General features: G+C 62.3%; 100 protein-coding genes (2 of these 100 running past the window's edge). 46 read left to right on the top strand and 54 right to left on the bottom strand.

The window, feature by feature from the left end; all coding sequences use genetic code 11:
- The 4 genes from PPGU16_RS31250 to PPGU16_RS31235 form a co-directional block, all read right to left on the bottom strand.
- A protein-coding gene (locus PPGU16_RS31250) for an ATP-dependent Clp protease ATP-binding subunit (RefSeq protein ID WP_180726591.1) crosses the window boundary here: on the bottom strand, nt 1-2264 show its 5' portion. It extends 616 nt beyond the left edge of the window; 2264 of the gene's 2880 nt are visible here — the first part of the coding sequence; it begins with the start codon at nt 2262-2264; its stop codon lies off the left edge, out of view.
- A gap of 99 nt (nt 2265-2363) precedes the next feature.
- Nucleotides 2364-2891: a general stress protein gene (locus tag PPGU16_RS31245; protein ID WP_180726590.1), complete on the bottom strand. Its 528-nt coding sequence runs from the start codon at nt 2889-2891 to the stop codon at nt 2364-2366.
- Between the two features lie 135 nt (nt 2892-3026).
- The gene (locus tag PPGU16_RS31240; RefSeq protein ID WP_180726589.1) at nt 3027-3476 is read right to left on the bottom strand and encodes a hypothetical protein; all 450 of its coding nucleotides are present in this window, start codon (nt 3474-3476) and stop codon (nt 3027-3029) included.
- Nucleotides 3477-3834: 358 nt separating this feature from the next.
- Nucleotides 3835-4725: an alpha/beta fold hydrolase gene (locus PPGU16_RS31235; RefSeq protein ID WP_180726588.1), complete on the bottom strand. Its 891-nt coding sequence runs from the start codon at nt 4723-4725 to the stop codon at nt 3835-3837.
- A 376-nt stretch (nt 4726-5101) separates the two neighbouring features.
- Here PPGU16_RS31235 and PPGU16_RS31230 point away from each other — a divergent pair, with 376 nt between their 5' ends.
- Nucleotides 5102-5401: a hypothetical protein gene (locus PPGU16_RS31230; RefSeq protein ID WP_180726587.1), complete on the top strand. Its 300-nt coding sequence runs from the start codon at nt 5102-5104 to the stop codon at nt 5399-5401.
- Between the two features lie 289 nt (nt 5402-5690).
- Here PPGU16_RS31230 and PPGU16_RS31225 read toward each other — a convergent pair whose 3' ends face one another.
- The 3 genes from PPGU16_RS31225 to PPGU16_RS31215 all read right to left on the bottom strand — a co-directional run bounded on the left by PPGU16_RS31225 (nt 5691) and on the right by PPGU16_RS31215 (nt 9077).
- Entirely contained in the window at nt 5691-7901 is a 2211-nt protein-coding gene (locus PPGU16_RS31225; protein WP_180726586.1) for a PAS domain-containing sensor histidine kinase, read from the bottom strand.
- The gene (locus PPGU16_RS31220; protein ID WP_180726585.1) at nt 7898-8308 is read right to left on the bottom strand and encodes a response regulator transcription factor; all 411 of its coding nucleotides are present in this window, start codon (nt 8306-8308) and stop codon (nt 7898-7900) included. Before PPGU16_RS31220 ends, PPGU16_RS31225 begins: the two co-directional genes overlap by 4 nt.
- Nucleotides 8309-8573: 265 nt before the next feature.
- Nucleotides 8574-9077 (bottom strand): DUF1993 domain-containing protein, encoded by a 504-nt coding sequence (locus tag PPGU16_RS31215; protein ID WP_180726584.1) that lies wholly within the window; start codon nt 9075-9077, stop codon nt 8574-8576.
- Nucleotides 9078-9243: 166 nt separating this feature from the next.
- On the opposite strand from PPGU16_RS31215, the gene PPGU16_RS31210 reads away from it, so the two are divergent.
- On the top strand, nt 9244-10140 hold the full coding sequence (locus tag PPGU16_RS31210; protein WP_253074473.1) for a LysR family transcriptional regulator: 897 nt from the start codon (nt 9244-9246) through the stop codon (nt 10138-10140).
- A gap of 23 nt (nt 10141-10163) precedes the next feature.
- On the opposite strand, the gene PPGU16_RS31205 is transcribed toward PPGU16_RS31210, so the two are convergent.
- Nucleotides 10164-10682: a winged helix-turn-helix transcriptional regulator gene (locus PPGU16_RS31205; protein WP_180726582.1), complete on the bottom strand. Its 519-nt coding sequence runs from the start codon at nt 10680-10682 to the stop codon at nt 10164-10166.
- Between the two features lie 275 nt (nt 10683-10957).
- Here PPGU16_RS31205 and PPGU16_RS31200 point away from each other — a divergent pair, with 275 nt between their 5' ends.
- From PPGU16_RS31200 to PPGU16_RS31170, 7 genes are all read left to right on the top strand, one after another.
- Nucleotides 10958-12208, top strand: coding sequence for an efflux RND transporter periplasmic adaptor subunit (locus tag PPGU16_RS31200; protein ID WP_180726581.1), 1251 nt, complete (start codon nt 10958-10960; stop codon nt 12206-12208).
- On the top strand, nt 12205-15393 hold the full coding sequence (locus PPGU16_RS31195) for an efflux RND transporter permease subunit (protein ID WP_180726580.1): 3189 nt from the start codon (nt 12205-12207) through the stop codon (nt 15391-15393). Before PPGU16_RS31200 ends, PPGU16_RS31195 begins: the two co-directional genes overlap by 4 nt.
- On the top strand, nt 15390-16868 hold the full coding sequence (locus PPGU16_RS31190) for an efflux transporter outer membrane subunit (protein ID WP_180726579.1): 1479 nt from the start codon (nt 15390-15392) through the stop codon (nt 16866-16868). Before PPGU16_RS31195 ends, PPGU16_RS31190 begins: the two co-directional genes overlap by 4 nt.
- Before the next feature lie 126 nt (nt 16869-16994).
- On the top strand, nt 16995-18170 hold the full coding sequence (locus PPGU16_RS31185; protein ID WP_180726578.1) for an MFS transporter: 1176 nt from the start codon (nt 16995-16997) through the stop codon (nt 18168-18170).
- Between the two features lie 28 nt (nt 18171-18198).
- Nucleotides 18199-18996: an isocitrate lyase/PEP mutase family protein gene (locus PPGU16_RS31180; RefSeq protein WP_180726577.1), complete on the top strand. Its 798-nt coding sequence runs from the start codon at nt 18199-18201 to the stop codon at nt 18994-18996.
- Between the two features lie 24 nt (nt 18997-19020).
- Entirely contained in the window at nt 19021-19761 is a 741-nt protein-coding gene (locus tag PPGU16_RS31175; protein ID WP_180727121.1) for an SDR family oxidoreductase, read from the top strand.
- Between the two features lie 211 nt (nt 19762-19972).
- The gene (locus PPGU16_RS31170; RefSeq protein ID WP_180726576.1) at nt 19973-20968 is read left to right on the top strand and encodes an aldo/keto reductase; all 996 of its coding nucleotides are present in this window, start codon (nt 19973-19975) and stop codon (nt 20966-20968) included.
- A 48-nt stretch (nt 20969-21016) separates the two neighbouring features.
- On the opposite strand, the gene PPGU16_RS31165 is transcribed toward PPGU16_RS31170, so the two are convergent.
- On the bottom strand, nt 21017-21427 hold the full coding sequence (locus PPGU16_RS31165; RefSeq protein WP_180726575.1) for a VOC family protein: 411 nt from the start codon (nt 21425-21427) through the stop codon (nt 21017-21019).
- On the bottom strand, nt 21424-21963 hold the full coding sequence (locus PPGU16_RS31160) for a helix-turn-helix domain-containing protein (RefSeq protein ID WP_180726574.1): 540 nt from the start codon (nt 21961-21963) through the stop codon (nt 21424-21426). The genes PPGU16_RS31165 and PPGU16_RS31160 overlap by 4 nt, the downstream gene beginning before the upstream one ends.
- A gap of 174 nt (nt 21964-22137) precedes the next feature.
- Between PPGU16_RS31160 and PPGU16_RS31155 the strand changes: the two genes are divergently transcribed.
- Nucleotides 22138-22989: a hypothetical protein gene (locus PPGU16_RS31155; RefSeq protein ID WP_180726573.1), complete on the top strand. Its 852-nt coding sequence runs from the start codon at nt 22138-22140 to the stop codon at nt 22987-22989.
- A 30-nt stretch (nt 22990-23019) separates the two neighbouring features.
- On the opposite strand, the gene PPGU16_RS31150 is transcribed toward PPGU16_RS31155, so the two are convergent.
- Nucleotides 23020-23877 (bottom strand): LysR substrate-binding domain-containing protein, encoded by an 858-nt coding sequence (locus tag PPGU16_RS31150; protein WP_180726572.1) that lies wholly within the window; start codon nt 23875-23877, stop codon nt 23020-23022.
- A gap of 104 nt (nt 23878-23981) precedes the next feature.
- Between PPGU16_RS31150 and PPGU16_RS31145 the strand changes: the two genes are divergently transcribed.
- A complete protein-coding gene (locus PPGU16_RS31145) occupies nt 23982-25283 on the top strand; it encodes an aspartate aminotransferase family protein (protein WP_180726571.1) in 1302 nt (433 codons plus the stop codon).
- Nucleotides 25284-25307: 24 nt separating this feature from the next.
- Here PPGU16_RS31145 and PPGU16_RS31140 read toward each other — a convergent pair whose 3' ends face one another.
- The 4 genes from PPGU16_RS31140 to PPGU16_RS31125 form a co-directional block, all read right to left on the bottom strand.
- A complete protein-coding gene (locus PPGU16_RS31140) occupies nt 25308-26924 on the bottom strand; it encodes a methyl-accepting chemotaxis protein (RefSeq protein ID WP_180726570.1) in 1617 nt (538 codons plus the stop codon).
- A gap of 23 nt (nt 26925-26947) precedes the next feature.
- Nucleotides 26948-28297, bottom strand: coding sequence for an MFS transporter (locus tag PPGU16_RS31135; protein WP_180726569.1), 1350 nt, complete (start codon nt 28295-28297; stop codon nt 26948-26950).
- Between the two features lie 137 nt (nt 28298-28434).
- Nucleotides 28435-29817, bottom strand: a complete 1383-nt coding sequence (locus PPGU16_RS31130; protein WP_180726568.1) for an MFS transporter — start codon at nt 29815-29817, stop codon at nt 28435-28437.
- Nucleotides 29818-30056: 239 nt separating this feature from the next.
- On the bottom strand, nt 30057-31148 hold the full coding sequence (locus tag PPGU16_RS31125) for a porin (protein WP_180726567.1): 1092 nt from the start codon (nt 31146-31148) through the stop codon (nt 30057-30059).
- Between the two features lie 310 nt (nt 31149-31458).
- On the opposite strand from PPGU16_RS31125, the gene PPGU16_RS31120 reads away from it, so the two are divergent.
- From PPGU16_RS31120 to PPGU16_RS31065, 12 genes are all read left to right on the top strand, one after another.
- Nucleotides 31459-32037 (top strand): UbiX family flavin prenyltransferase, encoded by a 579-nt coding sequence (locus tag PPGU16_RS31120; RefSeq protein ID WP_007740728.1) that lies wholly within the window; start codon nt 31459-31461, stop codon nt 32035-32037.
- 226 nt (nt 32038-32263) lie between these two features.
- The gene (locus PPGU16_RS31115) at nt 32264-33451 is read left to right on the top strand and encodes an FAD-dependent monooxygenase (protein ID WP_180726566.1); all 1188 of its coding nucleotides are present in this window, start codon (nt 32264-32266) and stop codon (nt 33449-33451) included.
- Nucleotides 33452-33497: 46 nt separating this feature from the next.
- Nucleotides 33498-34034, top strand: a complete 537-nt coding sequence (locus tag PPGU16_RS31110) for a VOC family protein (RefSeq protein ID WP_079491296.1) — start codon at nt 33498-33500, stop codon at nt 34032-34034.
- On the top strand, nt 34031-35371 hold the full coding sequence (gene fahA / locus PPGU16_RS31105; protein ID WP_180726565.1) for a fumarylacetoacetase: 1341 nt from the start codon (nt 34031-34033) through the stop codon (nt 35369-35371). The genes PPGU16_RS31110 and fahA overlap by 4 nt, the downstream gene beginning before the upstream one ends.
- 3 nt (nt 35372-35374) lie before the next feature.
- On the top strand, nt 35375-36148 hold the full coding sequence (locus PPGU16_RS31100) for an alpha/beta fold hydrolase (RefSeq protein ID WP_180726564.1): 774 nt from the start codon (nt 35375-35377) through the stop codon (nt 36146-36148).
- A 97-nt stretch (nt 36149-36245) separates the two neighbouring features.
- A complete protein-coding gene (locus PPGU16_RS31095) occupies nt 36246-37049 on the top strand; it encodes an FAD binding domain-containing protein (RefSeq protein WP_180726563.1) in 804 nt (267 codons plus the stop codon).
- A 27-nt stretch (nt 37050-37076) separates the two neighbouring features.
- Nucleotides 37077-37538, top strand: a complete 462-nt coding sequence (locus PPGU16_RS31090; protein WP_180726562.1) for an SRPBCC family protein — start codon at nt 37077-37079, stop codon at nt 37536-37538.
- 33 nt (nt 37539-37571) lie between these two features.
- Complete coding sequence (locus PPGU16_RS31085) at nt 37572-38081, top strand: (2Fe-2S)-binding protein (protein ID WP_180726561.1); 510 nt, start codon at nt 37572-37574, stop codon at nt 38079-38081.
- Nucleotides 38078-40429 (top strand): xanthine dehydrogenase family protein molybdopterin-binding subunit, encoded by a 2352-nt coding sequence (locus PPGU16_RS31080; RefSeq protein WP_180726560.1) that lies wholly within the window; start codon nt 38078-38080, stop codon nt 40427-40429. The genes PPGU16_RS31085 and PPGU16_RS31080 overlap by 4 nt, the downstream gene beginning before the upstream one ends.
- Nucleotides 40419-41144, top strand: coding sequence for an enoyl-CoA hydratase/isomerase family protein (locus PPGU16_RS31075; protein ID WP_180726559.1), 726 nt, complete (start codon nt 40419-40421; stop codon nt 41142-41144). The genes PPGU16_RS31080 and PPGU16_RS31075 overlap by 11 nt, the downstream gene beginning before the upstream one ends.
- Before the next feature lie 41 nt (nt 41145-41185).
- On the top strand, nt 41186-42751 hold the full coding sequence (locus PPGU16_RS31070; RefSeq protein ID WP_180726558.1) for a UbiD family decarboxylase: 1566 nt from the start codon (nt 41186-41188) through the stop codon (nt 42749-42751).
- A 183-nt stretch (nt 42752-42934) separates the two neighbouring features.
- Complete coding sequence (locus tag PPGU16_RS31065) at nt 42935-43867, top strand: LysR family transcriptional regulator (RefSeq protein ID WP_180726557.1); 933 nt, start codon at nt 42935-42937, stop codon at nt 43865-43867.
- A gap of 18 nt (nt 43868-43885) precedes the next feature.
- On the opposite strand, the gene PPGU16_RS31060 is transcribed toward PPGU16_RS31065, so the two are convergent.
- On the bottom strand, nt 43886-44917 hold the full coding sequence (locus PPGU16_RS31060; RefSeq protein ID WP_180726556.1) for an XdhC family protein: 1032 nt from the start codon (nt 44915-44917) through the stop codon (nt 43886-43888).
- A 78-nt stretch (nt 44918-44995) separates the two neighbouring features.
- A complete protein-coding gene (gene gcvA, locus PPGU16_RS31055; protein ID WP_180726555.1) occupies nt 44996-45904 on the bottom strand; it encodes a transcriptional regulator GcvA in 909 nt (302 codons plus the stop codon).
- Nucleotides 45905-46050: 146 nt separating this feature from the next.
- Here gcvA and PPGU16_RS43125 point away from each other — a divergent pair, with 146 nt between their 5' ends.
- Nucleotides 46051-46179 carry a hypothetical protein gene (locus PPGU16_RS43125; protein ID WP_274599998.1) on the top strand — a complete coding sequence of 43 codons (129 nt, stop codon included), beginning with the start codon at nt 46051-46053 and terminating at the stop codon, nt 46177-46179.
- A 183-nt stretch (nt 46180-46362) separates the two neighbouring features.
- Nucleotides 46363-47283, top strand: a complete 921-nt coding sequence (locus PPGU16_RS31050; protein WP_180726554.1) for an AEC family transporter — start codon at nt 46363-46365, stop codon at nt 47281-47283.
- A gap of 8 nt (nt 47284-47291) precedes the next feature.
- Here PPGU16_RS31050 and PPGU16_RS31045 read toward each other — a convergent pair whose 3' ends face one another.
- Nucleotides 47292-47924, bottom strand: a complete 633-nt coding sequence (locus PPGU16_RS31045) for a DsbA family protein (RefSeq protein WP_180726553.1) — start codon at nt 47922-47924, stop codon at nt 47292-47294.
- Between the two features lie 158 nt (nt 47925-48082).
- Nucleotides 48083-48814 (bottom strand): FadR/GntR family transcriptional regulator, encoded by a 732-nt coding sequence (locus PPGU16_RS31040; RefSeq protein ID WP_180726552.1) that lies wholly within the window; start codon nt 48812-48814, stop codon nt 48083-48085.
- A gap of 255 nt (nt 48815-49069) precedes the next feature.
- Here PPGU16_RS31040 and PPGU16_RS31035 point away from each other — a divergent pair, with 255 nt between their 5' ends.
- Both PPGU16_RS31035 and PPGU16_RS31030 read left to right on the top strand, forming a co-directional pair.
- Nucleotides 49070-50176, top strand: a complete 1107-nt coding sequence (locus PPGU16_RS31035) for a mandelate racemase/muconate lactonizing enzyme family protein (protein ID WP_180726551.1) — start codon at nt 49070-49072, stop codon at nt 50174-50176.
- A 45-nt stretch (nt 50177-50221) separates the two neighbouring features.
- Nucleotides 50222-51163 (top strand): AEC family transporter, encoded by a 942-nt coding sequence (locus PPGU16_RS31030; protein WP_180726550.1) that lies wholly within the window; start codon nt 50222-50224, stop codon nt 51161-51163.
- Nucleotides 51164-51192: 29 nt separating this feature from the next.
- Here PPGU16_RS31030 and PPGU16_RS31025 read toward each other — a convergent pair whose 3' ends face one another.
- The 7 genes from PPGU16_RS31025 to PPGU16_RS30995 all read right to left on the bottom strand — a co-directional run bounded on the left by PPGU16_RS31025 (nt 51193) and on the right by PPGU16_RS30995 (nt 62837).
- Nucleotides 51193-51714: a GlcG/HbpS family heme-binding protein gene (locus tag PPGU16_RS31025; protein WP_180726549.1), complete on the bottom strand. Its 522-nt coding sequence runs from the start codon at nt 51712-51714 to the stop codon at nt 51193-51195.
- A 416-nt stretch (nt 51715-52130) separates the two neighbouring features.
- Nucleotides 52131-52805 carry a response regulator transcription factor gene (locus tag PPGU16_RS31020; RefSeq protein ID WP_180726548.1) on the bottom strand — a complete coding sequence of 225 codons (675 nt, stop codon included), beginning with the start codon at nt 52803-52805 and terminating at the stop codon, nt 52131-52133.
- A gap of 241 nt (nt 52806-53046) precedes the next feature.
- Entirely contained in the window at nt 53047-54000 is a 954-nt protein-coding gene (locus tag PPGU16_RS31015; protein ID WP_180726547.1) for an alpha/beta fold hydrolase, read from the bottom strand.
- A gap of 51 nt (nt 54001-54051) precedes the next feature.
- Entirely contained in the window at nt 54052-54930 is an 879-nt protein-coding gene (locus PPGU16_RS31010) for a LysR substrate-binding domain-containing protein (protein WP_180726546.1), read from the bottom strand.
- A 195-nt stretch (nt 54931-55125) separates the two neighbouring features.
- Complete coding sequence (locus PPGU16_RS31005) at nt 55126-61080, bottom strand: trifunctional serine/threonine-protein kinase/ATP-binding protein/sensor histidine kinase (RefSeq protein ID WP_180726545.1); 5955 nt, start codon at nt 61078-61080, stop codon at nt 55126-55128.
- Nucleotides 61081-61236: 156 nt separating this feature from the next.
- Entirely contained in the window at nt 61237-62076 is an 840-nt protein-coding gene (locus PPGU16_RS31000) for an enoyl-CoA hydratase/isomerase family protein (RefSeq protein ID WP_180726544.1), read from the bottom strand.
- A 71-nt stretch (nt 62077-62147) separates the two neighbouring features.
- Complete coding sequence (locus PPGU16_RS30995; RefSeq protein WP_180726543.1) at nt 62148-62837, bottom strand: type 1 glutamine amidotransferase domain-containing protein; 690 nt, start codon at nt 62835-62837, stop codon at nt 62148-62150.
- Between the two features lie 296 nt (nt 62838-63133).
- Here PPGU16_RS30995 and PPGU16_RS30990 point away from each other — a divergent pair, with 296 nt between their 5' ends.
- Entirely contained in the window at nt 63134-63469 is a 336-nt protein-coding gene (locus tag PPGU16_RS30990; RefSeq protein WP_180726542.1) for a winged helix-turn-helix domain-containing protein, read from the top strand.
- 113 nt (nt 63470-63582) lie between these two features.
- Here the strand turns inward: PPGU16_RS30990 and PPGU16_RS30985 are convergent, their stop codons facing one another.
- Nucleotides 63583-64560 carry an SDR family NAD(P)-dependent oxidoreductase gene (locus PPGU16_RS30985; RefSeq protein ID WP_180726541.1) on the bottom strand — a complete coding sequence of 326 codons (978 nt, stop codon included), beginning with the start codon at nt 64558-64560 and terminating at the stop codon, nt 63583-63585.
- Nucleotides 64561-64692: 132 nt separating this feature from the next.
- Here PPGU16_RS30985 and PPGU16_RS30980 point away from each other — a divergent pair, with 132 nt between their 5' ends.
- From PPGU16_RS30980 to PPGU16_RS30965, 4 genes are all read left to right on the top strand, one after another.
- Nucleotides 64693-65271 carry a TetR/AcrR family transcriptional regulator gene (locus tag PPGU16_RS30980; RefSeq protein WP_180726540.1) on the top strand — a complete coding sequence of 193 codons (579 nt, stop codon included), beginning with the start codon at nt 64693-64695 and terminating at the stop codon, nt 65269-65271.
- A 126-nt stretch (nt 65272-65397) separates the two neighbouring features.
- Nucleotides 65398-66132 carry a GNAT family N-acetyltransferase gene (locus tag PPGU16_RS30975; RefSeq protein ID WP_180726539.1) on the top strand — a complete coding sequence of 245 codons (735 nt, stop codon included), beginning with the start codon at nt 65398-65400 and terminating at the stop codon, nt 66130-66132.
- A 163-nt stretch (nt 66133-66295) separates the two neighbouring features.
- Nucleotides 66296-67864 carry a methyl-accepting chemotaxis protein gene (locus tag PPGU16_RS30970; RefSeq protein WP_180726538.1) on the top strand — a complete coding sequence of 523 codons (1569 nt, stop codon included), beginning with the start codon at nt 66296-66298 and terminating at the stop codon, nt 67862-67864.
- 416 nt (nt 67865-68280) lie between these two features.
- Complete coding sequence (locus tag PPGU16_RS30965; protein WP_180726537.1) at nt 68281-69675, top strand: TIGR00366 family protein; 1395 nt, start codon at nt 68281-68283, stop codon at nt 69673-69675.
- Nucleotides 69676-69817: 142 nt separating this feature from the next.
- Here PPGU16_RS30965 and PPGU16_RS30960 read toward each other — a convergent pair whose 3' ends face one another.
- Nucleotides 69818-70993 carry a GGDEF domain-containing protein gene (locus PPGU16_RS30960; RefSeq protein ID WP_180726536.1) on the bottom strand — a complete coding sequence of 392 codons (1176 nt, stop codon included), beginning with the start codon at nt 70991-70993 and terminating at the stop codon, nt 69818-69820.
- 163 nt (nt 70994-71156) lie between these two features.
- Here PPGU16_RS30960 and PPGU16_RS30955 point away from each other — a divergent pair, with 163 nt between their 5' ends.
- The 3 genes from PPGU16_RS30955 to PPGU16_RS30945 all read left to right on the top strand — a co-directional run bounded on the left by PPGU16_RS30955 (nt 71157) and on the right by PPGU16_RS30945 (nt 75552).
- The gene (locus PPGU16_RS30955) at nt 71157-73838 is read left to right on the top strand and encodes a ligase-associated DNA damage response DEXH box helicase (RefSeq protein ID WP_180726535.1); all 2682 of its coding nucleotides are present in this window, start codon (nt 71157-71159) and stop codon (nt 73836-73838) included.
- Nucleotides 73835-74503 (top strand): ligase-associated DNA damage response endonuclease PdeM, encoded by a 669-nt coding sequence (pdeM, locus tag PPGU16_RS30950; protein WP_180726534.1) that lies wholly within the window; start codon nt 73835-73837, stop codon nt 74501-74503. The genes PPGU16_RS30955 and pdeM overlap by 4 nt, the downstream gene beginning before the upstream one ends.
- Before the next feature lie 137 nt (nt 74504-74640).
- Complete coding sequence (locus PPGU16_RS30945) at nt 74641-75552, top strand: hypothetical protein (protein ID WP_180726533.1); 912 nt, start codon at nt 74641-74643, stop codon at nt 75550-75552.
- 12 nt (nt 75553-75564) lie between these two features.
- On the opposite strand, the gene PPGU16_RS30940 is transcribed toward PPGU16_RS30945, so the two are convergent.
- From PPGU16_RS30940 to PPGU16_RS30925, 4 genes are all read right to left on the bottom strand, one after another.
- Nucleotides 75565-77187 (bottom strand): AAA family ATPase, encoded by a 1623-nt coding sequence (locus tag PPGU16_RS30940; protein WP_180726532.1) that lies wholly within the window; start codon nt 77185-77187, stop codon nt 75565-75567.
- A gap of 53 nt (nt 77188-77240) precedes the next feature.
- On the bottom strand, nt 77241-77918 hold the full coding sequence (locus PPGU16_RS30935; protein WP_180726531.1) for an alpha/beta hydrolase: 678 nt from the start codon (nt 77916-77918) through the stop codon (nt 77241-77243).
- A gap of 212 nt (nt 77919-78130) precedes the next feature.
- On the bottom strand, nt 78131-78286 hold the full coding sequence (locus PPGU16_RS30930; RefSeq protein WP_180725244.1) for a hypothetical protein: 156 nt from the start codon (nt 78284-78286) through the stop codon (nt 78131-78133).
- 20 nt (nt 78287-78306) lie between these two features.
- Complete coding sequence (locus PPGU16_RS30925; protein WP_180726530.1) at nt 78307-78600, bottom strand: hypothetical protein; 294 nt, start codon at nt 78598-78600, stop codon at nt 78307-78309.
- Between the two features lie 849 nt (nt 78601-79449).
- On the opposite strand from PPGU16_RS30925, the gene PPGU16_RS30920 reads away from it, so the two are divergent.
- From PPGU16_RS30920 to PPGU16_RS30890, 7 genes are all read left to right on the top strand, one after another.
- On the top strand, nt 79450-79809 hold the full coding sequence (locus tag PPGU16_RS30920; protein ID WP_180726529.1) for a DUF2946 domain-containing protein: 360 nt from the start codon (nt 79450-79452) through the stop codon (nt 79807-79809).
- A gap of 703 nt (nt 79810-80512) precedes the next feature.
- A complete protein-coding gene (locus PPGU16_RS30915; RefSeq protein ID WP_180726528.1) occupies nt 80513-80761 on the top strand; it encodes an energy transducer TonB in 249 nt (82 codons plus the stop codon).
- 13 nt (nt 80762-80774) lie between these two features.
- Nucleotides 80775-81497, top strand: a complete 723-nt coding sequence (locus PPGU16_RS30910) for a MotA/TolQ/ExbB proton channel family protein (protein WP_180726527.1) — start codon at nt 80775-80777, stop codon at nt 81495-81497.
- A gap of 5 nt (nt 81498-81502) precedes the next feature.
- Entirely contained in the window at nt 81503-81922 is a 420-nt protein-coding gene (locus PPGU16_RS30905) for an ExbD/TolR family protein (RefSeq protein ID WP_180726526.1), read from the top strand.
- A 24-nt stretch (nt 81923-81946) separates the two neighbouring features.
- Complete coding sequence (locus PPGU16_RS30900; protein ID WP_180726525.1) at nt 81947-82324, top strand: DUF2946 domain-containing protein; 378 nt, start codon at nt 81947-81949, stop codon at nt 82322-82324.
- 54 nt (nt 82325-82378) lie between these two features.
- Nucleotides 82379-82930 carry a YcnI family protein gene (locus tag PPGU16_RS30895; protein ID WP_180726524.1) on the top strand — a complete coding sequence of 184 codons (552 nt, stop codon included), beginning with the start codon at nt 82379-82381 and terminating at the stop codon, nt 82928-82930.
- Between the two features lie 46 nt (nt 82931-82976).
- Nucleotides 82977-85085 (top strand): TonB-dependent receptor family protein, encoded by a 2109-nt coding sequence (locus PPGU16_RS30890; RefSeq protein WP_243460737.1) that lies wholly within the window; start codon nt 82977-82979, stop codon nt 85083-85085.
- 154 nt (nt 85086-85239) lie between these two features.
- On the opposite strand, the gene PPGU16_RS30885 is transcribed toward PPGU16_RS30890, so the two are convergent.
- The 8 genes from PPGU16_RS30885 to PPGU16_RS30850 form a co-directional block, all read right to left on the bottom strand.
- On the bottom strand, nt 85240-85485 hold the full coding sequence (locus PPGU16_RS30885; RefSeq protein ID WP_180726523.1) for a hypothetical protein: 246 nt from the start codon (nt 85483-85485) through the stop codon (nt 85240-85242).
- 148 nt (nt 85486-85633) lie between these two features.
- Nucleotides 85634-86854, bottom strand: coding sequence for a DUF5666 domain-containing protein (locus PPGU16_RS30880; RefSeq protein WP_180726522.1), 1221 nt, complete (start codon nt 86852-86854; stop codon nt 85634-85636).
- Nucleotides 86855-86972: 118 nt separating this feature from the next.
- The gene (locus tag PPGU16_RS30875) at nt 86973-87923 is read right to left on the bottom strand and encodes an SCO family protein (protein WP_180726521.1); all 951 of its coding nucleotides are present in this window, start codon (nt 87921-87923) and stop codon (nt 86973-86975) included.
- Between the two features lie 13 nt (nt 87924-87936).
- Complete coding sequence (locus tag PPGU16_RS30870) at nt 87937-88422, bottom strand: hypothetical protein (RefSeq protein ID WP_180726520.1); 486 nt, start codon at nt 88420-88422, stop codon at nt 87937-87939.
- A 71-nt stretch (nt 88423-88493) separates the two neighbouring features.
- Nucleotides 88494-90692 carry a multicopper oxidase domain-containing protein gene (locus PPGU16_RS30865; RefSeq protein WP_180726519.1) on the bottom strand — a complete coding sequence of 733 codons (2199 nt, stop codon included), beginning with the start codon at nt 90690-90692 and terminating at the stop codon, nt 88494-88496.
- Nucleotides 90693-90745: 53 nt separating this feature from the next.
- On the bottom strand, nt 90746-93109 hold the full coding sequence (locus PPGU16_RS30860) for a PKD domain-containing protein (protein ID WP_180726518.1): 2364 nt from the start codon (nt 93107-93109) through the stop codon (nt 90746-90748).
- Between the two features lie 118 nt (nt 93110-93227).
- Nucleotides 93228-95195 carry a cytochrome-c peroxidase gene (locus PPGU16_RS30855; RefSeq protein ID WP_180726517.1) on the bottom strand — a complete coding sequence of 656 codons (1968 nt, stop codon included), beginning with the start codon at nt 95193-95195 and terminating at the stop codon, nt 93228-93230.
- A gap of 221 nt (nt 95196-95416) precedes the next feature.
- Nucleotides 95417-97939, bottom strand: coding sequence for a PKD domain-containing protein (locus PPGU16_RS30850; protein ID WP_180726516.1), 2523 nt, complete (start codon nt 97937-97939; stop codon nt 95417-95419).
- An 869-nt stretch (nt 97940-98808) separates the two neighbouring features.
- Here PPGU16_RS30850 and PPGU16_RS30845 point away from each other — a divergent pair.
- Nucleotides 98809-99441, top strand: coding sequence for a lytic transglycosylase domain-containing protein (locus PPGU16_RS30845; protein ID WP_180726515.1), 633 nt, complete (start codon nt 98809-98811; stop codon nt 99439-99441).
- Between the two features lie 8 nt (nt 99442-99449).
- On the top strand, nt 99450-99878 hold the full coding sequence (gene gspG / locus PPGU16_RS30840; protein WP_180726514.1) for a type II secretion system major pseudopilin GspG: 429 nt from the start codon (nt 99450-99452) through the stop codon (nt 99876-99878).
- A gap of 13 nt (nt 99879-99891) precedes the next feature.
- Here gspG and PPGU16_RS30835 read toward each other — a convergent pair whose 3' ends face one another.
- From PPGU16_RS30835 to PPGU16_RS30775, 14 genes are all read right to left on the bottom strand, one after another.
- Complete coding sequence (locus PPGU16_RS30835) at nt 99892-100437, bottom strand: type II secretion system protein (protein WP_180726513.1); 546 nt, start codon at nt 100435-100437, stop codon at nt 99892-99894.
- A 7-nt stretch (nt 100438-100444) separates the two neighbouring features.
- Nucleotides 100445-100849, bottom strand: a complete 405-nt coding sequence (locus tag PPGU16_RS30830) for a type II secretion system protein (RefSeq protein ID WP_224027479.1) — start codon at nt 100847-100849, stop codon at nt 100445-100447.
- A 5-nt stretch (nt 100850-100854) separates the two neighbouring features.
- Nucleotides 100855-101295 carry a type II secretion system protein gene (locus PPGU16_RS30825; RefSeq protein WP_180727119.1) on the bottom strand — a complete coding sequence of 147 codons (441 nt, stop codon included), beginning with the start codon at nt 101293-101295 and terminating at the stop codon, nt 100855-100857.
- 180 nt (nt 101296-101475) lie between these two features.
- Nucleotides 101476-103632, bottom strand: coding sequence for a secretin GspD/PilQ domain-containing protein (locus PPGU16_RS30820; protein ID WP_434064456.1), 2157 nt, complete (start codon nt 103630-103632; stop codon nt 101476-101478).
- Nucleotides 103520-104200 carry a hypothetical protein gene (locus PPGU16_RS42785; protein ID WP_243460736.1) on the bottom strand — a complete coding sequence of 227 codons (681 nt, stop codon included), beginning with the start codon at nt 104198-104200 and terminating at the stop codon, nt 103520-103522. The genes PPGU16_RS30820 and PPGU16_RS42785 overlap by 113 nt, the downstream gene beginning before the upstream one ends.
- Before the next feature lie 26 nt (nt 104201-104226).
- Nucleotides 104227-104844, bottom strand: a complete 618-nt coding sequence (locus PPGU16_RS30815) for a hypothetical protein (RefSeq protein ID WP_180726510.1) — start codon at nt 104842-104844, stop codon at nt 104227-104229.
- Nucleotides 104841-105386, bottom strand: coding sequence for a PilN domain-containing protein (locus tag PPGU16_RS30810; RefSeq protein WP_180726509.1), 546 nt, complete (start codon nt 105384-105386; stop codon nt 104841-104843). The genes PPGU16_RS30815 and PPGU16_RS30810 overlap by 4 nt, the downstream gene beginning before the upstream one ends.
- On the bottom strand, nt 105383-106252 hold the full coding sequence (locus tag PPGU16_RS30805) for a hypothetical protein (RefSeq protein ID WP_180726508.1): 870 nt from the start codon (nt 106250-106252) through the stop codon (nt 105383-105385). Before PPGU16_RS30805 ends, PPGU16_RS30810 begins: the two co-directional genes overlap by 4 nt.
- Nucleotides 106245-107933, bottom strand: coding sequence for a GspE/PulE family protein (locus PPGU16_RS30800; RefSeq protein ID WP_180726507.1), 1689 nt, complete (start codon nt 107931-107933; stop codon nt 106245-106247). Before PPGU16_RS30800 ends, PPGU16_RS30805 begins: the two co-directional genes overlap by 8 nt.
- Nucleotides 107930-109132 (bottom strand): type II secretion system F family protein, encoded by a 1203-nt coding sequence (locus PPGU16_RS30795; RefSeq protein ID WP_180726506.1) that lies wholly within the window; start codon nt 109130-109132, stop codon nt 107930-107932. Before PPGU16_RS30795 ends, PPGU16_RS30800 begins: the two co-directional genes overlap by 4 nt.
- Nucleotides 109122-109454 (bottom strand): helix-turn-helix domain-containing protein, encoded by a 333-nt coding sequence (locus PPGU16_RS30790; protein WP_238266750.1) that lies wholly within the window; start codon nt 109452-109454, stop codon nt 109122-109124. The genes PPGU16_RS30795 and PPGU16_RS30790 overlap by 11 nt, the downstream gene beginning before the upstream one ends.
- Nucleotides 109455-110998: 1544 nt before the next feature.
- Nucleotides 110999-111661 carry an SGNH/GDSL hydrolase family protein gene (locus tag PPGU16_RS30785; protein WP_180726505.1) on the bottom strand — a complete coding sequence of 221 codons (663 nt, stop codon included), beginning with the start codon at nt 111659-111661 and terminating at the stop codon, nt 110999-111001.
- Between the two features lie 222 nt (nt 111662-111883).
- A complete protein-coding gene (locus PPGU16_RS30780; protein WP_180726504.1) occupies nt 111884-112600 on the bottom strand; it encodes a pirin family protein in 717 nt (238 codons plus the stop codon).
- Between the two features lie 72 nt (nt 112601-112672).
- Complete coding sequence (locus tag PPGU16_RS30775; protein ID WP_180726503.1) at nt 112673-113437, bottom strand: SDR family NAD(P)-dependent oxidoreductase; 765 nt, start codon at nt 113435-113437, stop codon at nt 112673-112675.
- 143 nt (nt 113438-113580) lie between these two features.
- Between PPGU16_RS30775 and PPGU16_RS30770 the strand changes: the two genes are divergently transcribed.
- Together PPGU16_RS30770 and PPGU16_RS30765 are read left to right on the top strand one after the other, a co-directional pair.
- A complete protein-coding gene (locus PPGU16_RS30770) occupies nt 113581-114498 on the top strand; it encodes a LysR family transcriptional regulator (protein ID WP_180726502.1) in 918 nt (305 codons plus the stop codon).
- A gap of 202 nt (nt 114499-114700) precedes the next feature.
- Nucleotides 114701-114821: the 5' portion of a hypothetical protein gene (locus tag PPGU16_RS30765; RefSeq protein ID WP_180726501.1), read on the top strand. Its footprint extends 41 nt past the window's final position; only the first 121 of its 162 coding nucleotides appear in the window; its start codon is at nt 114701-114703; its stop codon lies beyond the right edge, outside the window.

The raw sequence follows: 114821 nt of genomic DNA, 5'->3' as shown, positions 1-114821 counted from the left end.
TTGGCGCCGTCCATGATCACGTCGCTCGCCAGATTGCTCGTCGCGATGATGAGCGTGTTCGTGAAATCGACCACGCGCCCCTTGCCGTCCGTCAGACGTCCATCGTCGAAGACCTGCAGCAGCACGTTGTAGACGTCGGCATGCGCCTTCTCGATCTCGTCGAGCAGGATCACGCAGTAAGGCCGCCGCCGCACACGCTCGGTCAGCTGGCCGCCTTCCTCATAACCGACGTAACCGGGCGGCGCACCGATCAGCCGAGCGACGGCGTGACGCTCCATGTACTCGCTCATGTCGATGCGGACGATCGCGTCCTCGTCGCCGAACAGTACTTCGGCGAGCGCCTTGGCAAGCTCCGTCTTGCCGACGCCCGTCGGTCCGAGGAACAGCAGGTTCGCGATCGGCCGGTTGCCCTGTTGCAGACCGGCGCGCGCGAGTCTCACGGCGTCGCTGACGGCGCGGATCGCCTCTTCCTGGCCGATCACGCGTTCGTGCAGCCGCTCTTCCATTTTGAGCAGCTTCGACTTTTCTTCCTCCGTCAGCTCGGTGACGGGCACGCCCGTGAGCTTCGAGATGATCTCGGCCACATGTTCGACCGTGACTTCGGCCGTGCTCGAACCGAGCTTGCGCTTCCATGCTTCCGTCGCTTTCGCAAGCTCAGCCTCCTGCTCGCTGGCTTTCGCTTCGAGTTCCTTCGCGCGGTCGAACTGCTTGCGCGACGTCGCGTAACTCTGCTCACGCTTGAGTTGCTCGATCTCCGCTTCGCGCTCGTGAATGTCCGTTGGCCGCGACGTGGTCGAAAGTCGCACGCGCGCTGCCGCCTGGTCGATCAGATCGATCGCCTTGTCGGGCAGAAAACGGCCACTGATGTAACGGTCCGACAGCTCGGCCGCCGCGACGAACGCCTGATCCTGGATCGTCACCTTGTGGTGCGCTTCGAGACGGTCGCGCAGGCCGCGCAGAATATTGACGGTCTGGTCGACAGTCGGCTCGGGCACCAGCACAGGCTGGAAACGCCGTTCGAGCGCCGCGTCCTTCTCGATGTACTTCTGGTATTCGGCCAGCGTCGTTGCGCCGATCAGGTTCAGCTCGCCCCGCGCCATCGCGGGCTTGAACGTGTTCGCGATGTCGAGACCGCCTTCGTTTCCGCCTTGTCCGGCACCGACGATGGTATGCACCTCGTCGATGAAAATCAGCAGCTCGTCGCGGTTCGCGACGATCTCGCCCATGATCTGTTTGACGCGCTCTTCGAATTCGCCGCGATACTTCGAGCCCGCGACGAGCGAGTTGACGTTGAGCTCGATAAGACGCTTGTCGCGCAGCTCTTCAGGCACGTCGCCATGAACGATGCGCTGCGCGAGCCCTTCGAGAATCGCGGTCTTGCCGACTCCCGGCTCGCCGATCAGCACCGGGTTGTTCTTCTTTCGACGGGCAAGCACCTCGATTGTCGTTTCAATTTCTTTCGACCGGCCGATCACGGGATCGAGCTTGCCTTCGCGCGCGAGCTTCGTCAGATCACGGCCATGCTCGTCGAGCTTCGGCGTCGACGACGCCGTCTCGACACGGCCCTCTTCCGCGCCCTTGCCGACGAGCCTCACCGCCTGCTGACGCAACGCCTGCGGCGTCAGGCCATACTTCGCGAGCAGCGTGCCCGCGAAACTTTCCGGTACTTCGGCGAGGCCGAGCAGAATGTGCTCGGGGCCGACATAGCTGTGACCCAGTTCGCGCGAGATGATGAACGCCCAATCCAGCGCGCTCTTCACACGCGGCGATACGCCGAGTTGCGCGCCGTCGGCCGAGTCGGTGTTTTCACTGCGGGGCGCATGCTCGTCGATGTAGGCGCGCAGTTCATCCGTCGAAATCTTGAAGCGCTTGAGCAACGCCGCGACGACGTCGCTGTCGGGCAATTCGTACAGCAGGTGTTCCGTATCGACTTCGCGGCTGCCGAATTGCACGGCACGCTCAGCCGAGCGCTGCAGAATCTCTTTCGCCTGATCGCTGAAGCGCGCGTCGATGCCGGGGCCTTCCTGCTGCGCAGGCGCGACCATGCGGTCACTGGGGGCCTGTTCGCGCCCGCCGAAGCCTGAAGGCTCGTCGAACATCCCGCCGAACAGCGATTCGAGCGGCGAAACGTAACGCTGATGACGAGTCAACTGGTTGTAGTGGTAATCGCACACGTCGAGATCGCGACGCTTGCCGTCCTGCGCAATCGTGACGCGTACGGATGCGGGGCGCACCCCGCAAATGTCACACATATTCCGGGCCATTTTTGATGAATCTCTCTGGTTGGGTATCGGCGGCGCACGCTCGCGTTTCGTTCAAAAGCGACAACGCGTGCGCGTGGTGAAGCGGATCAATCGCGCGGCTTACGCCTGTGCTTGCGCCGGCGCGGGGGATTGCTGCCTCGTCTCGTCGAGAATGGTTTTGGCGCGCTCGATGTCTTCTTCGGTGCCGTGCGCGATCAGCACGAACCCATCGGCCTTGACCACCGTTTCGTATTTGACGACGTCGTTCTTCGGCACGCCGATGTGCGCGAGCGCCGCGCCGAGCACCGTCACGCCGCCGCCGATCACCGCGCCTTCCACGGCCGACACCAGGGCCGCGACGAACGGGCCCGCCAGCGCGACGAGCCCGACGCCGGGCACGAGGAACAACGCGGGACCGGCCAGCAGGCCCCAGATGCCGCCCCAGAGCGCGCCTGTCGCGCCCCATGTCCTGATCCTGTCGCCAGCTGTATAGAAGCCGACCGCGTGTTCCTCGGAGTGGTAACCCTTGCCCACGATAGACAGCTTCGTCATATCGAAGCCGTGTTCCGCGAGCGCCTTGACGGCGGCGTCCGCTTCCGCATGGTGGGTGAAGACAGCCAGCACTGTGTTTTCAGTTTCCTGTGTCATGCTTGAGCCTCATTTGGCAATGAAGAGACCGAGGACATCGCGCGAACTAATCGGCGACATCCTCTATCAACAGTGTCTCTGCAATGGCTCAAAGGCTCTTTCCGATACGCACTATGCCGGGCTCATCTTGAGTGGCTACCGCATTTGCCAACGGCAAGCGTCGACATCAGGGGCGGCGTGATCTTCGGCACAGTGGAACGAGATCGCGACAGCCACCGTGGTCTTGATCACGACTTCCACGATGGACAGATAGAAAAAAGTGCGCGACAGCACGTACAGATCAGGCAGCGTGAAGCCGATCATGACGATGCTGACCACGCAGCAGAACGCGCAGGCTGCGAGCGCAACGAACGAGCCGCACAGCGCGGCCACCTCGATGCCTGCGACGATCAGCTTCGTGAGGATAATGATCGCAATGTGAACCTTGCCCACCGGGTAGAGCAGATCCCAAGGCGTTTCGACAAGCGACCACGACAGCATCGCAGCAACGGACATCCTGCACGCGATGCCGGGAGTGGAACGTGAAGGTTGCGCCATGTCGTCGCGTTCAAGATCCGCGAGCAAGGCGTATTGTTCAGCGCGCATGGCGATCTCCTTCCAGACACAGCGAGCGAATCGACCTCACTGAGTATCCACGGATGGCAACGCGTGCACGCTCGCGTTCTCCACGGAGATTTCCGATATGAACGGCGTTGTATGCCTCAGATGAACACGCTGATCGCGAGCGCGGCGATACACAACGTGGTGAGCCGAACATGCAGGCCGGCCGTACCGCGCACGCGACGCGTGTACCAGCTGCACATTACGCTCTCAAAGAAATGCCTCAGGCGTACCTGCTCGACGACAAGTCAGATGCGATTGATGACTGTGGGCCGGAAGATTCTTGCGCACGCATCCTCCAGGGCCCACGGCTCAAACCGTCTTTTTTTGATGGCTATCTGGTTTAGCGCGAAGCGACACGCCTTGCGAGGAAATCCCGTATCAATGGAATCATCTCGTCGGCCTTGTCCTCCAGTGCGAAATGGCCCGTATCAATCAAATGAAGTTCGACGTCCGGAAGGTCGCGCTTATAGGGATGCGCGCCATCTTCCGGAAAAATGAAATCATTCTTGCCCCACACGATCAGCATCGGAGGTCGATGCTCCCTGAAATAGGCCTGAACGGTCGGGTAGAGAGGCAAATTGGTTCGATAGTCGAAAAGCAGGTCCAACTGGACATCGTTGTTTCCCGGACGATCTAGCAACGCCTGGTCGTGGATCCAGTTGTCCGGTGCCACGCGCGTGCGGTCGCTCACCCCATCGGTGTACTGGAAGATAGTCGTATCGAGCGTCAGTAGCTTCTGCAAGGCCTGCCGGCTCGCGTCGGATTCATCCTTCCAGTATTGTTTGATTGGGTCCCAGAATTCTTTGAGTCCTTCATCATAGGCATTGCCATTCTGCACAATAAAGCCCGTGACGCGCTCCGGGTGCTTTAGCGCGATGCGCCATCCAACGGGTGCGCCATAGTCCATGACATACATCGCGTATGTTTTGGCACCCAGATGCTCAAGAAGACCATCCACCAACGATGCAATCCGGTCGAACGTGTAAGGAAAATCGGCGTGAGACGGCATATCGCTCTGACCATACCCAGGATAGTCCGGCGCGATGACGCGATACCTGTCCGCAAGTGCGGGGATCAGATTCCTGAACATGTGTGAGGAAGTTGGAAAACCGTGCAACAACACGATGGTGTCGCCATCGGCCGGCCCAGCTTCACGATAGAAAAGTTTGATTCCCTCGATTACAGCAGTTCGGTGATGTGTGACGGAAATACCAGCCGCAGGGTTAGTCATTCGAACTCTCCTTTAGGGATGCCTTCCTTAAAGACATGCGGCCCTGGTCAGCTGCGGTTCGCGGCTGAAGCTCGAAAAAAGAGTCTGAATGTCCGGGCCACGGTGAGCTTGCCTTGCCCGAAGATGTTACCCAGTCGAGCGCTCTCTGGATTTCTGTATCGCACGGTTTTGTCCTTATTTCTCCAGAAAGGCGGCCCAGATTTGCGGATTCCACAACAAGTCATTTCGGTTTGTGGATTACTCACGAATCCGGCAAGTCAGCCTTCCCGCCAGAAGCCTTATTCTCTTCCGCGTCGCCGCATAGACTGGTTTCGACGTTGACGCACATCCGTTCAACGAACTTTCGATCCCTGAACTGTTTCTGGAGGTACCCGCCATGAAAACCAAACTTGTCGCCGCCGCCCTTCTCGCCGCTACCGCTTTCGTATCGGCTCCCGTCTTCGCAAGCGGCTACGGTCCGGCTCCTTACTACAACCCGATTGCCGGCGCGCCTGCTTCGGAACGCGGCCCGTCTGCCACGACGGCTCAAGGCGGCGATACCGGCGCAACGTCGTATGGCGGTGTTGTTTCGGGCACGTCGCAAAGCGGCTCGGGTGGCCTGCTCCACAAGCACAACACGGGCGCTAATTCGTGTGTCGGCCCCGTCAGCTACTGCAACACCTACTTCGGCAGCTGATCGTTCATGCGCGGTCTCGCACTGGACATGAATTTGGCTTTGCACCAGCGGCCCGCTTCTCGTTGAAGCTGCCGCTGTTCTGTATCCTCTCTCTTCTCTTCGCGATTGCAGTGATCAACGCTGACTGACATGTTCAGCGATCGCAGGTCCCCTTCCCATCGTTCCTCTTGCATTGAGACGCCGCGTATCGCGATGCCACGCGAAGGATCCCGTAGCCGCCGATAACCTAACCTGGCGTTTCTGCCATCCGCGGTTTTGCCTATACGCATTCCGGCGCGCACACGAACCTTCAGCTTTCGACCTTCGCAGGTTCGTCCAGCGGCAGGATGAATTGCATCGTCGTGCCTGCCCCTTCCTGCGATTCGGCCCAGATGCGTCCGCCGTGCGCTTCGACGATCGAGCGGCAGATCGACAGCCCGATCCCCATGCCTTCCTTCCTCGTCGTGAAGAACGGGCTGAACAGACGGTGGCTGTTTTCTTCGCTGATGCCCGAACCGGTGTCTTCGACGCTCAGTTGCGCATGCCCGTCATCGACCTTGTGCGTGACGATCTTCAGCCGGCGCACGCGGTCGTTCACCGCCGACATCGCTTGCACCGCGTTCATCATCAGATTGATGACGACCTGCTGGATCTGCACGCGGTCGACGGAAACGCGCAGAACATGTTGCAGATCGCCTGTCTCGACTTCGATTGCGTGCGCTTCGAGTTCACGCCGCAGCAGTTCGATCGCCTCTCGCGCAAGTGCATTCAGATCGAGCGGCATGGGACTCGGATCGCGTTTCTGCGCCATCGCGCGTATCTGCCGGATGATATCGGTGGCGCGCTTCGCGTCGCGCGTCATGTGGCCGATCGACAGCCCGACCTCGTCGAGATCGGGGCGCGGCCGGTTGAGCCAGCGCGCCGCCGCGTCGCCCGCCGTCACGATCGCCGCGAGCGGTTGCGTGACCTCGTGCGCAATCGACGCCGCCATCTCGCCCAGCATCGTCACGCGCGTGACATGCGCGAGTTCGGCTGTGGAGCGATCAAGCGCTTCCTGCGCGGTCACGCGATCCGTCACGTCCATCAATGCGCCGACATACTCGACCTTTCCGGAAACGGGCGCCGACAGATGCGCGACGTAATGGACATGCTTGACCGAGCCATCCGTCAGCAGCAGCCGGAACTCACTGTCGATATGCGACTCGCCCCGCAACGCCCGCTCATGTGCGCGCTTCACGATGTCGATATCGTCGGGATGCGTGCGCGCCGCGATCAGCTCGACGCTGGGCGTCACGTGACGCGGCACATCGAAGATGCGATACGTCTCGTCCGACCACCCCATGTCGCACTCTGGCACGCGCGTGGCGATGCTGCCCGTGCGGCTCAGGCGCTGCGCGTCCGACAGGAACGCCTCGCTGCGTTCGAGCGCCTGCTGCGTCTGCTTGTGCTCTTCGATATCGGTATTGACGCCGTACCAGCGCACGATGTCCCCATTCGCGTCGCGCAACGGCTCCGCGCCAACGTGCATCCAGCGATACACGCCGTCCTTGCGTCTGATGCGCGCGGTGGTTTCGAGCGCGCTGCCCGTGGCGACGGCTTCACGCCACGCGGCCTGCATTGCGGGAAGGTCGTCGGGATGCACGATCGACTGCCAGATATCGCGGACGTCGTCGGCAAGCTCCACACCGTACTCGTTCCAGCGACGGTTCATGTAATCGGGGCAGCCGTCGCGCGACGAACTCCAGACCATGCCGGGTATGGCGTCGATCGTCGCGCGCAGTTCGTCCTGCTGGCGCTGCAGTTCTTCTTCCATCCGTTTGCGCGCCGTAATGTCGTTGCTGGTGGCGAGGATCGCGAGCGGCTTGCCTCGGTCGTCGCGCCACAGCGTACAGCGGCTGGAGATGAAGACCGTCTCGCCGTCCTTGCGCATGCGCTGCAGTTCGCCGTGCCAGCCGCCATGAAGCAGGGTCTCGCTGCGAATCTCGTCGATGGGCATCGTCGACGCCCGCGTTTGCGTCAGCTCGTGCAGCGGCTGGCCCATCGCCTCTTGCGCGGTCCAGCCGTACAGCCGCTCCGCGCCCTGGTTCCAGAACGTGACGCGGTCGTCGATGTCGTAGACGATGATCGCGTCATGCGTGAGGTCGAGCATTTCGAGTTGCTTGCGCAGCGTGTCGTTGCTCGCCTGGTTTCGCAGCGCCAGTATCGAGGTGGTCGCGATAGCGAGCAGACTCACCACGCAGCGGGCCACCGAGCCATCCGAATAGTGCCCGTCATGGGACAACATGAATCCCAGCAGTGTCAACGCAACGCAACCCCACGCGACGTTGGCCGTCGTCACGCGCGAGCCCGCCGATGCGACCAGCAACACCACGGTCGCGTACAGCACGGCGACGGCGATATCGATCATCGTGAACGCGTCGATGACGAACACGGCCAGTGCGATCGCAGCGGCCGCCGGATAGAGCGCGCGCGTGCCCTTGACGCGGCCTACGGACAAGATTGGCAAGGCATCGAAAATCATCGCGCTCCCGCCGGCGGTTGCGCGGCAGAAGCGCGGGAGGTGTGCGTTCGCACCGATTCGAGGCAGCGTGTCACGTCCGTCACGTCAACGGGCTTGCTGAGCATGCAGACGGCGCCCGCGTCGAAAGCCTGCCTGCGGGTTTTGTCGGTCGCGAAGGCGGAGATGAAAATGATCGGCGTCGCCACGCCGCGCCCGACGAGTTGCCGGTACATGTCGATGCCGGAAATGCCCGGCATCCGCACGTCCGAAATGATGCAGGTCTCGTCGCCGAGGTTGCCGGACGTCATGAACTGCTCTGCCGACGCATAGAGCCGGGCCTTCCAGCCAAGCGACCGCACGAGGCTGGATGTCGCGACGCGCACGGACTCGTCGTCGTCGATGATGGAGACAATCGGGTTATTGCACACGCCACGGGCCCTTCAACAAGGAAGCGCCGCGCGCTCGATGGACCGTCAACCGTCGATGGCCTGCGGCGCGCGACTCGATAGATCGTCGCTGTCGTGATCGACAGCCTGCATGCAGACGATTATCGGAGTCGAGGGGCGCGTGGACTCGCTGTTCCACCCGGTCTTTACATATTCGCACGGCAGGCAAGGCGCTACCGTGCGGCGGGGCCGTGCAGGTTTCAGTGCCTCGACTCGCATGTCAGCAACGACCTGGGCTGCCTGCCGATCAGGCATCGAACGCATTGACCGGGCCGATGAAGTCCTGCTTCCCGACGTCGACGCCATTCGTGCGCAAAATTGCGTAAGCCATGGCGACATGGAAGTAGACATTCGGAATCACGATCTGCAGCAGATAGTTTTCGGCAGTCAGCTTACCCGGCACCCACGATACTTTTACGATCTGACTGGCTGCGTCGGCGTACTGGTCCACCGTCACGCTTTCGGCGAAATCAATCGTCTTGCGGATGCGCGCACGCGCTTCATCGAACGTTCGTTCATTGTCTTCATGCCGCGGTGGCTGCTGCCCTGAAAGAAAGGCCGCGCCACCCTTCAAATAGTCGCAAGCGCTTTGTATCTGATAGAGCAAGCCGCCCATGTCGGGAGCGAGGCGAGTCGACAACAGAACGGCAACATCGAACTTCTTCGCGTTCGCGAAGCGCTCCGCCTTGTCGAGATACGTCTCCATGGTTTTTACTGCTTGCACGCATTGCGCGATAGCCTGTGCATACATCGGACTCTCCAGTCATGTGTTTTCTTGAAGTCACGTTCCGACACGACACCGCGAAGGCGCGGGCCGGCAAAAACTTTCATCCGGCTTTCGGGTGGCAACATCCCCTACAATACTGCGACCTAATCCCACGTGAGCGAACGCGTTGGACCGACTGGAAGCCATGGAAATGTTGCTGACCGCCGTGGACAGGGGAAGCCTGTCGGCGGCAGCGCGCGAGCTCAAGATCCCTGTCAGCACACTCACCCGTAAGGTCGCCGATCTCGAGGAGATGCTAGGAACACGGTTGCTGATACGAACGACGCGAAAGCTGACATTGACCGACACGGGCATGTCATACGTCGCGGCGGCCCGGCGCATTCTCGACCTCGTGCGGGAACAGGAGCGCGAGGCCACGGGCGAGTTCGCGACAGCGAAAGGTGAACTGGTCGTGACCGCGCCCGTGCAACTGGGCCGTCTGCATGTTTTGCCCGTCATCAATCAGTTCCTGGCGCAGTATCCGGACATCACCGTTCGCCTGCTTCTCTCCGATCGAAACATCGACCTCATCGATTCGCACGCCGATCTCGCGTTGCGGATCGGAGAACTCGCGGATAGCAGCATGATCGCCACGCGCATCGGCTCATTGCGGCCGATCGTCTGCGCGAGTCCCGCCTTCCTTGCCAACCATACGCCGCCGCGCGAACCCGACGATCTCGTGAAGTATTCGTGCGTCGTCTTCAACAGCCCGTACCTGTCGCCCTGGCGCTTCCGCCTTCCCACGACGAGCAAGATCTATGTACTCGGCGTGAAACCGCGGCTCGAGGTCACGACACCCGACGCCGCAGTCAGCGCCGCCGTGGACAACGCAGGCATCACCTATGTATTCGAGCACGATGCCGACGAAGCGATCCGCAACGGGCAGCTCGAGATTCTCCTGCCCCAGTTTGAGATCGAGCCCGTACCCGTGCATCTGGTTCATGTGTCCAGAAATCTCATGCCCATCAAACTGCGGCAGTTCATCGACTTTGCGGCGCCCAAACTCAGGCAATCGATGTCCAGATTCGGCAAGCAGAAGCGACACTAGCGCTGTTTCGCTGCCTTCGACACTCAAGACTCTTCGCTCTGGTCACCGAGTACCCGGTCATTCCGGTTCTCGATGACATCCCGCGTCGCCTTCGTTGCGCCCGGACCGGCAGCAAAACGAACGTCCCGATACGTCAGCGCTTGCCCGTTCGTTGCGCGCACCTCCACGACTTCCACGGGATTCCCGCTCGCATGGTCCACCAGGGCGATCGGCGGCTTCCCATTTGGCCTTAGCCACTTGTCGCCCCATTGCATCAGCGCGACCAGCACCGGATACAAGTCCGCTCCCTTCGAGGTCAAGCGGTAACCGAACGTGTTTGCACGCTCTGCGATCGGGAAGCGTTCGAGTATCTCCAGCTCGATCAGACGTTCCAGCCGTGCCGTGAGGACATTGCGGGCGATGCCGAGCCCGCTCTGAAATTCGTCGAAGCGCCGGCTGCCTTGCGTGCACTCGCGAACGATCAGTAGCGTCCACCACTCGCCTACCTCATCGAGGGCGCGAGCGATCGAGCAGTCCATTCCATCAAAGCGTTTTCTATACATGATGGAACGTATCGTAGCCCAGGTTTCGTCACGCAACTTAACCAGATTGCGGGGAACAGCTTCCCGGTTTCGGCCAGTAGTGTGACGCAACGGTGTTGCCTATAGTTGCGTCACGAAACTTAGCCGGCAATCGTTCACGAGGAAGTCTCCCACGATCACGGCCTGGTTCTGGACTAACCGGCTTTCTTCATACGAGAAAGCAAAGATTGATCATCTAACGGGCGAGCTGGACATGACTCTCTGTCGTACAGCCTGTCAACATACTTAGGAATGCCATGAATAACCGTATTGATCAGGCCGAGGTGGGCGTCGCGACTCCAGCCAACCCGGCGACGTCCGGCTCCGTTCGATGGGTCGGTAAAGGTGTTGCAGCCGCTGTGATCGTCGCCGTGGCGGCGACGGCGGCTCACATGCACTGGTCGAGTGCATCGCCCGTGGTCGCACCGCCGCCTCCGTCGGTTGCCATCAGCGCGCCATTGCAGCGCGATATTGAAGGCCGGCTCGGGTTCCTCGGCCAGTTCTCTGCCGTGAACCGTGTCGAATTGCGCGCTCAGGTCGGGGGCACGCTCACGCAGATCAATTTCAAGGACGGCGACATCGTGCACAAAGGCGACGTGCTCTTCGAGATCGACCCGGAACCGTATCAGATCAAGTTGAGCCAGGCGACGGCGGGACTCGAATCCGCCAATGCCCGGCTGGCGCTCGCCACGCGAGAGCTTGCCCGCGCGCAGGAACTGCAGCGTTCGGAAGCGGGAACGGTCGAGAACGTCGACCAGAAGGTCGCGGAACAACGCGCCGCGCAAGCGGCCGTCGACAACGCCAATGCGTTGGTTCGCGATGCCAGGTTCGACCTGGATCGCTGCAAGATCACGGCACCGTTCACCGGCCGCATCGGTACGCACCTCGTCTCGACGGGCAATCTGGTATCCGGCAGCCGCGCCGGCAGTGGGCCCACGACGCTGCTTGCGACGATCGTTTCGCTGGACCCGATCTATCTGGATTTCGACATCAGCGAAAACGACTATGCCGCTTTCCAGCACTCGCGTGAAAACCGCAAAGGACCGTTGGCAGACGCAGTGAATATTTCGCCGACGGGCGACAGTGGATATGCACGCACAGGCACGCTCAACTTTATCGACAACACGCTCGACCGTTCGAGCGGAACCATCCATGCACGCGCAACCATTCCCAATAGCGACCTGTCGTTGACGCCCGGTGGCTTCGCGCGCCTGCGGCTGGCCACGACTGCACCGCAACCGGCCTTGCTCGTCCCCGATGCCGCCGTTCTCCAGGATCAAACCGACCACATGGTGTACGTCGTGGGAGACGACAACGTGGCCACGCCCAGAAAGGTCGAGGTTGGAGATCTTCGCGGCGGCCTGCGCGTCATCCGATCCGGACTCGCCCCGACCGACCGCATCGTGATCGACGGTATTCCGGCCGTGCGTCCTGGCTCGAAGATTTCTCCACACACCGGAACGATCCAGTTCTCGGCAGAGCACGGCGACGAAGGAGCGAAATCATGAAACTGACTCACTTCTTTATCGAGCACCCGCGCTTTGCCGCGGTGCTCAACATATTCGCTGTGCTCATCGGCCTGGCAACCATGATGAAGCTGCCGGTGGCCCAGTATCCGAACATCGTTCCCACGACCATTCAGATCACGACCTCGTATCCGGGTGCGTCGGCGGATACGATTGCACGTACGGTTGCAACGCCGCTCGAGCAGTCCGTCAATGGCGTCGAGAACATGGATTACATCTCGAGCCAATCGACCAGCAATGGTCAGTTGACGATCACCGTGATCTTCAAGGTCGGCACGGACCCGAACACGGCGCTTCTGCTGACGCGCAGCCGTGTGGAGGACACGCTGTCGCGTCTGCCCGCAGAAGTGCAATTGCAGGGCGTGCAGGTGAAAAAGACCATCCAGGCGCTGCTGCTCGGCGTTCATGTCTATTCGCCCGATGGTTCCCGTAGTCCCGAATACCTGTCGAACTACATGCTCAAGGTTCGCGATCAGATCGCGCGTTTGCCGGGCGTGTCGGACTTTCAGCTGTTCGGCGAGCGACAGTACGCGATGCGAATCTGGGTCGATCCGGACAAGGCTGCGTCGTACAACATCAGCGCCAGCGAAATACTGGCCGCGCTTCGTGCGCAAAACGCTGCTGTGTCGGCAGGTGTGCTCAATCAGCCGCCTGTGTCGAACAATGGGACGGGTGCCTACCAGATCAATATCGACGCGCTGGGCCGCCTCACCACGCCCGAACAGTTTGGCGACGTCGTGGTCAAGTCCGATACGCAGGGCCGTGTGACACGCATTCGCGATATCGGCCGGGTCGAGCTTGGTTCGGTGGACTACGGCTCCAAGGCTTATGCCGACCGCTTCGCGGCGACGCCGTGGTTCGTGATTGCCACGCCCGATGCGAACGTGGTGCAGGTCGAGCATGACGTCTGGGCCAAAATGGCCGAACTGAAGAAGAGCTTCCCGCCCGGCGTCGACTACATCAAGATCTACGACCCGACTACCTTCGTTTCCCAGTCGATCGAGGAAGTCGCGAAAACGATCGGCATCGCCATTCTGCTGGTGGTCGGTGTCGTGTATCTGTTCCTGCAGAACTGGCGTGCCACGATCATCCCGGTTGTCGCGATTCCGGTGTCGCTGATCGGCACGTTCACCGTCCTTTCGCTGTTCGGCGCATCGATCAATAACCTGTCGTTGTTTGGACTGGTTCTGGCCGTCGGGATTGTCGTGGACGATGCAATCGTGGTTGTCGAGAACGTCGAACGGAACATGGCGCTCGGCATGTCGCCGAAAGAAGCCGCGCATCGAACGATGAACGAAGTTTCGACGGCCATTATTGCCATCGCGCTCACGTTGTGTGCGGTGTTCGGACCCACTGCGTTGATGTCCGGCATCTCGGGGCTGTTCTTCAAGCAGTTCGCGATCACGATCGCCGCGTCCACCGTCATCTCATGCTTCGTTTCGCTGACGCTGAGCCCGGCTCTGTGCGCGGTGCTGCTCAAGCCGCACGAAATGGAGAAGTCTCACGGCGGAACGACCGCGCTGGGCCGCGTCCATCATGCGATTTTCGGCCGGTTCAACGCATCGTTCGAATGGCTGTCGTCCCGCTACGGAAAGATGACGGGCCGCGCCGTTCGCGCGACGACCGTCATGCTGATCGTCTACGCCGGTCTGATTGGCGCGACTGCCTTGCAGATGTCGAGAATGCCCACCGGCTTTATTCCGGATCAGGACATCGGCTATCAGGCTGTGATCGCGTTCCTTCCTCCGGGGTCGAGCCTCGAACGCACCGACAAGGTGATCCGCGAGATCAACGACATCGTGCTCGATACGCCCGGACTCAAAGGCGTGACTCATACGTCGCCTGTGTCGGGCCTCGACGTGACGACGGGCACGATTGCGCCGAACGTGGGAACGCTGTTCTACGGGCTGCCTTCGCTGTATGGCAAGCATGTGCCCGGCGTCAATGCGGCGTCGATGCTGGTCGAACTCCGCAAGCGGGTCGCGGGTGTCAAGGACGCGGTGGTGGTCGTGATCAATCCGCCGCCCGTGCAAGGGCTGGGCGCAGCGGGTGGCTTCAAGCTGATGCTGGAAGACCGCGGCGGACTCGGGCCACAGGCCCTCGCCGACGCGGCGCGTGCACTCGTCGCTGCAGCGAACAAGGACAAGGTGTTCGGCGGAGTCTTCACGCTTTACAACGCGGGCGCGCCTTCTGTCTATGCGGACATCGACCGCCTCAAGGCAGAAAAGATTGGTCTCACGCCAGCGGATGTGTTTTCCACGATGGACCTCTACCTTGGCTCGCAATACGTGAATGACTTCAACTTCATGGGCCGTACCTATCAGGTGCGGGTTCAGGGCGATGAAGCATTCCGGCGGACACCGGAAGACATCGGACGGCTCAAGGTGCGCAACTCGACGGGTGACATGGTGCCGATCAGCAGTGTGGCGACCTTCAGAAACATGACGCAGCCGTATCGCGTGCCGCGCTACAACATGTATCCCGCAGCGGAAATCATGGGTGCAGCGGGCCCTGGATACTCGTCCGGCGATGCCATTCAACACATGGAACAGCTCGCGGCGCAGGTTCTTCCGAACGGCATCACCTACGAATGGACCGATCTCGCTCATCAGCAGAAAGAGCAGACCATGTCTCCGCTCGTGATCTTCGCCGCTTCGGCACTGTTCGTGTTCCTCGTGCTCGCTGCGCAGTATGAAAGCTGGAAGACGCCTCTCGCGATCGTGCTGATCGTGCCGATGTGTCTGCTCGCAGCGGCGATCGGTCTGAACATGCGAGGCATGCCGATCGACATTCTTGCGCAGATTGGCTTCGTGGTGCTCGTTGGACTGGCCGCCAAGAACGCGATCCTCATCGTCGAGTTCGCCAGACAGCGTCAGGAGGAAGACGGCGTCAATGCGGAGGACGCTGCAACCCATGCGGCACACGTGCGGTTGCGGCCCATCCTGATGACGTCATTCGCCTTCATCGCGGGTGTGGCGCCCCTCGCCATCGCCAGCGGCGCCGGCTCGGAAATGCGGCAATCACTCGGCACGACGGTGTTCTTCGGCATGCTCGGCGTGACGCTGTTCGGGCTCGCATTCACCCCGGCGTTTTACGCCTTCGTTCGCAAGCTTGGCGTCAAAGGCGCGCTTGCCGTGCGGCAACTCGGTAGTGGAGACGTGAAATGAACGGCTTCGTATTCAGAACTTCGAAAGCGATCGCAGGTAGTCTGATCGTCAGCGCCTTGCTTGCGGCCTGCGCCGTCGGGCCGGACTATGTTGCGCCCGATACGCAGATGGCGCCGTTTCACAACGCGAAGGTCGTCGCGGACCGTCAAACGACGCTGCCGGCCCCGAGTCTCGATAGCTGGTGGACGGGATTCAACGACCCCGAACTGGTCAAGGTGGTGCAACGTGCGCTCGATCAGAACCTGAGTCTCCAGGCTGCGATTGCGCGGGTCGCCCAGTCGCGCGCAGCGGCTCAGGCGGCTGGCGCCCGCCTGCTTCCGACGGTCGATGCCAATGCGTCGTACACGGCAGTACACCAGAGCACGCAGAGTCCGCTTGGCACGATTGCGAGCGCGTTTCCCAACTACAGCCGCGACCAGAAGGAATATGTCGCCGGTGCGACGGCAAGCTGGGAAATCGATCTGGCCGGCGGTCTGCGGCGTGCACACGCGGCCGCCACCGATGAAGAGCAGGCCGCCGAAGCCGCTCAACTCGGCACGCGCGTGACGGTTGCTGCCGACGCCGCCGACGCCTATCTGCAAATCAGAGGGCTGCAGGCGCAGCTGGCCGTCACGCAGGACCAGGTGGATACCGATGCGCGTTTGCTGGAACTCGTGAAAGCGCGCAAGCAGGCTGGTGCATCCGACGAACGCGAAGTGGCGCAGGCTGAAGCCTTGCTGCGTCAGGCACGCGCCACCGTTCCGAGCTTGCGCGTCTCGCTCGAAGCGCAACTGAACCGGCTCGATGTGCTGATGGGCGCACAGCCGGGGACCTATGCGGCAGAACTCGGCACGAATGCGGGCGTCATTCCGGACGTGCCTGCCATCGGCAGCGCGGACCAGCCCGTCGACGTCTTGCGGCGCCGTCCTGACATCATTGCTGCCGAACGCCACCTGGCGGCGTCCAACGAAGCGATCGGCGTGGCACTTGCCGACTACTACCCGAAGATTTCGCTCGCTGGCGCATTGGGATTCGACAGCATCTCAGCCAGCCACTTCCTGAGCGCGAAGTCGTTCCAGCCAATCGGGACAGGTGCGCTGCAATGGCGTCTGTTCGATTTCGGCAAGGTAGACGCCGAGGTCAAAAGTGCGCGCGGATCGTATGCAGAGGCGTTGGCGCAGTATCGGGAGGCTGCCCTCAAAGCGACCGAAGACGTCGAAGACGCATTGATGACGCTCTCGCAAACGGAGATTCGTGCGCAGGAAATCCAACAGGAAGTCGCCGCATTGACGAAGGCGCGCGACCTTTCAGAGAAAGCGTATCGCGCGGGGTCGATCACGCTCACGGATGTGCTCGACGCCGACCGGCAACTTCTCGCGTCACGCGACGATCTCGATGCAACGAAGGCCGACGCTGCCCGCGCCGCAGTGAGAACGTTCCGCTCGCTGGGCGGCGGTTGGGACGCTCCGCATCAGCAGGTCGCCCGGACGAACTGACTCGGAAGCACGACTTAACCGGTTTATGGGGAACAGCTTCCTGCTTTCGGCCCGTAGTGCGATGCAGTCGGCTTCCCTATAGTTTCGTCACGAGACTTAATTCGCAATCTTTCTGGAGAAGCCGACATGGATCGCCGCCTTCTAACACTCTCACTCGGTATGTTCGCGCTGGGCACCGACAGCTTCGTCTTCGCTGGCATCCTGCCCGAAATCGCGCATTCGTTTGGCGTCAGCATCGGCGCTGCGGGCCAGCTGATCAGCGTCTACGCGCTGAGCTATGCCCTGCTCGGTCCGACCATCGCCGCGCTTGCTGCGAACGTTCCACGCAAGCGTCTGCTGCTCAGCGGCATCGGATTGTTCGTCATCGCCAATCTCGGCACCATCGTGGCGCCGAATCTCGGCATCGCATTGGCCACGCGCGCTTTCGCAGGCCTTGGCGCAGCGATGTTCTCGCCGACTGCCAGCGGAACGGGCGCGTCACTGGTGCCGCCCGAGCGTCGCGGGTACGCGTTGTCCATCATCGTGGCGGGACTGACCACCGCTACCGCGCTGGGCTCGCCCATCGGTGCCGTGATCGGCGGGCTCGCAAGCTGGCACTGGACGATGGTGCTCGTTGCCGCACTCGGTGCAGCCGCGTTTGCCGGTATCCTGGCGTTCCTGCCTGACGTGCCGTTGCCGCCCGCCATCTCGCTGCGCGAACGCCTGTCTCCGCTGACGGATTCGCGTGTCGGACTCACGCTCACGACGACTGTGCTTGCACAGATCGGCACCTTCATCATCTTCAGCTACTTCTCCGTTGTGTTCGATCGTGCGGTCGGCCACAGCGCCCTGGTGCTGGGTGGATTGCTTGTCCTCTGGGGACTCGCCGGAACGTTCTCCAACCTGCTGACAGGACGGATCCTCGACAGGATCGGTTCGCACAAAGTCGTGCTGATCAAACTCTCCATCGTTGCAATCGTCATCCTCACGATGCCGATCACGGGCGCCCATCTTTGGAGTGCAGCGATCGCGGTGACGATATGGGGCGCTTGTGCATGGGGTGTGCTGGTGCCGCAACAGTTCCGTCTCGCAAGCCTGAATCCGCCGATGACGGCCGTGCTGGTCGGTCTCAACACTTCAGCGACGTACGTGGGTGTTTCCATTGCGGGGGCGCTCGGTGCTGCTGTGATCCCGGTCATCGGCAGCCATAACCTCGGCTACCTCTCCAGCATTCCCGTGGTCATCGCGATCCTTGTCTCAGCGCTCGCGACGCGCCGCATCGCATCGTTTGCAAAAACAGCAAAAAGCGCCGTAGCAGCTTGAGTTTCCATTTCCATTCGAGGAAAAAGCAATGTCTAACGTCAATACATTTCGTCAGTTGCACGACAACTCGGTCCCGCTCCGCTTGCCGAACGCGTGGGATGCCGGAAGTGCACGTCTCATTGAATCGCTGGGTGCACCCGCCATCGCCACGACAAGCGCGGGCTTTGCCTGGGCATTGGGGTATCCGGACGGCCGCGTACTGCCTTTCGATGAGGTCGTTGGTTCTGTTCGGCGTATCGTCCGCGTGCTGAATGTGCCTTTGTCGGTGGATATCGAGAACGGCTATTCCGACAACCCAAAGACCGTTGCGGACCATGTCATGCAACTGGTGGATCTCGGCATCGCCGGCATCAATATCGAGGATGGCTCAGACCCGGCTTCGCTTCTCGCCTTGAAGATCGAGGCGATCAAGCATGCGCTGGTGAAGTCGGGTTCGGATCTTTTCGTCAACGCACGCTCCGACGTCTTTCTTGCAGGCCTCGCTGAAAAGTCGAAGCAGCCGCAAGAGTCGATTGCTCGCGGCAATCTGTATGCATCAGCCGGTGCGGACGGGCTTTTCCTTCCGGCTCTCGCGCAGTCATCCGATATCGAAACGATTGTCGGTGCGACGCGACTGCCGCTCAACGTCATGGCCGTACCAGGGCTCGCCGACGCTGCGACTCTCGGAAAGCTGGGCGTGCGGCGCCTAAGTGCGGGTAGCGGTATCTCGCAAGTCGTGCTCGGCAAGGCGAAGGCTCTCGCACAAGATTTTCTGAAGGATGGTCGTTCTGAAGCACTCGATAACGATCCCTTGCCGTATTCCGAGATTCAAAACCTTTTCGTATGACTGACGCAACACACACTGGAGTTTCTGATGGAACTTAAAGGCAAACGCGCTCTGGTCACCGGGGCAAGTCGAGGTATCGGGGCTGCAATCGCGAAGGCTTTAGCAGCAGCCGGCGCAGATGTAGCGATCACATATGAAAAGTCCGCGGATCAGGCCGCCAGCGTTGTGAAAGCAATCGAAGCGGAAGGCCGGCGCAGTATCGCAATCCAGGCGGATAGCGCACATGCATCGGCCATTCAGGCGTCCGTAGAGAAAACCGTCGAAGCATTGGGCGGACTCGATATCCTCGTGAACAACGCCGGCATTCTCCGGATGGGCGATGTCAAGGATATTTCCATCGAAGACATCGACGCGACGCTTAACGTCAATGTGCGTGCACCGATCCTGGCCGCAAAAGCCGCCATCCCTCACCTGAAGAAGGGAGGGCGAATCATTTCGATCGGTAGTTACTTTGCGGACCGCGTCCCGGCTTCGATGCTCGGCATCTATGCCGGCTCCAAGTCCGCTCTCGTTGCGTTCACCCAGGGCCTCGCGAGAGAACTCGGCCCACAAGGCATTACGGCAAATGTCGTTCAACCTGGCTCCATCGACACCGATATGAACCCGGTCGAAGGTCCGTTCGCGCCGACGCTGAAATCGCTGACGGCCACAGGCGACTACGGTAAGGGCGAAGACATCGCGCAAGCAGTGGTCTTCCTCGCGAGCGCCAACGCCAGTTACGTCACCGGCACCACGCTCACCGTCGACGGCGGCGCCAACGCTTGAGGGTCGACACGCGTGACTGCCGAAGACGGACGCGTGTCGTTCCAGCACGTGCGAGCTATCGGTGGGTCACGGGTTGACGCCTTGACTTACCGTCCGGTTTCTCGTTCAGATGTTTCGCCTCACATGACTTCAACTAGCCCTCGATGCGTGTTGGAAGCAGACTTTCGGTCAATTGCGACATAATCGAATGCCGAACCGAACGGAGGATGAGATGAACTATGTGAAGCTGGGCCGCACCGGACTCGATATCTCCCCGCTCTGCCTGGGCTGCATGACGTATGGCGTGCCCGAGCGCGGCCCACACCCGTGGACGCTGAACGAGGACGCAAGCCGCCCGCTGATCCGCCGGGCGCTGGAAGCCGGCATCAATTTCTTCGACACCGCGAACACGTATTCGGACGGCACGTCGGAAGAAATTGTTGGCCGCGCGTTGAAGGAATTCGCGCGACGCGACGAAATCGTGCTTGCGACAAAAGTATTCTTTCCGATGGGCAATCGCGCCGACGCGAAGAAGCCGAATGGATCGGGTCTGTCGCGCAAGGCGATTTTCCAGTCGATCGACGCGAGCCTGTCGCGTCTTGGCACCGACTACGTCGACCTGTACCAGATCCACCGCTGGGACTACACAACGCCCATCGAGGAAACGCTGGAGGCACTGCACGACGTCGTGAAGGCGGGCAAGGCGCGTTATATCGGCGCGTCGTCGATGTTCGCATGGCAGTTCGCGAAAGCCTTGCACGTCGCAGAGCGAAACGGCTGGACGCGTTTCGTGACGATGCAGAATCACCTGAATTTGCTGTATCGCGAGGAAGAGCGCGAGATGCTGCCGCTGTGCGCGGACGAAGGCATCGGCGTGATTCCGTGGAGCCCGCTCGCGCGCGGCCGTCTGACGCGCGACTGGGACGAGACCACCGAACGCCAGCAAACCGATTCATACGGCAACAGCCTGTACGACAAGACGGCGGATGCCGATCGTCGCGTGGTCGAAGCCGTCGCGGCGATCGCGCAGGCGCGCGGCATTCCGCGTGCGCAGGTCGCGTTGGCGTGGGTGATCGGCAAGGCGGGCGTGAGCGCGCCGATTATCGGCGCGTCGAAGCCGCAGCATCTCGACGATGCGATTGCGGCGCTCGATGTGAAGCTCACCGCGGATGAAGTGGCGTCGCTCGAAGCGCCATACGTGCCGCACGACGTGGTGGGCTTTCAGTAAGCGCCGTCCCGCTCGCGGAACGGCGGCGGCGCGGCGCGCCGGGTCTCGCTAGTCCGCGGCGGCCTGAATCATTTTCCAGCCATTGCCGGCGGGGTCGCGGAAACCCGCGTCGACGCTGCCGAAGCGTTCCACCGGCTCCTGGATGAACTCGACGCCCCGCGCTTTCAGTTGCGCATAGCTCGCGCGGCAGTCCGCCACCGAAAGCACGAGGGGCGGCATGGCGCCCTTTGCGACCATGGCGCGCAAGGTTTGAGCGGTGGCCTCGTCATGCACGGGCGGCCCGGGCGTGAACAGGCCGAGTTGAAACGATGGCTGTTCCGGATGCTGGACTGTAAGCCAGCGATAAGCGCCGTTGCGCACGTCCGTGTGGACGCGAAAGCCAAGCTTGTCGACATAGAACGCGAGCGCTTCGTCCTGATTGTCCACGTACAGCCCCACCACGTTGATTCCCTGGTTCATCGCGACATCTCCTCGGTTGGTTGCCGAAATGTACCTTTGGCCTTGCGTCGACGCTTCTCCAAAACTGCTGTCGTGAGGTCCGGCCGCTGTGCGGCCTTCAGAATGCACGCGGGCACACGGGCGAGCTGAGACCCGTTGGCGCGCGCCTCGACGCGCATCGCGCTGGGGCTTCGGCCCGTCACGTCGCGAAACGTGCGGCCGAACGTGCCGAGACTCTCCCAGCCGGTGGCGAAGGCGATTTCCGTGATGGTGAGTTCGGTGTCGCGAAGCAGCGTCGTGGCCTGCTCGATGCGCCGCGTCAGCAGGTATCGGTGCGGCGGCACGCCGAAGGCGCGCTTGAAGCAGCGCGCGAAATGAGCCGTGGACACACCGCTGATTCCAGCGAGGCGCTCGACAGGCCAGGCCTCGTGCGAGGCTGCGTCCATATGGTCTTTCGCGCGTAGCAGGCGGCGCAGCAGAGCCGGGTCCTGCAATGGGTCATCGACCGGTTCGGCCGGCGAGTGCGCGTCGAGGTCGAGGTCGGGGCTAGCAGGCATGGGTTCGGACCGGGGAACGAGAGGCTAGTGTAGGCCGAACGCCCGTACCAGCAAAGTAGCGGCTGCTTCGTGAAATGCAGCCGAGGTTCGCATCGACGCGCCCGCCATTGCTTCGAATCGAAGACCATCCATTCAAGGCAGCACGTCGCTGTTACTTTGGAAGGAGAGGTCGATATGCTCAAGAGTCGCATCACAGAAACGGGACAGCAGACGACGCTCCCCACCACGCCGACCGGCACGAAAGACGACAAGGCGACTCGCGACAATCAGACCCGACGATCCGCTCCACCGTCGCAATTCAATCCGTTGCTCGCACGAAGAGGCAGCACCAGTTCGATCTCGTCCGAAGGCTCATCGTCGAGCGACGCCGAGACATCAGGCGACGAATCGGATGCCGGCAGCATGCATTCCTTTCGCCGCACGAGCTTCTCGTCATCGGATTCGCGCGCAAGCTCGCCGAGGAACCGGTATTTCGATAGCCAGACGTCGTTGAGCGAACTCGTCAGCGACGAATTCGACGACAGGCATCTCGCCACGAGCGACGAAGATGCGAAGTCGAAAGCGAAGCAGCGGCTCACCGACCACCCCCATTTGACGAATAGCACCGTGGTCGTGCTTTCCGGCGAAGACAAAAACACACTGCGCGACGAGTTGAAGTTTCGAAACGAAACCGGGCACTTCAATATGTCGCCGTCAGGCAAGATCGAAGGCGTGGATCATCGGCTCGTCGCCACCGATCACAATCCGCCCAGCAAGCCGGGCAAGCCGGCCACCGGGCCCGTCGAGAACCACACGTTTCGAACCAATCATCCTTATCGCTTTTACAACATGAAGAAAGGCGATAGTGAGCCAGTCGAAGACAGCGGTCATCTGCTCTACAACGTGGCCGAAAACGGGCATACGCGTATCGCTTCGCATCTGACGGGTATCGATCCCGTCAATCTCGATGAGGACGGAAAGGCCACGCGAAAGCCCGGTTACGAGCAGTACTCGACCGAGCTCCGCCGCATGGCCGACGAAACGTAGGCGCGCAGTTGAAAGACCGCGCGCCACCCATCACAGCATGGGCAGCATCACCCTGATGTGCTCCGCAAACGCCGCCGTCAACAGCGACGGACGCGCCCTCGCGAACTTCAGCGAAACACCGATAGCGGGCAACGCCGGCAGCCCGGCATCCGCATTGAGCAAGCTCAGATCCGCGGGCACCGCCGTCTGCGTCATGACGGCGAATGCCTGCCCCGAGCGAACCAGCGCCGTGAGACCCGCAAGACTGCTGCTCGCATACGCGATGCGATAAGCCCTGCCCGCGCGTTGCAGCGCTTCGCGGGCCGCGATGTGATCGAGCGTGTCCGGGTCGGAGAGCGCCAGCGGCAACGGATCGAAATCCGCCGAATCCAGCCCCGGATAGCCGATCCATACGAGTTGCTCGCGTCGAATGAAGTCGTCGTGCGCGCCGCCTTCGGGCAATGAAATCATCGCGAGGTCCACCTCGCGCTTTTCCAGCCGTTCCAGCAGCCGTGGCGTAGGCCCGCACACGACTTCGACCAGCGCATGCGGATGCTGGCTGGAAAACTGCCGCAACAACGGCGGCAGAAACACGGCGGCATAATCGTCCGGACAGCCGAAGCGGATCGTTCCCGACAGCCCTTTGCCGGAGAGATCGGCCATCGCTTCATCGTGCAACCGCAAGATGCGTTGCGCGTGAATCAGCAGACGCTCCCCGGGATTGGTCAGCACCACGCCGCGGCCGGTGCGCTGAAAGAGCGGCTGATCGACGATTTCTTCGAGCCGCTTCATCTGCTGGCTCAACGCCGACTGCGTCCGGCCGACGCGGCTGGCCGCGCGGCTGAGCGCCCGCACCTCGGCGATCACGGCAAACGAGCGCAGCAGATCGATCTCAAGAGAAAGACTCAAGGTATTAGATCCTCTTCTATCTCACATTAGAACTATTCGATTCTATAAAACCAGAGAGCCGCCTAGACTGCAAGCTATTCCCACCATCGGCGAGGAGAAGCACGGTGTCCAACAACAACGACGCAACCTTCTGGCACAACGCCAGACAGCACCTGATCCGCTACGGCGGCACGTTCGAGCCGATGATCATCGAACGCGCGCAGGGCAGTTTCGTCTACGACGCGGACGGCCGCGCGATCCTCGATTTCACGTCGGGACAGATGAGCGCGGTGTTGGGGCATAGCCACCCCGAGATCGTGTCGGTGATCAGCGAGTACGCCGGCAAGCTCGACCACCTGTTCAGCGGCATGCTCTCGCGCCCGGTCGTCGATCTGGCGACCCGGCTCGCCGACATCACGCCCGATGGGCTCGACCGCGCGCTGTTGCTCAGCACGGGCGCGGAATCGAACGAAGCGGCCATTCGCATGGCGAAGCTGGTCACCGGCAAGTACGAAATTGTCGGCTTTGCGCAGTCCTGGCACGGCATGACGGGCGCCGCCGCGTCCGCCACCTATAGCGCGGGCCGCAAGGGCGTCGGTCCCGCTGCCGTGGGCTCGTTCGCGATCCCCGCGCCGTTTCTGTACCGGCCGCGCTTCGAGCGCGACGGCCATTACGATTACCTCGCCGAACTCGACTATGCGTTCGATCTGATCGATCGTCAGTCGAGCGGCAATCTCGCGGCCTTTATCGCCGAGCCGATCCTCAGTTCGGGCGGCATCATCGAATTACCCGAAGGCTACATGGCGGCACTCAAGCGCAAATGCGAAGAGCGCGGCATGCTGCTGATTCTCGACGAAGCGCAAACGGGCGTCGGCCGCACGGGCACGATGTTCGCCTGCCAGCGCGACGGCGTCACGCCCGACATCCTCACGCTGTCGAAGACGCTCGGCGCCGGGTTGCCGCTCGCGGCCATCGTGACGTCCGCGCAAATCGAAGAGCGCGCGCACGAACTCGGCTACCTGTTCTACACCACGCACGTCTCCGATCCGCTGCCTGCCGCAGTCGGTTTGCGGGTGCTCGACGTGGTTCAGCGTGAAGGACTGGTCGCGCGGGCCAATGTCATGGGCGAGCGGCTCAAACACGGGCTGCTCGATCTGATGGAGCGCTTCGAATGCATCGGCGACGTGCGCGGGCGCGGCTTGCTGCTGGGCATGGAGATCGTCAAGGACCGCCGCACGAAAGAACCCGCCGATGGACTCGGCGCGAAGATCACGCGCGAGTGCATGAATCTCGGGCTCAGCATGAACATCGTGCAGCTGCCCGGCATGGGCGGCGTGTTCCGGATCGCGCCGCCGTTGACGGTGGCCGAGGAAGAGATCGATCTGGGACTCGAGTTGCTGGGGGAAGCGATCCGGCGCTCGATGTAATTCGTCGCGCGCGGTTCACGCGCGTCACGCCACGCCGCCCACCCGGAACACCGCGACCTGCCGCGTCAGGTCGCGTGACTGCTCGTCGAGCAGTTGAGCGGCTGCGCTGGCCTGTTCGACGAGCGCCGCGTTCTGCTGCGTGATCGCGCCCATCATGCCGAGCGCCGCATCCACCTGCTCGATCCCGGTGCGTTGTTCTTCGGCGTCGGCGGCGATGCCGCTCATCATTTCCCTGAAACGACCGGCTGCATCGAGCACGGCCCGGATCGACTGTTCGGCATCGGCGACGAGCGTCGAGCCGTCCGCCGCCGCGCCCACGGAATCCGCCACCAGCACGCCGATTTCCCTCGCAGCCGTCGACGCATGCTGCGCAAGCGAACGCACTTCGGACGCGACGACGGCAAAGCCCCGTCCGTGCACGCCCGCTCGCGCCGCTTCCACTGCGGCATTCAACGCGAGGATGTTGGTCTGAAACGCAATGCCCTCGATGATCCCCGTGATATCCGCGATCTTGCGTGAACTCGCCTGGATGCGCGCCATCGTGCTGCTCACCTGATCGACGGCGACATTGCCTTCGTTTGCCGCACTCGCCACTTCGTCGGCGATCGCGTAGGCGTCGTGCGCGCGCGCCGCGTTCTGCCGCACGGTGTCGGTCAGTCCGCTCATGCTTGCCGCCGTCTGTTCGAGCGAGGCGGCCTGCTCTTCCGTACGCGACGACAGATCGAGCGTGCCTGCCGCGATTTCGCCGACCGCCGTGCCAATCGATTCGCAGCTATCGCGCACGGCCGTCACGGTGTGCGATAACCGGACCTGCATCTGCCGCAGACCGTCGAGCAACTGTCCCATTTCATCGGCGCGATGACGTGGAATCGCGCGGCTGAGATCGCCTGCGGCGATCGCGTCGAAGTGCGTCAGCGCGTCGCCGAGCGGCGCCATGATCGCGCGGCGCAGCGAGCGCCAGCTGAACGCCGCCGCCGCGACGCCGAACACGATCATCGCCGACGACACCACGACGAACAGCCTGAAATAGCGCTCCGCGTCGTCGTAGCTGCGCTTCGCGTTCGCATAGAGTGCACGCTTGAGCACGTCGTTGGCGGCGCTCATGTCGTTGAACAGCCCGCTCAGCTGCAACGTGCCGATGCGCTCGGCGCTCGCGCGGTCGCCCGCTTTCAGCGCATCGAGAAATGCACCCATCGCACGGCGCAGCGCGTCGCGGCGCTGGCCGGCTGCGTCGATCAACGCAGCCTCACCCGCTTCGTGCACGCCCGCGACGAAGCTGCGCCACTCCTCGTCCGACTGCACGAAGAAGCCGTCGGCATGACGAATCTGTTCCGCGGCACGCGCGGCATCCGCCTGAGCCATCGCGCCGCCGAGCACGAGCCGCGTGCGCGCGATCAGCAATTCGGCGTTGCCGATATGCATGGCCGCTGTCAGCTTGTTCTCGTAGGTATCGCGATTGGCGCGGTTCGCGCGCCACGCGCCCGTCAACCCGAGCACGCCGATGGCCGTCATCAGCAAGGCCAGCAGCGCCATCGTCAACACGATGCGCTGCTGCAGCGACACCGTCTTGCGCCGTGCCTCAGGTGCTGCGGCAAAAGAGGACGTGAGCGCGGCGGGATCGGCGGTGAGAGTGGAAAGCATCGTATGAACCCTTGACTGAGCGATCACGCGATCGACTGGCTTGCGGCGCGTCGCCGGTTCCAACCCAGCCACACCGACAGCAACGCGATGAACACGAAAACTCCCGACACGTTCAGGAACAACTGTGCAACGGGCAAATGCATCGCCAGCAGCACGCCGCCGAGCACCGAACCGACGACCGACCCGAGCTTGCCGACACCGATAGCGGACCCCACGCCCGCTGAGCGCAGCGTCGTCGGATAGAGCATGCCCGCCACGGCATAGAGCGCGAACTGACAGCCGATCACGCACACGCCGCTCATGAACGACGCGCCATACAGCCAGAGTGCGGGCATCGGCATGCCGAGCGAGATGCACACGGGAAGCCCCAGCATCGCCAGCAACAGGATCACCGCGACCCCGTAGCGGTCCACGCAGCGACTCAACGCGAGCGCGCCGACCGTGCCGCCCACCGGGAACATCATCGCGGCCTTTGCTGCCTGGCCCGCTGGCAGTGCGCTCATGCTGAAGAGAATCGGCAGCCAGTTCTGCAGAAAATGCAGCGCGAGCGAGTTCAGCACGAACAGCACCCACAGCAGCGGCGTCACACGGGCGAGGCCGTTGCTGAACAAAGCAAGCGGCGTCGCGCGCACACGCTTTTCATCGTCGACGACGTAGCGCACGTCCGCGCCGCCTTGTTCGATACGCGGGTCGAGCCGGCCCACGATGCGCGCAATGTGCCGCACCGCGCGGCCATTGAGTATCAGAAAGCGAACCGATTCCGGCAACAGCCAGACCGACGCGACGGCGACCACCACGGCCGCCACGCCGCCGACTTCGAACAGCACGGGCCAGCCGTAACGCGGCAGCAGCCACGATGCGATTGCGCCGCCGCCACCCGCGCCGATCGAAAAGCCCGAGAACATCAGCGTGATCCACGTCGCGCGGCGGGCCTTCGGCGCGTATTCGGACACGAGCGCAACCGTATTCGGCACAACGCCGCCCATGCCGATGCCCGCGAAGAATCGAAGCACGGTCAACTGATCCAGCGACGTCGCGTCACTGCATGCATACGTCAGGATGCCGAACCACAGCGAGCCGTAAATGATCGTGAGCCGCCGTCCGATGCGATCGCCGATAAAGCCGAGCAGCAACGAACCGACGAGCACGCCGAACAGGCCGACACCGAACACATGGCCGAAACCCGCGGCATCCACGTGCCACGCGCGAATCAAGGTCGGCGCCGCATACGCTGCGGCGACCTGATCGTAGCCGTCGATCAGTACGATCAGAAAACACCACGCGATCAGGCACAACGAGAAGCCGCGCAGCTTTTGCCGTTCGATGAGCGCGGTCACGTCGATGGTGCGAGTGGTCTGCGAGACGGTATTCATCGCTGTTTTATCCAGGAAGATCGCATCGGGCCGGGAAGACGAGCTGGGACGGCCGGACGCCGGCTCGCTGAAGCGAGCCCGACATCAGGCATCGACAAGCTTGAAAAGACGAGCGTGTTGCCAGCCGCGCGCGGCGATCAGGAATCGCCCAACGCGGAGCGCATCTTGATGGCGGTGTTGTCCTTGCTGTGCTCATCGCCGAATCGCGCCCTGTAGAGCACGGCCAGCACCGTCGAAAAGACGGTCGCGACGAGAAACAGGCCGGATGCTGCGTAAAACATCTGCGCGAACGGCAGATGCATCGACAGCAGAATGCCGCCGATCACAGGCCCGGACACGGAGCCGATCTTGCCGACCGAGATCGCGCTGCCCACGCCCGCCGAGCGGAACGACGTCGGATAGATCATGCCCGCGACCGCGTACAGCCCGTACTGCGCGCCGACTACGCAGAAGCCCGTCGCGAACACCGCGAACATCAGCCACGCTTCGGACATGCCGTGCCCCAGCAACGCAACGACGGGACAGCCGATCGCCGGCAGCGAGATGATGGCCAGCACACCATGACGATCGACGAAGCGGCACAGGATCAGCCCGCCGAGCACGCCACCCACCGAGAACATCGTCGTGATGAGGCCCGCGCTTTGCGGATTGATGCCAACGCCTTCCATCAGGATCGGCAACCAGTTCTGCAGGAAATACAGCGCCATCGAATTGACGATGAAGACGATCCACAACAGCGGCGTGATGGCGCGCAGGCCGTCGGAGAAGATCAGCTTGAGCACGAAGCGCTTTTTCTCCTGCACTTCGCCGGGCACGAATTGCGCGTCCGCAGGTAGTGCAATGTCGGGACGCAGACGCGCGACCAGCTTGCGCACCGTTTCGATGCTGCGCTCTCGCACGACCAGCAGCTTTGCCGATTCCGGCAACATGACGATCAGCAGCAGCGCCACCGCGAGCGAGCCGACGCCGCCCACGACGAACATCACGGGCCAGCCGTAGCGATGAATCAACGCCGACGAAACCAGACCGCCCGAACCCGCGCCGATCGAGAAACCGGAGAACATCAGCGTGACCCACGTCGCACGCAAACGCTTGGGCGCATATTCGGCCACCAGCGCAACCGAATTGGGCACCACGCCGCCCATGCCCAGCCCCGCGATGAAGCGCAGCAGCATCAGTTCCGGCAACGACGTCGCCCACACGGACACCAGCGTCAGCAGCCCGAAGAACAGACTGCCCGACACGATGGCCCGCTTGCGGCCGAAGCGGTCGCCGAAATAGCCGAAGATGAACGATCCGATCAGCGTGCCGAACAGCCCCGCGCCGAAGACAGGACCGAAACCGCCGCGCGCGACGTGCCACTCCTTGATGATCGCGGGCGCCGCGAACGACACGGCCGTCTGGTCGTAGCCGTCCATCAGCATGATCAGGAAACACCAGAACAGCAGGCCAACGGCGAAACGTCCTGTTTTTTGCTCTTCGATGAGAGTCGATATGTTGAATGTGCGGTCTGCTTGCATGTGCGTTCCAATGTGCCTGATCGGCCGGCAACGCGTTTGCTGTGCGCCGCCGCCCCGTGCTGCGTTCCTTTGGCGCCGCCGCCGGGAGCCTCAATATACGGCCCGCCGGCAAGCGACAGAATCAAAAAATCTCGATGATCAGATCGAAAAAAGTGAAGAAAGCCCTACCCCGTTGCCCTTCCCGCTCCTTCACCCGCTACACCGACGTCCTCACGCCATATCGCCTCCCGCCGCACGCATCAGAACATGTGATTGATACCGATGCGTCCAACCGTCTGCGCGCTCGAACTCGACGGCTGGTAGCCGAACTGCTCGGCCTTGGCGCCCGTACCCGACGCGCGCTGCAAGCCGACGCCCCCGTAAATCTGCGTGCTCTTCGACAGGTAATGGGTCAGAAACAGGTTGTACTGGTTGTACGTCAGCCCTTCGAACATCGAACGGTTGTACGAGATGCCCAGCACGTAGAAGCGCTTGCCGCCGCTCAGATCGATGTTCACGCCGACCTGGTAGTTGCGCTCGGTCACCGAGCCCTGCGGATCTTCGAGCTTCACGTCGGTAAACGTGGCGTGCGGGATGAAATCGCCGACCGAAACCGAGCCGCCGACGGCAATCGTACTGTACCGTTCCGCGTTGAAAAGCACGCCCTGCTTCAGCGTCTGACCGAGCACCGACGTCACGCCGAACGTGCCGAACAGGTCCGCGGTACGGTTGTGCGACATCGAATACGCCGCGCCCAGTTTCACGATGCCATTCTGGTAGCGCGCGCCGATGCTGTACTGGCGACCGTCGCTGAAGTTGGTCTGATTGCCGAAGCTGTTCATCACGCCGGCCTGAAAGCCGTAGAAATCGATCGTCTCGTACTTCACCGAGTTGTCGAGCGCGCGGGTGTTCGCGAGTCCGTCCAGATTGCCGACCGTATAGAACGACGAGATGCCCGGCACCGAGTTGTTCAGTCCGCCGACATATTCGTATACGTAGTCGGGAATGTGGCCGAGGCTCAGCGAGCCGAACCGGTCGTTCGAAATGCCCACGTACGCATCGCGATTGAAGAAGCTCGTCGGATTGATCTGCGCGCCCGTGTTGGTCAGGAAGCCCGATTCGAGCCGTGCGAACACCGTGTTGCCGCCGCCGATATCCTCCTTGATCAAAAAGCCGAAGCGGTCCGGCGTGCGCTTGCCCGCCGATTCCTGATACAGATGCGCGCCGCGCGAGTTCGAAACGAAATCGACGCCGACGTCGATGCTCCCGTACAGCGTCACCGATGACTGCGCGAACGCGGGGCAACTCAGCGCGACCGCACAGCCGCCTAACAGCAGACTCGTCGTTTTCAACCAGTGTCTCCAATGTCTTTATTGTCGCCAGCCGGCTGCGTGCCGGCTGATCCCCATCTGGCGAGTGCGGTGAATCCGTACCCGGATGCCCGTGGTCTGCCATATGTTGCCGAGAGTGTATCCAACGTATTTACGGCTTTGAATCGCGAATTATTTATCAACCAATCGAACAAAACGAACAAAGCTTTTAATGGATCGGTAAAAACACCAGGAGCAGGGATTAAATCGCCCTTTACGCTTCTTTTAGCAGAAACCCGGTGCTAACATCCGCCGCGTCACGCGAACCAGAATTGGCATTCGGGAGAGTCTTATGGATATGAGAGGCATGCCGCCCCGGCGCATGGTGGTCGGCATCAGCGGCGCGTCGGGCGTTATTTACGGTGTACGGCTGCTGCAACTGCTGCGCAAGCTCGACATCGAAACGCACCTCGTGATGAGCCGCTCCGCGCAGGTCACGCTCGCGCACGAGTCGGACTACAACGTCGCCGACATCCGCGCGATGGCGAGCGTCTGCCATTCGAACACCGATATCGGCGCGTCCATTTCGAGCGGCTCGTTCCCCGTGATGGGCATGATCGTCGCGCCCTGTTCCATCAAGACCTTGTCGGAGATCGCCACGGGCATGACGGCGGGCCTGCTGTCGCGGGCCGCCGACGTCGCGCTGAAGGAGCGCCGCAGGCTCGTGCTGATGGTGCGCGAAACGCCGCTGCACCTGGGCCACCTGCGCAGCATGACGGCCGTCACGGAAGCGGGCGCGATCGTCTATCCGCCCGTGCCCGCCTTCTACGCGAACCCGGAATCGCTGACCGACATGGTCGACCACACGCTCGGCCGCGTGCTCGATCTGTTCGGACTGGACACCGCGACGGTGCAACGCTGGGGCATGTGAACGCGCAACGATCCGCTTTCTTCCGCCGATAAAGGGTTTATCCCAGGCATCTGCGAATTATCAAATTTCATTGATGATCCATTCGGATTAATTTGCTTCTTTCGCGCGATTCGCTGATTTAAAGTGATTTCCGATTTCACCGGGTTAGTCACTCACAAATATTATCGATTGATTGATAAGCAACGTCGATAAAACGCGCCCATTACGAAAGAGGTCGAATCGTCGAATGAAGATAGTTATTGCAGGCGCCGGTATCGGCGGATTGACGGCTGCGGCCGCGCTATTGAAAAAAGGTTTCGATGTCACGGTGTTCGAACAGGCGCAGGCGCTCAAGGAAATCGGCGCGGGCGTGCAGCTGAGTCCGAATGCGACGCGCGTGCTGTTCCGGCTGGGCGTCGGGGATGCGCTCGAAGGTCTGGCATGCGAACCGCTCGGCAAGCGCGTGCGGCTCTGGAACACGGGCCAGACCTGGCGCCTCTTCGATCTCGGCGCGGAATCCCGCGAGACCTACGGCTTCCCCTATTTCACGCTGCATCGCGCCGACCTGCATGAAAAACTCGCCGACGTCGTGCGCGCGCTCAAGCCCGACGCGATCCGGCTCAATCACAAGGTGGAAAGCTTCTCGCAGCAGAACGGCAAGGTCGTCGTGCAGGCAGTCAGCGGCGAAACCTGCGAAGGCGATCTGCTGATCGGCGCGGATGGTGTGCACTCGCGCGTGCGCCGCGCGCTGTTCGGTCCCGACGAGCCGGTCTTTTCCGGCGTGATGGCGTGGCGCGGCGTGATCGACGCGTCGAAGCTTCCCGAACATTTGCGCGAGTCGTACGGCGCGAACTGGGTCGGCCCGGGCGCGCACGTGATCCACTATCCGCTGCGCGGCAGCACGCTGATCAACTTTGTCGGCGCTATCGAAAAATCCGGCTGGCAGGTCGAATCGTGGTCCGAGCGCGGCACGCTCGAAGAATGTCTCGCCGATTTCGACGGCTGGCACGAAGACGTGCGCACGCTGATCTCGGCCATCGACATTCCGTACAAGTGGGCGCTGATGGTGCGCGAGCCGATGGCGCGCTGGAGCCACGGCCACGCCACGCTGCTCGGCGATGCCTGTCATCCCACTCTGCCGTTTCTCGCACAGGGCGCGGGCATGGCGATCGAAGACGGCTATCTGCTCGCGCGCTGCCTCGAACGTTACGCCGACGATATCCCCCTCGCGCTGCAACGCTACGAAGCCCTGCGGCTCGACCGCACGGCGCGCGTGGTGCGCGGCTCCGCAGCGAATGCGACGCGCTTTCACAATCCGCAGCTCGCGCATGCGGAAGGCGCAGCCGCTTATGTGGATCGCGAATGGAGCGAAGAGCGCGTGAAAGAGCGCTACAACTGGCTGTTCGAATACGACGTCGACAGCGTCGAAGTCTGATACGGCACCACGACAGCCTGTACGAACCGCATTACAAGGAGACACCGTGTCCAACTCCAGCCCGGCGCCCGTGCTCGGCCTGCATCATTTTGCGTGGCGCTGCCGCGACGCCGAAGAAACGCGCCATTTCTACGAAGACATTCTCGGCCTGCAGCTCGTCCATGTGATCCGCCTCGACCGCGTGCCGAGCACGGGCGAATACTGCCCGTATGTGCACGTGTTCTTCGAAATGGCCGACGGGTCGAACATCGCGTTCTTCGACCTCGGCGATGCGACGGCTGCCTTGCCCTCGCCGAACACGCCTTCGTGGGTCAATCACATCGCGCTGCGGCTCGAAACGCTCGAACAGCTCGAAGCGATGAAAGCGCGCCTGATCGAACATGGTATCGACGTGCTCGGCGTCACCGACCATCATTTCGTGCGCTCCATTTATTTCTTCGATCCGAACGGACTGCGCGTCGAGCTGACCGTCCCGGTTGCGCCCGTCGAAGAGCTGGCAGGCTATAAAATGCGAGCTCGGCCGGCGCTCGACGCCTGGACCGCTGAAAAAGATAAAGCTGTATCGGAGACACGCCCCGCATGAGTGCACTGAATATCACGCACGATCCGGCGCGGCGAAGCTGGATCGAATCGGCAAATGCTGCCGACACGGATTTCCCCATTCAGAACCTGCCGTTCGGCGCGTTTGCGCGCAGCGGCGAAATCCGCACGGGCGTGGCGATCGGCGACCGCGTCGTCGATCTGCGCGCGCTGCACGATCTGGCCCTGCTCGACGGCGACGCGGCGATCGCCTGCGCGTCGGCCTGTGACAGCACGCTGAACGCGCTGATGGCGCTCGATGCGCGCCATGTGAGCGCGCTGCGCGCGGCGCTGTCGGATCTGCTGAAACACGATGCGCCCGCGCGTTCGCGCCTCGCCTCATCGATCGACGCCGTGCTGCCGCGCGTGACCGACGTCGAGTTGACGCTGCCGTGCGCGATCGGCGACTACACGGACTTTCTGACCTCGCTGCATCACACCGAGCGCCATGGCCGCTACAAAGGTCTCGCCGATCCGCTGCCTGCTGCTTTCAAATCGCTTCCGATTGCCTATCACGGTCGCGCTTCTTCGTTACGCGTGAGCGGCGGCGACGTGCGGCGCCCGTACGGCCAGTTCCGCGACGCCGACGGCAACGTGTGTTTCGGCCCCGCGCCGATGCTCGATTTCGAACTGGAACTGGCGGCCGTCATCGGTCGTGGCAATGCGTTGACGCGCCCCATTGCGATTGACGACGCGCGCAATCACGTGTTCGGCTATTGCCTGCTCAACGACTGGTCGGCCAAAAGCATTCAGTGGTTCGAACAGGTGCTGGGTCCGTTCCTCGGTAAAAGCTTCCATTCCAGCGTATCGCCGTGGCTCGTCACGGAAGAAGCGCTCGCGCCGTTCCGCAAGGCTGCGCCATCACGCGCAGCGGGCGATCCCGCGATCCTGCCGCATCTGCGCGGCGCGCACGATCAGCAACGCGGCGGCCTGAATCTGGACCTCTACGCGCATCTGTCCACCGCCGCGATGCGCAGCGATCGCATGCCCGCCATGCAGATCACGCACACGCAGCCCGACAATCTGTACTGGACCTTTGCGCAGATGATCGCGCATCACACGAGCAACGGCTGCAATCTGCGCACGGGCGATCTGCTCGGCAGCGGCACGATTTCGGGCGCCAGCGACGCATCGCGCGCTTGCCTGACGGAACTCAGCGAAGCGGGCAAGAAGCCGCTCGCGCTGCCGACCGGCGAATCGCGCATTGCCCTCGAAGACGGCGACGAGATCGTGTTGAGCGCGCGCGCCAGTGCGCCGGGTGCCGTATCGATCGGCTTCGGCGAATGCCGCGGGCGCATCGCTGCCGCGCTGCCGTATCCACTCGCGGCCGGGGAGCATTGAACCATGACGACGCTCAACGGTTTCCGGCAATTCGGACACGGCCCGCACAAGGTCATCGCACTGAACGGCTGGTTCGGCAGTGCCGCCGACTGGCACGCGCTCACGCCGGCGCTCGATGCCGAACGCTTCTCCTATGCGTTCTTCGACTATCGCGGCTATGGGCTGTCGCGTGATATCGACGGCGCGTTCACGTTCGACGAAGCCGCGCGCGACGTGCTCGCGCTCGCGGATCATCTCGACTGGCAGCGCTTCAGCCTGATCGGCCATTCGATGGGCGGCATGGCGATGCAGCGCGTGCTGCTCGCCGCGCCCGAGCGGATCGTCAAAATGGCGGGCGTATCCGCCGTGCCCGCGTGCGGCTCGCGCATGGACGAAGCGCGCGTCGCGATGTTTTCCGCCTGCATCGACGACGTCGCGAAGCGCGCCGGCATCATTCACTTTTCGACGGGCAGCCGGCTCGCGTCGCCGTGGAGCGCGCATCTCGCGCAACTGTCGCTGCGCGACTCGCGGCGCGAAGCGTTCGCGGGCTATCTGCCGCAATGGGCCACAGGAGACTTCGCCGCGCAGGTCGACGGCAACCCGACGCCTGTGAAGCTCTTCGTCGGCGAGCATGATCCGACCATCACGGCAGACCTGATGACGCGCACATGGCTCGCGTGGTATCCGAACGCCACGCTGGAAACGCTGCGGAACGCGGGACATTACCCGATGTACGAAGTGCCCGTCGCGCTCGCCACTGCGCTGGAAAACTGGCTCTCGGAGCCTAACGGACCATAGCGGACCGTAGCGGACCATAGCGGACCATAGCGGGCCATAGCGGTCAACACAGAAGTCAGGCATGCGCGATGACCACACGCATGCCGCAGGAGACAACATGTACGAGACGACTTATCTGCGCGCAGCGTCGCTTGACGAAGCGGTCGCCTGGTTGCGCGAGCATGACGAAGCGCGGCCGCTGTCGGGCGGCATGACGCTGATCCCGACACTCAAGCAACGCCTCGCCGCGCCGTCGCATCTGATCGACCTCACGCGCATCGGCGAACTGCGCGGCATCGAAGTGCGCGGCGACACGCTGCATGTCGGCGCGCTGATGAAGCACGCGGAAGTGGCCGCCTCCGATGTCGTGCGCGAAGCGATTCCCGCGCTCGCGCATCTGGCCAGCGTGATCGCCGATCCGCAGGTGCGCAACCGCGGCACGATGGGCGGATCGGTCGCGAACAACGACCCGGCAGCGGACTATCCGTCCGCCGTGCTCGCGCTGAACGCGCACATCATCACCTCGTCGCAGCGACGCATTCCCGCCGACGACTATTTCATCGACACATTCGAAACCGCGCTCGAAGCCGACGAACTCGTCACCGCGATCGAGTTCGCCATTCCGCGCCGCGCTGCCTATGCGAAGTACCGGCACCCAGCATCGGGTTATGCGGTGACGGGCGTGTTCATCGCGCAGTACGACGATGCCGTGCGCGTCGCCGTGACGGGCGCGGGCGCGTCGGTGTTCCGCTGGCTCGATGCGGAAGCCGCGTTGCAACAGGACTTGTCGGAAGCCGCGCTCGCATCGCTGTGGATCGACCGCGACATGCTGCCCGACGACGCCAACGCGTCCGCATCGTATCGCGCACATCTGATCGAAACCTATACCCGCCGCGCATTGCAGGCGCTGCTCGCGTCGTAACGACGCCGCTCAATTCAGGAGAACAGGATGGAATTCACCGGATCGCAAACCATCGCGGCATCGCGCGAACAGGTATGGCAAGGACTCAACGACCCGGCCGTGCTGCAGGAATGCATTCCCGGCTGCGAAGCCTTCACGGCGGAAAACGAAGACGAGTACAAGGCCGTCGTGGTCGCCTCCGTCGGGCCCGTGAAAGCGCGCTTCAAGGGCACGCTCGAACTGTCCGAACGCGATGCGCCGAATGGCTACCGGATTCTCGGCCAGGGCGAAGGCGGCATTGCGGGCTTCGGCAAGATGACGGCGACCGTCACGCTCGCCGATGCCGAAGACGGCACGCTGCTCACTTACGTGGCCGAAGCGCAGGTGGGCGGCAAGCTCGCGCAGATCGGCTCGCGGCTCGTCACGTCGGTGGCGAACAAGCTCGCGGCCGAGTTCTTCAAGCGCTTCAACGCGACGCTCAGCGCAGCGAACGAACCCGCTGCCGAATGAGCACGCTGCACGAACGGGAAAGACAGGTGAATCATGGTTGAAGTCCAGCTTCAGGTGAACGGCACGGACGTCTCGCACGCCGTGCCCGACAACACGCTGCTCGTCGAATTTCTGCGCGAGCATGTGCGGCTGACGGGCACGCATGTTGGCTGCGATACGAGCCAATGCGGCGCGTGCACCGTTCATCTCGACGGTAACGCCGTCAAGTCCTGCACGGTGCTCGCGGCTCAGGCGAGCGGCGGACAGGTCGTGACCGTCGAAGGTCTGAGCGCGCAATGCGGCGGCAAGCTGCACCCTGTGCAGAATGCGTTCGTGCAGTGCCACGGCCTGCAGTGCGGCTTTTGCACGCCCGGCATGATCATGGCCAGCGCGTTCTATCTGCGCAAGGAACCGGCGCTCGATGTGGCGAGCATCAGTCACGCGCTGGAAGGCAACATCTGCCGGTGCACGGGCTACGTGAACATCATCGAAGCGGTGCGCCACGCCGCACGCGAGATGTACCCCGAAGCGCCCTTCGCGAAGACGGAGGAACACGCGTCATGATCGGCAAACCGATACCTCGCGTCGAAGACCAGCGCTTCGTGACGGGCAACGGCCAGTACACCGACGATATTCGCGTCGATGGCCAGCTGCATGCGGCCTTTCTGCGCTCGCCTCACGCGCATGCAGGATTGCGTTCTGTCGATATCAGCGCCGCGCAGCAAGCGCCCGGCGTGATCGCCGTGCTGGTCGGCCAGGACTATCTCGACGATGGCTTTCAGGGCGTCGATCATGTGCCGAATCCCGTCGACGCCGTCGACGCGACGAAGAAGGCTTTCCTCACGTCGCTGACGGGTTCGATCTTCAATCAGCTTCATATTCCGCTGCCCGTCGACCGCGTGCGCTATGTCGGCGAGGCGATCGCGATGGTGATCGCCGAAACGCCGTTGCAGGCGCGCAATGCGTCGGAGCTGATCGAAGTCGATTACGACGTGCTCGATGCCGTCATCAACGGCGCCGACGCGATGCAGCCCGACGCGCCGCAACTGTGGGACGGCGCGCCGGGCAACCTGTGCTTCCAGACGCAGATCGGCGACCGCGAAGCCGCGCGCAAGATTCTCGCGGAAGCGGATCACGTGATCCGCCGTGAGTTTCATCACAGCCGGCTCGTCAATTGCCAGATGGAGCCGCGCAGCGCGATCGGCATGCACGACGCGGCCAACGACGTCTACACGCTGATCTCCGGCAGTCAGGGCGCAGTGCGCCAGCAACTGGTGCTGGCCGCCGCGTTGAAAGTGCCGCCTGCCCGGATGCGCGTCGTCTGCCCCGATACGGGCGGTGGCTTCGGACCACGCTCGTTCGTCTACGTCGAGCAACTGGCTGTGGTGTGGGCCGCGCGACGCATCGGAAGGCCGGTGAAGTGGACGAGCGACCGCAGCGAAGCATTCCTGTCCGACTATCAGGGCCGCGACGCGATCATCCGTTCCGCAATCGGCTTTTCGAAAGACGGCCGCATTCTCGCCATCGACAACGAATGGATCGGCAACGTCGGCGCGCATACGGTGTCCTACGTGCCGATGTCGAATGGCACGCGCATCATGACGACCGTCTACGACGTGCCCGTGGCCGCCGTGCACGTCAGCGCCGTCATGACCAACACGGTGCCGACTGCGCCCTATCGCGGCGCGGGCCGGCCCGAAGCGACGCATGTGATCGAACGCATGCTCGATCTCGCCGCTGCCGAACTCGGTATCGAGCGCGCGGAAATTCGCCGGCGCAATCTCGTCACGCACGACAAGCTGCCGTACCGCAGCCCGATGGGCCTCACGTACGACAGCGGCGAATTCGAGCGCAACATGGCGCGCGCGCTGACGCTCGCGCAGTGGGACAGCTTCGAGACGCGCCGTGCGCAATCGCGGGCAAACGGCCGCTTGCGCGGTATCGGCCTGGCGAACTACATCGAGTCGCCCGTCGGCGCGCCGCGCGAGCGCATCGAACTGACGGTACGCGCGGACGGCAGCGTCGATATCGTGTCGGGCACGCAGTCGACGGGCCAGGGCCACGAAACCACGTTCGCGCAGGTCATCGCGCATCAGCTCGGCGTGCCGATGGAAGCCGTGACGCTGCGCACGGGCGACACGGCCTTCGTGAGCGTCGGCGGCGGCAGCCACTCGGACCGCACGATGCGCCTGGGCGGCATGCTGCTCGTCGATACCGCGCAGCAGATCGTCGCAACGGGCAAGCAGGTGGCCGCCGCGCTGTTCGGCGTGGACGCATCCGACGTCGAATTCGCAAATGCGTCGTTCACCGCGTCCGCCTCGGGCAAGCGGATCAGTCTCGCCGAAGTTGCGCGCCAAGTTTCAAAGGACGGCGTGCCCGGCGACCCGTCGATGAAAAAGCTCTACGCACACGCCGAAGTCAACACGCGTGTTCCCGCGCATCCCACGGGCGCCGCCATCTGCGAGCTCGAAGTGGACCCCGATACGGGCATGGTGGAACTCGTCAACTACACGTCCGTCGACGACGTGGGGCAGCCGATCAACCCGCTGATCGTCGAAGGTCAGGTGCATGGCGGGCTCGCGCAAGGCATCGGCCAGGCGCTTTCCGAAGGCTTCTACGTGGATCGCGATACGGGGCAGGTGCTGACAGGTTCGTACATGGATTACGGCATGCCGCGCGCCGGCGTGATTCCGCCGCTCAATGTGGAACTGACGGAAGACCCGACGCATGGCAATCCGCTGCGCGTGAAAGGCGGCGGCGAAAGCGGCATCACACCTGCAACAGCGACGATTTTCAACGCGCTCGCCGATGCGCTGCGCGAGTACGGCAACGATGAACTCGCGATGCCCGCCACGCCGAAAGTAGTCTGGGAATACATCCATCGCGCTCAAGGAGGCGCACATGTCAACTGAATCCGTCGCTATCCGCCGCAAAGGCGCGCTGCTCGACATCGTGCTCGACCGGCCTGAGAACGGCAATCTGATCGATCAGCCGATGAGCGATGCCATCATCGCCGCCGTCACCACGATCGACGACGATACGAAGCTCGTGCGTATCGTCAGCAGCAGCAAGGACTTCTGCAAAGGCCGCCAGTCGCCGATGCCGCCTCAAGGCGCCAAGCCGTCGGCGGAAACGTTGCGGCGCGTCGTCGCCGCGCCGCCGCTCGCGCTCTACGACGCATTGAAAGCGGTGCGTGTGCCCGTGCTGTCCGTGGTGCGCGGCGAAGCGATCGGGGTCGGCTGCGCGCTGGCAGGCGTGTGCGACGTCGCGCTCGCCGCCGACGACGCGATCTTCCAGATCCCCGAAATGGAGCGCGACATTCCGCCGACGCTCGTCATGTCCGCGCTGATCGGGCGCGTTCCCGTGAAGACGGTTGCGCACATGGTGCTGAGCCGCGCGCGGCTGACGGCGCAGGACGCGCTCGTTGCCGGTCTCGTGAGCCGCGTGGTGCCCGTTGCGTCGCTCGACGACGAAGCCGATGCGCTCGCCGACACGCTGCTCGGCTGCAGCGCCGTCACGCTGCGCGCCGTCAAGCAGTTCCTGCATCTCGCGCCCGACATGTCCGCCGCAGGTTCGAGCGGCTTTGCCGCGCACCTCGCGGCCACTGCGCTGTCAGCACGCTTCTAAGGGTGCGCACCGCGTCGCACTCTGCACATCAGGACACGACATTGAGACCCAAGACAGCCATTCCTTCGACCGCGCAAGGCGCGGAACTGCCTGACCTCGAACGCTTCCGTCTGAGGCGTTTTCTCGCGTCGCTCGACGACACGGAACTCGAACGGCGCGACGAGCCCGTCGATCTCGCCGATATCGCCCGCATCATGGAAGGCAACCCGCGCGCGGTGTGGTTCCAGCAGCCGGCGGGCGGCACGGTGTCGCTGGCGGGCAGCGTGGCGGCAAGCCGTACGCGCCTCGCCAAAGCCTTCGACACCACGCCCGCGCACCTGCTCGAAGTCGTGCGCGACCGTCTGCGCAGCAAAGGCAAGCTCGTCGAAGTGCGACGCGAAGAAGCGCCCGTGCAACAGGTCGTGCTGACGGGCGACGAATGCGACTTCACTGTGCTGCCCGTGCATCTGCAGCACGATCTGGACGGCGCGCCGTATATCTCCGCATCGATCGACTTCGCCGTCGATCCCGACACCGGCTGGACCAACGTCGGCATTCGCCGCCTGATGCTGCGCGGCCGGCGCACGGCGGGCGTCGATCTCGTCGCGCCGTCGGATCTGCGCGCCATCGCCATTGCCCACGCGAAGCGCGGCGAGCGGCTGCCGATCGCATTCGCCGTCGGCACGCATCCCATCGACCACATCGGCGCGACGATGCGCATTCCCGCCGACGAACTCGAACTCGTCGCCGCGTTGCGCGGCGCGCCGATGGGCGTCGTCAAATGCGTGACGAACGATCTGCTCGTCCCCGCCGACGCGGAGTTCATCCTCGAAGGCTATCTGGATGAACGCGGCCACGCGGAGCCGGAAGGGCCGTATGGCGAATTCCTTGGCTATTACGGCGGCATCAAGACGAACCCGGTGTTTCATCTGACGGCCATCACGCATCGCAAGGATGCGGTGTTCCAGACCTGCACGATCGGCGGTCGCACGATGGCGCGCACCGATACCGCGCAACTCGCCGCGCTGCGCACGGAAGTGACCGTCTGGCGCGCGCTCGAAACGGCCGTGCGCGAGATCAGGAGCGTGTATGCGAGCCCCGCAACGGGCGGCATGTTCAACGTGCGCGTCGCGATGCAACAGCGCGTGCCCGGCGAAGCGCGCAATGCGATCGCCGCCGTGTTCGCGTCGCTCGCCAACGTCAAGCATGTGTTCGTCGTCGATCCCGACATCGACATCTTCTCCGATGAGCAGATGGACTGGGCACTCGCGACGCGCTTCCAGGCCGACCGCGATCTCGTGATGCACAGCGGCATGCGCGCGATGCCACTCGATCCGTCGCTCGATGGCGCGGCAGTGACGGCAAAGGTCGGCTTCGACCTCACGCTGCCGCTGCTGCGTCCGGGCGAGGAGCGCGATCTCGAACACCGCGTGCCGACGCCGCCGGCGTTCACGGGTGCGCGCTTCGACTCGCTCGAAGCCGCGCTCGCGCATGGTCCGAAGCGTTTCACCGAGTTGATGTCGGCAACGGGCACGCGCGACGGCCGCGAAATCGTCCGCTGGCTCGAAGATACGGGCGCCACGCGGACCATCGTCCGCGACGATGAAGGCCGGTACGCATTCGCGTAACGAGCGCCGCGCCCGCCCGCTTTCGGTCGAAACACGCTGTTGCAACGTTTGCGCGGCATAAAACGGCGCCGCGTCACGGCGGCAGCGTATCCGCGATCGGGTCTTGTCCCGGTCGCGGACACGCCTGCACGGCGATAGAATCCGGGCAGCCCCACCGTGCCCTGCCTTCGAGGATCGCCGTCGATGAACCTGTCCCTCAAACAACTCAAAGTCTTTCTCGGCGTCGCGAACGCATCGAGCTTCACGAAGACCGCGCAGAGCATGCATTTGAGCCAGGCCGCACTGAGCGCGATCATTCGCGAACTCGAAACCCAGCTCAACTGCCGCCTGTTCGAGCGCACCACCCGCACTGTCGCGCTGACGGAAGCGGGCCGCCTGTTCTACCCGACGGCGATGAAGATCGTCGAGACGCTCGAAAAGTCCGTCATCGAGTTGAACGAGTTGGGCCGGCAAAAGCAGGCCTCGCTGCTGCTGGGCTGCACGCCGATGATCGCCGCGAGCCTGATGCCGCAAGTGCTCGCGCGTTTCGCGGAGACCAACCCCGATGCGCAGATCGAACTCGTCGACCGTCCGCCGGGCGAGTTGCTGAAGATGGTCGAGGAAGGCGATCTCGATGCGGCGTTCGGGATTTTCTTTTCGCAGCTATCGGGCATCGACCGCGTGCCGATCTTTCCGACGCGGCTCGTCGTGGTCTCGTCGACGATGGAAAGCGCGCATGGCATCGGCAAGGTGCCGCGCGACGGCGTGCAATGGCGCGCGCTGGAAGGGCTTCCGCTCATCACGCTGCCGAAGGACAACCCGTTGCAGCGGCTGATCGAGGCATCGCTGTCGAAAGAAGAGGTGACGACGGGCCGCCGCACGGTGATCGGCCATCTGCAGACGGCGATTGCGATGGCACACGAAGGGCTTGGCGTGGCGATCATGCCGTCGTTCTGCGAACACATTTGCCGGCACTACCAGGTGCGCATCGACGTGATCCGTCCGGAAGTGGAGTTTTCGTTTTACCGCATCACGCGCAGCGGACGCGACACGCTCGCGGCGCTCGATCAGTTCACGGAGATGTTCGCCGCCGCCGCGCAACTGAGTCCCTTCGATACGGCCACTGACGCGAAGTAATCCGGTTCGGGGCGTGCGCTAAGCGAAGCACGCGAGTTCCGGATCGACGATGGACGCCGCCCTGCCCTGCGCGGTCTTTGCCGTTCCGACCTGCAACGATGCCGGCATGTGTACGCCGTTCTTCACGGCCGTGACTTCGGCAAGTATCGACACGGCGATCTCAGGCGGCGTTCTGCTGCCGATATAGATCCCAACCGGCCCATGCAGCCGCGCGAGTTCCGCCTCGCTGAGATCGAACTCCTTGAGCCTTTCGCGCCGCGCTGCGTTGTTGCGCCGCGAGCCCAACGCGCCAACGTAAAACGCAGGCGTTTTCAATGCTTCCATCAGCGCGAGATCGTCGAGCTTTGGATCATGCGTGAGCGCGATCACGGCGCAGCGCTCATCGAGCTTCATATCGAGCACGGTATCGTCGGGCATCGTGCGAACGATTTTCGTGCCGGGCACGTCCCATTCATCCGTGTACGCTTCACGCGGATCGCACACCGTCACCTGATAATCGAGCCCCACGGCGATACTGCATAGATAGCGCGACAGTTGCCCCGCGCCGATCACCAGCATCCGGTAACGCGGGCCGTGTATCGTCAGCAGACGCTTGTCGTTGAAGTCGACGCCATCGGTTGCTTGCGCGTGACTCAAACGCGCGATACCTGTTTCCATATCGAGGGTGCGCGCGACGAGCCGTCCATCTTCAACGGCATCGCACAGTTCAGCGATGCCGCTCGCCTTCGTCAAAGGCTCCAGCACGAGCTGGATCGTCCCGCCGCATGGCAAGCCGAAGCGATGCGCCTCTTCCGCCTTGATGCCGTATTTCACGACTTCGGGCTTCTTCTGCTCGATTCCACGTTGACGTACGCGATCGATCAGATCGTCTTCGATGCAGCCGCCCGATACCGACCCCACCACCGCGCCATCGTCGCGCACGACGAGCATCGCGCCTTCGGGACGCGGCGACGAGCCCCACGTCTTCACGACCGTCACGAGCAGCACGCGATGTCCCTGTTCGAGCCAGCGCGCACTGGACTTCAACACTTCGAGATTGACACTGTCCACTATCGACACCTGATTGCTACGAGTCTCCGACAGGCAGTGTATGCGCCACATCCGCCAACGTGAATCGGCAAATCTGGATTACGTCATCGAAAATGCCGAACAATCGCCGCCTTCCCGTTCGAGCCATGCGCAAAACGTGACGACCAGTTCATCTGTCGCATTCGCATCTGGAACATAAGTGCAATAGCTGCGCGACGGCAGACGCGGGTGATCGAATGGCATGACGAGCCGGCCCGCAGCGAGGTCGTCGGCGATCAGCGCAGTCGGCCCCATCGCAATGCCGATGCCATCGACAGCAGCCTGCAACGCGAGATAGAAGTGATCGAACGTGAGGTTGGCAGCGGGGACGAGTGCGGGCATCTCGACTTTCGCCAGCCAGTCCGGCCAGACCCGCGGCAGACTCGACGTGTGCAGCAACGTGTGCCGATGCAAATCGTCGAGCGTTCGAAGAGGGATGCGCTCGAGCAGAGCCGGACTGCAGACAGGAATCCTTTCCTCGGAAAGGAACGGCCGCATCGTGAATCCGTAGAACGCGTCCGGGCCGCCCCGAATGACCACGTCGTAAGTCTCTTTCAGGCTTTCCAGCGGCTCGTTCGACGTCTCCACGCTCACGTCGATCCCCGGATGCGCGTCGTGAAAGCGCGCGAGCCGCGGCACCAGCCAGCGCAGCGTGAAGGTCGCCACGGCATTGACGGTCAGCGTTCGCGGCACCCGTCCCGTTACGCCATATCTCGCGGTGGCCTGCGCGAGCTGTTCGAACACCGGGCCAACTTCATCGAGGTAAGCCTTCGCAGCCGGCGTCAGCTCGACGCGCCGGTTGTGCCGCTCGAACAGCGGCGCGCCGAGCCACTCTTCGAGCAGGCGCACCTGCTGGCTCACGGCGCCATGCGTGACGTGCAATTCCGCCGCGGCTTCCTTGAAGCTGCCCAACCTTCCGGCAGCCTCGAACGCTCGCAACGCATTCAGCGGGGGCAACGCTCGCTTCATTCGGGTTAGTTAATTTAACGCGAGTGGCCAATTTATCGGGTTTTGCCGGTTGTCACAAGATAGATATTCTCGTGTCAGCTACAGAGAGAGTCGAAAAGCCATGTCCACACGCGTCATGCTGCTCGTGCTGTTCGCCGCATTGCTTCATGCAAGCTGGAAACGTTGCGCTGGCAAGCGGTCCGATCATCGGCGAGCGGTTCACGATGTTGGGCCATGGCCGTTCCATTGCCGCCGTCGTCATCCTGTCCGGCGTAGCGACGCTCGAGCTGACTTGAAATAGCGCCGAGGATCGTTCTCCGCCGACGTCCAGATCGACTACTCTTCTCTGACGAGATCGTGCCTGCGGACTGGCCATAGTGTGATTGGTCTAACGGTTGAGGACCGGCCCGGCACATCACCCGCGAAATCTTGCACACGCAACTGCATCCGGACGTCCCATCTACGCAGGGAGCGCCATCATGCACATCGCAGGTCTGATATTGCCGATCTTCGCGATCATCCTGACAGGCTGGCTCGCCCGCATATCAGGCTATCTGCCGCATACCGTCGCCGGGCCGCTGATGCAGTTCGCCTACTACGTGGCGATGCCGGCCCTCGTCTTTCTGACCGTCGCCAAAGAGCCGCTCGAATCGCTGCTGGAGTGGCGCTTCCTCGCCGCGTTCGGCGCAGGCTCGCTGATCTGCTTCGCCGCCGCGCTCATCGTCGCGCGCACCGTACTGCACCCGAGTCTCGGGAAAAGCGCCATGCTCGGCGCCATCGTTTCGATGACGAACACGGGGTTCGTTGCGCTTCCGATACTCAGAGCGCTGCAAGGCCAGCATGGCGTGCTCGCCGCGGCCGTCGCGACGGTGTTCGTCGGCGCGATCATGTTTCCCGCCCTCGTCGTGCTGCTCGAAGTCGATCAGCAGACGGGTTCGCGCAAGATGCGCGGCGGCGCGCTCGCGAAACAGATCGGCACGAACCCGGTGATTCTTGCGACGATCCTCGGCTTGCTGTGGTCGGTCGGCGGACTCACGTTGCCGGCGCCCGCTGTCACGTATCTCGGCATCCTCGGCGAAGCGCTGACGCCCTGCGCGCTGTTCGCCATCGGCCTCGACCTGTCGATCGACGAATTGCGCGGCCATCTGAGCCGCTACGCGTTGCTCGCGGCACTCAAACTGATTGTGATGCCGCTCGTCGTGTATGGGCTTTGCGTCGCCGTCGGGTTGAATCGCGCGACGACGCTCGCGGCCGTGATCTGCGCCGCCGTGCCGACGGCCAAGAGCGCCTACGTGCTCGCTGTCGAGTACGACGTCGAGAAGACATCGACGGGCGCCGCCATTTCGACGACGACGCTGTTCTCCATCGTGACGCTGCTGGCGTGGCTGTACTTGCTTTAGCTGTACCGCTACGCGGCAAGCGATTCGAGCGCTTTGGTGATCTGCCCCGCCGTTGCATAGCCGGAACTCAGTCGGCCAATCTTTCCGTCGACTTCGACGAACAACGACGGAAAGCCTTGCACGCCCAGACGACGCGTCAGGGCAAAATCCTGCTGTGCGGCATCGATGGCCTCGTCGGAACTGAACACTTCGAAGAAGGCATCGGCGGTAACAGCGATGCCTTGCTCCGCGATCGCCTTCGCGCCAATTTCCGCGAGCACGTCGCCATCCGTCGTATCGAGTCCATCGACGTAAAACGCGCGTTGAAATGCCCGGAACACCTTCAGCAGATCGACGCCCGGCGCAACCATCCGCGCCGCCACGACAGCCCGGCAAACCGGCTCCGTATCGTAGACGAAGTCCTTGCGCGCCATCAGCGCTTCACGGTTGAACTCCGCGCCGCTCATCTGCTCGACGCGTGCCCAATGGGTGAGCCTGAACTGTTTCGCTGCGTCGTCGAGTACCTGCGTCGATCCCGCCGCCATGCCGCCCACGACGACCTGCACATCGAGATCCGGCATGCTCTGCGCAATCGCGCTCATTTCCTTGCCGAAGCCGTAGCACCACGAGCACATCGGATCGCCGACAAATATCAGTTTCATACGCTGTTCCATCCTCATCTGATCAGGCGCGGCCCGGCGGGCTGCGCGTATCAGTCGGCCAGGCATCGCCGACGCACGGGCCGACTATACGTTCGACGCACGAAGACATGAACGGCGTACGACTCACATCACTCTTTACATGGTGTAAGTACGCAGGCTCAGAAAAACGAAATGTCGTAACCGAAGCGCGATGCGGCGCTCACGATATGCCGCCCCATGAGTTCGCGCGCGGCAGCGGCGTCCTTGTCGACGAACGCCTGAATCAGCGTCTCGTGCTCCCCGCGTGCCGCGTTGGGGATCTTGCCGAACATCGGGCCTTGCCGCGCGAAGTTCGCCGCGATCAGTGGGCGCATCGGTTCGAGCACGATGCGGATCATCGCGGCGAGATAGTCGTTGCCCGACGCAGCCGCCACCGCACGATGAAAATCGAGGTCCGCGTTGACGGTGTCCGATGTCGGGGCGCCTTCGTAGCGCATGCGTTCGACGGCCGCCTGAATCGGCTTGAGCCTGCGCGGTGTCATGTGCAGGGCTGCAAGCGCGGCGGCCTGGCTCTCCAGCACGGCCCGCACTTCGAACATGTTGCGGATCGTGTCGTCGCCTTCCAATAGTTGTGAACTCACCGGCTGCAGCGGTTCGGACGGCTGGCGCACCGCCGCAACGAATGCGCCGACGCCCTGGCGCGACTCGATCAGGCCTTGCGCGCGCAGGCTCGCAATCGCCTCCCGCACCACGTTGCGGCTGACGCCGAAGTTCTCGGAAAGAAAGTGCTCGGTAGGCAGACGGTCGCCGGGCTTCAGCCGCCCGGACGCGATCTCGTCGCTCAGCGAGCGTGTGATGTGCTCCGCGAGATGGGGCCGCCGTTCGACGCGCCGCACGTTGAGTTCGCTCATGGTCGTGTAAGGGCTGTTCCTTGTCTTCTTATTCTACATCCTGACGCAGACGCAGCCCCTCCCCCGCCCGCAGTGCTTGACCTGTCAACGCGCGCCAACCCCTGCCATCAAGCCCTCTGTTGCACGTCGCGCTCAAGTGATTTGCACAAAAGGAACAACTTGTTCACTTGAAGGACAACAGGATGTCTCATACCATGCAAAACATACGGCGGGCTTTCGTCCGTCCGCCCTGCAACCCGTTCGAGGTACGTCCAGATGAAAATCGCCAGCATCGAAACCATTCCCCTGCGCATTCCCTTTACGACGGGCGGACCGTCGGCGGGCGGCGTGTGGGGACCCAAAGACCTGCAAGTGGTCGACTCGCTCGTCGTCAAGGTCACCACGGACGACGGCACCGTCGGCTGGGGTGAAACCTTCGGCTTCACGGCGATCCCCGCCGTGAAGCTCGTCATCGACGGGATACTTGCGCCCGAACTGATTGGCCGCGACGTCGCGCTGCGCGAGAAGTCGATGTTCGAGTTGCAGAAGAAATTCCACGTGTTCGGCCGCAGCGGCGCGTTTATCTACGGCCTGTCGGCGATCGATATCGCGCTGTGGGACATCGCGGGCAAGGTGGCGAACCAGCCGGTTCATCAACTGCTGGGCGGCGCCGAGGCGACCTCGCTGGCGTGTTACGCGAGCCTGATCCGCTATGCCGACCCCGAACTGGTCGCGCGCAACGTGCGGCGGGCGGTGGACAGCGGCTACCGACACTTGAAGCTCCATGAAGTCACCGTCGAAACCGTGCGCGCCGCGCGCGAAGCGGCGGGTCCCGACATCGAAATCACGCTCGACGTCAATTGCCCGTGGACGGTTCGCGAAGCGCTCGACATGACCGGGCAATTCCGCCCGTTCAATCTGCGCTGGATCGAAGAGCCCGTGTGGCCGCCCGAAAACTACGCGGGTCTCGCCACCGTGCGCAGGCAAGGCGGCATTCCCGTCGCGGCAGGCGAAAACGCGTCGACGTTGATGGACTTTCAGCATCTCCTCGAAGCCGGTTCCGTCGATTTCATCCAGCCCAGCCCCGCGAAGATGGGCGGCATCACGGAACTGCAAAAGGTCTTTGCATTGGCGAATGCGCACAACGTGACTGTCATGGTCCACACCTTCTACGACGGACCCGGCCTGCTTGCCAGCGTGCACGCCAGCGCAGCGCTTGGTGGCCCGAAGTCGCTGATCGAATGGCGCTACTTCGATCTCGAAGCACAGCTCTACGGCGACGCCATCATTCCGCGCAATGGCCGCATCGACGTACCTCAAGGCCCCGGCCTCGGCATCGAGCCGAACCCCGATGTGATTCGCGACTATCGCATCAACCTTTAAACGAACACCGCTACGGCATCGCATAACAAAACTTGGAGTCAGGAGATGTTAGACAGGATTGTGGGTCCGCTTTTACCCGTTGCATTTGTGATCGTGCTCGGCTTTATCGCCGGCAAGCGAAAACGTCTGAATCATTCGGACAGTCTGCTCATCAGCCGGCTGGTGCTCGGCTGGATCTTCCCGGCGCTGCTGCTGGTCGGCATGGCGAGCACGCCGCGCTCGCAGCTGTTCGACTTCAGACTGATTCTCGCGACGTTCATCGGCATCATGGGGATGTACACCGTTGCGCTGCTGCTCGGCTGGTGGCGCTATCGCGAACTGAAGGCGGCGACGCTCAAGGGCTTCGTCAACGGCTATCCCGATGCCGCGTTCATGGGCATTCCAATCCTGCAGGCGATGTTCGGTGCTGGCAGCATCTATTCGGTGCTCATTCTCAATCTGATCGCAAGCCTCGTGATGATCCCGCTGACCACCATGCTGTTGACGGTCGCAAGCGGAGAAGGAAGCGGCATGCAGGCGTTTCTGGCCAGCATCAAGAGCGCGGTGCGCCGCCCGTTGATGTGGGCGCCGGCGCTTGGCATCGTCTGCTCGCTGCTGCAGATCAAGTTTCCGCCCGTACTCGCCGAATCCTTCAATCTGCTCGGCAAGGCAACGCCTGGCGTTTCGCTGCTTTGCCTCGGGTTGATCATGTCGTCGGTCAAGCTGAAGCTGTCGAGCGAAGTCTGGGCGAACCTCGGGCTCAAGCTGCTGATTCATCCGCTGTTGATGTTCGCGGCGACTGTCCTGCTCGGCGTGCATGGCCTCTACGCGCAACAGATGATCCTGCTGTGCGCGCTGCCGTCCGCGACCATTCCCGCGATGTTCGCCAACGAAGCGGGCGCGTATCAAAGCGAAGCCGCGACGTCGATTCTCATCAGCACGGTGCTGTCGATCGTCACGTTCTCGGCGGCTATTTATCTGGTCGATGGCGGCCTCGCCGCAGCATAAAAACGGATAGCGAGGCACTCGCCTCGCTATCAGTGCGGCAGCCGGTTCGCCACTTTAGCGACACCCGCAGCCGCACACACTTCATCCTTATCCCCGCCTGGCGCCCCGCCGATTCCCAGCGCGCCCACCATCTCGCCGCCCGCCTTGAACGCCACAGCACCCGGCAACGCAATCACGTTGTGAACCGTTGCGAGTTGCGGCGCGTAAGGACTCGTTTTAACCAGCTCGAAGAATCCGCTCGAACGGTCGAAGCCGAATTCCGGTCCCAGCGTCACGACAGTAAATGCTTTTCTGAAGCTCGATTCGCCCGTGTGCACCGTTGCGTGATCGCCGCGGATCACGACTTGCGGCACACCATCCATATCGACTACCGTCGCGGTCACCCAGTACTGCTTCTGTTCGCACACGCGAATGGCTTCTTCCGCTGCCTCGACGGCAAGACTGGTCGGCAACGTGTAGTGATAGCCGGGCTGAGGCTGCTGTTGCGCATGCATCGGCATACACGTGAACGACAGGCTGCAAAATAACGCGAACGACAAAGGGAATTTCATATCAACCTCCAACACGGATCAATAAAGAACACAACGGAAGCGGACGACGACCTTGCGCAAGCGAGCGCACTTCGGCTGCGCCGATTGCAAAGCCGCGCCGCCTGTTCGTCGGCATCATCTAAAACGTTGCGTTTCGGACCAATACGCTCGCGCTCAATGCAGCCGTCGAGCGGGCGCGCCCGAGAGCGAGCCCGACAACTGTTCCTGCATGTGACGCATCGAATAGAGACAGTCTCATTCTTTTCCAACACCTTCAAATGCCGCACGCTTTATTTCAACGGAGTGCAGAATTATTGACCCGTTTACGGCATTTGTAGGCGTGAATTTGACGAAAGAGATGAAACTGTCTTTTGAACAGATGGAAATAGGTGTTGGCACAACGAGGGCGAGCGGCGCAAAGCGCAACACGCCGCGAATCAGTTCGCACTCGTCTGCCGTTGATCGATGGCAAGCGCCTCTGCTTTTCGAACGAGGTCGGGAAGCGAGCGCGACGCCATTTTCTTCATCACCTGCCCACGATGAATCTTCACGGTGATTTCGCTCAGATGCAGCTCATAGGCAATCTGCTTGTTCAACATGCCGGCCACCACGAACTTCATCACTTCGCGCTCGCGTTGCGTCAGCGATTCATACGACTCTTGCAGCGTTGCCAATGCGTGCTCCGACTCGCGGCGCTCGGCGTCGCGCTTGAGTGCGTGAGCGATCGCGTCGAGCATGTCCTGATCGCGGAATGGTTTGGCGAAAAAATCCAGCGCACCCGCCTTCATCGCCTTGACCGTCATCTCGATGTCACCATGGGCCGTGATGAACAGGATCGGCATGCGCACACCGCAGCGGTGCGCTTCCTGCTGGAAAGCCAGACCGCTCTCGCCTCGTAACCTGACATCGAGGATCAGGCAACTGGGTGCGTCGTACTTGGGAAACGCGAGAAAGTCTTTCGGTGACTCGAACGTCTCCACATGCAAACCCACCGACCGCACCAGGCCATTCAACACATACCGGATCGATTCATCGTCGTCGATGACATACACGACTGACGGCTTGCCTTCGCCATTTCTTTTGATTGAAGTCGAACTCGGTCCTGGAACCATTTCGCCTCCTTATTAACGAGTGAGGAAACCTTTTCGCAGATCGCGGATTGTCTGATGCAGATACGGCAACACACCACATTGTTGTCCCAAACGACGACAAGCGCAAAGCAAAGTCGCACGTGGTTTGCTGTGTGAAGGAATAAAGTGAGGGGGGATGTCAAACTAGCGACGATATGATGCTATCGCGCTGCGCGCAGCGATTGCAGTAGCTACGGCGCGCAGCGATAAACCGATATTCTGTTTATTGGTTTTTAGCTGCAAGAAAACCGCGCATTAGCTCGGCGATTTCATCGGGCTTTTCGTCGAGGGCGAAATGTCCCGCATCGAGAACGTGAATCTCCGCCTTTGGAAGATCGCGCCGATACGCCTCTGCTTCCGCCGGCAGGAACGACGGATCGTAACGGCCCCACACGACGAGCGTTCTCGGCTGTGTCTTTTGCAGCCATGCTTGCCAGCGCGGATAGGATGCGACGTTAGTTCGATAGTCGTAGAAGAGATCGCTTTGAATTTCACGCTGGCCGGGTCGGCTCAGGAACGCGTATTCGTCCGTCCATAGATCGGGATCGTATGACTGCACGTCAGGACTCGAGCCAATGTGGCGCTGCTTCGCCGCCTGCAACGACATCAGGTTTTGCTCGACGGCTGCCTGGTTTGCCTGACGGTCGGCCCAGAACGCGCGGCGGGTGTTCCATAGCGGCCCGAGCCCATCCTCGTGCGCGACGGCGTTCTGGATGATCAGCGCATTCACGCGCTCGGGGTGCGCGATCGCCACGCGAAATCCGACTGGCCCGCCATAGTCCTGCATATAGATCACATACGACTTGAGTCCGAGCGTCTCGACGAACCGGTTCATCACGGCCGCGATATGGTCGAACGTGTAGGCGAAGCTCGTGGGCGCAGGTGCATCGCTATGCCCGAAGCCGGGGAAGTCCGGCGCGACCAGATGATACTGGTCGCCTAGCCGCTTCAACAACGGCTCGAACATGCGAGACGAGGAAGGAAAGCCGTGCAGCAGAAGAACCGTGGGCGCATCGCGTGGACCGGCTTCGCGATAAAAGATGGACAACCCATCCACGTTTGCGACCCGGTACGACACGCGGCTCTCGTGCCATGTCTGACCCGACGCCGGCGCACTGCTGATCGCAGCAGTCAGCAACAAGCCGAATAACGAGCGGATTCCAAACCTTTCCATCATCAGCATCTCCAGGTTGAATGCAGCAAGATCATTCAAGGGGCCAGCACGAGATCAAAGCAGCGGCCCGGCCTCGGACCGCGCAACATCGAGAAACGCACGCATCGCATTCGACAGATAAGCGTCGCGCCGCCGAACGAACAGCGTCTCCATGCATGCCGTTTCGGATTCGAGCGGGTGGACCGCGACGTGATTCCTCTGCTGCGCATTCGACACGATCCCGCGCGGCAACAACGTAATGCCGATGCCCGCCGCGACGCACGACAGGATCGCGTCGATCGAGCCGAATGCGAGCGCTGCGACGGACAGTATCCCCATTTCGGCAAGCAGCAAATCGAGTCGCTCGCGATATGAGCAGCCCTGACTGAACACGATGGTCTTCAGATTTCCAACGCTTCCCACTTCATTCAGCGAGCGCATCGCAGCCGGTGTCACGAGCACGAGTTCTTCGCGGAAGACCGTCTCGACATCGAGACCGGGATCGTCCTGCGGGCCCGCCACGAATGCGCCATCCAGACGGCACCCGGCGACAGCGTCCGTCAACCCGTCGCTCGTGCCCGTCGTCAACGACAAGCCGACTTGCGGATACAGACTCGCGAAGTGGCTCAACGCGCGGCTCAGTTGCAGCGCACCCGTGGTCCATAACGCACCAATGGCGAGCGTGCCGCACGGCGGACCGTCATCGAGTGCGGCAAGCCGCGCGTCGGCGACCAGCCGCGCCGCTCGCGCCGCATAGGGCAGCATCCGCTGCCCGGCGGGTGTCATCCTCACGCCGCGCACATGCCGCTCGAACAGCGCGACACCCACTTCGCCTTCGAGGGACCGGATGCGTCCCGTGACATTCGACTGCACCGTATGCAACTCCAGCGCTGCGCGGCTCATGCTTCCGAGGCGAGCGACAGCGTCGAATACCTTCAGATCCGCCACGTCCATGATGTGCACCCCGATGAATCGCCAGCGAGCGCCGGGGCTCGCGTCGATGTTGTTGTTAGCTCACTTCCCTTGATCCAACAGGAATAGCCTAACGAGGGCGCAACGGGCGCACCAGCCTACTATTGCTTGCACTTTGACCCACCATCGCATGACGGGCTCATACAGTCGTATGTAACGGCCTGGCACGATCCGTGTTCAGCCAGTGGAATCGCCGGATGGAAGCGTGAAATGGAAGCGCGCGCCGCCGTGCATCGAGACGTTATCGGCGGCGATACGCCCGCCGTGCGCTTCGATGATCGTGCGGCAAATGGGCAAGCCCATTCCCATGCCGTTCTCCTTGGTCGTGTAAAAGCTCTGGAACAGCCGGTTGAGGTCTTCGGGCGCGATGCCGGGTCCGCTGTCTTCCGTCGCGCAGTAGACGGTCGCGTCCTCGCGCGTCTCCGTGCGGATCGTGATCTTGCGCTCGGAGCTGCCTGCCTGCTCCATCGCCTGCATCGCATTGACGAGCAGATTGACGATCACCTGCTGCAACTGAATACGGTCGGCGAACACCATCGGCAGCACGGCGGCACGCTGACGCAGCACGATGACGCCGCGCGACTGCACTTCATGCTGCAGAAAAACGAGGGCTTCGTCGATCAGTTCATCGAGTTGCGCGACCGCGCGCTTCGGGCCGCGCCGAAGCGCCATGCCCCGAATCCGATCGACGATATCCACCGCGCGCCGCGCATCGGCGCCGATGCGCACGTTGATCTGCCGCGCCTCGGCGACGTCCGGCACGGCACGATCGAGCCAGCGGTTGCCGATCGCGCTGTTCATCGCGATAGCGGACAGCGGCTGGTTCAGTTCGTGAGCGACGGAAGCCGTCAGTTCGCCGAGCATCGAAATGCGCGCGGCGTGCGCGAAGTCGGCCTGGAGGCGTTGCAACATGTCCTGCGCGCGCACGCGCTCGGTCAGATCGACGAGACTGATGAGCGCGATGCCCAGGTCTTCGGCCGAACTCGGACGCGCGATCGTAAAGAGAACGTCGATAATCCGTCCGTCCAGCGTGGGCAGTTTGGTCGTTTCCTGAAAAATCGCGTTGCCGCCATAGCGGCTTTCGAGCGCCCGCCGAAACGTCCCTGGGCTTTCGCGCCAGACCCACGGCAGCGGACCGAGCAACGCGCGCCTGTCCTTCGCGCCGAACATCTGCGCCGCGTGATGATTGACCTCTTCGACGATCAGCATTTCCATCGCACGGTCCAGCCAGCCGGGATGGTCGTCGATATACGCGGACAGATCGTCGACGCCTTGCGCGCGCAATTCCGTGAGTAACGCCATCAAGGGCTGCGCCTCGATCTGCCAGAGACCCACGGGCATATCGAAGAACAGGCTGCGATAGCGATGTTCGCTGCGTTCGAGCGCGGCGTGCGCCTGCTTGCGCACCGTGATGTCCTTGAGCGCGCCGAGCACGCGCAAGCGGTTCTCTCCATCGACCACGACGCGCGCCACCACCTGCAGATACCGGATCGACCCGTCGGGCATCAGCAACCGGTGTTCGACGTCGAACGGTTGACGGTCGTGCGTCGAGCGGTCGAACGCGAGACGCACGAACGTGATGTCGTCGGGATGCACGCGGCCGAACATCATGTCGACAGTCGGCTCGACGCCCGCATCGAAGCCGAAGATCCGGAAGCTCTCTTTCGACCAGATCAACTCGCCGCTCGACACATGCCAGTCGAAGCTGCCCGTCTGGCTCAGTTGCTGCGCGTCGGCCAGCAACGTTTCCGCATCCTGCAGATCGGCATAGAGGCGCGCCGTTTCGAGCGACAGCGCGGCCTGCGACGCGAGCAGTCGCAGCACCGCCGTCCGCGCGGGGGTAAATGCGTCGGACGTCAGGTTGTTTTCGAGGTACAGCACGCCGATCAGCCTCGTCTGCTTGACGAGCGGCAGGCACAGAATCGAGCGGCAGTCGTGACGCCGCACGTACTCGTCCGACGAAAACGGACCGCGCGCCGACGCATCGTCGAGCAGCACGCTGTCGCCCGTGCGGATCACGTAGCGCAGCACCGATTCGGGAAGCTCACTGTTCGTTGCGCGGATTTTCGGCAGGCGCACGTCTACGCCGTCATGCACCGTCAACGCTTCCGCTTCGATTCGCAGATCGTTGCCGCGCTTGAAGATCAGCAAACCGCGATTCGCACCCGCGTGCTCGAGCGCGAGCACCATCAGCGTATTGATCAGTTCGTTCAGGTCGATGCCGCTGAAGATCGCACGCGACACGTTGACCACGGTCGCGAGATCGAGTTGTTCGTTCGACGTCGCGATCGTGCCTTCGAGACTCGCCGGATCATGCCGCAACTGCGCGTACGTTCGTGCCAGTTGATGAACCTTGCCCTTGGCGCCCCAGCGTTCGTAGCAGGCACGCGCATTGAAGAGATAGGTGTCGGCGATGGTTTCGAGGCCGCGCGCCGCGTGAAACTGCGCGGCCAGTTCATGCGCGAGCGCCTGATACTGGATAAAGCCATGTTCCCGCGCCGCGCGTACCGCTTCCTCATAGAAATGCGTCGCATCGGAATCGCGGCCTTCGATGCGTGCGATTTCCGCAGCGAGCAACGCATGACGGTGACGAAAATTCTCGGGACAGTGCTTGCTCCATGTTTCGAACTTCGCCAGTGTTTCCGCGAGCCGGTTGCGCCATGCCTGTCGCTCTTCCACGCTGGCAGCGGCGTAACGGGCCGCCAGCGTCAGCGCGTCGAAGAAGTAAAACGTCGGCTCGATAGGCAGTGCCATCGCCGCGCCCAGCATCGGCGCCGCATCGCTCGCTGCCTTCGACGCGTCGTCGTACCGGCCGTCGTGAAACGCGAGGATCAGCTTCATGATGTGATAGAAGACGATCCCGCAGCCGAAATTCGCTTTCTCGATCGCGCGGAAACAGGCTGCGTCGTCGAACGTCGCATCGCCCAGCTTGAGCGGATCCGTCGTGACGCCCCGCAGGCTGGCGACGAATTGCTGTTCGAGCCGGATCGTTTCGAGCACGGCATCGTTGTGACTTTGCCGCGCGAACGCGGCGTGCTTCTCCGATAGCGGCTGAACCTCGTCGAGCACGGCGCCTTTTTCGATGGTTTGCCACACGGTGGTGAAGGCAAGGTATCCGGCGAACAAGAGGTCGCCTGTTTCGAGGCACGCGACGCTCGCGCGCTCCAGGATCGGCAGATCGGTCACGATATGCCTCCGCCAGAAATTGATGTGGTTGCCATGCAGGTGCAACAGTTTTCCGTAGAAGCGCCGGTTGTCGAACTTCTCGTTCAGGCGCAGCGACATCTCGGAAAACTGCACGGCGGAGGGAATGTCGCCGATGCTCGACACCAGCATCAGCGAGTAATTGCCATAGGCAAAACTCGAGTTGTCGGTATTGCCGTGCTTCAGCGACAGGATGACGGCCTTGAGCGTGATGAGCGGATAGTACGCAGGCCGCGCGATAAAGGCGCACGGCATCGCTTCGACGAGAAGATCGACCACCGCGCGTATGGCGGGGTCTTGCGCGACGGGCGCATCGACGAGTTCGCTGATGGCTCGTCCCGCGAGATACGACGGAATCTGCTGCAACACGGCGGCGACGGCGGGCGCGATATCGTGCTCGGCGTCCGGAAGCTGCACGCCGAAATCCCGCAGCGCAAGCCGCGCAGCATCGAAACTCTCGTCGAATCGCCCGGCCACCTGGTAGAGCGACATGCGCAACGCGAACACCTTCGCGCGGTCCAGATTCGAGCGCGCGCGCTCCAGCAGCATGTCGAACAGCGCATCGGCATCGGTGAAATCGCCGGCGAGGTATTCGCATTCGGAGTACGCAAGGTATAAATCGAACGTGCTTTCGTAGCGCTGCGCCCACGCATCCTGCGAGAGCAGCGCGACGCCTTGCGCCAGATAACGTCGCGCCGCGGCATACGCGGTCGATCGCATCGCACGCCGGCCCGCAATCAGATTCAGCGCAACGGTGCGCTCGCGCTCTTCGCCCGTTTCGATCAACGCAGCGCCGCGATTGAGCTGATTGACGATATCGAAGATCGACTCTTCGAGTGCTTCGGGCGCTGTTCGCGACGCGAGCGCCCGGCCGATCCTCAGATGCGTCGCCGCACGCTTCTCTACAGGAATGAGCGCGTACGCCGCCTCCTGCACGCGGTCGTGTGCGAACACATAAGTCCCTTCAAGACGAAAGACGAACCCGGCGCGCACGGCCAGCCACAGCTTGGCGTGAATCGACGCTTCGGGTTCACCATGCACGAGCGTCAGCGTCGCGAAGTCAGCGGCATTGCCGAGGCTGGCAAGCTGCCCCAATGCTTCGCGCGTCGCATCGGGCAGACGCGTCAGCTTGGCCGCCATCAGGTCGGCGACGTTCTCGGTGAAGCCTTTCGCGCGGATGCGCGGCAGATCCCAGGTCCATCGCGAAGCGTCGTGATCGAAGGCAAGCAGCGATTCGTCCGTGAGTGTGATCAGGAACTGGATCGCAAAGAACGGATTGCCGCCCGTCTTCTCGTGCACCAGTTGCGCGAGCGGGGCCGCCATCGCAATCGGGCAATGCAACGCATCGGCGACGAGTTGCGCGACGCTGTCGGGCGCAAGCGGCGCCAGCTCGATCCGATGCACGTTGCCGCCAGCGCGGGCGATCGCGCCAAGCGTGCGCGCAAGCGGATGCGCCTCGTCGACTTCGTTGTCGCGATAGGCGCCAACCAGCAGCACGTGCTTTACATCCGGGTGCGTGACGAGATGCTCGAGCAGATCGAGCGTCGCAGTATCGAGCCATTGCAGATCGTCGATAAAGAGCGCAAGCGGGTGCTCGTGCCGCGCGAACACACCGAGGAAGCTGCGAAACACGATCTGAAAACGGTTCTGTGTCTCTTGCGGCGGCAGCGCCGGAACGGGCGGCTGCTCGCCGATGATGAGCGCAAGCTCAGGAATCAGATTGACGATCACCTGGCCGTTCGGCGCGAGCGCATGCAGCAGCGCGCGCCGCCATGGTTCGATCTCCGCATCGCTCTTGCTCAGCAGATCGCGCACCAGCGACTGGAAGGCCTGCGCGAGCGGCACATACGGAATATCCCGTTTGTACTGATCGAACTTGCCCGACGCGAACAGGCCGCGCGGCGGCACCAGCACCTTGTGCAACTCATTGACGACCGACGACTTGCCGATGCCGGAATAGCCCGAGATCAGCACCAGCCCGCTCGGGCCGCCCGCCACGATACCGTTGAACGCCGCCACGATCTCGTCGATCTGCGCTTCGCGCCCGTACAGCTTTTCAGGGATCAGCAGCCTGTCGGACGCGTCGCGCGTGCCGAGCGCGAACGGCGTAATCGCGGTGTCCGTCTCATAGGCAGCGAGGCACGCGCGCAGATCTGCCTCGACGCCAGCCGCCGTTTGATAGCGGTTTTCCGCTGTCTTCGCGAGCAGCTTGAGCACGATCTGCGCGACGGGCACCGGCAGGTCGCCGACGCGCTCTTCCGGCGGCACGGGCCTGCGCGCGATATGGCAATGAATCCATTCCATCGCATCGGCAGCCGCGAAAGGCAATGCGCCCGTGAGCATTTCGTAGAGCGTGACGCCGAGCGAGTACAGGTCGCTGCGTGCGTCGATCGAGCGGTTCATGCGGCCCGTCTGCTCCGGCGCCATGTACGCGAACGTGCCGGCGATGATCTCGGGCGGCGCCGGCGGCTGATGCTCGAGCAGCAGTTGCGACGCTATACCGAAGCCAGTGAGCCGAACGCCGTCGTCGCCGTCGACCAGCACGTTCGCAGGCTTGATGTCCTTGTGTATGAGGCCGCGGCCATGCACCTGGCCGATGGCATGCGCCAGATTGACGGCGATGCGCAGGCATCGCGCGAGATCGAGCGGCTGGACGAGCAGGCGCACGAGCGGATCGCCACCGTCGTCATCGAGAAGCAGCATCGGCGGCACTTTGCCGAGATCGAGCGCGACCGGCTGCGCGGCCCAGCGCGTATCGAGCAGCGAGGCCAGCTCGTATTCGTGTTCGAGACGCTTGACGCACTGCGATGCCGGGCGCGTTGCGATCAGCGCGAGCAGCGAGACAGGGGTGTCGGGCCGTGACGCGCGGCACAACGACAGATCGCCGTCGTCGTGGAGCAGCTCCAGCTGAAACCCTGTGAAGTCCATGCCGAAGCTCCCGGTTTCGCCTCACGTAACGAATCGGGAATAGCCTAACATGCAAGAATGCGATCGCGCCCCGAAGGGCCGCGTTGCCGGAAGCAACGGTTGCGGCCACAACGGGCGCGCGCAACCGTCGCCGGAGGAACGGGCTTTCTTGCGCGGCTACCGCCCCAGCGTGCCCGTGTAATAGCCGAGCCGCGCTTCCACATCGTGGTTCTTCTGCAGCCCGAGCTGCATCAGCTGCGCGATCCGTTCCTGCGCCTGCGGACGGCCAACCGATGCGATGAAAGCGTCCCATTCGGGCGCGACGTCCTTGTCGGGCGGCAAGGTCACGGCATTCACCTGATGCTTGATCGCAACGAGCGCCTCTCTGTCGAACGACGCGATTCTCGATGCGAGGCCGTCCACGAACGTGTCGAGTTCGCTGTCCGCGAATGCGCGGTTCACGTAGCCGTAGCGCTCCGCCAGTTCGCCGTCGATATCATTGCCGCTCAACAGCACTTCCAGCGCGCGCCCGCGCCCGATCATACGCGACAGGCGAGTCATCGGCCCGCCGCCCGGCACCAGCGCGGCACCGACTTCCCATTGCGAAAGCAGCGCCTTTTCGCGGCTTGCAAAGCGCATGTCGCTGGCCAGCGCCAGTTCACTGCCGACACCCGTCGCGCGGCCTCTGATCGACGCGATCGACACGACGGGCGCGCGTCCCAGCCGCGACAGCATGTCCGGCAACGGCGGCATGCCCGTCGGCCCCGGCGGCATGCTGGTGGTCTCCTGCAACGGCGGAACGAAGTCGTAATGCGTGAGGAAAAATTCCGGCACCGCACTTTCGAAAACGACCACCTTGACGTCGGGATCGGTTTCGAGCGCCGTCACGACGGCATTCAACTGCGGGATCGACTCCGGCCCGAAGATATTGAAAGGCGGGTTGTCGATGATCACACGCCAGTAAGCCTGGCTGCGACGTTCAATGCGGAACTGCTGATGCGAACTGGCGTTGGTCATATCAATCTCCGTGCTTCAGGCTGAAGCGTCCCTTCGTTCGGGGCGGCCAGGTGCAATGCGCGACACGCTCGTTATTTCGAATGCAGCTGATCGAGCACCTTGAGCAGATCGCGCGCACCGGCCGTCGACGAAGCGGGGTTCTGCCCCGTGACGAGACGGCCGTCGACAATCGAAAAGCTCTGCCAGTCACCCACCTTCTCGAACAGTCCGCCCAGCCGCTTCAGTTCGTCTTCGACAAGGAACGGCACGACCTTCGTGAGTTGCACGGCTTCTTCTTCCGAATTCGTGAACCCTGTCACGCGCTTGCCCTTGACGAGCGGTTCGCCGTTGACCTTCACATGCCGTAGCACGCCGGGCGCATGACACACGAGCGCGACGGGCTTGCCGGCGTTGTAGAAGTTCTCGATCAGCGCAATGGATAGCGGGTCTTCCGCCAGATCCCACATCGGGCCGTGTCCGCCCGGATAGAACACCGCGTCGTAGTCGTCTGCCTTGACCGTGCTGAGCTTCACGGTGTTGGCGAGGACCTTTTGCGCGGCGGGATCGTTTTTGAAACGCTCTGTCAGCTCTGTCTTGCCTTCGGGCGTATCGCTCTTCGGATCGAGCGGTGGCTGCCCACCTTTAGGTGAGCTGACGGTTATCGTCACGCCAGCATCGAGAAACGTGAAATACGGAGCAGCGAATTCCTCTAACCAGAAACCTGTCTTCTTCCCGGTGTTGCCGAGTTGATCATGGGACGTCAAGACCATCAGGATCTTCATTGTCGCACTCGCATGATGAAAGAATGATGTAGCTGCCGTTGAACGGGGCGATCCACGTAAAGTGGCAAGTGCAATATAGACCTTGACCGTAGCGCCGACAAACGAAGGCTCGTGGGCTAATACCAAAGTATAGGCGTCGATACGTACGTGCTATCGACTCGCCGGACCACTTGCGGTTTCATCATTCCAGGTGCCGCATCCGTCCCGCCGACAGACCGTTCGCCTTTGCGACCCTCGCGCTTTCAGAACAGATGCGGATCATTCGAGATGCAGTTGTCTACTCGTGAGTTACGAACATGAAGGCCAGTAGCATCGACGTCAATCTGTCGACCCGGGAAATCCAGGTACGTGGGACAGCCATCCCGTTGGGCAGCCGCGCATTCGATATTCTTACGGTGCTGATGGCGGCTCACGGCCAGGTCGTGTCGCTCGAAGATATTCTTCGTAAGGTGTGGCCCGATACCGTCGTCGAGGAATCGAACATACGCGTGCACGTTTGCGCGCTACGCAAGGCGTTGGGTGAAGACCGTCGCCTGATTCAGAACATACCGGGACGCGGCTACCGCTTGACGCCCAGATGCGACATGCCGGCTGCGAGAGCCGGCATGTCGATGGCAAGCGAAGAGCGGTAGGCGCGCCCGTCTGCCAGCGCGACTGCGACAGGCGCAGTGCGATTCGAACTGGTTGCGCCCGCAAACGAACGGCGTTGCGGCGCGGTCCGTGCGGCGCTCAAAGCGCTAAAGCGTCAGAACGTTTCGCCGACCATTTCTTCCGTCTTGCGCCACAACGCCTCGGCATTGGCAGTGTCGAGCGCGTACTGGCGCACGCCTTCGCTGACGGGCGTAATGACGACGTCGTCGGCGACGACTTCGCTCACGTGGCAGTTCTCGCAGTATCGGCCGCCCACTTCTTCCGCCGATGCGACCACGGCCGCCCACACCGAAGTCGCGGCGCCCTGCGGAACGGTCTTGAACTGGAACGGCGCCTTTCCTTCGGACGCAAGCTGACGGTTGATTGTGTCGAGCAGCCCGGACATTTGCCCTTCGTCCATATGACGGGCGAGTTCCGTCTGAATGCCGCCCGGATGGACCGCTGCCGCACGCACGCCGCGCGCGCGATGGCGCTGGTCGAAGGCGACCGCGAACAGGATGTTCGCCGTCTTCGCGCGTCCGTAGGCAACGAAGGGATCGTAGGGCGTGCGTTCGAAGTTCGGATCGTCGAGATCGACGTTCGCGAAACGGTGCCCGGACGATGCCAGGCCGACCACGCGCCCGCCCGATCGCACAAGCGTCGCAAGACGATTCACCAGCACGAAGTGGCCGATATGGTTCGTGCCGAACTGCGTTTCGAAGCCATCCGCTGTTTTGCCGAAGGGCGTCGCCATTACTCCTGCATTCGCGATGATCACGTCGAACGGTTTGCCTTCGTCCAGCAACGTGTCGGCGCACGCGCGCACGCTCTGGAGACTCGCGAGATCGAGCGAGACCAGATCGATGCTGCCTTCGCCCTTCGCCGCGTCGCGTCGCGCTGCGGCGACTGCGCGCGCCGCCTTGTCGAGGTCTCGCGCAGCGCCGACCACGGCCGCGCCGCGCGCGGCCAGCGAGCGCGCCGTCTCCACGCCGAGTCCCGCCGACACGCCCGTGACGAGAATCCGCTTGCCGCGTAGATCGATGCCGGAAAGCACGTCGTCTGTCGTCGATGTCGCACCGAATTTTTCAGCCATTTCCACCTCTCTGTTTGCCGTAAGGTTGACGTTTTGCGTCACGAGGGATAAAACGGAGTCCCTCTCCGTTTTCACATCCTAAACGGAGACTGTCTCCGTTTGCAAGCACGAAAAGGTAAAACGAAGGGTTAAATGAATCATTCGACGCCAAAAGAAAAGAAGCCCCGAGCCGATGCGCTGCGCAATCGCGAGCGCATTCTCGAAGAAGCGAAGAAGGCGTTCACGCGCGCGGGCGCCGATATCAGTCTCGAAGAGGTCGCCCGGCAGGCGGGCGTCGGGCCCGGCACGCTGTACCGGCACTTCCCGACTCGCGACGCGCTGCTGGAAAGCGTCTACCGCGCCGAAGTCGAGAAGCTCGCAAAAGAAGAGCGCAGGCTGAGCGAGACCATGCCGCCCATCGACGCGTTGAAAGCGTGGATGCTGCTGTTCGTCGACTACATCGCAACGAAGAAGATCATCGCGCCCGCGCTGAATTCGCTGGTGGGCGGGCCGTCGAAAGTGTTCGAATCGTCGGGTGCGCAGATCGTGGACGCGATCCATTCGCTCGTCACGCGCGCGATCGAGAGCGGCGACATCCGTGCCGATCTCGACCCGCTGGACCTGTTTCGCGCGCTGGTCGGGGTGTCGAACGTCGCATCGGCGCCGGACTGGCAGCAAAGCGCGAGAAGGCTCGTGGATATTCTGTTGATCGGGTCCCGGCCCGGCGCGTGAGTCGCACCTGGCGTGAATGACGCCAAATATGTCATTTACGGCAATGGCTCGAACCCGGTTTTCTGATTACATTGATCCGGTCCGCCCCTGGGCGACATCCGATCAATCTTCGCAGCTGGAGTAACCATGAGCAGCACGGCGCATCGTTCGACACAGGCCAACCTCGACCGCCCGATCTGGACGGCGCTCACGACGCGCCAGGCGCATCTCGGACCCGGCGATGCGCTCGCGCGCCGCTATCACCCCGACGTGGCGCCGTTCGCGGCATTGGGATCGGACACACCCGCTGCATACGAGGCGCTGCACCGTCTGTTGCAGCCGCATGAACAGGTCGCGCTGCTGTCGCTTGAGCCGCTCGCTGGAATCGACACGCTTCAGGTCGATCATGTCGGCACGCTGCATCAGATGGTTTCGACGCGTGACGAAACAGGAAGCCAGGAAAATCTGGACGTGCTCCGCCTCGGCAACGCCGACGCGAAAGAGATGCTCGCCCTTGCGCAAAAAACCAAACCGGGTCCGTTCAGCACGCGCACGCACGAGATGGGCAATTACATCGGCGTGCGCGATCAGGGGCGGCTGGTTGCGATGGCGGGCGAACGGCTGTGCCTCGACGGGTACGTCGAAATCAGCGCCGTCTGCGTGGATGACGACTGGCGCGGCAAAGGTCTCGCAGGCAGGCTGATCAACATCTTGCGCAAGGAAATCACGCAGCGCGGCGCGACACCCTTTCTGCACGTGTTCAGTCACAACACGACGGCGATCAGCCTGTATGAACGGCTGGGATTCGAGTTGCGCCGCGAGTTCGTGCTCAACCGGATCGGCCACGCCGATGCAGGCGTAAATACCGCCCGTCACATTTGATTCACAAACGTCCGCACGCTCGCAAACACGCTTTCCAACGTCCGCAACCGTCAAGTTCTCGTTCATGTGACCGTTAACAAGGCCGCAGCAACGTCCTGCGGCCTTTGCTCTCGCGCTCGGCTGCGGGGGGACAACATCGTGGCTCACTGTGAAAACGAAAACTATGAAATTGAAGAATCTGCCCGTGCGGACGGGCTTTATCGCGGTTCTCTCGCTGTTTGGCATGCTGGTTCTGGTCACCGCGTTGCTCGGGATCTATTCGCTCACGAAGAACAACGGCTTATCGGAGCGGATCAGCACGCTCAACGCCGAAACGGTCGATCTCAAGGACGTCTACATCAACAACCTGAAGGCCCGCAGTGCGTTGAGCCGGGCTTTTATCGCGCTGTCCACGAATCCCGCTGACAAGGACGCCGCTGTCGCCGCAGCACGAACTTATTACGACCTCGCGAAGAAGTCGTTTGGCGCATTCGAGAACATCACGGAGGAAACAGCCGCCCAACAGGACGCGGCAAAACGCGTGGCCGACACGTTCACGGCGCACGCCAACGCAATCGATCTGCTGTTCACGGCCATCGGTTCCGGCAATGTCGCCGCGTATGCTGCAACGAACGAAGGGCCAATGACGCAGACGAGCGCGGCATTCGGCAAGTCGGCGGATGCGTTCTTCAAGGTAGCCGAGGATGAAACGGCGCAACTGAAGGACGAGAAGGCACACGCCAAATCGCTATTGATGGGCGTCGCGATCGGCCTGCTCGTGTTGTCGTGCGCGTTGATTCTGCTCGTTTACTACACGCTCGAACACACCGTCGTGCTGCCGCTCAAGGAAGCGATGAGCGTCCTCCAGCACGTGGCGCGGGGCGACCTCACCGTGCAGATCCGTCACGAGTCGTCGAACGAGATCGGCCAGTTGTTCGACTCGATGAAGGAAATGAAGCGCAGCCTCGCCGGGATCGTGCACGCCGTGTACGGCGGCACCGACACGATCGCGACGGGCGTGCATCAGATGGCAAGCGGCAACACCGATCTGTCGCAGCGCACCGAGGAACAGGCGGCGGCGTTGCAGGAGACGGCATCGTCGATGGAGCAGTTGACGAGCACGGTGCGCCAGAACGCCGACAACGCGAAGCAGGCCACGCAACTCGTGATGAGCACGGCGATGATCACCGAGCAAGGCAACCGCGCCGCGCAGGAAGTCGTGGCGACGATGCAAGGGCTGTCCGATCTGTCGGGCCGGATCGCCGACATTACGAACGTGATCGAAGGTATCGCGTTTCAGACCAATATTCTTTCGCTGAATGCTGCCGTGGAAGCCGCCCGCGCCGGCGACGAAGGCCGCGGCTTCGCGGTGGTGGCGAGCGAAGTGCGCTCGCTCGCGCAACGCAGCGCCAGCGCCGCGAAGGAGATCAAGGAGCGCATCACCGATTCGCTCGGCCGAGTCGAAGCGGGAGCGCAACAGGTCGACAAGGCCAGCCAGGTGATGGCCGACATCCTGACCTCCGTAAACCGGGTCAGCGATCTGATGGGCGAGATCGCGGCGGCATCGGAAGAGCAATCGGAAGGCATCGAGCAGGTGAACCGCGCGATCACGCAAATGGATCAGGTCACGCAACAGAACGCCGCGCTCGTCGAGCAGGCTTCGGCGGCTGCGCTCGCGCTCGAAGAACAGACGGTTGCGCTGAAGAGCACGGTGTCGGTGTTCCGCGTCGAGCGCGCGTTGGCTCCCGCGTGATGTGATTCGAGACGTTCTCGCGGGCCCTGGCTGACAATCGTTTGACGCGAATGTCTGCCCGCAAGCGATACGAAAGCACGCGCCATCAAATCGGCGCGTTGCACGTCAAACGAACGCCGCGTTGTCTTGACATCCAACGCGCATAAGACGAATAATGAAGCGTTCGTTTAACGAAACCATGTTCGATTAGCGAACATGGACGACGACACAAGACGAATCGCACACAAAGCACGGACGCGCCGCCTATCTGTCGCGTCCAGGCCCGAGCCTCACCCCGGAATTCCTGCCTCAACCATCATCTGACACTCAGATGACGTCAAGCTTGCCGGCGGTGCATGCGTCACGCACGGACCCGCCGCGTGTCGATTCCGTCCGCGCCGCCCACAGGCGGACCGACGCCACACCGAGCGAGAACCATGAAGCGAGACACCTCCCCCACCGCCGCCTTCCAGCCTGCCGCGCCGCGCGGCATCGTCGAAGGCCTGGTCTATGTTTTCGAGCGGGTCATGCCTGACCCGTTCGTGCTGTCCATCTGCCTGACGTTCGTCGTGGCCGTCCTCGCGCTGCTGATCGCGCCGACGGGCAACGTGCCGACACTGCTCGACGCGTGGTACACGGGCACCTTCGGCATTCTGGCGTTCGCGCTGCAGATGATCCTGATTCTCGCGACGGGTTACGCGATCGCCGAAGCGCCCATCGTCCAGCGCGGCTTGCGCGCGCTCGCGGCTCACGCGCAAACGCCCGCGCGCGCGGCGCTGCTGGTGTTCCCGGTCGTCGCGATTGCCGCGTGGCTCAACTGGGGACTCGGCCTGATTGTCGGCGCGCTGCTGTCGCGTGAAATCGCCCGGCGCGTCCATGTCGATTTCGCGTGGCTCGTCGCCGGCAGCTATTCGGCGTGGTCGATCTGCAATAGCGGGCTGTCCAGTTCGATCGCGCTGTCGCAGGCTTCGCATGGCAACGCGCTCAATCTCGTCGAGAAGGCAACGGGCCATGTGGTGCCGCTCGCCGAGACGATCTTCGCGCCGTTCGTGTTCATCCCGACGCTGCTGGTCGTTGTCGTGATGACGGCGATCTTCATCAAGATGCATCCGAAATCGGAGAACGTCGTTGCGTTCAGTGATTCGGGCGATGCGAGCGACGAAGCATCCAGCGCCGACCCGCACGCACGCAGCAGCGACGGCACGGCGACCTTCGCATCGCGCCTCGAACAGTCGATGCTCGGCACGCTGCTCCTGCTCGTGCTCGGCGTCGGCTACCTCGCGATGGAATGGCACGAGAACAAGTTCGATCTCGACATCAACACCACGATCCTGATCTTCCTGCTCATCGGCCTCGCGCTGCAGCGCACGCCCATCGCGTATGCGAACGCGATCCGCCGCGCCGCACGCCAGACGGGCTCGATGCTGCTGCAATACCCCGTCTATGGCGGCATCATGGGCATCATGAAGGGCACGGGTCTCGCGTCGATGATCGCCAAGGCCTTCGTGACGATCGCGACGCCCGCCACGCTGCCGATCTGGAGTTATCTCAGCTCGCTGATCATCACGTTGCTGGTGCCGAGCGCGGGCGGTCACTGGGCCGTACAAGGTCCGTTCGTGCTGCCCGCGGCGATCAGCCTGCACGCGTCGGTGCCGCGCACCGCGATGGGTGTGGCGATGGCCGAGAACGTATCGAACATGCTGCAGCCGTTCTGGGCCGTGCCGATCGTCGCGATTGCCGGCATCCGCATTCAGCGTGTGATGGGCTATACGGCGGTTACGTTTGCCGTGTCGCTCGTGATCTACGCTGCGGCACTCTGGCTCGTGCACTAACGCCCATATAGGTCACGTCACGCCGCAACCTCTTGCGAGACTTCGCCGAGGTTGCGGACCAGCTGACGATACTCATCGCCGCGCGCCGCCATCTCCTTTTCGCCGAACGATTAGCGTCGGCTCAGTGGCTCATCGCAGCACGTCACGCCGCTGCCGGGCGCGCGTCGGCGCGCGCCTCTTCGAGCCGGTTGCCGCCCAGCGATTTTGCGCGATACAACGCCCGGTCGGCGGCGGCCAGCAAATCGTCCAGCGTGGCCCCATCGCTGCCGGCTTGCGCCGCGCCGATGCTGACGGTGGCCTGGATGCCCGCGCCGCCGGCATTGAGCGTGGTGGTCTCGCCGAACGATTCGACGAGCGCTTCGCCTGCGTCTTTCGCACGGGACAGATCGTGATCGGGCAGCAGGGCCGCGAACTCCTCGCCGCCGATGCGCGCCAGCAGCACGTCTGCGCCCAGCACGCTGCGGGCAATGTCGGCGAACGATGTCAGCACGCGGTCGCCCGTCTCGTGGCCGTAGCGATCGTTGATCTTCTTGAAGTGGTCGAGGTCGATGGCGAGCAGCGAAACGGGCCGCGTCGCGCCGCCATCACGGATCATGCGTGTGCCCTGCTCGAAGAACCATCGACGATTACCGAGGCCCGTCAGAAAATCCGTCTGCGATTGCTGCAGCAGTTGCCCGTGCGATTCGTCGCGCACCAACCGCAGCAAGGTCATGGGAAGAACGACGGAATACAGCACGCCCTCGTACATCGTGACCTTGCTCGCGGTCATCAGGAAGTCGAAGCCGAACCTCGCGACGAGCCAGGGCAGAATCAGCGCCCTGAATGCGTACAGGACGGCATGCGCGCCCGCCACCAGCATGGCGATCTGTTGCCCCTGCAAGCGCTTCCTGCCGTCGCCGCGCGCCAGTTCGAACGCCGTCATGCCGGACGCGACCGAGATCGGTATCGCGCTCGGATACATCCACATCACGTCCTGCCATTTCGTGCCGGCAATGATCCACGCAAGCGCAAGCAACACGAGCACGGCGAGCGAAAGGCGCACATGCTTGCGACCGTTCAGCGCGGCCACGCCATGCAGAACCAGCAGATAACCGCTGACGATGACGAGATTGCTCAGCGCCGAGCCGAGCGCGCCGGGAAGCTCGCGACGCCAGGAAGCCGCCGCGCAGCCGATGGCCAGCGTGGCGAATCCCGCTGCCAGTATTCCCAGTTCCCGGCTGCGCTTCGGGTGAACGCGTCGCTCCCAGAGCGTCATCAACGCGCTGGCGAGGAGAGTCCCGATCAGAAGGAGATAAAGCGTATTAAGATCGACATGCATCGCTGACGTAAGGGCACTACGCCGGTACATGGCGGCGGCAGACGCATTTTACGCTGAAAATAAGGCTGCATCATGATCGTCGGGCAGCGCTTCGTTACCGATGCCAACGTGGGCATGCGCCATGCTGTGTGAGGCATACCGTGCCCGCGATTTATGTCACCCCATGACCGATCCGATCGATCCCGAGCGCAACGCCACGCAGTCCGCAGCCGACGCGGCCTCTGATCCTGCGTCAGATCCTGATCGCGATCCCGCCGATGCATCCGGCATCGACGACACAACCAACCCGGCAGCGCGACGCCGTGCGCCTCGCCCGCGCCGCATTCCGAAAACGCGCGCCGCGCCGGCGCCGGACGCGTTCACACCGGCCGCCTACGCGCCCGACCCCGACAAGGCAAAAACCGCGTTCGATACGCGCGTCCAGCAGTGGTTCTCTGAGCGCGAGTGGCAGCCATTCGATTTCCAGCGTGAAGTCTGGCGCGCCATCACGGCAGGTTCCAGCGGGCTGCTGCACGCCACGACGGGCGCGGGCAAGACATGGGCCGTCTGGTTCGGCGCGATGGCCGCATTCGGCGATCATCCGCCGCGCGCGCTCGCGGACCCGCTGACGGTGCTGTGGATCACGCCGATGCGCGCGCTCGCCGCCGATACCGCCCGCGCATTGCAAAGCGCCGCGCGCGAACTCGGCGTGCCGTGGACGATCGGCCTGCGCACGGGCGACACCAGTTCGACGGAACGCGCCCGCCAGAGCCGCCGCATGCCGAGCGCGCTCGTCACGACGCCCGAAAGCCTGTCGCTGATGCTGACGCGCAGCGATGCCCGCGAAGAGCTGAAGCATGTGCGTCTCGTCGTCGTCGACGAATGGCACGAGCTGCTCGGCAACAAGCGCGGCACGCAGACCCAGCTTGCCATCGCGCATCTCGCGCGCTGGCGCGCGGACCTGCAGGTATGGGGACTGTCGGCGACGCTCGGCAATCTTCCGTTCGCCGCCGACGTGCTGCTCGCGCCCGTTCGCACGCCGCGTGTATCGGTGAGCGGCATGCAGCCGAAGACGCTCATCATCGACACGCTGATTCCCGCGACGATCGAACGCTTTCCGTGGGGTGGCCATCTCGGCACGCGTCAGGTGGGGCCCGTCGCCGAGGGCATCGACGAAGCGCGCACGTCGCTCGTCTTCACGAATACGCGCTCGCAGGCCGAGATCTGGTATCAGGCGCTGCTGGCGCTACGCCCCGACTGGGCGGGAGTGATCGCGCTTCATCACGGCTCGCTCGCACAGGAAGTGCGCGAATGGGTCGAGGACGGCCTCAAGACGGGCAAGCTGAAGGCCGTTGTCTGCACATCGAGCCTCGATCTCGGCGTCGACTTTTTGCCCGTCGAGCGCGTGTTCCAGATCGGCTCGCCGAAAGGCGTCGCGCGGCTGATGCAGCGCGCGGGGCGCTCGGGACACGCACCGGGCCGCGCGTCGCGCATTACGATCGTGCCGACGCACGCACTCGAACTCGTCGAAGCGGCGGCAGCGCGGCGCGCCGTCGAAGCGCGCCGCATCGAAGGCCGTGAGACGCCGCGCAAGCCGTTCGACGTGCTGGTCCAGCATCTCGTCACGGTCGCGATCGGCGGCGGTTTCAAGGCGCCCGAACTGTTCGACGAGGTTCGCACGACGTTCGCGTATCGCGAGCTGACGCAGCAGGAATTCGACTGGACGCTTGCGTTCGTCGAGCGCGGCGGGCCGTCGCTGCACGCGTATCCCGACTTTCACCGCGTCGTGCGCGACGATGACGGGGTGTATTGCGTGCTGCGCGACGATCTGATCCGCCGCCACCGCAGCAACGTCGGCACCATCGTCGCCAACGCGACGCTGCATGTCGCATGGCTCACGGGCGGACGGATCGGCTCGATGGAAGAATCGTTCATCTCGCGACTCAAACCCGGCGACGTGTTCACGTTCGGTGGCCGCGCGCTTGAACTCGTGCGCGTGCGCGATATGACGGCCTATGTGCGGCGAGCAACGTCGTCGCGAGGCGCGATGCCGCAGTGGGCGGGCAGCAAGATGCCGCTCTCCTCCGAGCTGGCCGACGCGACGCTGGCGATGCTCGCCGAGGCTGAACGCGGCGAGTACGTCGAGCCGGAGATGATCGCGATCCGGCCTTTGCTGGAGTTGCAGGCCAACTGGTCCGCGTTGCCGGAAACGGGACTGCTGGTCGCCGAAATACTGCGGACGCGCGAAGGCCATCACTTCTTCTGCTATCCGTTTGCGGGGCGCGTCGCGCATATCGGCCTGGCGTCGCTGCTCGGCTGGCGCGCGGCGCGCGACCGGCCGGGCACCTTCTCGATCTCCGCGAACGACTATGGCTTCGAACTGTTGTCGTCGCAGGCGTTCGACTGGGCGACGCTGATCGCCGAAGGTCTGTTTTCGTCCACGCGTCTTGCCGACGACATCATGGACAGCCTCAACGCCTCCGAACTCGCGATGCGCCGCTTTCGCGAGATCGCGCGTGTCGCGGGTCTCGTCTATCAGGCGCATCCGGGACAGCAGAAGAGCGCGCGGCAGTTGCAGGCGTCGAGCGGCCTTTTCTATGAGGTGTTTCGCAAGCACGACAACGACAATCTGCTGCTGACGCAGGCCGATGCGGAGGTGAAGTTGCAGGAACTCGATCTCGACCGCATCCGGCGCGCGCTCGATGCGATGCGCGCGAGCCGCCTTGCGCTGACGCACCCGAAGAAGCCGACGCCGTTCGCGTTTCCGCTGATCGTCGGGCGCATCCGCGAAAAGGTCAGCACCGAAAAGCTCGCGGACCGCATCGAGCGGATGCTGGCCGAACTCGACAAGGCAGCGCGCGGATGACGTTCGAAACCATGACCGTCGATGTGGGGGGTTATCCGCTGCAATTGTCCGCGCAGCGCGCCGCGTTCGATCCGCAACTGAAGAGCCTCTTCATCGCCGATGCGCACTTCGGCAAGGATGCCGTGTTTCGCGCGCATGGCGTGCCCGTGCCGGCCGGCGCGACGACCGACGATCTCGCGCGGCTCGATGCGCTGATCGCTGCGCACAGGCCCGAGTCGATCGTGTTTCTCGGCGATCTGCTGCATGGGCGCGAATCGCTCGGCAGCGCGACGATGCAGGCGCTCGGCGAATGGCGCGCGCGGCATGCGGCGGTGCGCATGGTCATGGTCGAAGGGAATCACGATCGCAGTGCCGGCATGCTGCCGCCGTCGCTCGGTGTCGAGACGGTGCTCGAACCGTGGCGGCATGGACGGTGGGCGTTGTGTCATTACCCGCAGGTGGTCGACGGCGCGTATGTGCTCGCGGGACATGAGCATCCTGTCTACGTGATCGCGAGCCGCGCGGATTCCGTGCGCGTGCCCTGCTTCCGCTTTGCCGCGCGATGCGGCGTGCTGCCCGCGTTCGGCGCGTTCACGGGCGGTTTCGTCGTCAACCCGTCCGCCGACGATGCCGCCATCTATGCGGTTGCGCAGAACCGGGTCATCGCGGTGCGCGAGCGTCGATAGCGGGCAGCGTGCGTTGGCGGGTTCCGACCGCTTCGTATCGCGCGACATGCATGCGCGTGCTGACGGCTTCACGCGCCGCTCCGGGCCAGACTGTGCGGACGCTCAATGTCCGGATCGTCACGGGAGGTCGTTTCATCATGCCTAAAGTCAACGGCAGTTCGCCGTCCCACATCGCTGCAACGCCGACGGTAGGCTCGAGCCAGCCGACGCCATCGACATCGGGCGTCAAGCGCCGTGCTTCCAGCCCGTTGCCCGGCATGCCGCCATCCGCGAAGCAAAAGAAGTCCGCGTCGACGAACGACGCGCCGGCCGACTGGCAGACGGAAGTGACGCGGTTCGGTATTTCCGGGAGTGGTGTTGCAAAGGCGCCGGGCGGTAAAGGCAAGTCACTTGCAACGCACGGCGAGACTGCGCTGCACGACCCGTCCGCCTCGCCTGTCGGTGCGCTTGGTACAGCAAAGCCAGGCGATCTGATCAAGAAAACCGACGCGCCGAATGCCGGCGATCACTCTCCATCAATCTCATCCGTCAATCGCACGCAGTCCGACGAGGCGAAAGTGCTCGGCCGTGGCGCCGCGGCGGTTCCCGGCGCGTTCAACGTCCGCGAAACCGACGTGCCCACCTTGCAGTTCAGCAACGACAAATTCCAGATCGACAAGGACAACCATAACAAGCCGAGAGACTCGGCCGCGCACAGCGCATTTACGTCGTTGCGCGAGATGCATGGCGTAGGCGAGAAAAGCGCGCACCCGAACATGGACTCGCTGCTCGATGCGACGGCGCGCGCCTACTCGCCGTACAACGCACACGGCGAGCCGGCAAAAGGCGGCGTGGCGCTACCGAAGACCAACGTTCACTCGGAGAGCGCGCGCGGAGCGACTTTGCACAAGTCGTCCACCGGCGTCGATCCGATGGTCGGCCAGCAGATGATGAACATGTGGTATCGCCAGAACATGGCCGGAAAGCCGATGCTCGACGAACTCATCCGAACCCGTCAGCAGGACGCCGCGAACAATGCCACGGACGATCCGATGGACACGACGCCATGAGTGCGCGCGACGTCACGCATGCCCGCGAAACGTCGCGCAGATCCTGAACGCATCTTCCGATAACGGAATCTCTTTCGCGCGGCAATAGCGCGTGGTCAGCTTCAGCAGCTCCTTGATGTCCCGTCCGCTCGATTGCGGCCACGCATTGGTAAGCGCTTCGATCAGCTCGTCGCCGAGGTCGGCGCCCAGTTGCACGGACAGCAGCTTCCACAAGCGGATCGCATCGGCTCGCGGCGGCGTCGCATAGTGAATCTTCGCGATGCAGCGCGACAGAATGGCGTCGTCGACATCGTCGATGCGATTGGTCGTCATGAACAGCAAGCCGTTGAAATACTCGAGCGTGCGCAGAAACTCCGCAACGATCGCATTGTGTTCGAGGTCGTTGTCGCGACGGCGGATATAGACGTCGGCTTCATCGAGCAGCATGATCGCGTCCCACCGCGTCGCGCGCTGCAGGATACCCGACAGCGCCGCGCCGACGGACGCCGCCGTCGTTCCAAGCTGCCCCGAATGCACGCGATACAACGGCTTGCCGACCACTTCCGAATAGACCTCGGCCGTCAGCGTTTTGCCCAAGCCAGGCGCGCCCTGGCAAAGAATCGTCGTGCCGCCTGATTTGCCCGGCACGAAGTCCTGCACGAACACATTCGTCTTCGACGTCAGAATGTCGATCAGATCGCGGTGGTGAGACGGCAGAACCAGCTTGTCGCGCAGTTCCGGCTGATAGCGGTATGCCGCCATGTGCTGGACATGCACCCAGATATCGCGATGCCATTCCATATGAAACAGGCACACGTAGCAATGCAACGGCACCTTGTCGAAGCCGCTATCGATGCTCGCGTCGCGCCAGAACTCCGCGTCGGCTGTCATCAGGAAGCGGCGCTCGAGCGTCTCTTCGTCGTTCACGCACTTTGCGCTCACGCCTTCGGGAATGCGGATCAACTCGGCGCCGGCTTTTGCATCGATCGTATACGCCGCCTTCGACACCACGAACTGCGCGCCGAAACGCGGCTGGAATTCGAGGAAGCGCTGCGCGTGCCGTTCATATTCGAGCTTGAATTCCGGGCATTCCTTGTAGAAACCGAACTCGGCCAGCAGTTCGGGAATCGTGCGGTTGACGATGTCGTGCCGGTTGATCACGAGTGACGTCGTCATGCCCGAGTGCCGCATGTGATGCTCGGTGCGCTCGGAGTTCGCGGACTGCATCGTATTCGCCAGCATGTCGATGACGACGTACGGCATGCCCTGCTCGGGCTCGACGACGCGCATGCGGCGCACGAGCCACGGCAGCAACGTGCCGTCCTTCGCGCGGCTGTAGAGCCAGCCGTCGATCGCATCGCGCGACAGATACGCAACGAGACCCGGCACGAGTTGATCGAGGCCCGGAATAATGCGCGCTTGCGGCGCGTTGTAGATGTTGTCGAGCGCGAGCATCTGGAACATCAGCGCGCGCTCGTTGTTCGCCTTGCTCAGCGAGTACAGCGTATTGAGCGATCTCGAATCGAACAGCGCGCTCGACACCACCATGCTGCCGTGACACGCGCCGTGCTGATTCAGCTGTCTGGCGAGCGGCGATTCCGATTCGATCATCGCAAGCAGCGGATGCACCAGTGATTCCGGTATTTCAAAGTCCATAGACGCACTCGTATCTGGTGGTGGCGGCGACGCGGGTGACGGCAGCGCGCCAGCTAGCCGAGAAAGAACGCGATCGCCATGCCTGCGATGGCAGGCTGGATCGCATGGGGTCCGTTGAATTCGATGTATTGCACGTCGTAGCCCGCGGCTTTCAGCTTGGCCGTGTTTGCGCGACCGCTGGATTCGATGGGCAGTTGTTCGTCGGCCAGGCCGTGCGCGATGAAAACCTTGGGCGCGCCCTCCTGCGTGAAGACCGACATGAAGCCGCCGGAGAACGCGATCACATGACTTGCGATATCGCCGTTCGTGATACCGATCGACAGTGCGTAGCTTGCGCCGTCCGAGAAGCCGGCGAAGGCGAGACGCTTAGGGTCGATCCGGTAGCGGGACGTCACTTCGACCAGCGCCCGATCGAGCCGCGCCAGATCAGGGCCGCTGCCGCCGATGACGATGTCCCAGGTGGCGTACATCGAATGCGGCGCAAGGACGAGAAACCTGTCACGCTCGGCGTGCTCTTCGATGAAGGGTAGAACCTTTTCTGGAAAGCCGCCTGCACCATGGAACATCACGAATAACGGTACGGGCTCGCGCGTGTCGAGGCCGGATGGGACGAACAGGATGGCGTCGCGTTCGCTGGCGAGGCCGAGCCGGTTGCGGCCCGGCGGTAAGGGGGCTTTGGCGGCGTCGGCGGGAACGAAGGACAGGCGGCCAAGCAGCGACGGATCGAACATGGTGGAACCCGGATTGGGCGCGCCTGGCGCGCACGGATGAGTATTCCTGCCAGTTGCGGCTACGAGCCGTGTCGGCGGTTGAGGCACTGCGGCGGATGCGGGCGGCAGGGTCTATGTTCTGTTGATATGTAATATATCATGAAGATGCGGGTGTGGGGAGGGGTTGGGAAAACGCGCGGCGTGACCCCCGAAAGAACTGATGGGGAGGTGGGTTATTCAATCGCCGTTAATCCTGTTGACGTGGTGACATCGCGCGGACGTAAAGCAGCATTCTGCTGTGTCACCTCGTCCATACTCGTTACCGCGATCGTGATCTGCTGAATTCCATGTGCCTGTTCTTTCGACGCAGATCCAATCTCGTTGATCATGAAGTAGCCAGCCACCTCGGTTATTCAGTTTCCGACTGCTGAATGCAGTAACCCGAAAGCGTAGTAATTGTTTTCCTCTTTGATTCCGGTATCAGCTCGATTCCGTACATCTGAATCGCTGAGACCAGCTCAGCAACCGTGATCCTATAGCAGCTCTTCCGGGAAACGCCACGGTCAGTGCGGTCCACGTCGGTCATTAGCAAAGCGTTGCCGTCTATGGAGGCCTCCAGGCGTAACTCGTGAACGTCGGGTCCCACAGCTTCGCCCGTCTTCGACAATAGCGAAATCGTGCCTACGGCACTGTACGTGTTCATGAGAGTCTCCCTGAGTTCCTGTCAGATCAAACGAGCCGAAAGAATATCCACACTCCAGGCATTTTCACTATCCGGTGCCTGCAGTCTGCTATTAACGATTGACACTCTTGCACTATTCCCTTCAGGCGCGAGGATCTTTCCGGCTCTCGTTCAACTCGCGTCATGGCTCGATCGGCAATACCTCAGCGCACAGTGTGATCGGCAAAGTAATCAGACGATAGTTACCGCCAGTTACAAAAGAACTTGCAGCGTATTTCCGTTCTGTTCGTTAGCGACTATCTTTGATTTAGCACAGTCGGTACATCGCCGGACGGGCAAGCGAAATCGGTACATCATGAAATACGCCTCGACGTCAGGTCTAGTGAAAATCGCAGCAGTATGCGTGTGCTCTGTCGCAGTGCCGCATGCGAACGCGGGTGGCTTCCTGAGCGTTCCCAGCCCGGACTCTATATCCGTGCCGCCCCTGGTCATGTACGAATCTTATTCCTCTGCTGAAGCGCAACCCTACGCTCCGCCGACCGTACGAACCTATCCGGCACCCGTCGTCTACGAAACTTCGGCCGAAGTCTACGGGCCGCCTCCTGCCGTCAATGGATATAGCTATGGCGTAACGCGACTTCACTCTTACTGGCGCGAACGCGTGCCACATAAAAAACCGAGCACCCAACAGCGCCAGCGGAGCGCAAGCGACTGACGCTGATCGCGCCATTAAAACGTGATCCACCGAACAATTCGCTTAACGAAACGTTCTGCGATCCTTCACATTCGGTTACTCTAACCATACAGTTCTGCGACACAATCACTGTGCTTCATTGATCGTCCTTATTCGCGCACGTTGTTCATCACATCATGACCAGTCGCGCCCGAAAACATCGCACCGCATGGCTTGGCCTCATCGCCATGTGGCTGATCCTGTTCGTGCCGCTGGTCAGTCAGCTGGTCACGTATGCGAAAGTGTCCGAGCCATTTGCGGTCAACTGTTCCGCCATCCGCGAAGAAGGCCCGTCCCATCACGCGACCAGCATTTCTATAAGCGCGTGCGGCTACTGCGATCTCATTGCACAGCAAGCGTTCGCTGTTCCGCCCGCGCCACCTCCTGGAGCGGGCGTGGTCCTTCTTGCCACCGTTCCAACGTTGACGCGCCCGCTTTTCATCAGCGTTCGCGACTATCCGTCAGGCCGTCCTCGCGGCCCACCCGTTCTTTCCTGAGCTTCACTCCTGCGCATCGTCCGACGCATTGCGCTCATTAGAGACGCAGGCCGGTGCTCATCCTGCTTTCAGGAAATACCCAATTGCTATCCGCTCTTTGCGAACGGGGACGGCGGGCGCGCATGTGTCCGCCGAAACGGTGAACGCGATGGATATACACGCACTCTCGGGCTCAAATGCGATTGAGTCGGCAATCGATCGCACCGCTGATACCACGCGCCCTTCCGCTCACGAACGGCGGTTCAGCGTCGTCGTGGCATTCGTCTGCGCACTGCATGTGGGTCTGATCTCGACACTCGTCTTGCGGCCATCGGAGCCATTGCAGCCGTTGCGGGTTCAACCGGTTCGAACCCTGACAGTAACGTTGAGCGCGCCGCCGGTCGCATCGGTCCCAAGCATTCCGCGCGGCGACACGAAGGAAAACAGCGAGGATATCGCGCAACCACCCCGCGCCGCCGCGCACCGACCGGCTCGCCGTCCGACGCCGCCGTCTCCTCAAGTCAAACCACAATCACGGCGCGTCGTCCCCACGACCGGCTCGAATCAAACGCTACAGATCCATTCGCCGGAGCAACAGGACACGGCACCTGCAAGCACATCGACCGCACCCGAGGCGCCTTCGACACCCGCTGCGACCGCGCCCCGGCCCGCCGCATCGCCGCCGACGGCCGCCATTGCAGTCGTCAACCGCCTCGACTGCGCAATGGTCAAGCCGCCCTATCCGCCGATGTCCAAACGTCTGCAGGAAGCAGGCACGGCCATCGTGCAACTGCTCATCGATGAACGCGGAGCTATCGAATCGGCGCATGTCGTGCGCAGCAGCGGCTACAGGCGTCTCGACGATGCCGCCCGCGACGCCGTACTCGCCAGCACCTGTACGCCGCATATCGTGGACGGAACCGTGAAACGCGCGACAGCCGCTGTCCCTTTCACATTCGGTTTCACTAACTAAAGGAGTCACGGTCATGCACGCATACGGACTACTCCACCTCTGGCAGCAAGGCGACATCGCCACGCGCGCCATTGCCACGATCCTGGTTGCGATGTCGATCCTGTCATGGAGCGTGATCGTCGCCAAAGCGTTTGAGTTCTGGCGCGTCAGGCGACTCGTGGTAACTGCAGAACAGCAGTTCTGGCGCGCCAGCGACTTCGAAACAGGATTGCGCGGACTCGGCGGACCCGGCACCCCGCTACATGACCTCGCGAGCGCCGCGCAAGCTGCCGCCACGCATCACGAGGCGAACCGCGGCCGGCTGCAAGATCGCGTCGATCCGAGCGACTGGCTGCTGCGCAACCTGAAGTCGTCGCTCGACGAGAGGGCCTCCCGGCTGCAACGCGGTCTTGCCGTGCTGGCATCCATCGGCTCGACGGCTCCGTTCGTCGGTCTGTTCGGCACAGTGTGGGGCATCTATCACGCGTTGCTGATGCTCGGAACAGTGGGTCAGGCGAGCATTGGTCAGGTGGCGGGGCCGGTCGGCGAAGCGTTGATCATGACGGCGCTCGGCCTGTTCGTCGCCATTCCGGCCGTGCTGGGCTACAACGGACTGGCACGCTTGCACCGGGATACCGTCGCCAGGCTGAGCCGCTTTGCACATGCGCTGCACTTGCTGCTGCTGACGGGCACCACGCCCGCCTGCGCATCGCGCCCGACGACGCCCCAGCCATTGCGCACCGCCAACGCGAGGTGATTGTTATGGCCATCGATCTTTTTTCTTCCGACCACGAAGGTGCCGTCATCAGCGAAATCAACATGACGCCGCTTGTTGACGTGATGCTGGTGCTGCTTATCGTCTTCATGGTCACGTTACCCGTCATTCACGATGCAGCCCGCGTCCAGTTGCCACACGCGAGCAGTCAGCACGAAGACCTTCGCACAGCGCATGTGGACGTAGCCATCGATGCCGCCGGCGAGATGCGCTGGAACGGCGAGGCGCTCGACGATCCGGCTGTCGTCGGGCGGCTTGCCGCTGCAGCGAAGATTGCCCCGCAGCCCGAGATACGGCTCGCAGCAGACGGTGGCGTGCGTTATGAGCGCGTGGCAAGACTGTTGTCCGCTGCTCAATCGGCGGGCTTGACCAAGGTCAGCTTCGTCACCGATCCCAACGCGATGTAGACCATAGCCGCACAACGATTCGCCATGACACGAGCCAGCGCACCTGTTCGTCAAATAGCATGGACCTGCCTGTTTGCGGTCTGGCTCGCCATTGCTGCGCCTGTCGTGACGCAATTGCGCGCAGCAATGGACGTGCAGCAGTTATCCGCCGATCTCTGCTCGACGCAGCCGGACGCGGATTCGCATGCGCATGATCCCGCCGCACATCGCGACCGGGCGGACAGCACGTGCGGCTACTGTGATCTGCTCGTGCACCATCCGCCGCTGCACAGCGCGCCGTCAGCAAAACCGTTGCCCGTGCTGTTCAGCGAAGGCACTTGCGTCGAAGCCCCGGCGACGCCAACCACGCTGCGACGCTATGTCTTCGCGTGGTCGCGCGACCCACCGCATGTCGCTTCCTGATCCGATATGTGCGCCGCCCGGCGGCGGACCATTCACCGACTCCAGGAAACTGACATGTACACACGTCCACGGCGTGGGCAGCGAGTAGTCGCGCCCATTCTCTTCGTATTCGTCGCACTGGCCGCCACGGTCGCCAGCCGCTGCGCACACGCGCACATCGTCGCCCAGCCGGATCAAGGCAAGGCCGGCAGTTATTTCGAAACATCGTTGAAAGTCCCGCACGGATGCGACGGGTCATCAACGGTGGCATTGCGCGTCGGGATTCCCGATGGCGTGCTGTCGATCAAGCCGCAAATGAAGCCGGGCTGGACCGTGAGCATCGTGACTCGCTCCATCGACCCTCCGCTGAAGCTCGAACATGGGATGACGATCGACAAGGCGGTCGCGGCCGTCGAATGGCGCGGCGGCCCACTCCCGGACAGTCTCTATGACACCTTCGGTCTGGTCATGAAGCTGCCCACCACTGCGGGCAAGACGCTTTATTTCCCTGTCGTGCAGACCTGCGAAAACGGCAAGCGCGACTGGACCGACATTCCCGTCGAAGGACAAGACTGGCACACCGTTCACAGCCCCGCTCCTCAGGTTCGACTCGTACCGGCGCAATGAATAGGGCGACCAACAACAATCGACACACGACCAGGGGACAGCAATCATGAATCATCCACTCAACCGACGCCTCCCGATGTCGAGCGCGGCACTCATCTTCGCGGGCAGTGCGTTTGCGCAAAGCGGTCCGAACGAAGCGCCGCTCGCGGAAGCGACACTGCCCGCCGTCGTCGTGATGGACACGACGCAACCGTCGCTGACTTCACAGACCGTCGGCGAGCAACGGCGCAAGCTGTTCGAGACAGCCGGCTCAGTCGGCTTCGTCGACAGCGAATCGTACGCGAGCACCTATGCTTTCACGTTGCGCGACGTGTTGAAGACGGTGCCGGGCGTCTATGTGCAGAATCGCTACGGCCAGGAACTGCGACTCTCAGTTCGCGGCTCAGGCGTTGCACGCTCGTTTCACACGCGCGGGCTAGAAATACTTCAGGACGGCATTCCGACCAATCTCGCCGACGGCAGTGGCGACTATTACCAGATCGATCCGCTCGCGCTGCAATCGGTGGAAGTCTACAAAGGCGGCAATGGACTGGCCTATGGTTCATCGACACTCGGCGGCGCCATTGACTTCCTGACGCCGACCGCCTACACCGCACTGGCACCGAACATGCTGCGCCTTGAAGGCGGCAGCTTCGGCACGATACGCGGCAGCGCGCAATTTTCGCGGATCGTCGGACCGCTGGATTTCATCGGCACGTTCACGGTCGATCACGCCGACGGCTACCGTCAGCACGAGCGCGGGCAATACGAGCAGTTCAACGGCAACGTCGGCTACCGCTTCAGCCCCGATGTGGAGACGCGCTTCTATCTCGGCGCGTATATCGTGAACCAGCAAGTGCCGGGTACGTTGTCGCTGTCCGACGCGCTCAACAATCCGACCAAAGCTTCACCAGGCGCGCTCGCCGGCGATCAGGCGCGCAACACGCGCACGGAACGGATCGCGAACCGCACGACGTTCAGGCTCGAAACCGGCCAGATCGACATCGATAGCTGGGTGATCCACAAGAGCCTCTTTCATCCGATCTTCCAGGTAATCGACCAGGATGGTTGGACCTATGGCATTGCGCCGCATTACACAGCAACATTGCAACTCGGTGGCATGCGCAACGATCTGATCGCGGGTGCGCGGTTCTTCGGTGGCAATACGCAGGCCCGGCAATACGTCAACGTAATGGGCAACAAAGGCGCGCAGACGCTGGATTCGACGCAGAGCGCCTACAACTATGAAGCGTACGTCGAAAACCGTCTGTTCTTCCTGCCGACTGTCGCGGTGATGGCAGGCCTCAAGGCGTTGCGGGATGTGCGCAAATACGTCGATCATGGCGGGCTCGCAGCTGACCCGACGTACAAGTCCGCGAGCGCGACGTATAACGGCTTGAATCCGAAACTCGGACTGCTATGGCAACCTGCTCGCGATATCCAGGCATTTATCGACATCACGCGCAGCCAGGACGTGCCGGACTTCACGGATCTCACGCAGACTTTCAGCACCACGACGCGCTTCACGCCGCTTTCATCGCAGCATGCGTGGACGCTTGAAGTGGGAACCCGCGGAACGCGTGACCGGTTCGCATGGGATATCACTGCCTATCGGTCGATGGTGCGGGACCAGTTGCTGCAGTACACGACGAACCCCGATATCCCGGCGACGACGTTCAACGCGAATCGTACGGTAATTCAGGGTATCGAGGCTGGGGCTTCCGTCGATCTGTTGCGCGATGTGTTTCAACCCGGCGCGGGTGACAGCATCGCGTTATCGGCTGTGTGGACGTTGAACGACTTCCGCTTCAAGGATGATCCGCAGTATGGCAATAACCGGATTGCGGGTGTGCCCGTGAATGTCGTGCGGGCGACGCTCGGTTACGCAAGGCCGAATGGTTTTCATATCGCCGCCAGTGTGGACTGGGTACCTGCGGGCGCCTGGGCGGACGATGCGAATACGCTGCGCGTGCCCGGCTATACGCTGCTCGGTGTGCAAGCCGGGATGGATTTCAGGAACGGAGTGTCACTGTTCGTCGACGCCCGAAATCTGACGAACAAACGGTATGTCAGTGATATCAGCACGGTTGCCAATGCGCGTACTGCCACTAACACGGCGATTTTTTATCCCGGGTCGGGGCGCAGCGTGTTTGGTGGAATGCGGTATACGTTTTAGGCGCTCGAAGCACGATCACCAGGCTTGCCGACGGCACCCGCGCTGGCGATCGTGCTTCAATCGTCGCCCTGTGCCGCCCCGCACAGGGGCGACGTCAAAGCCGGAAAAGCGCATCGCGGATGCCAACGACAACCTGAACGCACCGCAACAGATCTCAGCGGCTCAGTGAATCAAGCCACTGCTCGACCCCATGCACTTCAATCGCCGACACCAGCTCGGCAACGGTAATCCGATAACAGACCTCTCGGCTAATGCCCATCCCGGTAAGATCGACATCAGTCAGTATGACCGCTGTGCCATCAATCGACGCCTCCAGGCGCATCACGCGAAGCTTTGGCTGCGCAGCCGAAACCGCCTTCGACATCAACGTCATCGTGCCAACCGCACCTTCGATATCCATGAACGCTCTCCCGTTTGCCGTTGTCGGATCAAACGATCCGAAGAAGTGACCACGCGACATACACCGCCAACGTTCGATAAACGATCGGCACTTCCCTTCTATTCCATTCGCGCGTATCGCCTTCCCGGACCGTGAAGTCTGCAATCGCCTAGTTATCCCGTTTGATGCGCGTCGCCAGAACTGCGCTGCCCGTCAACCTGCCCTTTACCTCCACCTTCAGGCCAGCCACGAGATCATCGGCTCCACGCGGAAGGGTCGCTGTATCGAAGACCGTGCTCCCATCCCACTTCACGACAACCGACCCATCGCGCAGCGTCAAGGTCTGCTGGGACTTGTCGATGCTCGCGATCACGCTGTGAAATTCATGCGCTTCCGCCGGCTCGTTTTCATTTTCGACCTCGACTTGCGTCGCGACCAGAACGCCCTGCACCACCGTGCCCTTCACTTCGACACGCGTACCAGGCGCAGGCGTGCCACTCACCGTCGCCGTGCTGGGAACGGTCACCCTGAGCGTGGAGATCGAGAAGCTACTGGCGGAATTGAAGGTGGAGATCACGCCCTTCACTTCCAGTCGCTGCCCTTCCGCAAGCGCCGGCACCAGGCTTACCTGCCGGATCCGGCTGGCCACGATCGTCGACGCGCCGGAAAGATTGCCCTTCACGCGCACCGTCATGCCGTTCGTGACGCCATTTGGCAAGTTCACGAGACTCGCCGCCGTGTACTGAACCGCCATGCCATTGAGCACGAACTGCCCGGTCGTCGCGCTTTGCGCAGTGCCGATCAGCCGCACTTCGTTAGTCGACGGAATCCGCTCGATGCGCGTTGCCGTTACCTTGCTGCCCGTCGCATCCGGCAAGCCGTGTATTTCAACGGTATCGTTGAGCCCCAGCGACGCAAGCGAAGTGACATTCGTGCCGCCGAACGCCGTGCCCGGCACAACGGTCACGACCACACCCAGCACGGTCAACTGGTTGCCCGCCACATTGATCGCGGAGATCGGCCCCTGCACGAAGCTATGTGAAGAAATGCTCGTCGCCCGGCCCGTCTGTGCGCCGTTGTCGTGTTCGCCCTGAATGTCGACCACCATGCCGAGCTTCAGGTCGGCGTCCCTTCCACCGCCGTTGTCATCGTCGAGCGTAATCGTGGCGGAGTTATCGTCGATGCGCACGCCATTGACGAACACGCTGCCAAACCCGGTAATCGGCCCGCTGAATGTGGTCGCTGTAGCAGCGGCCGCCGGCGTCGCCGTGGAGCTACTGCCGCCGCCCCCGCCACCACAGGCAACCAGCACTGCCGTGAGCCCCGCTGCCACCGGGAGCCACCATGCGCGCGGACGGATCAAGCGGCGATTGAAACAGGTTGCTTTCATCATTTGTCTCCTGATTACCTCGGTGGAATGATTCGCGCGCATCCAGCTCGTTGCCGCGATGTGTAATACCTGTGCCCGGTTGCCGACCCGCCGTGCGCCATGGGCATCGCATCACTGGCTAGGGTGTCGTGGAAGCCTTCGTCAACACACCGTTTGCGTCCGCGCCGCGAACCGGTTTGCCGAGATATTCGAGCAGCGCGGCCACGTCGCCGCCTCCGAGTCCAAGATTCGGCATGCGTATCTGGTTGTACTGTTTGTATAGACGCTGAGCCACCGGGTCGCCCTCCTTGAGCATCGTGTCCGGCTCGCTCACATAGCGCTTCAACCAGGCTTGATCGCGTCGCGTCGTCACGCCCAGCAGGTCCGGTCCCAGCCGGTCACCACCGCCGACCGTATGACACGCCGAGCATCGGCTCTGAAACAGGAACTCACCGCCACCGACGGAAACCGGCCGTGCCTGCGCGTAGTCGACCGTGGGCTTCGCGCTGCTCCAGCCCAGAAAGTTTCCGATCGCGGTAGCGAGGAACTGCGGGTTGTCGGTAGACGAATTGCGCATCCATTGCCCCGTCGACACATTGCCGACCATCAGCGTGGCACTGTGGCCGTCCTTGCTGTCGAGGTCACCCGCGCGTGCAAGTCCGAGCTTGCGCGCAATGAGCCTGATGTCCTCCTCCTTGCCCGAGAGAAACAGCCACCCAGGTCCGACGCCGAACTTGTTCGCATACTTTTTCAGCTCGGCAGGGGTATCCCAGGGGTCGATCGCGATCGAATAGAAAAAGATGTCCCGCCCCATCCGGTCGCCAAAGACCTTCTGAACCTGCACCAGCTTCGCCGTTTCCAGCGGGCATACATTCGAACAACTCGAATAGACCAGGTTGATCGCGACGGCCTTGCCCTTGAGCAGATCGTCGTAAAAACGCACGGTCTTGCCGTCCTGCGTCTTCAGCGTGACATTCGGAAAGTAATCGGCCCCCCAAGGCGTGTCGCCGCGCGCGGCGTGAGTGAACACCAGCACCGCGGCGAGGCATAGCGAAAGGCCCAGCCTGCGCATCGTTGTTATCTTCGTCATTGGCTGCCCCTGTCTAGTCCGGGCGATTCGCCGTCACCGTGATCGTCGGGGATGTCTTGCCGTTCGCAAACAACCTGAACGACGCCATCGCCGACTGCGCCGCCATCGGATCGCCTTCCGGATAGAACGGAAAATTGACCTCGATTATTTCCGACGCCTTCACACGACGCTGCAAAATAGTTGGGCTTTCGACCTGATAGCGCGCTTCGTCCCTCATGCCCCTTGCAGTAACACTCGAAAAACTCACGGCGATCTCGGACACCGCGGGCGACTTCGGGTCCGTGATCAGCATGGTCTCGATATTGGCCCGGCCCGAGAAAACAACGTCGCCTTCTGGCGTATGCACCGTACCTGTCACCGGTACGCTCACGACATGCGACGGCATCGGCTCTTCCGCGGCCGCCCCGCCCGCGCCCGCGAACAGACCGGCGAGGCCGGCCCACAGAGCGAGAAGGCCCGCTCGCCGCGCGGGACTGCGTACCCCTGTTGCCTGATTCATGATGCACTCCAATATGGGTGGTGATGCCAGTCGCGCGGGGATCACGCCCGCGCAACCAGAAAGCCGCACAACTAGAACGCCGTCTTCAGGACGTCGTCTGGCGACTGGAACGTGACGCCTTGCGGTGTCGGGATCGGTGTCGGCAATGGCCTGAGGAATGGCGCGCCCGAGTCGTCGATCTCCCATCGCAGCAACATTGCGTTGTCTTCATGGACCGTGTTGTGACAGTGCTCCATGAACATGCCGCCCCAATCGCGGAACTGCATCGTGATCTTCAGCTTGCCGCTCGCGTGCAAACGGTAGACGTCCTTGCGGCCTTGCTCCCATGCCGGAACCTTCGAAGCGCTGCCATCGCGCTCGAGGATTTGCCCTTCTTCGAAGTGAATGTGGATCGGGTGATCCCAACCGCCGCCGCCATTGATCAACGTCCACACTTCGCGCGTGCCTATCTTCGGCGCCGCCGATACGCGTGAGTAGTCCGCGGCCAGCATGTCGCTGTTATCCACGCGCATGCCCCATGGTCCGATGAATGACGTTGCCTTGTTCCGGCTGGTCTGCTTCGCGCCGTCGCCGAACACGAACGTGCGCTCGCGCGCCACCGGCACATTCGACAGATCGGGATTCGGGATCAGCGTGGCGGGCACACGGCTCACGTCGGGTTGAGCAGGATCGCGAGCGACGCGGAATTCGAGGAAACGGCCGACGCACGGGTCCTTCGACTTGCCGGACAGCGCCTCGCCGAGCGACAGGTCATGCGCGACGCGCCGCCCGTCGTCGTGCTCGGCGAGATTCACGAGATGCACGCGCGCGCCGTTCGTGTAGCGCGAGAAGTCGATGACGATGTCATAGCGTTCCGCGATGCCCATTTCATCCAGTTGCGCGAGCACCACCGGGCGCGGCAGCAGGTTGCCGTCGTTGGCGATCTGGATCATCGGCGAGCCGTCGCTCAGACACAGCTTGAAGAAGCGCGACACCGAAGCGTTCAGAATGCGGAAGCGGTACTTGCGCCGCTCGACTTCGAAGTAGGGCTTGTAGAGGGCGTTCACGGTCATCTGGTCACCGAGGAAGCCATCCAGGTTGAAGATGTCGAACTGCATCTGGCCGTCTTTGTTCCAGGCCTTGTCGGCAAGCATCAGGTTGACGTCGTAGTCGAGGTTGCCCCAATCCTTCGAGCGGCCGCTCGGCAAGCACAGGTTCACGCCGTCGTTGATCGCTTCGTTCCCGCGGTCGATCGAACTGTAGATGTTCATCATCCCGGCGATGCCCTTGTACACGTTCTGCGACGTGAAGCTGAACATGTGGTCGTGGTACCAGTGCGTGCTCATCGTCTCGTGCCAGTCGCCAGCGACCTTGTTGATACCTCCGTTACCGTCCGGACTGCCTGCCCGCGGATCGCTCGCCGAGGTATTCATGCTTCTGAATCCCGCCAGCACCAGCGGCCAGTGATAGTCATAGAACTGCCCCGGGAAGAAAAACGCGCCGGTAAAGCCGTCGTTTTCCGCGCCATGATGGCCGTTGTGCTCGTGCGTCGAGATGGTATGAATGCCGAAGCCGCCGTTCTGCGTCCGGTCCGCAGGCAGACGGTTGTGATGACGGAACAGGATCGGCTCGCCGTAACGGGCCAGGATAAGCTTCGGCGGGAACGATGCATTGAAGGTCCAGAATCGTGTCGGGTCCTGGTCCGGCATGCTCTTGTGAAAGCAGGTTTGTACGGATGCCGCCTGATCGATACCGCAGTTCAGTTGCGACGGCACGTCCGGGTTGTACGCCAGGTTGTGCGAGATGCCGCCCTGTACGACCTCGTAGGCGACCTGAGGCGGGAACATGTCCCAGCCCTGGTGCGCCCAGATCGGTCCAGGCGGACGCCCTTCGACAGGCCCCATGCCGCCCCCCAGCGCAGCAGGCACCGGCTGCATCGTCGTGTTCGCTTCTGCCGTCGGCGCGGGCGTCAACGACGCAACCGACTTGCGCGGCAGCACGTCCATACGCGGCATTGGCTGCGAGAACGGCAGCGCGCCGAACAGCGGGCTGGGCGGAACACCTGTCGGGATGCCCGCGCCGCTCGCAGCCCACGCCCTGCCGACGAACGGATTCAGGCCATGCTTCGCGGCCAGCACGCCAGTGGCCGACACCAATCCCCATCGGAGCAGATCGCGCCGCGAGATCTGTCCATGCGATAACGCCTGAACGATCTCAAGACGATTCTTTCGCGCCTTTTCGGCTTCGCGCAAAACGTCGGCTGGCGCCTTATCGGGTAGGTAGATCATCATCTATCTCGCATGTGGTGAGTGGTTGAAGGGGCTGGGGTTATCCGACGTGCGTCCTAGTTGCGAATCCGTGTCAAAGGCCTGGGTGGACTGCTGCCGCCGAGATTCGACGTGACGACGAGCGGCGCATCGGGGCCGGGCTGCGGCACGCCGACCAGCGTGAGCGTGTAGTTCCCGCCGCCGTTGTTGGTGAACGTATTGCCTGTCGATGCCGGATCGAACAATGCGCCCGACGTCGTGCGGTAAGGCTGCAGGCGCAGCACGACCTTTGGACTGGTTACCGACGACGTCGCCGTGATGTCGAGACGCTGCTTTGATATGCGGTATTCGGCGACGGTGATCGCGTCGGTGTCGGGTATGGGCGTGAACGTGATCGTCGCCGTCACGGGTGCGGAGGTCGCGCGCGTGACGGTGTCGGTAGCGACCACGGTGAAACCGAGCACGTCGTTGGTGGTTTGTCCAACTGGTAACGCATGAGCGACGCTCATGGTCGCGCTGCCGTTCTGCTGCTTGAATGGCTGTGAAGGCCCGCTGCTTTGCGTCCACGTGTAGGTGAGCGCGTGCGTGCCCGAACCCTGCGCCGTAAGCGTGACGGTCGTCCCCGAAGTAACCGTGCGAGCGGCTATCGGCGTCACGACGGGTGCCGCCTGCTGGGGCGCCGCGACCGTGACCGTGACGGCCGCCGTCGATTTCTGACCGTTGCAGCCGGTCACGTTCAACGTGAACAGGAACGTATTGTTGGCGGTGACGGTTGGCGCATTGAAGGTCGGGTTGGCAACCGACGCGGATGGCGACAGCACGATGCCCTGCGGCGCAACCCACTCGTAGGTCAATTCCCCGGAGCCGCTCGCACTGCCCGTCAACGGCACGTTCTTCGCGCCCGATGCGACCGAGAAGTTCGCGCCTGCGCTCGCCACAGGCGGCGTGCACGACGCCGGCAGCTTCGATGCGGGCCAGGGTTTGAGCTGTCCCGCCACGACACCCGTCGACGAACGGTAGCCGCCCTGCGCGAGGAACGGCATCGTGCTGAAATTGATGGGCGGCGGCGGTGCACCCGGAACGTTCTCTTCGAACAGATAGCTCAGGATGGGCGCGTGATATTGCCCGGCCACGAGTCCATTCTTCTGCGGCACGGAACTGGCGGGCGTCCATGCGCCTTCGATAACCGCCCGTACTTCGCGCGTGGCAGGCAGGAACGTGCCCTCAGTCAGCGGACCGAAGCAGAACCTGAAGGTCGCCGTCACACCCGTGCAGGGCGGCGTGAATTTCCAGCGGCCCTTCACCGCACCCGTCGGCGGACCAGGATCGACGCCGACGATGCCCCAGTCGCGATCGCTCGTGGAGCCATCTGGCGCGACGTCGATTCCGTATAGATGGATATCGCGGGTGGGGTCGGTCGTCACGCCTTCGAACCGGGTCCGCACGACCGCCTCCATGCCAGCAGGCACCGTGACGCCGCCGTTCCCGAGTATCGTCACATCGACGGCGACGTAGGCAGGGTCACTGCCCGGCGCAGTGAAAATCGCAGCGTTGGAGGTCAACGTGTGCGCCGACACATAGGTCGCGCTGGTGGACGGATACGGTCCTTGCGATCCGCGCTCGGTGACGAGCGTGCCGGCGTACGTGACGTAGTCGCCCACTTCGAACGGCGCCATGATGCGCGGATCGGGCAGTTGCCCGGCAGCGAGTTCCGAAGGCGCCTGCATCGTAAAGTTGGTGACGTAGAGTCCGTTCACGTCCTTGGGACGATTGCCTTGCGGGCACGCAGCATCCTCGGTTTGCGAGCTGGGGTCGACGCGCGGCAGGCACATCGGAAAGCCTGTGGCACTGCGCACAGTCGGATTATCCGCATCGAGCGTAAAGCGCTGATCCGGCGACAGCCCGCGGCTATACCGCCCAGCCGGATCGTTGATGCGCACGCGCGTGCCCGGCTTGCTCGAATCGAGCGTGTTCTGCGGCACGCCATTGCCATCGCGCACGAGCCGCCCGCCAACCCGCAACTCGCCCGCCGCATAGTCGATGTAGTTGATATAGCCGGCGCCATTGTTGGTGTCCTGTTGTGAGATATAGACAAGCCCCGCGATGAACACGTCGTTGACCTGGTTGCCGATCACATGCGCTTCATAGGTCGTCAGCGGCGCGGGCGAGTCCGCGAGCGCCATGCCCGTCGCCATGTTGGTATAGGGCGCGGGGGCCTGCTCGAACAGTTCCTTCCATGTCAGCGCATTGGCCGGAAGGATCACGATCGTGCTGGACGGAATCACGATCGACTGGCCGTTCACGACGATTTTTCCGCCGCACAGCTCGTTGCCGCATGAATCGAGCGTGGCTTCCTGGATGAATCCGATCACGTCGAACTGCGAATCCGCGCCGACGGCCGGCACCTGGGCCAGCGCCTGCGCGGCAATGAAGGACAGCATCAGCAAAGCCAAGGCACGCGATGCACGGCTAAAGAAACAAAAGAGAAGTGACATGGCATGGATTCTTATGAAGTGAGCGGGCAAATGACGTGTCTTCATGGGTTTGTCCGTACGCGCTTCAATGCGCAAAGGGACTCAGTCCCAGAAACGTGTGCAAGCCTTCTTTTGCGCCCGCTGCACTGGTTTCCGGCAGACACTGCATCACATCGATTGCCATGCCCGTTCTGCCCTTTTGCGCCACGGCATTCGTGCCGCCAAGATGCCCGTTCGGCACGCAGAGCGACGGATGATCGAACGGCGCTTTGCTCATCCGGACCCTGTCGTCCGATAGCGACAGCAGGAATGCCACGAGGTCCTCTTTCTGTCCTTGTGTCAGCCCAATCGGCGCGACGCTGAAATCGAAGTTGTCGCGGTTCGCATTGCCGAAGTCGCTGCCGCGGTTATAGAAATCCACCACCTGCATCAGCGTCGCCTTGCCTCCGTTGTGAAAGTACGGGCCGGTAAATTCCACGTTGCGCAGGCCCGGCGTCTTGAACGCGCCATCCGCGACGATGCGCTGGCCCGCCGGGAAGTTCTGCACACTGCCCTCGCCGAAGCTGTTTCCGAGCAGCGCCGATTTGCCGAGCGCCAGCATCCTCGTCTCGGACAAGGGATTGCCGAATGCATCGGTACCGCCCAGACCCACGTCTTCCTGGGTCGGCCGCACGCCGATGTTGTAGAAGCCCGTGTCGTAGATGGCGGGCGCGCCATCGCTCATCACCATCCGCTCCACCCGCTGGTTCGACACATTGCTGAATGCGGCACCTGTCAGTTCAGGTCCGCTGTGGCAACTGATGCAGCGGCCCTGTTCCTGAAACAGCTTGAGGCCACGTATCTGCTGTGCATCGAGCGCCGTACGGTCGCCGGCCGCAAAGCGGTCGAACGGCGAATCGTCCGAGATCAGCGTGCTTTCGTACATCTGAATCGCGATGCCAAAGAACAACGCGAAGTTGGACTCCATCTGACTGGCGATGAGGTTCTCTTTCAACGGGCCGAAGTTGATGTCGTCGCCACGGCGCTGCTTCAACAGGTCCATTGGCTTGAAGTTCAGCCGGTGCCCGCCCGGGAGATTGATGATGACGGGCGACACCCAGTACTCCGGACGAAACGCTTTCATCACGAGCGAGGCGTAGGTGGGTGGACGCTGCGCGAAACTGCCGAGCACACTGTCACGCGGCGAAATGGTCTGTTCGGCCAGCACCTTCTCTTTCAACAGCTTCTGCCCGAGATGAAGGAATGCGCGTCCCTGGCAGCTCATTTCGTTGCCGCTCAAAGGCGGCCCGGATGCTTGCGACGCAAGCGACGACGAAGGCAACGCCACTGTCACGTTCCTCAGCACGCCGTTCTCGAATTTCCATACGAGCGGCTGCGAGTTGCGCAAGCCGAACGGATCGCCTCCGTTGAATACGTTGTTGCCCCGGCCGTCCCAGAAGTTGCGGAAGTTGAAGACCGCGTTGATGACGCTCGGCGTGTTGCGCGGTTCGACGCGCCGTGTGTTGACGCCGTTGATGTTGAAACCGCTGCCGCCATGCATGACGGCATCGGACAGATTGGTGCAGTCGTCTGCATTCGCATTGACTGTCACGCGATCGAACTTCGCCGTGAACACGCCTTGCGACGAAATCACATCGTTGTTGTCCGCGTAAATGGTCGTCGAGTCATCGATGTTCGAATGCTTCGTCAGCGGAAAATCGCCGGCCCGCAGCGTGTAGTTCGGACCGGCGGTCGTGCCGCCCGTCTGAAAAGCGTGATCGCCGGCAAGCAGGCCCGGGTTGATCTGATTTGTCGTGCGGTTGTCCGCGCCCGCATGAAAGTGACAGCTGGCGCACGCAGTGCGGTTGTCGCTGCCGACTCGCGTGTCCCAGAACAACGCTTTGCCGAGTTGCACAGCGGCTGATCTGTCTCGCACGAATACGGCGAGTTCCTGTTCCGACGGCCCCGGCACGGGTACGTTTTTCAGTGTGCCGAGCGGCCGCTGGACGGGTGGCGGGACCTGCGCGCCTGCCTCCGTATAGAGCGTGCCGAATATCGCCAACACAAGTGCCACGCCACCGCCTGTCAACCCGATTGCCATCCAGTTCGCAGTACGCCGGCTTGCATGGAACAATCGCCGGCTTTCTGCCTGTGCAGTCTTGTCCATTCCCCTTCCCCGTTGTTGTTTGGCCTTCAGTTATGCAATGCAGTTTCTTATGTCTCGCCTGTCTTATTGGCCTGTCTTACTGGCGAGATGCGCGGTGAACGCACCCCGCCAGTGCAGGGTTGCCTGGTTCAGTTTCTCAAGTTGGTCAATGCCGTTGCCGGGCTCGTCCCTCCGATGCTGGATTTGACGACGAGCGGCCGTGCCGGCGGTGCTGTCGGTTGCGGCGCGCCGACCAGCGTCAGCGTGTACGTACCGCCACCCGTGTTCGTCAGCGTGGCGCCGAGACTGCTCGGATCGAACGTCGTGCCCAAGGCGGTCTGATACGGCTGCAGCGTGAGCGTCAGATTCGGATTGACGATCGACGACGTGACGGTCAGATCGAGCCGTTGCTTCGACGTCCGGTACACGGCGGCCGTGATCGTGACCGTGTCGGCGACCGGCTTGACCGTGACCGTCACGCTGACGGGAGCCGACGTGGCGCCGGTGGTTGTCTTTGCCACAACCTGGAACGTCAGGACATCGTTCGTGATCTTCCCGATCGGAATGGCCCGGGTGAAACTGATCGACGCATCGCCTGCCGGTTGCTGCGTGAACGCCTGTGAAGGCCCAGCCGTTTGTGTCCACGTATAAGTGAGCGGCGCCGGTCCCGAACCCACTGCCGTGAGACGCACCGGTGTACCCGAGTTGACCGTCACGGGCGCAATCGGGCTGATGACAGGCGTCGTCTGCTGCGGAGGCAACACGGTCACCGTTACCGTCGAGGTCGCCGACTTGTTGTTGCAGCCGGTGACAGTCAGGCTGAACACCATCGTCTGAGACGCGCCTCCGGGCGCAATGGTGAGCGCGTTGAACGTAGCATTGGGCGACGTGGAATTGGTGATCACCGTGTTCGACGGCGACACGGCCGTCCATGCATACGTCAGCTGACCATTGCCCGTTGCGCTACCCGACAGCGGCACATTCGTCGCGCCGGACGCTACATTGAAGTCCGCGCCTGCGCTGGCTGTCGGTGCGACGCAAGTGCCGGGTGCTTCCCTGCCCGGCCACGGCTTGAGCTGCCCCACGAGCGTATTCGCCGACGAGACATAGCCCCCCTGAGCGAGGAACGGAATCGTCTCGAAGTTGTTCGGCGGCGGTGGCGTGCCCGGAACGTTTTCCGGGAAAATGAACTCAAGAATCGGCGCGCGGTACTGCCCGGCGATGATCCCGTTAGCGCCACCTGTCGTTGCGGGATCGGTCGTTGGGGTCCATGCGCCCTCGATCACCGCGCGCACTTCACGCGCCGGCGGCAGGAACGATCCGCCCGATGGCCCCTTGCAATCCTTGATGGTGGGAACCGCGACCGTGCACGGCGGGCGGAAGCGCCAACGTCCCTTGACCGCACCGTTCGGTGCGCCGGGATCGACTCCCACCACGCCCCAATCGCGATCGCTGATCTTGCCGTCCGACGGATTGAAATCGAGACCGTACAGATGCACGTTACGGCTCGGGTCCGTCGTCATGCCTTCGAAGCGGGTGCGCACGACCGCTTCTCCCGCGCCGAGCACAGTCAGGCCGCCCGTGCCAATGATCGTCACTTCGACGGCCACATAGGCCGGGTCCGTGCCAGGCGCGGTATAGATCGCTACGTTATCGGTGATCGTGTGCGCGGAAATGTAAGTACCCGAGCTACCGGACGGATAAGGACCGCTCGTGCCGCTGTCCCTGACGAGCGTGCCTGCATAGTCGACAAAATCGCCCACCTCGAACGGCGCCATGATGCGCGGATCGGGGAGCTGCCCTGCGGCGATCGTCTTGGGATCAGGCATCGAGACCGTGGCAACGAAGTTCCCCGTGACATCCTTCGGGCGGTTTCCTTCCGGACACAGCGCATCGGGAACGGCACTGGGATCGTTCGGGTCAGTGCGCGGCAGACACATCGGGAAACCGGTGGTGCTGCGCACGGTCGGGTTGTCCGGGTCCAGTGTGAAGCGCTGATCCGGCGAACCCGTGCGCCCATACCTTCCGGCCGGGTCGTTGATGGAGATACGCGTTCCGGGGTTGTTCGGGTCCAGCACGTTACGCGGCACGCCTGCGCCGTCGACGTTGAGCGTGCCGCCCACGTACATTTCGCCCCGACCATAGTCGATGTAGTTGATATAGCCCGCACCCGCGTTCAGATCCTGTTGGGACAGAAAGATCAGCCCGGCGATATACGTGTCGCCAACGCGATTACCGATCACGTGCACTTCATACGTCGTGAGCGGCGCGGGCGAGTCCGCGAGTGCCATGCCCGTCGCGATGTTCGTATAAGGCGCCGGGGCCTGCGCGAACAGTTCCTGCCACGTCAATGCGTTCGCCGGCAGCATCACGATCGTGTTGTCCGGGACGACCACGACATGGCCATTGACCTTCAGCTTGCCGCCCGTTGTGGCAGTCGGATTGGGGCCGTTCAACGTCGCTTCCTGCAAGAACCCGACGATATCGAATTGCGATGGCGTGCCGGGTGGCGGAAGCTGGGCCATGGCCTGACTGATCCAGCACAGCTGCGCAACGATCATCAGAAGCGCGGCGAACCGGTGCAGGAAAAAGACGTGGCCCCTTCGTGGCATATCCCAACGCGGATCGCCACAGGCGTCGCGTCTGGTGTTGATCGGAATTGAGTTCGACATGACACGTTTCTCCCTTCATCGTGATCCGGTTAACGCGGTAATACGCCGAGAGCAAGTGCCCTGACTTCTTCCTCACCCGATGTTTCCGGGTGCAGTCGGGGTTAGTTGAGAACTTCGGTTTGCACGTTCATCCAGTTGAGTCCGCTTCGTTATCTCGATCTCCTTGAGAGCTCCATCAATCCGGAGAAGCGATTTGCCGGTAAACCTGTCATGCCATTGAGTAAATCGATAACCTGAACGCGAAGCCGATCTGCTCAGGGAACAGGGTTTCGCACGGGTAGAGCAAGGTACGCGCCATTCGTGCCGAGCAGCGCTTCAAGCGGCAAACACATCGTTATGTGCGGACGCGCACCGGATTCGATATGGAAAAGAGTTTCGTCGCTGCACGTGCAGACGAAGGCGATTTAAATATGCGATTGACAACTCAATTTCTGAATCACTAGTGCCATCGGGCAGTCGCGAATCAGGATGCCTTGATCATGCGATTTTTGGTTTTGATTCAGAATTGGAACAAGGCAAATAGTGATTTGCAAATGAACATGACAGGAAGTCGGGCCGCCCTGTCTGCAAGGCCGCGCACCATCTCGCTCAGCTAATTCAGGCACCCGTATCTTGCAAGAAAAACAAGTGCTTCACAGTTGCAACAGCTACCCGATCGAGGTTGAACGTCGATCTCCCGAACGCTCTCTCATCCGGCTTTTCAACGTACCCATCCTCTTTCTATTTTTAAGGCGTACCGCTTATCTTTCGGCCAGGCGCTTAAACGATAGTTGTGTGCGCGAGCGCACGCGACCACAATGCATCAATGTTCTCTTGCTAAACACCGCGTGCTAATTTCCTTGAAAGTACTCAAAGACAGGCGGAGCGTCATGAAAACGCAGACGACACTGATGCGATTTCTTCTTTGCACGGCGGCGGCCACGCTTTGCGGTGAGGCGACGAGTGCGGATATCTATAGGTCTGAAGGACAGGACGGAACCGTGCGCTTCGCTAGCGAAAAGCTGGACGCAAGCTATCGGCTTTATTTGCGTGACGATTCGCCATCCGGTTCATCCGCGTCATCGAAACGGAATGTTTCGGCGCTTTCCAGCAGTCTGGGCAAAGAATCGCGCACAGCGTTTATCGAAAAACTGTCGAGCAAGTACGGCGTCGATCCTGTGCTCGTCCAGGCGATCATCGACGTCGAGTCGAAGGGAAGTTCGACGGCAGTCTCGACTAAAGGCGCCAGTGGCGCGATGCAGCTGATGCCGGCGACAGCCGCGATGTACGGTGTGACCAACCCCGCTGATCCCGCACAAAACATCGATGCGGGCATCCGCCATCTGAAGCGTCTGCTCGCACTCTACGACGGAAACGTTGCGCTCAGCCTTGCGGCCTACAACGCGGGGGAAGGCGCCGTCGCCAAACATGCCGCGCGCATTCCACCTTATCGGGAAACCATGCTTTACGTGCCAGCGGTGCTCGCGCGTATGCAGGCCGCCCGCAACCAGTCGACGCGTTGAGCCATCCCATGCCTACTTCACACACACAACTCAAACACCCCGCCAGGGGATTCACGCTGCTTGAATTGCTGATCGTCATTGTGATCATTGGCATGCTTGCCGCCTATGTCGGTCCAAAGTACTTTACGCAGCTCGGTAAATCCGAACGCACGATGGCAAAAGCTCAAATCTCCGGGCTCGAGAAGGCGCTCGATACATTCCGGCTCGACGTAGGTCGCTATCCGACGACTGAAGAAGGTCTGACGGCGCTCGTCACCAAACCGGCCACGGTGACGCAATGGAATGGCCCCTACCTAAAAAAGGAAGTGCCGCTCGACCCTTGGGGACATCCGTATCAATACCAGTCGCCGGGTGCGAATAGCGAAATCGACCTGCGCTCCTATGGCAAGGACGGACAGCCCGGAGGAACGGGCGACAACGCCGACATCAGCAGCTAACGGCGAATGCAACTCAATTCGTCAAGCCAATGGCCGGGCCGGTACCATTCACCGCGCCCGCCGCTTTTCCCGCCGGCATTGGAACAATCGTCTCAGGCGGCGGCATGAAGACCCAGTCCTGATACGAAGTCTTGCCTTCGAACTCCTGGAAGCGCATCTCGAACTGACCCACCTTGATGGGCGTTCCGTCGGCCAGGCTGTACACACCCATGATGCCTGGCCCCGGTTGCGCCGGAATCGTGCCCCACTCCGGCTTGCCGCTGATCGGATCGACGTAGACCCGGCGCAGATGACGCCGCACAACAGGAAAGCGCGGGTCCTTCAGCAAATCTTCCAGGCTCTGCGGCGTGCGCGGTTGTCCTGGCGGCGTCGCGTTCGCATAGCTCACGAATGCGTCGCGAAACTCGCCGCCAATCGCGAGCAGTTGTTCTTCAGCCGCGCGGCGCTGCATGGCGGCACCGAGCTTCAGTGTCGCCGTCGCAGTCACGCTGATGATCGCGACGAGAATCAGCGCGCCCAGATACGTAAAGCCGTCCTCGCGTGAGTGTGGATGACGCATGACGATCCTATCGCGCAGAATAGGGAACATTCGTTCTGCCCGTGCCTTGCGCTGCGCTATGCAGGTCGTACACCCGGCCCTTGCTCGTGTCGTCGGGGGGAACGATGGTCCAGCCTGTCGAACTGTTGACGATCGGGTCGAACGGCAGCGCCCGCAAATACTTTTTCTCCACCAGTTCTTCAAGCGAGTCCGGATAGCGTCCGGTGTCTTCGAAGAACTTGTCAATCGTTTCGCGTGCGATAGACAGGTTCTCGATCAAAACAGTCTCGCGCGCCGTGTCGACGCTATGGAAATACCTGGGCACGGCCAGCGTCAAAAGCAGAGAAACGATCGCCAGAACGACAAGTAGTTCGATGAGCGTGAAACCCCGTGCTGTTTTTCGCCTTGCGGAGTGGGCGCGTAGCCTGTTCATCGCGTTCACCATTGCCTGTATGGAACACCGTTGAGGCCGGCCTGATCCGATTTTGAGTAGACGTCGAAAACATCGTCGCCTTCGCGCGGATCGTCGGCCTCGCTCTCGTAACTGCGCTTGCCCCAGGAATCCGAATCGCGCCCGCTCACTTCGTTTGCGAACGGATCGCGCGGCACCCGGCGCAAAAAGAACATCTTCGCGCGCGTAGGACTTCGCTGGTCGACCACACCTTCGACCAATACATCGAGATCTTTCGGATAGCCCGACGCGCCAGGCGGCTTCGAAATGCGTCCTTCGTCGCTAGCGCGTTTGTATGAATCGATCGCGTGTCGAACTTCAAGCAGCGATTGCCGCAATGCATGCTCACGATTGCGCTGCATTTGTACTTGCGCGAGCGGCAGCACGACGGACGCCAGCGCACCGAGTATCGCGAGCGTGACCAGCATCTCGATCAACGTGAAGCCCGTGCGAGCGCGGTGAGTACCTGCTCGAGCCCTGCGCCGGATGAACGCCGCCGTCGTGTTCACGTTATCTCCTCACCACGCGTTACGGATCGATCTGCACCATATGCGGTGCCGGCGCCTGTGCCGGGATCACGCTTCCTCCGACCCCGACGGGCGCAACCGTCAGCAACTGGATCGCGGACGAATTCGCCGGCGCAATGGAGCGGAAATTGATGCTCGCGAAATTCGCGCTGCCAGTGGCGCCGCCCTTGTCGTTGCGCGTACCTGTAATGAGTATCTGCCCCCCGTATCGATCTTGCTGGTGAAACTGGTCTGCGCGCCGCCCTGCTTCAGGAAGCTGCCTTCCGTTACGCCGCTGGGTTGAAGGATCGTGTCGTCATACGTGATGGCGAGCGGCAGGCTCGTCACGGGCTGTCCCGATTGCATCTCAAGTTGCAGCGTGAACGTGTCGCCTACTTTCAGCTGTTGAGCCCCTTCCCATTTCAACTGCGCACCGCCTTGTGCGCCCGCGCCAGGCGATGCCGCAGGGGCAGCAGCGGCAGCAGGAGCAGGAGCAGCAGCAGCGGCAGGTGTGCCAGTCGTCATGGCGGGAGCGTCAGCCGCTACCGGCACTGCAGGCGACGACGACGTGCCCTTCAACGCGATCAATGGCGAAGGCGCGGCGGGCACGTTCAGCCCTTCGGGACGAATGCGCGGGCTGTCTTCCGTTCCCGACGAGAACTCCGAATACCGCATCTCCGCGCGCTCGATATTGCGAATCAGGTGCGGTGTAATCGACAGCACGATTTCGGTTTTCTGATTGTCGTCAGCGGTGCTGCCGAACAGGCGCCCCAGCACGGGCAGATTGCCCAGACCCGGTATCTTGCGCGAATCGCGCCGGTCCTGATCGTTGATCAGGCCCGCCAATACCTGGGTCTCGCCATCCTTCAGCCGCAAGACCGTGCTCGCGTTGCGGGTGCCGATCTGATACGCAACCGAACCGGACTTGGTCGTAAACTGGCTGACGATATTGCTCACTTCCAATGCGACCTTGATCGCAACATCGTTGTCCAGGTGCACCGACGACTCGACGTCGAGCTTCAGGCCCACGTCGATATAGTTGATCGATTCAGATGCAAATCCCGTTGCGGTCGACGTCGTCGTAATCAGCGGCACCCGGTCGCCGATCAGGATCTTCGCTTTCTCGTGATTGCGCGCCCTGATGCGTGGATTCGCCAGAATCTTTGCGTCGCCTTCGGTATTCTTCGCATTGATCGTGACGGGCCCGATTCCCGCGCCGAGTGTGGAAGCGGTCGTATGCACGAGGTCGTGCAACGTGAGCACACCGAGTGCGGTAGGAGGCAGCGGCGTCAAGGTCAGGCTGTCCGGCCAGGCGATGCCAAGCTCCAGCAGCTTGTTGCGCTTCACTTCCAGAATTTCGACTTCGAGCATGACTTCCGGCTCCGGCACATCCTGCAGGCCGATCAGCCTGGCGGCCAGTGCGATTGCATCAGGGGTATCGCGGACGATCAGCATGTTGAGCTTTTCGTCGACCACCACGTCACGCGCCTTGAGTATCGTCTTTAGCGTGTTGGCGACGATCTTCGCATCGGCGTTGGTCAGGTAGAACACGCGCACCATCATTTCCTGATAGTCCTTCAGCTTGCTGGGCGTGTTGGGATAGATCAAGACCGTGTTTTCATTCAGGACGCGCTGTTCGAGCTGATTAGTCAGTAGCGTGTGATACACCGCCGATTCGATCGTGCTGTTTTTCAGGTAGACCGTCACCTTCTGATCGGTGCGCACATCTTTATCGAACAGGAAGTTGAGGTTAGCCGAACGCGAGATGACCTCGAACACCTGCCTCAACGTCACGTCCTTGAACTCGATTGAAATGGGCTGCCTGTATGCGGCCGATAGCATGTTGGCAGGCTGGGCCCCGCTATTGCGGGCATCGTTGTCGCGGCGTGTCGTGAGCGCGACTTCTTTTTCGAGCGCCGCGCTAGACGAACCGTTCGTGCGGGCATCGCGCTGGGCCACCTCGATCGCGCGCAAGCCGGCGCGCGCGCGTTCATTGGTTGGATCGATCGCCACTGCACGCTTGTAAAGCGCTTCCGCGGTGTCGCGCTTGCCATCGCGAGCCGCGCTGTCGCCCTGTTCGATATAGCTGGTAACGGCGTGTTCGCGAGTCTGCAAGTAGGCCATCTTGTATTCGACCGCGCGCGGGTTATAAGACAAGGCTTCCTGAAACTTGGCCATGCCTTCTTCGACCTTGCCCTGCGCCACCAGCGCGTTGCCTTCGCGGAAAGCGGTATCGGCCGCGCAGCCGGCCAGAAACAACCCGGAAGCGGCAACGATGCAAACCATGCGGGCTCGCAGCACGAATCGCTGCCATGACGGCCCGACAATTTTTCGTGCAAACATCATTCGCCCCCCCGATCGTCATGGTCTGGATCTGCTTGAGTGGCAGATACGTTATGGTCAATGTTGTCGGCGTAATCGATTCAGCACGGTAAGTACCGTCGATCACGCTCTTCTCGCGCACGACGTACGTGTCGCCGCCGCGTGCGAGGAAAGCTTCCCATTTGCCGTTTTCGAGCTTCCTGCCGAGATAGATGAACGGCAGCGGTGGCGCAACCGGCTTTGGCGGCGGCTCAACCTTCGCTTCGACGGGTGGAGGCGGCGGCGGCGTCCAGCTATGGCTGCCGAACAGGACCTGCTCCGTCTCGTCCACGCCACCCATCAGTTCGCTGCGGGCGCGCAGCGGCAAAATCGCGGGTGGAGATGCTGGCGCGGCGACCGTCCTCGCAGGCACGCCCGGCCTGTCGCTGCGCTCTGTCGGTGCAACGAACGTCACACCGGACGGATCGTTGCCGAACCAGTTCAGCCATACCGCGGCGAGGAACATGACGCCTAATGTCGCGTGTCGCGCTTTCATGGAGACTTGACCTCCATCGCGAGTGTTTCCGGCGCGACATGGACGGTCGGAGCGTCCGTGAGATAAAGCGTGAAGCGCAGGCGCGCATCCAGTGAGCCGTTGCCGATGGCTTCGCGCTTGAACGCGATTTCGTCGAGCGATGCAAACGGGATCGTCAACAGCACTCGCTCGCAGAAGCGGCGCACGGCACTGTAGGGGCCTGCAACGGGCAACAGCACCTGGTAGGCATAGACCTGGCTGTTGCGGTCATAGGCCCAGGTGTAATCACCCTTGGACAGCACAAGGCCCGATTTGCGCGCGAGCTCGAACAAGGTGCCGATCTGCCGTTCCGCGTGCTGACGGTTTCCAAGCGTGCCATAGAACGCCATCAGGTTCGCCTGGGCCGGTGAGGCCGGGGTCTCGCGTCGTGCGGCGCGCGGCGCTCGCAACGCCATGCGCTGACGTTCGATCGCCTTCGCCTGCGCATTCGCATCGGCATGCTGCGCAGGAATCCACGCGAGCCAGCACGCCGCGCCCGCCACGCATAGCAACACGACAACGAAACGGCTCCAGCCCAAACGCGATAGCGCCAGACGCGTCTGCAATGCCAGTGTTCCGACGCGCGCCGTATTCATTTTGTGTCCCTCTCCCATTCGGCGACAAACTGAAACCGCAGCGGCTTGTTCGGGTCTTTGTCGTTGACTTCGTGCCGCGTCAGTACGACAGATCTGAAGAACGCCTGGCCGCCGAGCCGGGCGATGTAATCGAGCATCTCGTCGCTGCTCTTCGCTTCGGCTACGCCTTTGATCGCATGCTGCTTCGCATCGGGCGTCAGTTCGAGCAGCGCAATGCTGGCAGGCGTCGCCGATTCGACCGCGTGAAACACCTGGTGCCACGGCAGATTGAGTCGCCCGACCACCGCGTTGACGGCATTGGCCTGCACGTCCGATATCGTGATGGCGCGTGTCACCGGTTGCGTGCGCGCCGCGATCCGCGTGCGCAGGCTCTGCAGTTCGACGTCCCGTGCCTCGCTTTTCACCAGCAGGCCATAGCCGATGACGGCGGCGCTCACACACAGCATCATTCCCGTCACGCCGATCAGCAGCGTCAGTGGCCCGGTGCGCGCGATCACGCGGCGAAGCGAGCGCGGCGCGAAGTCGATATGGCTGGTGCTCATCGGCGCACTCCCGTGCAGGCCAGTGCAACGCCGGCCGATTCGCCTGCGAAGGCCAGCACATCCAGGTTCGCTTCGAGCCGCGAACAAACCGGCGTGCGAACGCTGTCGGCGAACCACCTGTCGGGCGCGCTGCCGGCCAGATGAATACGCGAGGGCAGAGGCAATGCAAGCCGCAGCGCCTCGCGTGTCACCTGATCCGATAACCAGCCTTCGTCGTAGTGAGCATCGGCCGGTACCGTCATGCGCCGAATACCGGTCAGGCGATGCCCGCCGATCACGCCCAGCGTCACCGTGTCGCCATGCATCGTGCCGTACCACGCGCCGTCTGCAATCCTGCGCTGCCAGCGGTTCCACGCAGCAATGAACTGCGGCACGATGCCGGTCAATGTCAGGCGACTATCGGCGCTTATCTGCTGCAACGCCGCCAGCAACGGGCGCGACACCGCGCAGGCCAGAAACGGACGCCTCGCGTCCCAGTCGGCATCGATCTTCCAGTCGTGAGGTGGTTCGCCATACAGCGACTGGAATCGCATGGCGGCCGCTGCGTGGCAGTCGCGCAGCCGCTCCGCGTTGTTCGGCGGCGTGACCATGAAGAGGCGTGTCAGGTCGTCGGCGAGCACGACGGTCGCGATCATGCGCGAGCAACCCGCGTCGGCGAGCGCGGCGCGCAGGCCGTTCGCGATCGCTTGCTGCGAACTCGCGTCGAGCGTGCGCTCGATCAGCAGTTCGCTACGACCGCGCGGCCAGTTCCGCGTGCGCAGCAGCCCGAGCGCGTTCTTCGACAGCCCGATGTGCAAGGACGTGCCGTGCAACGCCTGGGTACCGCGTGCGAGCGCCGCGCCTAGCATTGGGGAGAGCTTATTCATGCAGGGTCACCCGCTTGATTTCCGCGAGCGTGGTCTCGCCCGACCTGACCAGGTCGAGCGCGACTTCACGCAGGCTGCGACTGCCGTTACGCCGCGCTGCTTCCTTGATGTGGCGGATCGGCCGCTTTTCGATGATGAGTTCGCGCACCTCGTCGTTCAGGATCAATATCTCGGCAATTGCGCGGCGTTTGCTGAAGCCCGTGCCGCGACAGTCCCCGCAGCCCTTGCCGTGCAAGAAGCGATAGTCGGCTACGTCGGCGTACGTGAGGCCCACGCGCGAGAGGTCGGCTTCGTCCGGTTGATACGGCGTCGAGCAGCGAGCGCACGTCAGGCGCACCAGCCGCTGTGCCCAGATTCCGTTCAGCGCGGACACGAACGCATACGGGTCGATGCCCATGTGACTGAAGCGGCCAAACACATCGAACACGTTGTTCGCGTGCACCGTGGTCAGCACGAGATGGCCCGTCAACGCGGATTGCACTGCAATCTCTGCCGTTTCGCGATCGCGGATTTCGCCGACCATGATCTTGTCGGGGTCGTGACGCAGAATCGAACGCAGACCGCGTGCGAAATTCAAACCCTTCTTCTCGTTGACGGGAATCTGCAGAATGCCGGGCAACTGATACTCGACCGGATCCTCGATCGTGATGATCTTGTCGCGGCCGTTGTGTATTTCCGTCAGCGCGCCGTACAACGTCGTGGTCTTGCCGGACCCTGTCGGGCCCGTCACGAGCAACATGCCGTACGGCTCTTCGGCCAGCATGCGCAGCGATCTGAGCGACGGCGCATCGAAACCGAGCGCTTCCAGCGTCAGCGATCCATATGCCTCGATCATTGCGCGCTTGTCGAGAATCCGGATCACGGCATCTTCGCCATGAATGCTCGGCATGATCGAAAGACGCAAATCGATTTCGCGTCCGCCTGATTCGACGCGAAAGCTGCCGTCTTGCGGCACGCGGCGCTCGGCGATGTCGAGTTCGGCCAGCACTTTCAGGCGCGAGATCACCTGTTGCGCGACTTCGATGCCCGTCGCAGATGTCGCATGATCGAGCACGCCGTCGATGCGGTATTTGACGGCCAGCCCCTGCGCCGTGCTCTCGAGATGGATGTCCGAAGCGCCTGCCTTGAGCGCGTCGTAGAGCGTCGAGTTCACCAGCTTGACAGCCGGGCTGCCTGCCTCCGACAGCGACGCAAACGACAGCACCGCGACGGTCCGCGCACCGTGCGTGTCGTCGGTTGTGTTGCTGACCAGCGTATCGACCGCGCGTACCGACTCTTCCTGCTTCGACAGATAGGCCTGAATATCCGCCTGTAACGCAAGGCAGTAGCACACGGGCGCTGACGCGTGCGTCTCGAGCCACGTTTGCAGGTCGGTGTCGAACGGGTCGGCAATGACGCCGATCAATTCTGCAGTGGCCGTGCGCAGCAGCACGCAATGCCGCTGCATCGCTTTGGACAGCGGCACGAGATCGAAGGCCGGCGCAAGCGCGAGCATCTGCGCCGTTTCGAGCACCTTCAGGCCGAACGGCTCGGCAATCGCGGGCACCAGGTCGCGGGCATCGGCGCCCGTGAGTGCCTGAAGTTCAGCCAGCACCGAACGTTGCGATTGCCCCGCCTGCGCGCGGGCGCGCTGCAACAGGGTGGCGTCGAAGGGAGGCTGCGCGCGTTCCGGTGCGTTCATGTCAACCCTCCTGCCAGATCGAAAATCGGCATGTAGAGCAGCACGACAATCGCCCCGACGATCAACCCGATCGCCGCCATCAGCAGCGGTTCGAACATCCGCATGAAGCGGTCGATCCAGCGGCCGATCTCTCCGTCATAGAAAGCGGCTGATTGCGTCAGCATCTGCCCAAGTTCGCCGCTGCGTTCGCCGACTCGCAGCATGCGCAAAGAAATCGGCGTGCTCAGTCCATGCGCATCGAAGGCCGTGGACAACGCAAGACCTGACTGGACTTTTTGCCGCGCAGCCATCAGATTCGCCCGCACGTCTGCCGTCACCATGCCTTGCACGGTGTCCATCGCAGCCACGATGCTGATGCCGCCTTCGAGCAGCATGCCCAACGTGAGATAGAGCCGCGAGAGTTCGACGATGCGCACACGCTCGCCGATGCCCGGCACGCGTGTGAGCAGATAGGCGATACCGCCGCGCGCAAGCAGCCGCCTCGCACCGGCAAACAGCAGGACAGCGGCGATGAGCGCAATGGGAAGCAGCGCCTTGCCGTGATTCGCGACGAACTGCCCCCAACCGAGGAGCACCTGTGACAACCATGGCAGGCTTCGTCCCGCGCCTTGATAGACTTCGGCAAAACGCGGGACCACATAGCCGATCAGAAACGCGCTCACCACGCCGCCGACGACGAGCAGGATCAGCGGATAGATCGAAGCGCTGACGAGCTTGCCGCGCACGCTGTCGATGCGCTGTTGATAGGCGATGTAGCGCGACAGCGCTTGCGGCAGATCGCTTGTATCCTCGGCCGCTCTGACGATGCTGATGTAAAGCGGGGGAAACAGTTCATCCTGCTCTGCGAGCGCGCCCGAAAAGCGCTTGCCGTCACGCAGCGCGTCGAGCATGCGAGAAAGCATCTGACTGGAGGCTGCGTTGCCTTCTTTTTCGAGCAGCGCCTCCAGACATTCGACAATACTCAAGCCCGCGTTCAACAACGCAAGCAACTCCTGCGTGAAGAGCGTCAGCGACAGACGTGTTCGCCGCGCGCTGCGCACGCGCAGGCCTTTCGCGAGACCGCTTCGTGCCGGTGCAATATCGGCGGCATACAGGCCGCGCAGCTCCATCTGGCGCCGGACTTCCGATTCGTCGCAGGCATCCACCGTAAGTTGCACGATCGAATGCTCCGAGGTGAGCGCGCGGACGTCATACTGCATTTCGGAAACCCATTTTTTGCAGGATGCGCCACACGTTGACCGCGCTGTACGACAGCCCATACTCGCGCTCGATGATTTGCGCGACGCGCACCAACGTCCACTCGTCATTCGGAAAGCCGTTTACGAGGGCGCCCGCCATCAACATCCGGCTGAGCTTTTTCTTTTGAGCGTCGGTGAGGCGGCTGCGGCGTCCCAACGGCCGGCGACGCCAGGCGCGTGGACCCTCGACGAGCTTTCTCGCCCAGTTCGATGCCGTCTGGCGGCTGACATTGAGCTCTCGCGCCACATCGGCCTGGTTCATCCCGCGCGCGAGCATTTGCATGCCTTTGCGCCGGCGACGTTCCATTTCCCCTGGATCCCTCGTGGCGCGCGTGCTCGAAGCACTCTCCCCTGCGACGGTTTCGCCTCCGTCGCTGTAAATGGGCGCAGTATGGTTGTCTGTCATTTGTGTTGTTCTCGCTACCAAAGCACTGCCCAATGCGCGGCCGACGGTTCCAGCAACCACTCGTCGTTTTGATCGGTTCCCGTGGCCGCGGGTATACGTGGGATGGGTGTGTGCTCTTGCGCAACCCCGTTTCAGCCGGGGATGCAGGCAGTCACAGACAACTGGTGCCTGGGCCAGTCGTAGATGTGCTCGCGTCCCCTTCTTCACCCTCCCCGCGCCGAACCTTTAGCGAATTGCGGACCATGCGAGCTAAACCGGTGATTTTGTTGGCAAATTGAGCTTTACAGATTCCAATCCGGAATATGGGCGACTGAAAGGTTTCAGGTATGTAACTGAAATATTACGAGATTACCTAAGTAAGTGATGCCGAATCCCATCTGGGCCTTGCAAGACAGACCGGTAAAATCAACACACGAATTGGTTACAAGTCATTACAAAACGTTACAGACCGGCAACGCGGACCCTTTCCGGCGCGTTTGCCCAGTCGTAAAGGCGCGTGTCAATGAGAATCACTCCAGCGCAAAAGGGCGATCCGTTGCCAGGGTTTTTACTTGGAATACGACCTGAAAACGGACTTTCGGTCTGCTTGCGGATCCATGACGGCCGGTCGGAACATTCGCCGTCTGATAAGTCGATCCGACTCATTAGCGTCGTAAACGCTTTCAGCGTAGTCGAGTATGAGGTGCGGATTCTCTGTCCGTCGGTCGCGCATCTCGACACGAGAAACACGCGTTCTTCACGTCGTCAATTGTGTTTCAAACGTGAGAATCCTTCGTTCGACGCAGCATTCAAGCTGCAATCTCGCCGACGCATAGCGCGTACACGTCGCGGCGCTGGCGTTGCCGCGTGAACGAGAAAACAGAACAGCGTTGCCAGGGCGAGCCAACACTCAGAAGGCGGCGTATTCGTACATAGCGTGCAGAGTCCGGCGAGCAATGGGAGGAGCCGCTCGCGGCTCAGCGAGTGTCGCCGCCTCAGCAATCTTGTCGCCGACCCGAATAACGTTTTGCGTCGAAAGTACGCAACCTCTGATATTCACCGCGGGCGAAGCGCGAACGCGCAAGGGCGGTTCGCAGGAGAAGCTCTTCTACTCGTTCAACCGCGACGATCGCGTGCCCTCAGATCATCTGTTGCGTGGGATCGACCGGTTTTTTGATCCCGGGGATTTGCGCCATCACCTCGCGCCTTACTACAGCAACACCGCGTCCATCTCAACGAGTATCAATGCCCTGCTGGACACGCGATGCGCAGTGACTGGCGGGCATATGCAAACCCGCGTACACACATTACAAAGGCCGATCTGAAGCGGATTCTGAAGCTCCGACACTATCGACCGATCGCTGCCGCTCTACAGCCACCAGAACTGCCTGATGGTGCTCCTCCCGATGGCTCTTAAGCGAATCAGGATGCGGCATGGCTAACTAGGTTGAGCGGAATGTTTTATCGGCTCTTGCGGTCGTCTTACATATTTCATGGAGCAGATGCAGGTCAGTTAAACTTAATCTGTTTTCCGCTGAGCTATCGGAGACCGCATCAACATCGGCAAGTGAGAAAACATGAGTGCACGCCGCTAAATAAGACCCTATCACTGATGGATGGCTTCCGTCGGGCTCGTATAGGTCGATTGCAGGCCGCAGTCTGCGAAACTGATCCCATGCCAGGCCGACCGGGATAACTCCGGCTCCCGTCACTTCAGCCAAACCCTGAAACGCCGTAACGATATTGGCCTGCGACGCCGGGTTGTCCTTCCGAGCCCAGGTCATGTACAAATATGGCTTCGCCCCGGCGGCTTGAATCTCATCGACGAACCGTCGCACATATTCTTGCATGCTCTTCAATGCGCGGAGCGGTCGAGTGCTTTGGTCCTGCAACACCACCGCATTCCATTTCTGGGCAGCCAGACGCTTTTGGACTTCACCGCGGTTCCAGTGCGCCGCTAGCGATGCGCCGCCGAATGCAAGTACCTCTGCCTTCACCTGCATACCGGGAATGCTTGCCTCAAGGAGGCGGGCAACCAGCGTCGGCAGATCGTTTCTCGTTGTATAGCTGTTGCCAACAAAGAGGATTCGAAACTCGCTGCTCATCGTAGTGACGGGATATAACGACCTGTTTACCAATCGATGCGATCACCGCAACGACATACCAATGCTGCTTCGTTCCACATGGTACGCCGATCGAACGGCCGGTCACCTGTGTGGCACGAATGATAATGCCCTGAGTTGGCATCAGTCGCATCGCGCTATCGGGTAAGACGTTCGCGCCAATCCCGATACAGCGGGAATGTCGATACTGGCCAGCGAAAAGCTTCAGCCGCCCTTGCGCAAGAGCTCGACAATCACGACATCCGTGTCGTCGCGCGCCGTCAACATTAGCTGCGCTTCATCCCGGATAACTACGCCGTCGCGTGGCGCCAGGCGGACGTATCCCACGTCGAGCCGCCCATGATCCGCAACCAGATACGCCAAACCCGGCATCGGCAACACGTGCTGCACCGGAGTACCCTCGCGCAGCGTCGCAATACGCACGCGCGCATCGGCATTGATGGGCAGTGCGCCCGCGCTCACGTCGGCTGGATCGCCGCTCGCCAGCGTGATGAAGCGGCCTTCGCGCAGTTCGCGCGAACAGGCACGCGTCGCCCAGCGCGGTGTGCCGCCCGGCGTGCGCGGGCGCAACCAGATCTGGAACAGCCGCGCGGGCATGTCTTCCTCGTTGCGCTCGGCGTGATGGATCGCGGTGCCTGCACTCATCGCCTGAACGGAATCGGCGACGAGTCGCGCACAATTACCCGCGTCGTCTTCGTGCGTGATCGCGCCCGAGCGCACCCACGTGACGATCTCGGCGTCGCGATGGGCATGCAGGCCGAAACCCGAATGCGGCGCAAATACATCATCGTTCCACACATAAAGCGGGCCGAGCGGCGCATGGTCGGCGTGCCCGGTTTCGCCGAAGCGAAAATGCAGCCGTGCATCGAGCCAGTCCCGCCGGATCGCACCGAGCGACAGAAAAGGACGATGTTCGATCATGGTGAACTCCGTTCGAGCGAACCGGGCGCGGATGCGATCACCGATGACCGTACCCGCATGCCCACGCCACACTCAGATCTGCTGCTGACCGCCATCGACGAACAGTTCGATGCCGTTCACGAAGCTCGCATCGTCCGAGGCGAGGAACAGCGCCGCGCTCGCGATTTCGCCGGGTTCGCCCAGACGTCCCATCGGAATCTGCGCGGCGAGGTAATCGGCGAGACCCTGACGTTGCGCGGCGTCGTCCCCGGCCAGATCGAGCAAGCCGGGCGTGCGGGTCGCACCCGGGCTGATCGTGTTCACGCGGATCTGGCGGTCCTTGAGGTCGAGAATCCAGTTGCGCGCGAATGACCGTACCGCTGCCTTCGAAGCCGAATACACGCTGAAGGCCGCCGTGCCCGCGCTGCCCGCCGTCGAACCCGTGAGAATCACCGATGCTCGCTCGGCCAGCAGCGGCAGCGCCTTTTGCACCGTGAACAGCACGCCCTTCACATTGCGATTGAAGGTGTCGTCGAAGTGCTCTTCGGTGATGCTGCCGAACGGCAGCATCGAACCACCGCCTGCGTTGGCGAACAGCACGTCCAGACGTCCCTGTTCTTCCTTGATCTGCGCATACAGCGCGTCGAGCTCGCCGAGCCTGGTGGAATCGACGCGCACGCCGGTCGCCTTGCCGCCCGCTTCGCGGATGCCCTTCACGGCGGCATCGAGCTCGGCCTGACGGCGGCCCGTGAGGTAGACGTGCGCACCTTCAGCCGCGAAGCGCTGCGCGGTAGCGAGACCGATGCCGCTGGTTGCGCCGGTGACGAGTGCGATCTTGTTGTCGAGTTTGCGTGCCATGGTGTTGCTCCTTTTCGTTTCGTTCAGTGGATGTTGGTATTCGGTATTGCGTGCTGCGATGTGAGGAGAATATCGACGGCTCGATCTTTTCGAAATAGAATTGATTGCAACCTAACGTTGCAAAAATGAAAAGATGAGGACGAATGGCGAAGCTGCCTGATTTCGAAGGACTCGCGATGTTCGCGAAGGTCGCCGAGGAGGGATCGTTCGCGGCTGCATCACGGGCGATGGGCGTGTCGGTGGCGACTGTCTCGCGCGGCGTCGCCCGCCTGGAAGACCGGCTGGGCGCACGGCTTTTCAACCGCACGTCGCGCCAGCTGTCGCTCACCGAGTTCGGTCGGACGATCTGCGAGAAAGCCGGCGACATCTACCGGCAGGCCGAAGAGGCGGAAAGCGCAGCGCGCGAAATGTCAGTGCAGCCGCGCGGTCTGGTGCGGCTCGCCGTACCGATGTCGTTCGGGCTGCGCTGGGTCGCGCCGCTGCTGCCGGGCTTCTTTCGCGCTTATCCGGAGGTGTCGATCGATCTGCACCTGTCGGACGCGTCGGTGGATCTGGTCGCCGATGGCTTTGATGCCGCGCTGCGCATTGCTGCATTACCGGATTCGTCGCTGGTGGCGCGGCGGCTATGCGCGGTGACGCAATTCGTGGTGGCGTCGCCGGACTATCTGCGGCGCGAAGGGCGGCCTGTGCATCCGCGCGAGCTGGTGGACCGGCCGTGTCTCTCGTACGCGTATCGCGCACGTAGCGATGTGTGGCGCTTCACGAACGACGCGGGCGAGGAGGAGCCGGTGATGCCGAGCGGCCCGCTGCGCGTGACGAATTCCGATGCGCTGTTGCCCACGCTGCTCGATGGCCTGGCGATCGCCGAACTGCCCGAATTCATCGCCAGTGAATATCTGGCCGATGGCCGTCTCGAAGCGATACTGACCGACTGGTCACTGACGAAGGGCGGTCTCTACTTCGTGACGCCGTCGGCGCGTGCGCGACCCGCGAAGGTGACGGCGCTGTCCGATTACTTCGCCGCGTATCTATCCGATCCGATATGGCGATGGCCGAAATGACGCGCCTGCGTTACTCCATATTCGACGATCGTATATAGAGGCAGGAAGAGGCCATGATCCCGACCGGGCACTTGCATCGATCTTCCATCCGCAGCATGACGTCACGCTGGTCATTGCACCGCAATGGCAAAAGGGCGGGTGCGCATTGGCGTGGACTGTCACCTAGAATGTAATTGCGGCGACCGACCAGAAGGAGGATGTCGTGAGTGAAACCTTTGTGGCGTACCTGTTGGGTCCGGCCGTGATGTTAATGATCGGCGTGGTGCTGTGGCTTGCCACCCGCCATCACGGGAGCACGAAAGAGGGGCGATCAACCCGATGGC

Source organism: Paraburkholderia largidicola, from assembly GCF_013426895.1.
Classification (GTDB): domain Bacteria; phylum Pseudomonadota; class Gammaproteobacteria; order Burkholderiales; family Burkholderiaceae; genus Paraburkholderia; species Paraburkholderia largidicola.
Note: the sequence above shows the minus strand (reverse complement) of the source record. Positions and strands in the feature narration are given on the sequence as shown.

What these genes read in the sequence shown, in the direction of transcription:
- PPGU16_RS31245 (WP_180726590.1), bottom strand. Translation starts at nt 2,891, where the DNA reads ATGACACAGGAAACTGAAAACACAGTGCTGGCTGTCTTCACCCACCAT.
- PPGU16_RS31240 (WP_180726589.1), bottom strand. Translation starts at nt 3,476, where the DNA reads ATGCGCGCTGAACAATACGCCTTGCTCGCGGATCTTGAACGCGACGAC.
- PPGU16_RS31235 (WP_180726588.1), bottom strand. Translation starts at nt 4,725, where the DNA reads ATGACTAACCCTGCGGCTGGTATTTCCGTCACACATCACCGAACTGCT.
- PPGU16_RS31230 (WP_180726587.1), top strand. Translation starts at nt 5,102, where the DNA reads ATGAAAACCAAACTTGTCGCCGCCGCCCTTCTCGCCGCTACCGCTTTC.
- PPGU16_RS31225 (WP_180726586.1), bottom strand. Translation starts at nt 7,901, where the DNA reads ATGATTTTCGATGCCTTGCCAATCTTGTCCGTAGGCCGCGTCAAGGGC.
- PPGU16_RS31215 (WP_180726584.1), bottom strand. Translation starts at nt 9,077, where the DNA reads ATGTATGCACAGGCTATCGCGCAATGCGTGCAAGCAGTAAAAACCATG.
- PPGU16_RS31210 (WP_253074473.1), top strand. Translation starts at nt 9,244, where the DNA reads ATGTTGCTGACCGCCGTGGACAGGGGAAGCCTGTCGGCGGCAGCGCGC.
- PPGU16_RS31205 (WP_180726582.1), bottom strand. Translation starts at nt 10,682, where the DNA reads ATGTATAGAAAACGCTTTGATGGAATGGACTGCTCGATCGCTCGCGCC.
- PPGU16_RS31200 (WP_180726581.1), top strand. Translation starts at nt 10,958, where the DNA reads ATGAATAACCGTATTGATCAGGCCGAGGTGGGCGTCGCGACTCCAGCC.
- PPGU16_RS31195 (WP_180726580.1), top strand. Translation starts at nt 12,205, where the DNA reads ATGAAACTGACTCACTTCTTTATCGAGCACCCGCGCTTTGCCGCGGTG.
- PPGU16_RS31190 (WP_180726579.1), top strand. Translation starts at nt 15,390, where the DNA reads ATGAACGGCTTCGTATTCAGAACTTCGAAAGCGATCGCAGGTAGTCTG.
- PPGU16_RS31185 (WP_180726578.1), top strand. Translation starts at nt 16,995, where the DNA reads ATGGATCGCCGCCTTCTAACACTCTCACTCGGTATGTTCGCGCTGGGC.
- PPGU16_RS31180 (WP_180726577.1), top strand. Translation starts at nt 18,199, where the DNA reads ATGTCTAACGTCAATACATTTCGTCAGTTGCACGACAACTCGGTCCCG.
- PPGU16_RS31170 (WP_180726576.1), top strand. Translation starts at nt 19,973, where the DNA reads ATGAACTATGTGAAGCTGGGCCGCACCGGACTCGATATCTCCCCGCTC.
- PPGU16_RS31165 (WP_180726575.1), bottom strand. Translation starts at nt 21,427, where the DNA reads ATGAACCAGGGAATCAACGTGGTGGGGCTGTACGTGGACAATCAGGAC.
- PPGU16_RS31160 (WP_180726574.1), bottom strand. Translation starts at nt 21,963, where the DNA reads ATGCCTGCTAGCCCCGACCTCGACCTCGACGCGCACTCGCCGGCCGAA.
- PPGU16_RS31155 (WP_180726573.1), top strand. Translation starts at nt 22,138, where the DNA reads ATGCTCAAGAGTCGCATCACAGAAACGGGACAGCAGACGACGCTCCCC.
- PPGU16_RS31140 (WP_180726570.1), bottom strand. Translation starts at nt 26,924, where the DNA reads ATGCTTTCCACTCTCACCGCCGATCCCGCCGCGCTCACGTCCTCTTTT.
- PPGU16_RS31135 (WP_180726569.1), bottom strand. Translation starts at nt 28,297, where the DNA reads ATGAATACCGTCTCGCAGACCACTCGCACCATCGACGTGACCGCGCTC.
- PPGU16_RS31130 (WP_180726568.1), bottom strand. Translation starts at nt 29,817, where the DNA reads ATGCAAGCAGACCGCACATTCAACATATCGACTCTCATCGAAGAGCAA.
- PPGU16_RS31120 (WP_007740728.1), top strand. Translation starts at nt 31,459, where the DNA reads ATGGATATGAGAGGCATGCCGCCCCGGCGCATGGTGGTCGGCATCAGC.
- PPGU16_RS31115 (WP_180726566.1), top strand. Translation starts at nt 32,264, where the DNA reads ATGAAGATAGTTATTGCAGGCGCCGGTATCGGCGGATTGACGGCTGCG.
- fahA (WP_180726565.1), top strand. Translation starts at nt 34,031, where the DNA reads ATGAGTGCACTGAATATCACGCACGATCCGGCGCGGCGAAGCTGGATC.
- PPGU16_RS31100 (WP_180726564.1), top strand. Translation starts at nt 35,375, where the DNA reads ATGACGACGCTCAACGGTTTCCGGCAATTCGGACACGGCCCGCACAAG.
- PPGU16_RS31095 (WP_180726563.1), top strand. Translation starts at nt 36,246, where the DNA reads ATGTACGAGACGACTTATCTGCGCGCAGCGTCGCTTGACGAAGCGGTC.
- PPGU16_RS31090 (WP_180726562.1), top strand. Translation starts at nt 37,077, where the DNA reads ATGGAATTCACCGGATCGCAAACCATCGCGGCATCGCGCGAACAGGTA.
- PPGU16_RS31085 (WP_180726561.1), top strand. Translation starts at nt 37,572, where the DNA reads ATGGTTGAAGTCCAGCTTCAGGTGAACGGCACGGACGTCTCGCACGCC.
- PPGU16_RS31080 (WP_180726560.1), top strand. Translation starts at nt 38,078, where the DNA reads ATGATCGGCAAACCGATACCTCGCGTCGAAGACCAGCGCTTCGTGACG.
- PPGU16_RS31075 (WP_180726559.1), top strand. Translation starts at nt 40,419, where the DNA reads ATGTCAACTGAATCCGTCGCTATCCGCCGCAAAGGCGCGCTGCTCGAC.
- PPGU16_RS31065 (WP_180726557.1), top strand. Translation starts at nt 42,935, where the DNA reads ATGAACCTGTCCCTCAAACAACTCAAAGTCTTTCTCGGCGTCGCGAAC.
- gcvA (WP_180726555.1), bottom strand. Translation starts at nt 45,904, where the DNA reads ATGAAGCGAGCGTTGCCCCCGCTGAATGCGTTGCGAGCGTTCGAGGCT.
- PPGU16_RS43125 (WP_274599998.1), top strand. Translation starts at nt 46,051, where the DNA reads ATGCAAGCTGGAAACGTTGCGCTGGCAAGCGGTCCGATCATCGGCGAG.
- PPGU16_RS31050 (WP_180726554.1), top strand. Translation starts at nt 46,363, where the DNA reads ATGCACATCGCAGGTCTGATATTGCCGATCTTCGCGATCATCCTGACA.
- PPGU16_RS31045 (WP_180726553.1), bottom strand. Translation starts at nt 47,924, where the DNA reads ATGAAACTGATATTTGTCGGCGATCCGATGTGCTCGTGGTGCTACGGC.
- PPGU16_RS31040 (WP_180726552.1), bottom strand. Translation starts at nt 48,814, where the DNA reads ATGAGCGAACTCAACGTGCGGCGCGTCGAACGGCGGCCCCATCTCGCG.
- PPGU16_RS31035 (WP_180726551.1), top strand. Translation starts at nt 49,070, where the DNA reads ATGAAAATCGCCAGCATCGAAACCATTCCCCTGCGCATTCCCTTTACG.
- PPGU16_RS31030 (WP_180726550.1), top strand. Translation starts at nt 50,222, where the DNA reads ATGTTAGACAGGATTGTGGGTCCGCTTTTACCCGTTGCATTTGTGATC.
- PPGU16_RS31025 (WP_180726549.1), bottom strand. Translation starts at nt 51,714, where the DNA reads ATGAAATTCCCTTTGTCGTTCGCGTTATTTTGCAGCCTGTCGTTCACG.
- PPGU16_RS31020 (WP_180726548.1), bottom strand. Translation starts at nt 52,805, where the DNA reads ATGGTTCCAGGACCGAGTTCGACTTCAATCAAAAGAAATGGCGAAGGC.
- PPGU16_RS31015 (WP_180726547.1), bottom strand. Translation starts at nt 54,000, where the DNA reads ATGATGGAAAGGTTTGGAATCCGCTCGTTATTCGGCTTGTTGCTGACT.
- PPGU16_RS31010 (WP_180726546.1), bottom strand. Translation starts at nt 54,930, where the DNA reads ATGGACGTGGCGGATCTGAAGGTATTCGACGCTGTCGCTCGCCTCGGA.
- PPGU16_RS31005 (WP_180726545.1), bottom strand. Translation starts at nt 61,080, where the DNA reads ATGGACTTCACAGGGTTTCAGCTGGAGCTGCTCCACGACGACGGCGAT.
- PPGU16_RS31000 (WP_180726544.1), bottom strand. Translation starts at nt 62,076, where the DNA reads ATGACCAACGCCAGTTCGCATCAGCAGTTCCGCATTGAACGTCGCAGC.
- PPGU16_RS30995 (WP_180726543.1), bottom strand. Translation starts at nt 62,837, where the DNA reads ATGAAGATCCTGATGGTCTTGACGTCCCATGATCAACTCGGCAACACC.
- PPGU16_RS30990 (WP_180726542.1), top strand. Translation starts at nt 63,134, where the DNA reads ATGAAGGCCAGTAGCATCGACGTCAATCTGTCGACCCGGGAAATCCAG.
- PPGU16_RS30985 (WP_180726541.1), bottom strand. Translation starts at nt 64,560, where the DNA reads ATGGCTGAAAAATTCGGTGCGACATCGACGACAGACGACGTGCTTTCC.
- PPGU16_RS30980 (WP_180726540.1), top strand. Translation starts at nt 64,693, where the DNA reads ATGAATCATTCGACGCCAAAAGAAAAGAAGCCCCGAGCCGATGCGCTG.
- PPGU16_RS30975 (WP_180726539.1), top strand. Translation starts at nt 65,398, where the DNA reads ATGAGCAGCACGGCGCATCGTTCGACACAGGCCAACCTCGACCGCCCG.
- PPGU16_RS30970 (WP_180726538.1), top strand. Translation starts at nt 66,296, where the DNA reads ATGAAATTGAAGAATCTGCCCGTGCGGACGGGCTTTATCGCGGTTCTC.
- PPGU16_RS30965 (WP_180726537.1), top strand. Translation starts at nt 68,281, where the DNA reads ATGAAGCGAGACACCTCCCCCACCGCCGCCTTCCAGCCTGCCGCGCCG.
- PPGU16_RS30960 (WP_180726536.1), bottom strand. Translation starts at nt 70,993, where the DNA reads ATGCATGTCGATCTTAATACGCTTTATCTCCTTCTGATCGGGACTCTC.
- PPGU16_RS30955 (WP_180726535.1), top strand. Translation starts at nt 71,157, where the DNA reads ATGACCGATCCGATCGATCCCGAGCGCAACGCCACGCAGTCCGCAGCC.
- pdeM (WP_180726534.1), top strand. Translation starts at nt 73,835, where the DNA reads ATGACGTTCGAAACCATGACCGTCGATGTGGGGGGTTATCCGCTGCAA.
- PPGU16_RS30945 (WP_180726533.1), top strand. Translation starts at nt 74,641, where the DNA reads ATGCCTAAAGTCAACGGCAGTTCGCCGTCCCACATCGCTGCAACGCCG.
- PPGU16_RS30940 (WP_180726532.1), bottom strand. Translation starts at nt 77,187, where the DNA reads ATGGACTTTGAAATACCGGAATCACTGGTGCATCCGCTGCTTGCGATG.
- PPGU16_RS30935 (WP_180726531.1), bottom strand. Translation starts at nt 77,918, where the DNA reads ATGTTCGATCCGTCGCTGCTTGGCCGCCTGTCCTTCGTTCCCGCCGAC.
- PPGU16_RS30930 (WP_180725244.1), bottom strand. Translation starts at nt 78,286, where the DNA reads ATGATCAACGAGATTGGATCTGCGTCGAAAGAACAGGCACATGGAATT.
- PPGU16_RS30925 (WP_180726530.1), bottom strand. Translation starts at nt 78,600, where the DNA reads ATGAACACGTACAGTGCCGTAGGCACGATTTCGCTATTGTCGAAGACG.
- PPGU16_RS30920 (WP_180726529.1), top strand. Translation starts at nt 79,450, where the DNA reads ATGACCAGTCGCGCCCGAAAACATCGCACCGCATGGCTTGGCCTCATC.
- PPGU16_RS30915 (WP_180726528.1), top strand. Translation starts at nt 80,513, where the DNA reads ATGGTCAAGCCGCCCTATCCGCCGATGTCCAAACGTCTGCAGGAAGCA.
- PPGU16_RS30910 (WP_180726527.1), top strand. Translation starts at nt 80,775, where the DNA reads ATGCACGCATACGGACTACTCCACCTCTGGCAGCAAGGCGACATCGCC.
- PPGU16_RS30905 (WP_180726526.1), top strand. Translation starts at nt 81,503, where the DNA reads ATGGCCATCGATCTTTTTTCTTCCGACCACGAAGGTGCCGTCATCAGC.
- PPGU16_RS30900 (WP_180726525.1), top strand. Translation starts at nt 81,947, where the DNA reads ATGACACGAGCCAGCGCACCTGTTCGTCAAATAGCATGGACCTGCCTG.
- PPGU16_RS30895 (WP_180726524.1), top strand. Translation starts at nt 82,379, where the DNA reads ATGTACACACGTCCACGGCGTGGGCAGCGAGTAGTCGCGCCCATTCTC.
- PPGU16_RS30890 (WP_243460737.1), top strand. Translation starts at nt 82,977, where the DNA reads ATGAATCATCCACTCAACCGACGCCTCCCGATGTCGAGCGCGGCACTC.
- PPGU16_RS30885 (WP_180726523.1), bottom strand. Translation starts at nt 85,485, where the DNA reads ATGGATATCGAAGGTGCGGTTGGCACGATGACGTTGATGTCGAAGGCG.
- PPGU16_RS30880 (WP_180726522.1), bottom strand. Translation starts at nt 86,854, where the DNA reads ATGAAAGCAACCTGTTTCAATCGCCGCTTGATCCGTCCGCGCGCATGG.
- PPGU16_RS30875 (WP_180726521.1), bottom strand. Translation starts at nt 87,923, where the DNA reads ATGACGAAGATAACAACGATGCGCAGGCTGGGCCTTTCGCTATGCCTC.
- PPGU16_RS30870 (WP_180726520.1), bottom strand. Translation starts at nt 88,422, where the DNA reads ATGAATCAGGCAACAGGGGTACGCAGTCCCGCGCGGCGAGCGGGCCTT.
- PPGU16_RS30865 (WP_180726519.1), bottom strand. Translation starts at nt 90,692, where the DNA reads ATGATGATCTACCTACCCGATAAGGCGCCAGCCGACGTTTTGCGCGAA.
- PPGU16_RS30860 (WP_180726518.1), bottom strand. Translation starts at nt 93,109, where the DNA reads ATGCTGTCCTTCATTGCCGCGCAGGCGCTGGCCCAGGTGCCGGCCGTC.
- PPGU16_RS30850 (WP_180726516.1), bottom strand. Translation starts at nt 97,939, where the DNA reads ATGTCGAACTCAATTCCGATCAACACCAGACGCGACGCCTGTGGCGAT.
- PPGU16_RS30845 (WP_180726515.1), top strand. Translation starts at nt 98,809, where the DNA reads ATGAAAACGCAGACGACACTGATGCGATTTCTTCTTTGCACGGCGGCG.
- gspG (WP_180726514.1), top strand. Translation starts at nt 99,450, where the DNA reads ATGCCTACTTCACACACACAACTCAAACACCCCGCCAGGGGATTCACG.
- PPGU16_RS30835 (WP_180726513.1), bottom strand. Translation starts at nt 100,437, where the DNA reads ATGCGTCATCCACACTCACGCGAGGACGGCTTTACGTATCTGGGCGCG.
- PPGU16_RS30830 (WP_224027479.1), bottom strand. Translation starts at nt 100,849, where the DNA reads ATGAACAGGCTACGCGCCCACTCCGCAAGGCGAAAAACAGCACGGGGT.
- PPGU16_RS30825 (WP_180727119.1), bottom strand. Translation starts at nt 101,295, where the DNA reads ATGCTGGTCACGCTCGCGATACTCGGTGCGCTGGCGTCCGTCGTGCTG.
- PPGU16_RS42785 (WP_243460736.1), bottom strand. Translation starts at nt 104,200, where the DNA reads ATGTTCCTCGCCGCGGTATGGCTGAACTGGTTCGGCAACGATCCGTCC.
- PPGU16_RS30815 (WP_180726510.1), bottom strand. Translation starts at nt 104,844, where the DNA reads ATGAATACGGCGCGCGTCGGAACACTGGCATTGCAGACGCGTCTGGCG.
- PPGU16_RS30810 (WP_180726509.1), bottom strand. Translation starts at nt 105,386, where the DNA reads ATGAGCACCAGCCATATCGACTTCGCGCCGCGCTCGCTTCGCCGCGTG.
- PPGU16_RS30805 (WP_180726508.1), bottom strand. Translation starts at nt 106,252, where the DNA reads ATGAATAAGCTCTCCCCAATGCTAGGCGCGGCGCTCGCACGCGGTACC.
- PPGU16_RS30800 (WP_180726507.1), bottom strand. Translation starts at nt 107,933, where the DNA reads ATGAACGCACCGGAACGCGCGCAGCCTCCCTTCGACGCCACCCTGTTG.
- PPGU16_RS30795 (WP_180726506.1), bottom strand. Translation starts at nt 109,132, where the DNA reads ATGCAGTATGACGTCCGCGCGCTCACCTCGGAGCATTCGATCGTGCAA.
- PPGU16_RS30790 (WP_238266750.1), bottom strand. Translation starts at nt 109,454, where the DNA reads ATGCAAATGCTCGCGCGCGGGATGAACCAGGCCGATGTGGCGCGAGAG.
- PPGU16_RS30785 (WP_180726505.1), bottom strand. Translation starts at nt 111,661, where the DNA reads ATGAGCAGCGAGTTTCGAATCCTCTTTGTTGGCAACAGCTATACAACG.
- PPGU16_RS30780 (WP_180726504.1), bottom strand. Translation starts at nt 112,600, where the DNA reads ATGATCGAACATCGTCCTTTTCTGTCGCTCGGTGCGATCCGGCGGGAC.
- PPGU16_RS30775 (WP_180726503.1), bottom strand. Translation starts at nt 113,437, where the DNA reads ATGGCACGCAAACTCGACAACAAGATCGCACTCGTCACCGGCGCAACC.
- PPGU16_RS30770 (WP_180726502.1), top strand. Translation starts at nt 113,581, where the DNA reads ATGGCGAAGCTGCCTGATTTCGAAGGACTCGCGATGTTCGCGAAGGTC.